General features: G+C 64.1%; 108 protein-coding genes and 2 tRNA genes (2 of these 110 cut by a window edge). 58 read left to right on the top strand and 52 right to left on the bottom strand.

The genetic code is table 11. From position 1 onward, the window contains the following. Positions 1–724, top strand: the 3' portion of a protein-coding gene (gene pnp, locus QUH67_RS00260) for a polyribonucleotide nucleotidyltransferase (RefSeq protein WP_300944666.1). The gene continues 1,430 nt to the left of window position 1, outside the view; the window shows 724 of its 2,154 coding nt (coding positions 1,431–2,154); its start codon lies off the left edge, out of view; it ends in the stop codon at positions 722–724. A gap of 218 nt (positions 725–942) precedes the next feature. Continuing rightward, positions 943–1,692, top strand: a complete 750-nt coding sequence (locus tag QUH67_RS00265) for a superoxide dismutase (protein WP_300944667.1) — start codon at positions 943–945, stop codon at positions 1,690–1,692. 82 nt (positions 1,693–1,774) lie between these two features. Here QUH67_RS00265 and katG read toward each other — a convergent pair whose 3' ends face one another. After that, entirely contained in the window at positions 1,775–3,925 is a 2,151-nt protein-coding gene (katG, locus tag QUH67_RS00270; protein WP_300944668.1) for a catalase/peroxidase HPI, read from the bottom strand. A gap of 102 nt (positions 3,926–4,027) precedes the next feature. Between katG and QUH67_RS00275 the strand changes: the two genes are divergently transcribed. The 4 genes from QUH67_RS00275 to QUH67_RS00290 all read left to right on the top strand — a co-directional run bounded on the left by QUH67_RS00275 (position 4,028) and on the right by QUH67_RS00290 (position 7,268). Then, on the top strand, positions 4,028–4,963 hold the full coding sequence (locus QUH67_RS00275; RefSeq protein WP_300944669.1) for a LysR substrate-binding domain-containing protein: 936 nt from the start codon (positions 4,028–4,030) through the stop codon (positions 4,961–4,963). Between the two features lie 78 nt (positions 4,964–5,041). Further along, entirely contained in the window at positions 5,042–5,881 is an 840-nt protein-coding gene (locus QUH67_RS00280; protein ID WP_300944670.1) for a hypothetical protein, read from the top strand. Position 5,882: 1 nt separating this feature from the next. Next, positions 5,883–6,350, top strand: coding sequence for a GNAT family N-acetyltransferase (locus tag QUH67_RS00285; RefSeq protein ID WP_300944671.1), 468 nt, complete (start codon positions 5,883–5,885; stop codon positions 6,348–6,350). A gap of 219 nt (positions 6,351–6,569) precedes the next feature. Next, the gene (locus tag QUH67_RS00290; RefSeq protein ID WP_300944672.1) at positions 6,570–7,268 is read left to right on the top strand and encodes a hypothetical protein; all 699 of its coding nucleotides are present in this window, start codon (positions 6,570–6,572) and stop codon (positions 7,266–7,268) included. Positions 7,269–7,434: 166 nt separating this feature from the next. Here QUH67_RS00290 and fabV read toward each other — a convergent pair whose 3' ends face one another. The 3 genes from fabV to fabA all read right to left on the bottom strand — a co-directional run bounded on the left by fabV (position 7,435) and on the right by fabA (position 10,496). After that, the gene (fabV, locus tag QUH67_RS00295) at positions 7,435–8,604 is read right to left on the bottom strand and encodes an enoyl-ACP reductase FabV (protein ID WP_300944673.1); all 1,170 of its coding nucleotides are present in this window, start codon (positions 8,602–8,604) and stop codon (positions 7,435–7,437) included. Positions 8,605–8,687: 83 nt separating this feature from the next. Continuing rightward, on the bottom strand, positions 8,688–9,911 hold the full coding sequence (gene fabB, locus QUH67_RS00300; RefSeq protein ID WP_300944674.1) for a beta-ketoacyl-ACP synthase I: 1,224 nt from the start codon (positions 9,909–9,911) through the stop codon (positions 8,688–8,690). 63 nt (positions 9,912–9,974) lie between these two features. Beyond that, positions 9,975–10,496 carry a 3-hydroxyacyl-[acyl-carrier-protein] dehydratase FabA gene (fabA, locus tag QUH67_RS00305; protein ID WP_300944675.1) on the bottom strand — a complete coding sequence of 174 codons (522 nt, stop codon included), beginning with the start codon at positions 10,494–10,496 and terminating at the stop codon, positions 9,975–9,977. Positions 10,497–10,827: 331 nt separating this feature from the next. Here fabA and irrA point away from each other — a divergent pair, with 331 nt between their 5' ends. Further along, complete coding sequence (gene irrA, locus QUH67_RS00310; protein ID WP_407080502.1) at positions 10,828–11,319, top strand: iron response transcriptional regulator IrrA; 492 nt, start codon at positions 10,828–10,830, stop codon at positions 11,317–11,319. A 124-nt stretch (positions 11,320–11,443) separates the two neighbouring features. Here the strand turns inward: irrA and QUH67_RS00315 are convergent, their stop codons facing one another. After that, positions 11,444–11,971, bottom strand: coding sequence for an SH3 domain-containing protein (locus QUH67_RS00315; RefSeq protein ID WP_300944676.1), 528 nt, complete (start codon positions 11,969–11,971; stop codon positions 11,444–11,446). Positions 11,972–12,317: 346 nt separating this feature from the next. On the opposite strand from QUH67_RS00315, the gene QUH67_RS00320 reads away from it, so the two are divergent. After that, complete coding sequence (locus QUH67_RS00320; protein WP_300944677.1) at positions 12,318–13,319, top strand: 2-hydroxyacid dehydrogenase; 1,002 nt, start codon at positions 12,318–12,320, stop codon at positions 13,317–13,319. Positions 13,320–13,517: 198 nt separating this feature from the next. Here the strand turns inward: QUH67_RS00320 and QUH67_RS00325 are convergent, their stop codons facing one another. Continuing rightward, positions 13,518–14,438 (bottom strand): LysR family transcriptional regulator, encoded by a 921-nt coding sequence (locus QUH67_RS00325; RefSeq protein ID WP_300944678.1) that lies wholly within the window; start codon positions 14,436–14,438, stop codon positions 13,518–13,520. A 120-nt stretch (positions 14,439–14,558) separates the two neighbouring features. On the opposite strand from QUH67_RS00325, the gene QUH67_RS00330 reads away from it, so the two are divergent. Continuing rightward, the gene (locus tag QUH67_RS00330; protein ID WP_300944679.1) at positions 14,559–15,560 is read left to right on the top strand and encodes an aldo/keto reductase; all 1,002 of its coding nucleotides are present in this window, start codon (positions 14,559–14,561) and stop codon (positions 15,558–15,560) included. A gap of 9 nt (positions 15,561–15,569) precedes the next feature. On the opposite strand, the gene QUH67_RS00335 is transcribed toward QUH67_RS00330, so the two are convergent. After that, positions 15,570–16,400 carry a HesA/MoeB/ThiF family protein gene (locus QUH67_RS00335; protein WP_300944680.1) on the bottom strand — a complete coding sequence of 277 codons (831 nt, stop codon included), beginning with the start codon at positions 16,398–16,400 and terminating at the stop codon, positions 15,570–15,572. 151 nt (positions 16,401–16,551) lie between these two features. Here QUH67_RS00335 and QUH67_RS00340 point away from each other — a divergent pair, with 151 nt between their 5' ends. The 3 genes from QUH67_RS00340 to QUH67_RS00350 all read left to right on the top strand — a co-directional run bounded on the left by QUH67_RS00340 (position 16,552) and on the right by QUH67_RS00350 (position 18,792). Next, a complete protein-coding gene (locus QUH67_RS00340) occupies positions 16,552–17,892 on the top strand; it encodes a serine protease (RefSeq protein ID WP_407080388.1) in 1,341 nt (446 codons plus the stop codon). A 146-nt stretch (positions 17,893–18,038) separates the two neighbouring features. Then, complete coding sequence (locus tag QUH67_RS00345; protein WP_300944681.1) at positions 18,039–18,536, top strand: hypothetical protein; 498 nt, start codon at positions 18,039–18,041, stop codon at positions 18,534–18,536. A 10-nt stretch (positions 18,537–18,546) separates the two neighbouring features. After that, positions 18,547–18,792, top strand: coding sequence for a hypothetical protein (locus QUH67_RS00350; RefSeq protein WP_300944682.1), 246 nt, complete (start codon positions 18,547–18,549; stop codon positions 18,790–18,792). Positions 18,793–18,802: 10 nt separating this feature from the next. Here the strand turns inward: QUH67_RS00350 and ggt are convergent, their stop codons facing one another. After that, positions 18,803–20,482 carry a gamma-glutamyltransferase gene (gene ggt, locus QUH67_RS00355; protein ID WP_300944683.1) on the bottom strand — a complete coding sequence of 560 codons (1,680 nt, stop codon included), beginning with the start codon at positions 20,480–20,482 and terminating at the stop codon, positions 18,803–18,805. Positions 20,483–20,736: 254 nt separating this feature from the next. Here ggt and QUH67_RS00360 point away from each other — a divergent pair, with 254 nt between their 5' ends. Then, the gene (locus tag QUH67_RS00360) at positions 20,737–21,510 is read left to right on the top strand and encodes a nucleotide-binding protein (protein WP_300944684.1); all 774 of its coding nucleotides are present in this window, start codon (positions 20,737–20,739) and stop codon (positions 21,508–21,510) included. 84 nt (positions 21,511–21,594) lie between these two features. On the opposite strand, the gene QUH67_RS00365 is transcribed toward QUH67_RS00360, so the two are convergent. Continuing rightward, complete coding sequence (locus tag QUH67_RS00365; protein WP_300944685.1) at positions 21,595–22,161, bottom strand: GNAT family N-acetyltransferase; 567 nt, start codon at positions 22,159–22,161, stop codon at positions 21,595–21,597. Further along, positions 22,149–23,030: a bifunctional DNA-formamidopyrimidine glycosylase/DNA-(apurinic or apyrimidinic site) lyase gene (gene mutM, locus QUH67_RS00370; RefSeq protein WP_300944686.1), complete on the bottom strand. Its 882-nt coding sequence runs from the start codon at positions 23,028–23,030 to the stop codon at positions 22,149–22,151. Before mutM ends, QUH67_RS00365 begins: the two co-directional genes overlap by 13 nt. Positions 23,031–23,110: 80 nt before the next feature. On the opposite strand from mutM, the gene ubiE reads away from it, so the two are divergent. From ubiE to trxA, 13 genes are all read left to right on the top strand, one after another. Continuing rightward, positions 23,111–23,872: a bifunctional demethylmenaquinone methyltransferase/2-methoxy-6-polyprenyl-1,4-benzoquinol methylase UbiE gene (gene ubiE / locus QUH67_RS00375; protein ID WP_300944687.1), complete on the top strand. Its 762-nt coding sequence runs from the start codon at positions 23,111–23,113 to the stop codon at positions 23,870–23,872. Then, positions 23,869–25,437, top strand: coding sequence for a 2-polyprenylphenol 6-hydroxylase (ubiB, locus tag QUH67_RS00380; RefSeq protein WP_300944688.1), 1,569 nt, complete (start codon positions 23,869–23,871; stop codon positions 25,435–25,437). The genes ubiE and ubiB overlap by 4 nt, the downstream gene beginning before the upstream one ends. A 304-nt stretch (positions 25,438–25,741) precedes the next feature. Beyond that, a complete protein-coding gene (locus tag QUH67_RS00385; protein WP_300944689.1) occupies positions 25,742–26,113 on the top strand; it encodes a type II toxin-antitoxin system RelE/ParE family toxin in 372 nt (123 codons plus the stop codon). Continuing rightward, positions 26,106–26,441: a helix-turn-helix domain-containing protein gene (locus QUH67_RS00390; RefSeq protein WP_300944690.1), complete on the top strand. Its 336-nt coding sequence runs from the start codon at positions 26,106–26,108 to the stop codon at positions 26,439–26,441. The genes QUH67_RS00385 and QUH67_RS00390 overlap by 8 nt, the downstream gene beginning before the upstream one ends. Before the next feature lie 224 nt (positions 26,442–26,665). Beyond that, on the top strand, positions 26,666–28,096 hold the full coding sequence (gene coaBC, locus QUH67_RS00395; RefSeq protein ID WP_300944691.1) for a bifunctional phosphopantothenoylcysteine decarboxylase/phosphopantothenate--cysteine ligase CoaBC: 1,431 nt from the start codon (positions 26,666–26,668) through the stop codon (positions 28,094–28,096). Then, a complete protein-coding gene (gene dut, locus QUH67_RS00400; protein ID WP_300944692.1) occupies positions 28,093–28,551 on the top strand; it encodes a dUTP diphosphatase in 459 nt (152 codons plus the stop codon). Before coaBC ends, dut begins: the two co-directional genes overlap by 4 nt. 278 nt (positions 28,552–28,829) lie before the next feature. Then, entirely contained in the window at positions 28,830–31,349 is a 2,520-nt protein-coding gene (locus tag QUH67_RS00405; protein ID WP_300944693.1) for a PAS domain-containing sensor histidine kinase, read from the top strand. After that, positions 31,346–32,866 carry a tRNA (adenosine(37)-N6)-threonylcarbamoyltransferase complex ATPase subunit type 1 TsaE gene (gene tsaE, locus QUH67_RS00410; RefSeq protein WP_300944694.1) on the top strand — a complete coding sequence of 507 codons (1,521 nt, stop codon included), beginning with the start codon at positions 31,346–31,348 and terminating at the stop codon, positions 32,864–32,866. Before QUH67_RS00405 ends, tsaE begins: the two co-directional genes overlap by 4 nt. Positions 32,867–32,955: 89 nt before the next feature. Then, entirely contained in the window at positions 32,956–33,279 is a 324-nt protein-coding gene (locus QUH67_RS00415; RefSeq protein ID WP_300944695.1) for a PilZ domain-containing protein, read from the top strand. Positions 33,280–33,394: 115 nt separating this feature from the next. Next, the gene (locus QUH67_RS00420; protein WP_300944696.1) at positions 33,395–34,117 is read left to right on the top strand and encodes a nucleotidyltransferase family protein; all 723 of its coding nucleotides are present in this window, start codon (positions 33,395–33,397) and stop codon (positions 34,115–34,117) included. A 271-nt stretch (positions 34,118–34,388) separates the two neighbouring features. Further along, a complete protein-coding gene (addB, locus tag QUH67_RS00425; RefSeq protein ID WP_300944697.1) occupies positions 34,389–37,535 on the top strand; it encodes a double-strand break repair protein AddB in 3,147 nt (1,048 codons plus the stop codon). After that, a complete protein-coding gene (gene addA, locus QUH67_RS00430; protein ID WP_300944698.1) occupies positions 37,529–41,026 on the top strand; it encodes a double-strand break repair helicase AddA in 3,498 nt (1,165 codons plus the stop codon). Before addB ends, addA begins: the two co-directional genes overlap by 7 nt. A gap of 106 nt (positions 41,027–41,132) precedes the next feature. Further along, entirely contained in the window at positions 41,133–41,453 is a 321-nt protein-coding gene (gene trxA, locus QUH67_RS00435; protein WP_016847387.1) for a thioredoxin, read from the top strand. 69 nt (positions 41,454–41,522) lie between these two features. On the opposite strand, the gene QUH67_RS00440 is transcribed toward trxA, so the two are convergent. The 11 genes from QUH67_RS00440 to cmk form a co-directional block, all read right to left on the bottom strand. Next, positions 41,523–42,263 (bottom strand): metallophosphoesterase family protein, encoded by a 741-nt coding sequence (locus QUH67_RS00440; protein WP_300944699.1) that lies wholly within the window; start codon positions 42,261–42,263, stop codon positions 41,523–41,525. Positions 42,264–42,512: 249 nt separating this feature from the next. Next, the gene (locus QUH67_RS00445; protein ID WP_300944700.1) at positions 42,513–43,853 is read right to left on the bottom strand and encodes a bifunctional folylpolyglutamate synthase/dihydrofolate synthase; all 1,341 of its coding nucleotides are present in this window, start codon (positions 43,851–43,853) and stop codon (positions 42,513–42,515) included. Further along, positions 43,850–44,791, bottom strand: a complete 942-nt coding sequence (accD, locus tag QUH67_RS00450) for an acetyl-CoA carboxylase, carboxyltransferase subunit beta (RefSeq protein WP_300944701.1) — start codon at positions 44,789–44,791, stop codon at positions 43,850–43,852. The genes QUH67_RS00445 and accD overlap by 4 nt, the downstream gene beginning before the upstream one ends. A 99-nt stretch (positions 44,792–44,890) precedes the next feature. Then, complete coding sequence (gene trpA / locus QUH67_RS00455; protein WP_300944702.1) at positions 44,891–45,727, bottom strand: tryptophan synthase subunit alpha; 837 nt, start codon at positions 45,725–45,727, stop codon at positions 44,891–44,893. Next, a complete protein-coding gene (gene trpB / locus QUH67_RS00460; RefSeq protein ID WP_300944703.1) occupies positions 45,724–46,941 on the bottom strand; it encodes a tryptophan synthase subunit beta in 1,218 nt (405 codons plus the stop codon). The genes trpA and trpB overlap by 4 nt, the downstream gene beginning before the upstream one ends. Continuing rightward, positions 46,938–47,597 carry a phosphoribosylanthranilate isomerase gene (locus QUH67_RS00465; protein ID WP_300944704.1) on the bottom strand — a complete coding sequence of 220 codons (660 nt, stop codon included), beginning with the start codon at positions 47,595–47,597 and terminating at the stop codon, positions 46,938–46,940. The genes trpB and QUH67_RS00465 overlap by 4 nt, the downstream gene beginning before the upstream one ends. 62 nt (positions 47,598–47,659) lie before the next feature. After that, on the bottom strand, positions 47,660–48,052 hold the full coding sequence (locus QUH67_RS00470) for a LapA family protein (RefSeq protein ID WP_300944705.1): 393 nt from the start codon (positions 48,050–48,052) through the stop codon (positions 47,660–47,662). A 78-nt stretch (positions 48,053–48,130) separates the two neighbouring features. Further along, on the bottom strand, positions 48,131–48,436 hold the full coding sequence (locus QUH67_RS00475; RefSeq protein WP_300944706.1) for an integration host factor subunit beta: 306 nt from the start codon (positions 48,434–48,436) through the stop codon (positions 48,131–48,133). A 170-nt stretch (positions 48,437–48,606) separates the two neighbouring features. Beyond that, positions 48,607–49,587 (bottom strand): signal peptide peptidase SppA, encoded by a 981-nt coding sequence (gene sppA, locus QUH67_RS00480; protein WP_300944707.1) that lies wholly within the window; start codon positions 49,585–49,587, stop codon positions 48,607–48,609. Between the two features lie 194 nt (positions 49,588–49,781). Beyond that, a complete protein-coding gene (rpsA, locus tag QUH67_RS00485) occupies positions 49,782–51,482 on the bottom strand; it encodes a 30S ribosomal protein S1 (RefSeq protein WP_212417156.1) in 1,701 nt (566 codons plus the stop codon). Positions 51,483–51,855: 373 nt separating this feature from the next. Next, positions 51,856–52,485, bottom strand: a complete 630-nt coding sequence (gene cmk / locus QUH67_RS00490; protein ID WP_300944708.1) for a (d)CMP kinase — start codon at positions 52,483–52,485, stop codon at positions 51,856–51,858. A 219-nt stretch (positions 52,486–52,704) separates the two neighbouring features. On the opposite strand from cmk, the gene QUH67_RS00495 reads away from it, so the two are divergent. Continuing rightward, a complete protein-coding gene (locus QUH67_RS00495; RefSeq protein ID WP_300944709.1) occupies positions 52,705–53,694 on the top strand; it encodes a Bug family tripartite tricarboxylate transporter substrate binding protein in 990 nt (329 codons plus the stop codon). 16 nt (positions 53,695–53,710) lie between these two features. Here QUH67_RS00495 and QUH67_RS00500 read toward each other — a convergent pair whose 3' ends face one another. The 3 genes from QUH67_RS00500 to aroA are packed head-to-tail and all read right to left on the bottom strand — an operon-like array spanning position 53,711 to position 56,049. Further along, positions 53,711–54,079 (bottom strand): hypothetical protein, encoded by a 369-nt coding sequence (locus QUH67_RS00500; RefSeq protein WP_300944710.1) that lies wholly within the window; start codon positions 54,077–54,079, stop codon positions 53,711–53,713. Between the two features lie 7 nt (positions 54,080–54,086). Next, on the bottom strand, positions 54,087–54,701 hold the full coding sequence (locus tag QUH67_RS00505; protein ID WP_300944711.1) for a hypothetical protein: 615 nt from the start codon (positions 54,699–54,701) through the stop codon (positions 54,087–54,089). Positions 54,702–54,711: 10 nt separating this feature from the next. Further along, the gene (gene aroA / locus QUH67_RS00510) at positions 54,712–56,049 is read right to left on the bottom strand and encodes a 3-phosphoshikimate 1-carboxyvinyltransferase (protein ID WP_300944712.1); all 1,338 of its coding nucleotides are present in this window, start codon (positions 56,047–56,049) and stop codon (positions 54,712–54,714) included. Positions 56,050–56,192: 143 nt separating this feature from the next. Here aroA and QUH67_RS00515 point away from each other — a divergent pair, with 143 nt between their 5' ends. From QUH67_RS00515 to QUH67_RS00525, 3 genes are all read left to right on the top strand, one after another. Then, complete coding sequence (locus QUH67_RS00515; protein ID WP_300944713.1) at positions 56,193–56,618, top strand: TIGR02300 family protein; 426 nt, start codon at positions 56,193–56,195, stop codon at positions 56,616–56,618. Between the two features lie 64 nt (positions 56,619–56,682). Beyond that, a tRNA-Ala gene (locus QUH67_RS00520) sits at positions 56,683–56,758 on the top strand. Positions 56,759–56,890: 132 nt separating this feature from the next. Then, complete coding sequence (locus QUH67_RS00525; protein WP_300944715.1) at positions 56,891–57,130, top strand: GIY-YIG nuclease family protein; 240 nt, start codon at positions 56,891–56,893, stop codon at positions 57,128–57,130. 6 nt (positions 57,131–57,136) lie between these two features. Here QUH67_RS00525 and QUH67_RS00530 read toward each other — a convergent pair whose 3' ends face one another. Further along, entirely contained in the window at positions 57,137–57,595 is a 459-nt protein-coding gene (locus tag QUH67_RS00530; RefSeq protein ID WP_300944716.1) for a MarR family winged helix-turn-helix transcriptional regulator, read from the bottom strand. A 167-nt stretch (positions 57,596–57,762) separates the two neighbouring features. On the opposite strand from QUH67_RS00530, the gene QUH67_RS00535 reads away from it, so the two are divergent. From QUH67_RS00535 to QUH67_RS00570, 8 genes are all read left to right on the top strand, one after another. Then, complete coding sequence (locus QUH67_RS00535; protein ID WP_300944717.1) at positions 57,763–58,188, top strand: organic hydroperoxide resistance protein; 426 nt, start codon at positions 57,763–57,765, stop codon at positions 58,186–58,188. Between the two features lie 210 nt (positions 58,189–58,398). Then, the gene (locus tag QUH67_RS00540) at positions 58,399–59,604 is read left to right on the top strand and encodes a CaiB/BaiF CoA transferase family protein (RefSeq protein WP_300944718.1); all 1,206 of its coding nucleotides are present in this window, start codon (positions 58,399–58,401) and stop codon (positions 59,602–59,604) included. A gap of 282 nt (positions 59,605–59,886) precedes the next feature. Further along, a complete protein-coding gene (ugpB, locus tag QUH67_RS00545) occupies positions 59,887–61,200 on the top strand; it encodes a sn-glycerol-3-phosphate ABC transporter substrate-binding protein UgpB (protein ID WP_300944719.1) in 1,314 nt (437 codons plus the stop codon). A gap of 78 nt (positions 61,201–61,278) precedes the next feature. Next, positions 61,279–62,160, top strand: coding sequence for a sn-glycerol-3-phosphate ABC transporter permease UgpA (ugpA, locus tag QUH67_RS00550; protein WP_300944720.1), 882 nt, complete (start codon positions 61,279–61,281; stop codon positions 62,158–62,160). Then, positions 62,160–63,008 (top strand): sn-glycerol-3-phosphate ABC transporter permease UgpE, encoded by an 849-nt coding sequence (gene ugpE, locus QUH67_RS00555; protein WP_300944721.1) that lies wholly within the window; start codon positions 62,160–62,162, stop codon positions 63,006–63,008. Before ugpA ends, ugpE begins: the two co-directional genes overlap by 1 nt. A 1-nt stretch (position 63,009) precedes the next feature. After that, positions 63,010–64,101, top strand: a complete 1,092-nt coding sequence (locus QUH67_RS00560) for a sn-glycerol-3-phosphate import ATP-binding protein UgpC (protein WP_300944722.1) — start codon at positions 63,010–63,012, stop codon at positions 64,099–64,101. Between the two features lie 175 nt (positions 64,102–64,276). Further along, a complete protein-coding gene (locus QUH67_RS00565) occupies positions 64,277–64,702 on the top strand; it encodes an Hsp20 family protein (protein WP_300948292.1) in 426 nt (141 codons plus the stop codon). Between the two features lie 49 nt (positions 64,703–64,751). Beyond that, positions 64,752–65,018 carry a BQ00720 family protein gene (locus QUH67_RS00570; protein WP_300944723.1) on the top strand — a complete coding sequence of 89 codons (267 nt, stop codon included), beginning with the start codon at positions 64,752–64,754 and terminating at the stop codon, positions 65,016–65,018. A gap of 128 nt (positions 65,019–65,146) precedes the next feature. Here the strand turns inward: QUH67_RS00570 and QUH67_RS00575 are convergent, their stop codons facing one another. The 8 genes from QUH67_RS00575 to QUH67_RS00610 form a co-directional block, all read right to left on the bottom strand. Further along, entirely contained in the window at positions 65,147–66,835 is a 1,689-nt protein-coding gene (locus QUH67_RS00575; protein WP_300944724.1) for a methyl-accepting chemotaxis protein, read from the bottom strand. 119 nt (positions 66,836–66,954) lie between these two features. Then, positions 66,955–67,416, bottom strand: a complete 462-nt coding sequence (gene ptsN / locus QUH67_RS00580) for a PTS IIA-like nitrogen regulatory protein PtsN (RefSeq protein ID WP_283031283.1) — start codon at positions 67,414–67,416, stop codon at positions 66,955–66,957. A 230-nt stretch (positions 67,417–67,646) separates the two neighbouring features. Then, complete coding sequence (hpf, locus tag QUH67_RS00585) at positions 67,647–68,234, bottom strand: ribosome hibernation-promoting factor, HPF/YfiA family (protein WP_300944725.1); 588 nt, start codon at positions 68,232–68,234, stop codon at positions 67,647–67,649. Positions 68,235–68,324: 90 nt separating this feature from the next. Continuing rightward, the gene (gene rpoN, locus QUH67_RS00590) at positions 68,325–69,971 is read right to left on the bottom strand and encodes an RNA polymerase factor sigma-54 (RefSeq protein WP_300944727.1); all 1,647 of its coding nucleotides are present in this window, start codon (positions 69,969–69,971) and stop codon (positions 68,325–68,327) included. Positions 69,972–70,180: 209 nt separating this feature from the next. Beyond that, the gene (gene lptB / locus QUH67_RS00595; RefSeq protein ID WP_300944728.1) at positions 70,181–71,179 is read right to left on the bottom strand and encodes an LPS export ABC transporter ATP-binding protein; all 999 of its coding nucleotides are present in this window, start codon (positions 71,177–71,179) and stop codon (positions 70,181–70,183) included. 195 nt (positions 71,180–71,374) lie between these two features. Continuing rightward, positions 71,375–72,058, bottom strand: coding sequence for an LptA/OstA family protein (locus QUH67_RS00600; protein ID WP_300944729.1), 684 nt, complete (start codon positions 72,056–72,058; stop codon positions 71,375–71,377). Between the two features lie 5 nt (positions 72,059–72,063). Further along, positions 72,064–72,792, bottom strand: a complete 729-nt coding sequence (gene lptC / locus QUH67_RS00605) for an LPS export ABC transporter periplasmic protein LptC (RefSeq protein ID WP_300944730.1) — start codon at positions 72,790–72,792, stop codon at positions 72,064–72,066. Positions 72,793–72,941: 149 nt separating this feature from the next. After that, positions 72,942–73,556 carry a ribonuclease D gene (locus QUH67_RS00610; protein WP_300944731.1) on the bottom strand — a complete coding sequence of 205 codons (615 nt, stop codon included), beginning with the start codon at positions 73,554–73,556 and terminating at the stop codon, positions 72,942–72,944. Positions 73,557–73,919: 363 nt separating this feature from the next. Here QUH67_RS00610 and QUH67_RS00615 point away from each other — a divergent pair, with 363 nt between their 5' ends. Then, entirely contained in the window at positions 73,920–74,759 is an 840-nt protein-coding gene (locus tag QUH67_RS00615) for a TetR/AcrR family transcriptional regulator (RefSeq protein ID WP_300944732.1), read from the top strand. 236 nt (positions 74,760–74,995) lie between these two features. Here the strand turns inward: QUH67_RS00615 and QUH67_RS00620 are convergent, their stop codons facing one another. From QUH67_RS00620 to QUH67_RS00630, 3 genes are all read right to left on the bottom strand, one after another. Further along, positions 74,996–75,304 (bottom strand): TonB-dependent receptor plug domain-containing protein, encoded by a 309-nt coding sequence (locus QUH67_RS00620; protein WP_300944733.1) that lies wholly within the window; start codon positions 75,302–75,304, stop codon positions 74,996–74,998. A gap of 135 nt (positions 75,305–75,439) precedes the next feature. Continuing rightward, positions 75,440–76,732 (bottom strand): PepSY-associated TM helix domain-containing protein, encoded by a 1,293-nt coding sequence (locus QUH67_RS00625; protein ID WP_300944734.1) that lies wholly within the window; start codon positions 76,730–76,732, stop codon positions 75,440–75,442. A gap of 82 nt (positions 76,733–76,814) precedes the next feature. After that, a tRNA-Leu gene (locus QUH67_RS00630) sits at positions 76,815–76,901 on the bottom strand. 148 nt (positions 76,902–77,049) lie between these two features. On the opposite strand from QUH67_RS00630, the gene QUH67_RS00635 reads away from it, so the two are divergent. Continuing rightward, on the top strand, positions 77,050–78,030 hold the full coding sequence (locus QUH67_RS00635; RefSeq protein ID WP_300944735.1) for a complex I NDUFA9 subunit family protein: 981 nt from the start codon (positions 77,050–77,052) through the stop codon (positions 78,028–78,030). Between the two features lie 84 nt (positions 78,031–78,114). On the opposite strand, the gene QUH67_RS00640 is transcribed toward QUH67_RS00635, so the two are convergent. Beyond that, complete coding sequence (locus QUH67_RS00640; protein ID WP_300944736.1) at positions 78,115–78,921, bottom strand: undecaprenyl-diphosphate phosphatase; 807 nt, start codon at positions 78,919–78,921, stop codon at positions 78,115–78,117. Positions 78,922–79,096: 175 nt separating this feature from the next. Here QUH67_RS00640 and QUH67_RS00645 point away from each other — a divergent pair, with 175 nt between their 5' ends. Genes QUH67_RS00645 through QUH67_RS00655 form a run of 3 tightly spaced genes read left to right on the top strand, consistent with a single transcriptional unit; the run spans position 79,097 to position 81,769 of the window. Continuing rightward, positions 79,097–79,789, top strand: coding sequence for a glutathione S-transferase family protein (locus tag QUH67_RS00645; RefSeq protein WP_300944737.1), 693 nt, complete (start codon positions 79,097–79,099; stop codon positions 79,787–79,789). Next, entirely contained in the window at positions 79,738–80,934 is a 1,197-nt protein-coding gene (gene queG, locus QUH67_RS00650) for a tRNA epoxyqueuosine(34) reductase QueG (protein WP_300944738.1), read from the top strand. Before QUH67_RS00645 ends, queG begins: the two co-directional genes overlap by 52 nt. 34 nt (positions 80,935–80,968) lie before the next feature. Further along, the gene (locus QUH67_RS00655) at positions 80,969–81,769 is read left to right on the top strand and encodes an acyl-CoA thioesterase domain-containing protein (protein WP_300944739.1); all 801 of its coding nucleotides are present in this window, start codon (positions 80,969–80,971) and stop codon (positions 81,767–81,769) included. Between the two features lie 153 nt (positions 81,770–81,922). Here QUH67_RS00655 and QUH67_RS00660 read toward each other — a convergent pair whose 3' ends face one another. Together QUH67_RS00660 and QUH67_RS00665 are read right to left on the bottom strand one after the other, a co-directional pair. Next, positions 81,923–82,390 carry a nuclear transport factor 2 family protein gene (locus QUH67_RS00660; RefSeq protein ID WP_300944740.1) on the bottom strand — a complete coding sequence of 156 codons (468 nt, stop codon included), beginning with the start codon at positions 82,388–82,390 and terminating at the stop codon, positions 81,923–81,925. A gap of 165 nt (positions 82,391–82,555) precedes the next feature. After that, positions 82,556–83,350 (bottom strand): alpha/beta hydrolase, encoded by a 795-nt coding sequence (locus QUH67_RS00665; RefSeq protein WP_300944741.1) that lies wholly within the window; start codon positions 83,348–83,350, stop codon positions 82,556–82,558. Positions 83,351–83,569: 219 nt separating this feature from the next. Between QUH67_RS00665 and infC the strand changes: the two genes are divergently transcribed. Further along, the gene (infC, locus tag QUH67_RS00670; protein WP_300948293.1) at positions 83,570–84,109 is read left to right on the top strand and encodes a translation initiation factor IF-3; all 540 of its coding nucleotides are present in this window, start codon (positions 83,570–83,572) and stop codon (positions 84,107–84,109) included. Between the two features lie 79 nt (positions 84,110–84,188). On the opposite strand, the gene QUH67_RS00675 is transcribed toward infC, so the two are convergent. Then, positions 84,189–84,614, bottom strand: a complete 426-nt coding sequence (locus QUH67_RS00675; RefSeq protein WP_300944742.1) for a hypothetical protein — start codon at positions 84,612–84,614, stop codon at positions 84,189–84,191. A gap of 264 nt (positions 84,615–84,878) precedes the next feature. Here QUH67_RS00675 and rpmI point away from each other — a divergent pair, with 264 nt between their 5' ends. The 5 genes from rpmI to QUH67_RS00700 all read left to right on the top strand — a co-directional run bounded on the left by rpmI (position 84,879) and on the right by QUH67_RS00700 (position 90,013). Next, positions 84,879–85,079 (top strand): 50S ribosomal protein L35, encoded by a 201-nt coding sequence (rpmI, locus tag QUH67_RS00680; RefSeq protein ID WP_008539890.1) that lies wholly within the window; start codon positions 84,879–84,881, stop codon positions 85,077–85,079. A 79-nt stretch (positions 85,080–85,158) separates the two neighbouring features. Beyond that, positions 85,159–85,518, top strand: coding sequence for a 50S ribosomal protein L20 (rplT, locus tag QUH67_RS00685; protein ID WP_300944743.1), 360 nt, complete (start codon positions 85,159–85,161; stop codon positions 85,516–85,518). Between the two features lie 166 nt (positions 85,519–85,684). Next, positions 85,685–86,767: a phenylalanine--tRNA ligase subunit alpha gene (gene pheS / locus QUH67_RS00690; protein WP_300944744.1), complete on the top strand. Its 1,083-nt coding sequence runs from the start codon at positions 85,685–85,687 to the stop codon at positions 86,765–86,767. A gap of 70 nt (positions 86,768–86,837) precedes the next feature. Beyond that, on the top strand, positions 86,838–89,246 hold the full coding sequence (pheT, locus tag QUH67_RS00695; RefSeq protein WP_300944745.1) for a phenylalanine--tRNA ligase subunit beta: 2,409 nt from the start codon (positions 86,838–86,840) through the stop codon (positions 89,244–89,246). Then, positions 89,243–90,013 carry a sulfite exporter TauE/SafE family protein gene (locus tag QUH67_RS00700; protein ID WP_300944746.1) on the top strand — a complete coding sequence of 257 codons (771 nt, stop codon included), beginning with the start codon at positions 89,243–89,245 and terminating at the stop codon, positions 90,011–90,013. Before pheT ends, QUH67_RS00700 begins: the two co-directional genes overlap by 4 nt. A 77-nt stretch (positions 90,014–90,090) precedes the next feature. On the opposite strand, the gene QUH67_RS00705 is transcribed toward QUH67_RS00700, so the two are convergent. After that, positions 90,091–91,491, bottom strand: a complete 1,401-nt coding sequence (locus QUH67_RS00705; RefSeq protein ID WP_300944747.1) for a flavin monoamine oxidase family protein — start codon at positions 91,489–91,491, stop codon at positions 90,091–90,093. 189 nt (positions 91,492–91,680) lie between these two features. On the opposite strand from QUH67_RS00705, the gene QUH67_RS00710 reads away from it, so the two are divergent. Next, complete coding sequence (locus QUH67_RS00710; protein WP_300944748.1) at positions 91,681–92,688, top strand: YiiX/YebB-like N1pC/P60 family cysteine hydrolase; 1,008 nt, start codon at positions 91,681–91,683, stop codon at positions 92,686–92,688. 4 nt (positions 92,689–92,692) lie between these two features. On the opposite strand, the gene QUH67_RS00715 is transcribed toward QUH67_RS00710, so the two are convergent. Next, on the bottom strand, positions 92,693–94,657 hold the full coding sequence (locus tag QUH67_RS00715; protein ID WP_407080389.1) for a TonB-dependent receptor: 1,965 nt from the start codon (positions 94,655–94,657) through the stop codon (positions 92,693–92,695). A 370-nt stretch (positions 94,658–95,027) separates the two neighbouring features. On the opposite strand from QUH67_RS00715, the gene nikR reads away from it, so the two are divergent. After that, positions 95,028–95,474: a nickel-responsive transcriptional regulator NikR gene (nikR, locus tag QUH67_RS00720; RefSeq protein ID WP_300944749.1), complete on the top strand. Its 447-nt coding sequence runs from the start codon at positions 95,028–95,030 to the stop codon at positions 95,472–95,474. Between the two features lie 8 nt (positions 95,475–95,482). Here the strand turns inward: nikR and QUH67_RS00725 are convergent, their stop codons facing one another. Further along, positions 95,483–95,758 (bottom strand): metal-sensitive transcriptional regulator, encoded by a 276-nt coding sequence (locus QUH67_RS00725; RefSeq protein ID WP_027540012.1) that lies wholly within the window; start codon positions 95,756–95,758, stop codon positions 95,483–95,485. A 49-nt stretch (positions 95,759–95,807) separates the two neighbouring features. Here QUH67_RS00725 and QUH67_RS00730 point away from each other — a divergent pair, with 49 nt between their 5' ends. Beyond that, on the top strand, positions 95,808–98,198 hold the full coding sequence (locus QUH67_RS00730; RefSeq protein WP_300944750.1) for a heavy metal translocating P-type ATPase: 2,391 nt from the start codon (positions 95,808–95,810) through the stop codon (positions 98,196–98,198). 86 nt (positions 98,199–98,284) lie between these two features. Beyond that, entirely contained in the window at positions 98,285–99,016 is a 732-nt protein-coding gene (locus QUH67_RS00735; RefSeq protein WP_300944751.1) for a Spy/CpxP family protein refolding chaperone, read from the top strand. A 28-nt stretch (positions 99,017–99,044) separates the two neighbouring features. Here the strand turns inward: QUH67_RS00735 and QUH67_RS00740 are convergent, their stop codons facing one another. Continuing rightward, positions 99,045–99,992 (bottom strand): beta/alpha barrel domain-containing protein, encoded by a 948-nt coding sequence (locus QUH67_RS00740; RefSeq protein WP_300944752.1) that lies wholly within the window; start codon positions 99,990–99,992, stop codon positions 99,045–99,047. 206 nt (positions 99,993–100,198) lie between these two features. Between QUH67_RS00740 and QUH67_RS00745 the strand changes: the two genes are divergently transcribed. After that, a complete protein-coding gene (locus QUH67_RS00745) occupies positions 100,199–100,951 on the top strand; it encodes a sulfate transporter family protein (RefSeq protein ID WP_300944753.1) in 753 nt (250 codons plus the stop codon). Between the two features lie 45 nt (positions 100,952–100,996). Here the strand turns inward: QUH67_RS00745 and nth are convergent, their stop codons facing one another. Next, positions 100,997–101,758, bottom strand: a complete 762-nt coding sequence (nth, locus tag QUH67_RS00750) for an endonuclease III (RefSeq protein WP_300944754.1) — start codon at positions 101,756–101,758, stop codon at positions 100,997–100,999. Positions 101,759–101,781: 23 nt separating this feature from the next. Here nth and QUH67_RS00755 point away from each other — a divergent pair, with 23 nt between their 5' ends. The 3 genes from QUH67_RS00755 to gpmI all read left to right on the top strand — a co-directional run bounded on the left by QUH67_RS00755 (position 101,782) and on the right by gpmI (position 104,943). After that, the gene (locus QUH67_RS00755; protein ID WP_300944755.1) at positions 101,782–102,303 is read left to right on the top strand and encodes a DUF2244 domain-containing protein; all 522 of its coding nucleotides are present in this window, start codon (positions 101,782–101,784) and stop codon (positions 102,301–102,303) included. Between the two features lie 54 nt (positions 102,304–102,357). Then, the gene (locus tag QUH67_RS00760; RefSeq protein ID WP_300944756.1) at positions 102,358–103,251 is read left to right on the top strand and encodes a bifunctional helix-turn-helix domain-containing protein/methylated-DNA--[protein]-cysteine S-methyltransferase; all 894 of its coding nucleotides are present in this window, start codon (positions 102,358–102,360) and stop codon (positions 103,249–103,251) included. Positions 103,252–103,416: 165 nt separating this feature from the next. After that, positions 103,417–104,943 carry a 2,3-bisphosphoglycerate-independent phosphoglycerate mutase gene (gpmI, locus tag QUH67_RS00765; RefSeq protein ID WP_300944757.1) on the top strand — a complete coding sequence of 509 codons (1,527 nt, stop codon included), beginning with the start codon at positions 103,417–103,419 and terminating at the stop codon, positions 104,941–104,943. A 7-nt stretch (positions 104,944–104,950) separates the two neighbouring features. On the opposite strand, the gene dapB is transcribed toward gpmI, so the two are convergent. The 7 genes from dapB to dnaK form a co-directional block, all read right to left on the bottom strand. Next, positions 104,951–105,766 carry a 4-hydroxy-tetrahydrodipicolinate reductase gene (gene dapB, locus QUH67_RS00770; RefSeq protein WP_300944758.1) on the bottom strand — a complete coding sequence of 272 codons (816 nt, stop codon included), beginning with the start codon at positions 105,764–105,766 and terminating at the stop codon, positions 104,951–104,953. A 98-nt stretch (positions 105,767–105,864) separates the two neighbouring features. Further along, positions 105,865–106,167 (bottom strand): DUF1330 domain-containing protein, encoded by a 303-nt coding sequence (locus QUH67_RS00775; RefSeq protein ID WP_300944759.1) that lies wholly within the window; start codon positions 106,165–106,167, stop codon positions 105,865–105,867. 28 nt (positions 106,168–106,195) lie between these two features. Next, positions 106,196–106,906, bottom strand: coding sequence for an orotidine-5'-phosphate decarboxylase (gene pyrF, locus QUH67_RS00780; RefSeq protein WP_300944760.1), 711 nt, complete (start codon positions 106,904–106,906; stop codon positions 106,196–106,198). A 6-nt stretch (positions 106,907–106,912) separates the two neighbouring features. After that, on the bottom strand, positions 106,913–107,491 hold the full coding sequence (locus QUH67_RS00785; RefSeq protein WP_300948295.1) for an NADPH-dependent FMN reductase: 579 nt from the start codon (positions 107,489–107,491) through the stop codon (positions 106,913–106,915). Between the two features lie 52 nt (positions 107,492–107,543). Continuing rightward, entirely contained in the window at positions 107,544–108,146 is a 603-nt protein-coding gene (locus QUH67_RS00790; protein WP_300944761.1) for a class I SAM-dependent methyltransferase, read from the bottom strand. 208 nt (positions 108,147–108,354) lie between these two features. Beyond that, positions 108,355–109,488, bottom strand: coding sequence for a molecular chaperone DnaJ (gene dnaJ / locus QUH67_RS00795; protein ID WP_300944762.1), 1,134 nt, complete (start codon positions 109,486–109,488; stop codon positions 108,355–108,357). A 155-nt stretch (positions 109,489–109,643) separates the two neighbouring features. After that, positions 109,644–111,545, bottom strand: coding sequence for a molecular chaperone DnaK (gene dnaK, locus QUH67_RS00800; RefSeq protein ID WP_300944763.1), 1,902 nt, complete (start codon positions 111,543–111,545; stop codon positions 109,644–109,646). A gap of 548 nt (positions 111,546–112,093) precedes the next feature. Here dnaK and QUH67_RS00805 point away from each other — a divergent pair. Continuing rightward, positions 112,094–112,385, top strand: the beginning of a protein-coding gene (locus tag QUH67_RS00805) for a hypothetical protein (RefSeq protein WP_300944764.1). Its footprint extends 659 nt past the window's final position; only the first 292 of its 951 coding nucleotides appear in the window; the start codon lies at positions 112,094–112,096; its stop codon lies off the right edge, out of view.

A 112,385-nucleotide genomic window follows, 5' to 3' on the forward strand; every position in this document is an offset into this window, starting at 1 on the left:
GGTGCTGTCCGACATTCTCGGCGACGAGGATCATCTCGGCGACATGGACTTCAAGGTGGCGGGCACCGAAGCCGGCATCACCTCGCTGCAGATGGACATCAAGATCGAGGGCATCACCGAGGAGATCATGAAGGTCGCCCTCGGCCAGGCCAAGGACGGGCGTATCCACATCCTCGGCGAAATGTCGAAGGCATTGACCAATGCCCGCGCCGAGCTCGGCGAATACGCGCCGCGCATCGAGACCTTCAAGATCGCCACCGACAAGATCCGTGAAGTGATCGGCACCGGCGGCAAGGTGATCCGCGAGATCGTCGAGAAGACCGGCGCCAAGGTCAACATCGAGGACGACGGCACCGTGAAGGTCGCCTCCAACGACGGCGAGGCCATGAAGGCCGCGATCAAGTGGATCAAGTCGATCGCCTCCGATCCGGAGATCGGCCAGATCTACGAGGGCACCGTGGTCAAGGTGATGGAGTTCGGCGCCTTCGTGAACTTCTTCGGCGCCAAGGATGGTCTCGTCCACATCAGCCAGCTCGCGTCGGCGCGCGTGCAGAAGACCTCCGACGTCGTCAAGGAAGGCGACAAGGTCAAGGTCAAGCTGCTCGGCTTCGATGACCGCGGCAAGACCCGGCTGTCGATGAAAGTGGTCGATCAGGAGACCGGCGAAGACCTCGAGGCCAAGCAGAAGGCGGAAGCGCCGCAGCGCGAAGCCGCCGGCGAGTAAGACATCGCAAAAATGTGAACGAAAGGGCGGCAGCGATGCCGCCCTTTTTTTGTTGGTTTGTGGCGATAGAATGCCGGAATGGCGGAGCCGTCTGCAATTCCGCCACAGCCCGCCATGAACCCGGATTGGCCCTCGTCCGTAGCTATTCGACCAGCGCACAGCGCGTCGACTGCGCGGGGACCCGTCAGATACGAACCACCCACAGGTAGGAGAAACCGATGTCCACCATGTCCAGGCGCCACTTGATGCTTGCCGCAACCGGTATCGCCGCGATTGCAGCGGCGCCCCGCACCGTCTTCGCCCAGGCGGCGGCCCCTGCCCCCGCAGCGGCGGCTCCGACCGGCCCCTTCACGCTGCCGCCGCTCACCTACCCGACCAATGCGCTCGAACCCCATATCGACGCCAAGACGATGGAAATCCATCACGACCGTCACCATCAGGCGTTCATCACCAACCTCAACAACCTTGCCAAGACCAACACCCAGCTAGGCACGGCGAAGATCGAGGACGTCCTCGGCAATCTGAACGCGCTGGATGACGGCATCAAATTCGCCGTCCGCAACAATCTCGGCGGCCACGCCAACCACACCATGTTCTGGGAAATCATGGGCCCCAATGGCGGCAAGCCGGAAGGCGACTTGCTCGCGGCGATCGACAAGGATCTCGGCGGCATGGAAAAATTCCAGACCGACTTCAACGCCGCCGGCGGCCGCCAGTTCGGCTCGGGCTGGGTGTTCGTCACCGTGGCCAAGGATGGCAAGCTCGCGATCGAGACGCGTCCGAACCAGGACAACCCGATGATGGACGGCAAGCGCGCCTTGATGGGCAACGACGTCTGGGAGCACGCCTATTACCTGAACTACCAGAACCGCCGCGCCGATTACCTGAAGGCATGGTGGAACACGGTGAACTGGGCCAAGGTCGGCGAACGCTATGCCGCGGCGAAGGCCGGCACGCTCGGCGTGTGAATGTGACCCACGTAAACGAAAGGGCGGCCGTGAGGCCGCCCTTTTTTACTTTCATCGCGATTGATGATCGCCCCTGCTGCGATCAAGCGATATCGAAGCGATCGAGGTTCATCACCTTGGTCCAAGCCGCGACGAAATCCCTGGCGAACTTCTCCTTCGAGTCCGCGCAGCCATAGACTTCCGCAAACGCACGCAGTTGCGAATGCGAGCCGAAGATCAGGTCGACGCGGGTGGCGGTCCACTTGACCGCATTCGTCTTGCGGTCGCGCCCCTCATACGTGCCGTCGGATCCGGCGGGTTGCCATTGCGTGCTCATGTCGAGCAGGTTGACGAAGAAGTCGTTCGTCAGCGTCTCGGGCCGCGTCGTCAATACGCCCTGCTTGAAGTTACCGGCATTGGCGCCGAGAACGCGCAGACCGCCGACCAGCACCGTCATCTCGGGCCCGGTCAACCGCAGCAATTGCGCCCGGTCCACCAACGCCTCCTCAGGCTTCATGAACTGGTGCTTCTTGCTGTTGATATAGTTGCGGAAGCCGTCGGCCCGTGGTTCGAGCGGGGCAAACGATTCGACATCGGTCTGATCCTGCGACGCGTCGCCGCGTCCCGGCGTGAAGGGCACCTTTACGTCAAGCCCGGCGTCCTTGGCGGCTTTCTCGACGGCCGCGCAGCCGCCAAGAACGATCAGGTCGGCCATCGAAACCTTCTTGCCGGACTCCTTCTGGATCGCTTCGAGCTTCTGCAGAACCGTCTTGAGCTCGGCGGGCTGGTTGACCTCCCAGTCCTTTTGCGGGCTAAGGCGAATACGCGCCCCATTTGCGCCGCCGCGCTTGTCGGAGCCGCGGAAGGTCGACGCCGACGCCCATGCCGCCGAGACGAGCTGGGACACCGACAGGCCTGAGGCGAGAATCTTCGCCTTCAGCGCTTCGATATCCTGTTCGCCGATCAGCTCATGATCCACTGCCGGGATCGGATCCTGCCAGATCAACGTTTCCTTCGGCACCAGCGGGCCGAGATAGCGTGCGACCGGGCCCATGTCGCGGTGCGTCAGCTTGAACCAGGCCCGCGCGAACGCGTCGGCGAACTGGTCCGGATTTTCGTAGAAGCGCCGCGAGATCTTTTCATAGGCGGGGTCGAAGCGCAGCGACAGGTCGGTGGTCAGCATGGTCGGCACATGCTTCTTCGATGTGTCGAACGCGTCCGGGATGGTGGCTTCCGCGCCCTTCGCCTGCCATTGCTTTGCGCCGGCCGGGCTCTTGGTCAGCTCCCATTCGTTCTCGAACAGGTTCTTGAAGAAGAAGTTGCTCCACTTCGTCGGCGTCTGGGTCCAGGTGACCTCCGGACCGCCCGTGATGGCGTGGGCGCCCATGCCGGTGCCGTGCTTGCTCTTCCAGCCGAGGCCCTGGTCCTCGATCGCGCCGCTTTCCGGGTCAGGTCCGACCAACGACGGATCGCCGGCGCCATGGGTCTTGCCGAAGGTGTGGCCGCCGGCGATCAGGGCCACGGTCTCTTCGTCGTTCATCGCCATGCGGAGGAAGGTCTCGCGGATGTCTTTCGCCGCCGCGAGCGGGTCCGGGTTGCCGTTCGGGCCTTCGGGGTTGACATAGATCAGGCCCATCTGCACCGCGCCGAGCGGCTCGGCCAGCTGGCGCTCGCCGCTGTAGCGCTCGTCGCCGAGCCAGGTGCCTTCGGGGCCCCAGAACAGCTCTTCCGGCTCCCAGACGTCGACGCGCCCGCCGGCGAAGCCAAACGTCTTGAAGTCCATCGATTCCAGCGCGACGTTGCCGGCGAGAATCATCAGGTCGGCCCACGAGATCTTGCGGCCATATTTCTGCTTGATCGGCCACAGCAGCCGGCGCGCCTTGTCGAGGTTGGCGTTGTCTGGCCAGCTGTTCAGCGGCGCAAAGCGCTGCTGGCCCGCCCCGGCACCGCCGCGGCCGTCGGTGATGCGGTACGTGCCCGCGCTGTGCCACGCCATGCGGACCATCAGGCCGCCATAGTGACCGAAATCGGCCGGCCACCATTCCTGCGATTCCGTCATCAGCGCCGTCAGGTCCTTGATCACGGCATTGAGATCGAGCGTCTTGAATTCCTTGGCGTAGTCGAACGCCCCGCCCATCGGATCGGACAAGGTCGAGTTGCGGTGGAGCACCGAGACATCCAGCGCGTCCGGCCACCAGTCGCGATTGCCGCGTCCGCGCGAGCCCGTGAACGGGCATTTTGCTTGGTCATCCATGGTCGTCTCCTGCAGGTCGCTATTGGAATTGGACGCAATCTAAAGCACCGCCGCTCGATCAGGTAAAGTTGATTTTCTTGATCGAACCGATAAGATCACCTGATGATCCAGATGACGCTCAGACAGCTCCGCTACTTCGATGCGCTGGCGCGTCACGGCCATTTCGGGCGCGCCGCGGAGTCGTGCTCGATCTCGCAGCCGGCGCTGTCGATGCAGATCAAGGAAATGGAGGAAGCGCTCGGCGGCGTGCTGCTGGAACGCAGCGCGCGGCAGGTTTCGCTGACGAAGTTCGGCGAAGAGATCGTGCAGCGCGTCCGCGAGATCCTGCGCTCGGTCGACGAACTCGGCGATTTCGCGCGCGCCTCGCGCGACCGGCTCGCCGGTCGCCTGCGCATCGGCATGATCCCGACCATCGCGCCCTATCTGTTGCCGAAGGTGATCGAAAATCTCGCGCGCATGCACCCCGAGCTCGACATCCACGTCCGCGAGACGCTGACGCCAAAACTGATCAAGGAAGTCGTAGAGGGGCGGCTCGACACCGCGATCGTGGCGCTGCCGGTTTCCGAACCTTCGCTGACCGAGGTCGTGTGTTTTTCGGAAAACTTCCTGCTGGTGCGGCCGGGAGAGGACGAAGGGACGCCGGTGCCGAGCCACGAGACGCTGCGCGAGATGCGGCTGCTGCTGCTCGAAGAGGGACATTGTTTCCGCGACCAGGCGCTGTCGTTCTGCAACATGCAGTCGCCGCCGCGGGAAGTACTGGACGCAAGCTCGCTGTCGACGCTGGTGCAAATGGTCGGCGCGGGCATCGGCGTCACGTTGATTCCGGAAATGGCGGTCGGGGTGGAAACGCGCTCGGCCACCGTCTCCGTCGCGCGCTTCAAGGATCCGCAGCCGTCGCGCACCATCGGCATGGTCTGGCGCAAGACCAGCCCGCTCGCCGGGCAGTTGCAGCAGATATCCGAGGTGGTATGCCTCGCCGCGGAGGCGTTGCGCGAACAACGCAAGGCGGGATCGTCAACACGCCGATCGCGGACCTAACGGAGCGAGCGCCTTGCGGGGACTGCCTGCATCCTCTAGTTTGCGAGCACATCGTCATCAACCGACCTTCCGCAGGCCATGTTCCGTAGCTTCGCTGCCGCCGCCATCCTCGTGTCATGTTTCACGGCAGCCGGATGGGCCCAAACTCCTTCGGCGACCGACGCGCCGGCGGCAACGCCGCCCGCCAAGCCCGTCGCGAAGAAGGCGACGCCGAAGGCCAAGGCTGCCGCCAAGCAGCCAGTTGTTGCGGAAACCGGTCCCTGCAGGCTCGGCGTGATCTCGGCGGTCGGTGATCGCTTCGCCGTGCAGAAGTTCGGCCTCACGGTTTTCGAGACCGAGGAGAGCGAGGCCACCGTCGATGGCTGGGGGCTCGACGATCTCGTCGTGGCCCGGGTCCGCGCGGCGACCAATAACGATCCGACGGTCAAGAGGATCGCGTTTCCGAAGGGCGCGTTTCAACCTTTCTACAATCCGAGCTCGCGCTTTCTGCCCGATCCGCGCGAAGGCCTTCCGGCGATCGTCCGAAACATTACGCCGGCGGCAAAATGCGACCGCTATCTCGTCGTGACCCGATCCAAGGGACAGGTGCCGGGCACCAATCTCATACTCGACGGCGTCGGCGCGTATAATCGCGGCATCGGATCGGTCCTGAGACACTCGCATTTGTTCGCCAATATCGCGCTGAGCATGCTGGACGGCATCACCTATGAGCGGGTCAATCGTCCGTTCGCCGGTGTCGGTGCGAGGCTGGCCGCAGGCTTGCGAATAACCGAAGATCCGCTGACAAAGCTGGACAATTCGCTGTTTCCGGAATCGACGGCGGCCGTGCCGGGCAGTACCGCGCTCCGCGAACGAACCCGGACGCTGATCGCCGCGAATCTCGACCAAGTGCTGCCGGACTATCTCAAGAACGACTAGCATGCCGCATCCCATCATTCGTCCCGCCCGACCAGAGGAATATGACGAGGTCGCCCGCGTTTGGATGAACAGCTGGGCATCGGTCGGGCTCGAAGAAGCCAGCGACTCGCTATTGGATAAACTGCGCGCGCGGGTGCCGATGGAGATCGAGAGGGGCTGGAGCCTTTACGTCGCCGCCGACGACGGCAAGCTGGCAGCGATGCTCGCGATGCATGTACCCGACTGCTATCTCGACCAACTCTTCGTAGCGCCGGAATACCAGGGCAACAGCCTTGGGCGAAGGCTGCTCGCCTTCACGAGGCTGCAATTGCCGGACGAAATCTGGCTGCGCTGCGTGCGCGAGAACGAGAAGGCCTGGCGCTGGTACGAGCGCGAAGGCTTCGTGTTCGAGAAAGAGCAGGTCGAGCCGATGATGGGTCGCGTGATGAAATATTATCGCTGGAAGAATTCGATAGCGGCCGCACAATGATAGACCCGATGCGGCCTTGCAGAGCAGAAGCACACCTTCTAGTTTAATTCTTCCGTAGTACCGTGCTTCTTGCTTGAATCTTTCATGCTTCGATCGCTCGCTGCCGTCATCGCTCTGTCGTGCTTTTCGGCATCCGCGGCACAGGCCCAGGCTGTGCCGCAAATCATTGCGACGCAACCCGCTACACCGAGCGTCATATCCATTGTTCGAAAACGAAGCGTGCCGGCAGGCAAGCAGGCTTCCGGCGTCAGCGGCTCGTGCGGGCTTGGCGTTATCGTCGTCGTTGGCGACGAGTTCATGGTGAAGAGGATCGGCGTTACCCAATTCCAGAGCAGCGAGACGAAAGTGCCGATCAATTGGGGCCTCGAAGATCTCATCTTCGCGCGGGTCCGTGCCGCCGCGCCGCGGGGGCTCTCGGTGCTGAGGATCCCGTTCGACAAATCAAAACTTCCGAAACGCGACGAGTCGAAGATGGGGTTGTTTCGCGACGAGAAGGCCGAATTGGCCGACTTCATGCGGAAGGCCACCGAAGGCACGAGCTGCCAGAGATACGTTTGGGTGGGCAATTCGATCAGCCAGTTCGGCAGTTCCGGCTATTCAGTCCGCGGCATCGGCATCGTGAACCATGATGTGCTGGTCGGACATCGAATCTATTTTTTCGCCCTCAGCTTCATCCGCATTTTTGACGGGCGCGATTTTTCCATCATCCGGCACGGCTCGGCGCTGACGCACATGGACCCGCTGCTGAAGCGGGTGCTGCTGGGCACGCTGATCCTGGGTCCCTACAGCGAGTTGGCCGAGGCATCATTTCCGGACAAACCGGAGGGCGTGGCCGGCAATCTCGCTTTTCGCGAATATGCGCGGGCCTTGCTGACGGCGAGCCTCGACAGGACACTTCCCATCATGCTTCGGCCTTGAGCTGTCCCGTCGGAATCCCGCGCCTTGCGGGGCTTAACCTTGGTGGGGCCGTTCAAACTGCCGCCGCGCCCGGCGCTCCAGCGGGCTGAAACGTTCGCGGCGGGGTGATGCAGACTCAAAATCTGCAAAACAACCCCATGCACAGTAGCGAAGCTCCTGGAATCGCTCAGGTAACGACGCGCGGATCGACATCCCCGGCGTAATCGACGCCATCGATGCCGAAGCCGAACAGGCGCAGGAACTGGCTCTTGTATTCCCCGAGGTCGGCCAGTTCGCCGAGCGTTTCGGTGGTGAGCAGCGGCCATCGCCGCATCACCTCGGTCTGAACTTTTGGCGACAGTTCCCAGTCGTCGACGCGAATGCGCTTGGCGTCGTCGAGCTCCACATCCTTGCCGAGGCGGGTGCGGAACAGGCGGTCGATCTGTTCGATGCAGCCTTCATGGAGCCCGAGCTGCTTCATCACCTTGAACAGCACCGTGCCGTAGAGCGGCACCACCGGGATCGCCGAGCTGGCCTGCGTGACCACGGCCTTCAGCGCCACCACGCGGGCGGCGTCTTCGCCGAGCCGGCCGCGGATCGCTTCCGCCTTGCGGTCGAGGTCGACCTTGGCGCGGCCGAGCGTGCCGTTCCAGTAGATCGGCCAGGTCAGTTCGCTGCCGATATAGGTGTAGTTGAGGGTCCGGAAGCCCGGCGCCAGCACGCCGGCGTCGGCGAGCTGGTCGATCCAGCGCTGCCAGTCTTCGCCGCCCATCACCGCCACCGTGGCGGCGGCTTCGTCCTCGCTCGCCGGCGCAATGGTGGTCTCGTAGACCTCGCCGGTCTCGGTGTTGAGGGTCTTGATCTCGACGGGCGCGCCGAGCGGCTTGATCGCCGAGCGCCAGGTTTTTCCGGTCACCGGATCGGTGCGGACCGGCGCGGCCATGCTGTAGACCAGCATGTCGAGCTGGCCGAACTTTTCGCGCACGCGCTCGATGAAGGTCTTCTTCAGCTCGTCGGAGAAACCATCGCCCTCCAGCGTGACGGGCGCGCGGCCGATCTTGCCGGCCTCGATTTCGAAGGCGCGGTTGTTGTACCAGCCGGCGCTGCCGCTCCTGGTCGCGGAAGGCTCGCGCTCCATCGATACGCCGATGGTGTCCGCCCCCCCCGCAAAGGTGGAGACGATGCGGCTGGCGAGGCCGTAGCCGGTCGAGCAGCCCACCACGGCGACGCGCTTGGGGCTTTCCGGAATGGCGCCCTTGCCGACAACATAGCCGATCTGCTCGCGCACATTCGCAGCACAGCCGGCAGGATGTGCGGTCGTGCAGATGAAGCCTCGCACGCGCGGTTCAATAATCATGCCCACCCCGTTCTGGATTGTTGCAAGGTCACCATCCGCCCGCCTGCCGATATCTCACCGCGGGCGGCCGTGGCGAAAACAAATCAGGCATCCATCCGCCTGAACACCAGCGTGGCGTTGGTGCCGCCGAAGCCGAACGAGTTCGACAGTACGGTCGTAAGCCTGGCGTTGTCGATGCGCTTGCGCACGATCGGCATGTCGGCGAACACCGGATCGAGCTCGGTGATATGCGCGCTCTCGCAGATGAAGCCGTTGTTCATCATCAGCAGCGAATAGATCGCTTCCTGCACGCCGGTGGCGCCGAGCGAGTGGCCGGTCAGCGCCTTTGTCGCCGAGATCGGCGGGCACTTTTCGCCGCTGCCGAACACCTTTCGGATCGCCTCGATTTCCGGCGGGTCGCCTGCCGGCGTCGAGGTCGCGTGCGGATTGATATAGTCGACCGGGGTGTTCACGGTCGACATCGCCATGCGCATGCAGCGCTCCGCGCCTTCGCCCGACGGTGCGACCATGTCGTAACCATCCGACGTCGCACCATAACCGACCACTTCGGCGTAGATGCGCGCGCCGCGCGCCTTGGCATGTTCGAGCTCTTCCAGCACCAGCACGCCGGCGCCGCCGGCGATGACGAAACCATCGCGGTTGAGGTCGTAGGGGCGCGAAGCGGTGGCGGGTGTTTCGTTGTATTTCGAGGACATCGCGCCCATGGCGTCGAACAGCACCGACAGCGACCAGTCGAGCTCCTCGCAACCGCCGGCGAAGATGACATCCTGCTTGCCGTACTGAATCGTCTCATAGGCATTGCCGATGCAATGGTTCGAGGTCGCGCAGGCCGACGAGATCGAATAGTTCACGCCCTTGATCTTGAACCAGGTCGCGAGCGTCGCCGAGGCGGTCGACGACATCGCCTTCGGCACCGCGAACGGACCGACGCGCTTGGGCCCCTTGCTGCGCGTGATGTCGGCCGCTTCCACGATCGTGCGCGCCGACGGCCCGCCCGATCCCATGATGATGCCGGTACGGACGTTGGAGACCTGTTCGGGCTCAAGCCCGGAGTCGCGGATCGCCTGCTCCATCGCGACGTGATTCCACGCCGCGCCTTCCGCCAGGAAACGCATGGCGCGACGATCGATCACTTCGGCCGGATTCAGCGTGGGCGCGCCCTGCACCTGCGAACGGAAGCCAAGCTCCGCATGCTTCTCCGCACGCGTGATGCCGGACTTCGCCTCGTAAAGGCTCGCAAGAACTTCCTGGGTGTTGTTTCCGATGGACGAGACAATCCCCATCCCCGTAATGACAACCCGCCTCATGATCGCCTCACCCTGCCGTTTCCGTTCGTCTGTGAAGATATATTGATGGCCTGATCGCGCCGCTCAGCCCGGCTCGACGCCTTGCTTGAACAGCCCGACCTTCAGGTCCTTGGCGCGATAGATAATCTCGCCATCCATGGAAAGCCAGCCGTCGCCCACGCCCAGCACGAGCTTAGAACGCATCACGCGTTTCATGTCGATGTTGTACACCACCTTGCGGGCGTTCGGCAGCACCTGGCCGGAGAACTTGAGTTCGCCCAGCCCCAGCGCCCGGCCGCGTCCCTCGCCACCGACCCATCCGAGGTAAAAGCCGACCATCTGCCACATCGCGTCGAGGCCGAGACAGCCCGGCATGACCGGGTCGTTCTTGAAATGGCAACCGAAAAACCACAGGTCCGGCTTCACATCGAGCTCGGCCCGAATCAGGCCCTTGCCGTACTCGCCGCCGGTTTCGCTGATTTCGGTAATGCGGTCGAACATCAGCATGGGCGGCAGCGGCAATTGTGCATTGCCCGGGCCGAACATCTCGCCGCGGCCGCAGGCGAGCAAGTCCTCGTATTCATAACCGCTGCGCCGATCCAGCATCGTTTTCCGCCTCTACCTTGGATGTCCCGATCGAGCGCTTTGAGCGAACCGGACCCGTTTCCCTACGGGAAGACTTGCCTCCCGCAATTTGGCGCTACTTAGGGTGCTATCGGCCCGAGTCCCTGCCGAAATCGCATATGTGGTCCGCGCGCTCTGTAACATAGGCGGATAGGCCCGGCAAAGCGCCGGAACGAGTGAAAACACCGCATTTACCAATCTAGTACCTTTCTAAACTGGGGCCAGTTCTAGTTGCGATAAACTTGCATCTACCTGATTTCCTTTTATATTGGGTAGGAATATTGCCCGAGTTAGCGTGGTGCCTGCCGTGGAAATCAACGACCAAGCTTCGCTTCAGACCGACGACGGTATCGATCCGGCTGCCCGGGCCGCCGGGCATCAGCCGGCGTTGACGGGCTGTCCCTGGCACGACGTCAATGAAATGCTGCAGGCCGCGGGTCTTCGGCCCACCCGTCAGCGCATGGCTTTGGGTTGGCTTCTGTTCGGCAAGGGCGCCCGCCATCTGACCGCGGAAATGCTTTACGAAGAAGCCACGCTGGCCAAGGTTCCGGTGTCGCTGGCGACCGTCTACAACACGCTGAACCAACTCACCGATGCCGGCCTGCTGCGCCAGGTGTCGGTCGACGGCACCAAGACCTATTTCGACACCAACGTCACCGCGCACCATCACTTCTATCTCGAGAACAACCACGAGCTGGTCGACATTCCCGATCCGCATCTGGTGCTGTCGAAGATGCCTGATGTGCCGGAAGGCTACGAAATCGCCCGCGTCGACATGGTCGTGCGGCTGCGCAAGAAGCGCTGAGCACAAGCAGATAGCTTGTCATACGCGGGCTTGACCCGCGTATCGATCGATCTTCATCAAATGCTTTTGCGAAGCGGATGGATTGCCGGGTCAAGCCCGGCAATGACGAATGGCGCGCTGCGCCTCACTCCACCTTCTCGTCCGCGTACACGCCCCACAGGCGCTGCTGCTCGATCCAGCCGTCAAAACCGTTGCCGATCACGCGGCACCAGCCGTTGGCGCATTTCTTGACCTGGGTCACGACGCCGGCCTGCAGGCGGGCGGCGATCGCGCTGGTGCGGTCGGGCCGGTCGTAGAGCGACGCCAGCTCGTCCTTGCTCTTCATGGTGACGACCGCAGTGCGGCGGCCGGAGAGCAGCGAATGATAGACCCAGCCTTCGGAACCCTCGGAATCGCGCACGCGGCGCCAGTTCTCGAACTCGGCGGTGATTTCGACCGGCAGGCCCGAGCGGGTATAGATCCAGGCAACGTCGTTGTCCTTGGTCGGACCGGCCCTGACGTTCACATGGTCTGATTTAAGGCTGACATACCGCGGCACCGGCAGGCCGCTCGTGGTGGAACCTGAATCCTTGGCCGAAAACCCCGTGCTGACCGATGTCAAAAGCCAGCACCCCGCCAGCAACGCCACCGAACAGAAACGCCCCAACGCCATTAACCCGTCTCCTGCCGAACCAGCCTCAACTCGAATTCTTCGCGTTGAAACCGCTCGCTAACGCCCGAAAACCCCAAACCCCTGTGCCGCGCTTTGCCCGCCCCGGATACTCGATCCCCCGAGGGGTTCTTGTCTTGGCCCGGCCTTCTGATAGAGAGGACGGCACGTTGAGAACAAGAACGCCCGAATTTTCCCCTGAAAATCCGTGGCAAGTATTTGGAAACCCAAGGACTTGCCCGACAACCAGCGGGACGTCGGGACGCGCAGCTTCCGCAGTGTCGAACAACCGGGTTAATGAGGTCTGAACGGCGAGCTCTGGCGACCCATTGCCTCATGAGAGCAGTACATGTCGGTTAAGAAAAAACCTCTCGTCGTCGTCACCCGCAAGCTGCCGGACTCGATCGAGACCCGGATGCGCGAGCTGTTCGACGCGCGGCTGAACCTCGACGACACACCGATGACGCCGGAACAGATTGCGGAAGCGGTGCGCACCGCCGACGTGCTGGTGCCGACCGTCACCGACATGATCACCGAGGAGATGCTGGGGCATCCCGACTGCAAGCTGCGCATGATCGCCAATTTCGGCAATGGCGTCGACAATATCGACGTGTCAGCGGCGCATGCCCGCGGCATCACGGTGACCAATACGCCGAAGGTGCTGACTGAAGACACCGCCGACATGACCATGGCGCTGATTCTCGCGGTGCCGCGCCGGCTGATCGAGGGCGCGGCAATCCTCACCGAGGGCAGGAACTGGCCCGGCTGGTCGCCGACCTGGATGCTGGGTCATCGCATCGGCGGCAAACGCCTCGGTATCATCGGCATGGGCCGCATCGGCCAGGCGGTCGCGCGCCGCGCCCGCGCCTTCGGCCTGCAGATCCACTATCACAACCGCCGTCCCGTGGCGCCCGTGATCGCCGATGAACTCGGCGCGACCTATTGGGAAAGCCTCGACCAGATGCTGGCGCGGATGGACATCATCTCGGTGAACTGTCCGCACACGCCGGCGACCTACCATCTGCTGTCGGCGCGGCGGCTGAAGTTGATGCGCAAGGACGCCTATATCGTCAACACCGCGCGCGGCGGCGTGATCGACGAGGACACGCTGATCAAGCTGATCGAAGCCGGCGACATCGGCGGCGCCGGCCTCGACGTCTACGAGCACGAACCTGCAGTCAATCCAAAGCTGGTGCGGCTGGCCAAGGCCGGCAAGGTGACGCTGCTGCCGCATATGGGCTCGGCCACCATCGAAGGCCGCGTCGAGATGGGCGAGAAGGTGATCATCAACATCAGAACCTTCCTCGACGCCCACAAGCCGCCGGACCGCGTGCTGCCCAGCATGCTGTAGAGGATGAGGCTCGGAAAACGTGGACCGGACGAGCGCGTCAAGGAGCGAAGCGCGCTGACTCTCTCCCCGTCATTCCGGGGCGTGCGGAGCACGAACCCGGAATCCAATGATCAACTTGCGCTGCGGCACGATGGATTCCGGGTTCGTGCTACGCGCGCCCCGGAATGACGACGGAGGACGCCGCGCGTCGCTGTCCAACTAAACCGTCTTGCCCTTCCGCCGTTCGCGCTTGCGCCATTCCGCGACGAAGGCCACGAACGCGGCGAGCGCCGGCGGCGGCTGGCGACGACTCGGATAATACAAAAACGGCCCCGGAAATGGCGGGCACCAATCGTCGAGTACGCTGACCAGCGCGCCTGATTTGATGCCGTAGCGAACATAGCCCTCGAAGGTGAGCCAGAAGCCGACGCCGTCATGCGCCGCGCGCAACGCGAGGCCGAGATGGGTCGCAATCAGTTTCGGTGGTGGCGAGACCTTTACGACACGGCCGGCCTTTTCGAACTCCCAGTCCAGCATCGCGCCGCTGCCGAAGCGGGTGCGGATGCTGGAATGTTCCAGCAAGTCTTTCGGATGCTTCGGCGTTCCATGCTGCGCGACATATTCCTTCGAGGCCACGACCGCGTAGCGCTGCGGGGCGCCGAGCGAGACTGCGATCATGTCCTGCGCCAGATGCTCGCCATAGCGCACGCCGGCATCGAAGCCGCCGGCCACGATGTCGACGAACGCGCTATCGCCCGTCATCTCCAGATCGATCCTGGGATGGGCTGCGAGAAACGGCGCGACCATCGGCGCCAGCACCAGATCGATCGCCGGCGGCGGCGCGTTGATGCGCAGGCGCCCCGACGGCACGGCGCGCAGGCCGCGCACCTGGTCGAGCGCCGCGCCGACATCCGTCATCGCCGGCCCGACCCGGGAGAGCAGCAATTCGCCGGCTTCGGTCAGGGCGACGCTGCGCGTGGTGCGGTTCATCAGGCGGACGCCGAGCCGCTCCTCCATGTCGCGCAGGCGCTGGCTGAGACTCGAGACGGAGACGCCCTGCTCGGTCGCGGCGCGGCGGAAGTTTTTGGTGCGCGCCACGGCGACGAAGGCATCGATATCGCGGAGGTCGAAGTTTTTCATTGTTCGTTATACTGAACAAGCTATTCCAGATTGTCCAGCTTATCGCGAAGCCGATGCCGGCGCATATCAGCCTTGTCATTGCGGCACGAATGTCCGTCGCCGAACACGAGGAGAATCATCATGCAACAGCGCAAACTCGGGTCCACAGGTCCATCCGTTTCGTCCATCGGGCTCGGCTGCATGGGCATGTCGGACTTCTACGGCCCCGCCGACCGCAGCGAGAGCATCGCCACCATCCACGCCGCGCTCGATGCCGGCATCACCCTGCTCGACACCGGCGATTTCTACGGCATGGGCCACAATGAAATGCTGATCCGCGAGGCGCTTGCCGGGCGCCATCGCGACAAGGTCAGGATCAGCGTCAAGTTCGGCGCGCTGCGCGATCCCAACAAGGGCTTTCTCGGCTACGACAGCCGACCGGCGGCGATCAGGAATTTCGTCGCCTATTCGCTGCAGCGGCTCGGCGTCGACACCATCGACGTCTATCGGCCGGCGCGGCTCGATCCCGACGTGCCGATCGAAGAGAGCGTCGGCGCGATGGCCGACATGATCAAGGCGGGCTGGATCAGGCATATCGGGCTTTCCGAAGTCGGCTCCGACACCCTTCGAAGGGCGCACGCGGTGCATCCGATCGTCGACCTGCAGATCGAATACTCGCTGCTTGCGCGCGGTATCGAGAGCGACATCTTGAAAACCTGCCGCGAGCTTGGGATCGGCATCACCGCCTACGGCGTATTGTCGCGCGGACTGATCAGCGGACACTGGTCGAAAGATCGTTCCGACGCGCAGGATTTCCGCCAGATGAGCCCACGCTTCCAGGGCGCCAACCTCGACGCCAACCTGGCGCTGGTGGACTCGCTGCGCGCCATTGCCGCCGAGGTCGGGGCATCGCCGGCCCAGGTCGCGATCGCGTGGGTCGCAGCCCAAGGCAATGACATCGTGCCGCTGGTCGGCGCCCGCCGGCGCGACCGGCTTTCGGAGGCGCTCGGCGCGCTCGATGTGACATTGACGGACGCGCATCTCGCCGCGCTCGGCAAGGCTTTTCCGCCCGGCGTCGCTGCAGGCGCGCGCTACCCCGAGGCGCAGCTGGCGCATATGGACAGCGAGAATCGCGCCGTGTGAGGCGTCGCTTCACCCGCCCCTTGAGGGGGCGGGTGAAGCAAGCGCGTGACCGCTGAGATCGGTGATGGTGGGCTTGTCGCCGTTGAGCGGATTTTGCGGATCGCGGGCGTAGCGCAGGGTTTCGAAGCGCATGGCACGGGCGTCCACCATCACCAGCCGTCCGATCAGGCTTTCGCCAAAGCCGACGATTTCGCGGATCGCCTCCAGCGCCATCATCGAGCCCATGATGCCGGCCAGCGCGCCCATCACGCCGGCTTCCGCACAGGCCGGCACGGTGCCGGGCGGCGGCGGTTCGGGAAACAGGCAGCGATAGGTCGGGTTGAACGCACCGTCCGCGCCGCGTTCATGCGCGCGGATCGTGGTCAGCGAGCCATCGAACTGGCCCAGCGCCGCGGTGATCAGCGGCTTGCCGGCCAAGAAACACGCGTCGGACACCAGATAGCGCGTTTCGAAATTGTCGGAGCCGTCGAGCACGAGATCGTAGCCGCCGATCAGCGACATGACGTTCCTGGCGTCGAGGCGCACCGCATGCGGCTCGAAATGAACGTGCGGATTGAGCGCGTCGATGACCTCCGCGGCGCTGTCGACCTTGCGCCGTCCGACATCGCGCGTGGTGTGGATGATCTGGCGCTGCAGGTTGGAGAGCGAGACGATATCGTCATCGACCACGCCCAGCGTGCCGACGCCGGCGGCGGCCAGATACATCAAAACCGGCGCGCCGAGACCGCCGGCGCCGATCACCAGCACGGACGCTTCCTTCAGCGCGGTCTGGCCGGGCCCCCCGACTTCCCGCAGCACGATGTGGCGGGCGTAGCGTTCGATTTCGTCGGCCGTCAGCATGGTCGCGTCAAATCCTTCCGCAGCGATTACGTCTCATAGTGAGGGGCGGCGCTGAACCGGCGGGCCGTTGGTGCCGACCAAGCAGATGTGCTTAGTTGACGGAACGTCAATGCGCACTTCCCGCTTCCACTCCATATCTTCTGGATTTGTCATGAGATCGGCGCTTTCGGCAACATTTGTCATCGTGGCCATGGGTCTGGCGACCGCCGCGCAGGCGCAGACGCCGCCCGCCGCGGCGAAACCGGCACGCCCCGCGCTTCAGAAACCGGAAGACACCGCGGGCGCCATGAGCCAGGCCGAGCGGCTGGCGCTGCAGTCGGACCTGGCCTGGGTCGGGCAATATAACGGCGCGATATCGGGCGACGTCAGCGAGCGCATGGTCAACGCCATCAAGGAATTCCAGAAAACGCGCGGCGGCAAGCCGACCGGCGTACTCAATCCGCAGGAACGCGGCATGCTGGCGGATACCGCACGGCGAAAACAGGAAAGCGTCGGCTGGAAGATCCAGACCGACCCCGGCACCGGCGTGCGGCTCGGCATCCCTACAAAACTGGTGCCGCAGCAGGCCAGCGACGCCAACGGCACCAAATGGACCTCGCCATCAGGTACGATCCAAATTCAGCTGGCGCGGCGCAGGGAAGCCGGCCCCACCACCGCAAAACTCGCCGAGCGCGAGAAGAAGGAGCCGGGGCGCGCGATCGACTACACCGTGGTGAAGCCGGACTTTTTCGTGCTGTCCGGCATGCAGGGCCTGAAGAAGTTTTACATGCGCGGTACCTTCAAGGGCGACGAGGTCCGCATCCTCACCATCCTCTACGATCAGGCGACGGAAAATACCGTGGAACCGGTCGTGATCGCGATGTCGAGCGCGTTCAATGCGTTTCCAGCGGTCGCGCAAATCGCCGGACCGCCGCCACGCAAAAGCGTCGAATACGGCACCGGCCTCGTCGTCAGCGACGACGGAGCCATCCTGACCGATCGCCAGATCACCGACGGCTGTCTCACGGTGGCGATTGCGGGACATGGCAATGCCGACCGCGTCGCCGAGGACAAGGCGCACGATCTCGCGCTGCTGCGCATCTATGGCGCGCGCGGGCTCAAGGCGCTCAATCTTGCCAACGTCGCGACGAAGACAGCGCTCGACCTCACCGGCATCGCCGATCCGCAGAGCCAGGGCGGCGGTTCGGCGGTGAGCGGCAGCAAGGCTGCGGTGGCGCAACTGGGTGGCGGCAGCGATGTGGCACTGACGCCGGCGCCGGCGGCCGGTTTTTCCGGCGCGCCCGCGCTCGATGGCGACGGCCGGTTTGCCGGCATCGCGCTGCTGAAGCCGGTTCTGGTCGCCGGTCCTACCAACGGCATTCCCTCGGCGCAGGCGGTGCTGGTGACGTCTGATACGGTGCGGGGTTTCCTGAAAGCCAATGGCATCCACGCGGCGGGCGGAGCGTTGGACGCGAGAGCGTCGGTGGTCCGCGTCATTTGCGTCAGGAAGTAGTTCGACCCGGACGCGATGCTGCGCCGCGTCCTAGGCGCAAACGGGTCAAGGCTCGAGCTTGGCGGCTTGACGCAGATCAACGATGGCTGGGGTGTTCGGCGGTCAACTCAAACCGAAATTCATCGGGTGCCGTCATGAATCGCACAATGACAGGGATCGTCGTTGCCGTAGGCGCGGCAATGGCTGCGGGCGCGGCAATGGCCCAATCGCAGCCTCTGCCAACGCCACTGGTCGAGGAAGTCATGGTCAAGACCACGCTCTTGACCCTCAATGACGCCAACCTCACCGGCAATTACGACGTGATGCACGCAAAGATGGCCAAGGCATTTCGGGAAAAATTCAGGTCCGATACGCTCGAACAGGCGTTCAGGACGTTCGCCGGCAAGCATATCGACATCATTGCGGCCACGCCGCTGGTCACGACCCATAAAGCCAGAATCGACCGCAACGGCGCCCTGATGCTGCGCGGCTATTTCGATACCACGCCATCGCGCCTCAATTACGCGCTCGATTACGAGATCTCGGAAGGCGAGTGGAAGTTGATCGCAATCGACGTCAAGGTGAAGGGGTCATCGACGAGCTACGCTGGCGCCGCCAATCTCCTTGCGCATGCGACGGCTGATGTTCCGCCGCCGCTGAAATAAGCTGGCGGCAATGGCGGAAACCAGCAAGCCGGTCGCGACATGGCGCAGGATTGCAGCCCCAATCCTTGATTTCATCACGGTGTTTTTCGGTGGCGGCTACGCGATCGGCGCGTTGACGGGCCGCCTGACTGCCGACGGCTTCAAGCTGGAAGGGATGCCCGCGCTCATTCTGCTCGCGCTGACCGTTGTCTACTTCGTGGCCGGCAACAAATATCTCGGCGGCACGATCTGGCAGCGCGTTCTTTACCCGCGCTGAAGGGCCATTATCACGCCAGCCCGAACCTCACCCCGGCGCGCGCGAGGCCGCCGGCGATGCCGATCGGGGTCCCGTCGGCGCGCCAGCATGCGGCGCCCGACAGCGTGCCGTCGTCGTGAAACTGGATGGCGTTCATGCCGCCGGCGACGGTGGGCGCTGCCTGTACCTTGTGCCCCATCGACATCAGTTCGGCGCGGGTTTCTTCCGGCACCGCCTGCTCGACCTCGAGCGCATTGCCCTCGGTCCACACCCGCGGCGCCTCGACCGCCTCCTGCAGGCTCATGCCGTGGTCGATCAGGTTGATCAGCGCCTGCATCGCGCTCGGAAAGATCTTCTTTCCGCCGGGCAGGCCGAGCGCATAGACCAGCTTGCCGTTGCGCAGCGCCATCATGGGCGACATCGAGGTGGTGACGCGCTTGCCCGGTGCCAGCGACAGCGCATGGCCCGGACGCGGGTCGTAGAGGTTCATGTAATTGTTCGGGATGGTGCCGAGGCCGGGAATCAGGATTTTGGCGCCGAACAGATTGTTGATGGTCTGCGTGGTCGCGACCACGTTGCCGACCGCATCCGCCGCCGTCATGTGCGTGGTGTGCGCGCTCTCGAGCTGCGCGATGCCGGCGCTCCAGGATTGCGCGCGGGCAGGATCGATGGCGCGGCGGCGTTCCTCGGCATAGGCCTTTGAGGTCAGCCGCTCGACCGGCACGTTGACGAAGTCAGGGTCGCCGCTGGCGGCGGCGCGATCGGCGAAGGCGATCTTGAGCACCTCGGCGAGGTAATGAATGCTGGCCGCGGAACCGAAGCCGAGTTTTGCGAGATCATAGCCTTCGAGAATGTTGAGCATCTGCGCGATGTGCACGCCGGAGGCCGCCGGCGGCGGCGGACCCAGAATTTCCCAGCCGCGATAATCGGCGCGGATCGGCTGCCGCTCGACGGTTTTGTAGTTCGTCAGATCCTCGCGGGCGATGAAGCCGCCCTTCTTCTTCATGTAGTCGACGAGGATATCGCCGAGCGGGCCATGATACAGCGCCGCCTCGCCCCGCTGCGAGATGTAGGTCAGGGTTTCCGCATATTCCGACTGCACCACGCGCTCGCCGACCTTCAGCGGCGTTCCGTTGGGCAGATAGATCGCCGAAATATCCTTGTCCTGCAACATCTCCCCGGCGCTGTCGACGATGCATTCGTGCAGATAGGGCGTCGCCGCATAGCCGCGCGCGGCGAATTTGATCGCGGGCTGCATCACGTCGGCGAGCGGCATGGTGCCGAACCGCTGCAGCGTCTCGCACCAGGCCTTCAGCGAGCCCGGCACGGCGACGGCTTTCGGGCCGGTGAGGTTTTCGTCGCCGACCGTATCGAACACGTCGTGCGCGGAACCCGGTTTCGAGGTGTAGGTGTCCGGCCGGACCGCCAGCGGCACCGTGCTCTGCCCGTCGATGAAGCGGTGACTGCCGTCGGCGAGCCGGATGTGGGCCATGCCGCCGCCGATGATGCCGACCATCATCGGCTCGACCACGGTCAGCGCAAATAATGTGGCGATCGCCGCGTCGACGGCGTTGCCGCCGGCCGCCAGCATTTCCGCACCCGCGCTCGACGCCAGCGGATGGTTGCTGACCACCATGCCGCGGCTGCCGGTCGCCGGCTGCTTGCGGCACTCAAAACCGGTAGTTGCACGGTCCCGCCAATTGCCCGTCATTTGCTGTTTTCCCGCCTTGCTGTTGTCGTTTTCAGGCATCAGCCGGCGAGATTCGTGCGTGGCCGTGTTCGCCCGGGATAGCCAGAATTCCACAATCCTGCATCATGGCAAAGTAGTGATTCGGGCGCCCGCGATCTCTCCTTTGGGTCGGGCTGGTGTGTCCTGGCGAGCAGAATGTTCGCGCCGCAGAATGCGGGCCTTGTTTTGTAAGGCGTACCCAAAACACCGCCCGTAAGCCCACCAGAGGACTAGAAATGCAGACGATCGTACTGACCACCCAGAAGGGCGGGTCTGGAAAAAGCACGCTTGCCATCAGCCTGACACTGGCCGCCATCCGGGCCGGTCACAATGTCCGTCTGATCGAGACCGACCCGCAGGGCACGGTTTCGAACTGGAAGCGCCGCCGTCCGTATGCCGCACCGATCGTCGAGCCGATCTACCACGCCCGCCAGCTGGAAGAGCGGCTGCGATTGTTGCCGCGCGACGGCGTCACCGTGACGATCGTCGATACCGCCGGCGGCGAAACCGCCGCAACCAATTCCGCCATCCGCTATGCCGACCTCTGCCTGATTCCGACGCGGCCGAGCATCGCCGACATCGAGGCGACCGCCGCGACGCTGCGCGTCATCCGGGCCTGGCACAAGCCGTTCGCCTATGTGCTGAATCAGACCCCGATCCGCGCTGCTGCGCGGCTTGCCGGCGCGGAAAACGCGCTCGGTGACGAAGCCGCGCTCGAAGCGGCCGACGTCGTCGCAAAGCCCTTCATCGTGATGCGCAACGATTACCAGGACGCGCTGAGCGCCGGCCTCGCCGTCTGCGAATACGCGCCGGACGGCAAGTCGGCGCAGGAAGTGCGCGCGCTCTGGCAGTGGGTGGAGCAGCGGCTGAGCGACATGGCCGCGCCGGTGGACGAACCGGCCGTCGAGGATTTCGTGGAGGTCCCTGCCATCATTCCGAAATGGGCCGCCGCGCGTCCGTCCTACGACACTGACGCTGCACGCTTCCTGCGCGCTCCCGCCCGTGTCTGATCTCTAGCTTCGCGCACGTGAAATGCGCGGGGCGAAAGCGGAGCAATCCGGCCGCCAGCCCCGCCGGATTGCCTCGCTTCAATTTCAGGGATTGCGCCGCAGCCAGTTTTCCCGCGTCATGCGCCATCTTTCCGCAAGCGTCTGGCCACTGTGATGAGCCAGTTCGATATACTCGACGAATTCGGCGCCGGTCTTCTGCTTGACCCGGCGCGAGGCCATGTTGGTGGCCGCGTTGCAGGCGTGAAAACGCTCGATGCCGAGCGTGCGGAAGGCAAAATCGTTCACCGCCGAGACGGCCTCGCTCATCAGGCCCTGATTCCAGAATCGCTCCGCCAGCCAGAAGCCGCGATTGCCCTTGGCGTCGTCAATCCTCGGGCGGAATCGGATGTTGCCAATCGCCTCGCCGTCGCCACGGCGCAGCACCAGCATCCAGTTATAGATCTCCTCACCCGCGGCGACTCTCTCCAGTTCGCGCTCGACAAACGTCACCGCGCCGTTTTCCGGATAGGGCCAGGGAACGACCTGCGCGAGATGCTGGATGATGTTCCAGTTGTTGAAATGGCGCTGGATCGCCGGCGCATCCGACATCGCGAGCGGCCGCAGGATCAGCCGCGCGGTCTGCAGGGTCGGCGTGATGGTTACTTCTGACATTTCGGACACCAGAAAGTCGAACGGCCGTTCTGCACAAACCGCCGCACGATACCGCTACACCCCCCAGTCTGGCATTTTTCGCCCTCGCGGTCATAGACTTGAAATGAGTGCTGGAAATAACCAAGTTCGCCCGACGTCAGGCGATGATCGCTGATCGAGGAGCCGCCGGCCTTGATCGCCTGGTTCAGCACCGAATGAATGGCAGTCACCAGCCGCCCGGCGTGATCGGTCGGCTCACCCTTCTTGGTCGAGAGTGTCGCCGCCAGGCGGCGCGGCGAGAGGTGCGAGCGGAACAGCGCCTCGCAAACATAGATATTGCCCAGCCCCGCGACCACGCGCTGATCTAGCAATGCGGCTTTCAGGCTGGTCTTCTTGTTGAAGCACGACCGCGCCAGCATCGCGGCGTCGAATTCGTTGCCGAGCGGTTCCGGCCCAAGACCCTTCAGCAGCGGTTCTTCCTCCAGCGCCTGGCGGGCGATGATCTTCATGTAACCGAAACGGCGCGGGTCGTTGAACACGATCGCGGCACCCGAGGACATGTGGAACACCACGTGATCGTGCGCGCGGTCCTCGCTGCGCGGATGGTGGAATTGGCCGGGCGTGCCGCTGCCGTGGTCATCCAGCACGCGGAACGAGCCGGACATGCCCAGATGCATCAGCAGCACGTCGCCGGAGCCGAGATCGGCCATCAGATATTTGGCGCGGCGGCCGAGACCGGTCACGGTCTGGCCCTCCAGCCGCGCCACAAAGTCCTTTTGGAAGGGAAACCGCAAATCCTTGCGCCGGGCTTCGGCTTTCAGGATTTTCGACCCCTCCATGGCGGGCTGCAGGCCGCGCCGGACGGTCTCAACTTCGGGCAATTCGGGCATGCAGGCATTCACCTTATGGAGGTGACGTGATAGCGCCATTGCGCCCGGGGCGCTATGGTCCGGGGGTGTGGAGTAAGCTTATGGATCGGCCGGACCAGACCACCCATTTCGGCTTCAGGGATGTGCCCCTGGGGGACAAACAGACGCTGGTAAACGACGTCTTTCACAGCGTGGCGTCCCGCTACGATTTGATGAACGATCTGATGTCGGGCGGCCTGCACCGGGTCTGGAAGAACATCATGATCACGGCGCTCGATCCTCCGAAAAGCGATGCGCCGTTCGCCCTGCTCGACGTCGCGGGCGGTACCGGCGACATCGCCTTCCGCGCCGCCGAAGCGGCAGGTGCGGGCTTCCGCGCCACCGTCTGCGATATCAACGCCGACATGCTCAACGTCGGCCGCAGCCGCGCCGTGGCGCGCCATCTCGATGAGCGGGTTTCGTTTGTCGAGGGCAATGCCGAGGCGCTGGCGTTCGGCGATCGCACCTTCGACGCCTACACCATCGCGTTCGGGATCCGGAACGTGCCGCGGATCGATGCCGCGCTGCGCGAGGCCTATCGCGTGCTGCGGCCGGGCAGCCGGTTTCTGTGTCTGGAATTCTCCACCGTCGACATGCCCGGGCTCGACGCGCTCTACGACTTCTTCTCGTTCAAGGTGATCCCGCCGCTCGGCCGCGCGGTGACGGGTGATGCTGAATCCTATCAGTACCTCGTCGAGTCGATTCGGAAATTTCCCCGGCCCAACGCGTTCGCCGAGATGATCCGCGCCGCCGGCTTTTCGCGGGTGAAGTGGGAGAGTCTCTCCGGCGGCATCGTGGCGCTGCATTCGGGCTGGCGTTTGTGATTTCTGCAGCAACCCACATCGCGCGGCTGGTCCGCGCCGCTTACGTGTTCGCGCGCGAGGGCGTGTTCGGCGTGGTCGACCCCAGTCTCGTGCCGCCGCCCGGGCAGATCGCGCTACGGCTGGCGCGGCTGATCGAACGGCCGGGCGCCAAATCCGGACCACGGCTGTCGCGCGCGCTGACGCGGCTCGGCCCGGCCTATCTCAAGCTCGGACAATTTCTGGCGACACGGCCCGACGTGGTCGGCGTCGCGATGGCGCGCGATCTTGAAGCCTTGCAGGATCGGCTGCCGCCGTTTTCGCTGACCGAAGCGGAAGCCGTGATCGCGACCTCGCTGGAACGCCCGCTGGCCAAGGCGTTTGCCAGCCTCGGTCCGCCGGTCGCCGCCGCCTCGATCGCGCAGGTGCATCGTGGCGAGGTCGAGCGCGACGGCGTGCGCCACGCGGTCGCCGTCAAAGTGCTGCGGCCCAATGTCGCCGCGCGCTTCCGCCGCGACCTCGGCGATTTCTTCTTCGTCGCCAACAATGCGGAAGCGCATTCCGCCGAAGCGCGGCGGCTGCGGCTGATCGAGGTCATCAACACGATGTCGCGCTCGGTCGCGATGGAAATGGATCTGCGGCTGGAAGCGGCCGCGATGTCGGAGATGGCGGAGAACACAAGGGACGATCCGGATTTCCGCGTACCGACGGTCGACTGGGACCGCACCACCCACAACGTGCTGACGATGGAGTGGATCGACGGCATCGCGCTCAATGATCATGCGCGGCTGGCCCAGTCGCAGGTCGACCTGCCCGATCTCGGGCGCAAGGTGATCCAGAGCTTTCTGCGCCACGCGCTGCGCGACGGTTTTTTCCATGCCGACATGCATCCCGGCAACCTCTTCCTCGACGATGCCGGCCGGCTGGTCGCGGTCGATTTCGGCATCATGGGCCGGCTCGGCCTGAAGGAGCGGCGCTTCCTCGCGGAAATTCTGCTGGGCTTCATCACCCGCGACTATCGCCGTGTCGCCGAGGTGCATTTCGAGGCCGGCTATGTGCCGGGCCATCACTCGGTGGAGAACTTCGCACAGGCCATCCGTGCCATCGGCGAGCCGATCCATAACCGCACCGCCGAAGAAATCTCGATGGCGAAGCTGCTGACGCTGCTGCTCGAAGTCACCGGGCTGTTCGACATGCAGACCCGGCCCGAACTGATCCTGCTGCAGAAGACCATGGTGGTGGTCGAAGGCGTCGCGCGCGGTTTCGACCCGAAGCTCGATATCTGGAAGGTCGCCGATCCCGTCGTGCGGGAATGGATCGAGCGCAATCTCGGCCCGCTCGGCCGAATCCAGGGCGCGATGTCCGGCGCGGGCGAACTCGGCCGCGTGATGGGCAGCCTGCCGGCCATCGCCGCCCGCGCCGTCGCGGTGCTCGAGAACATGGAAAAGATGACCCGGGAAGGCCTGACGCTGTCGCCGGAGACCATCGCAGCGATGGGCCGGGCCGAGGGCCGCAAGAACCGCTGGCGGACGGCGGCGCTCTGGGTCATCGCGGTGGCGTTTTTGGGAATATTGGTCGCGGTCTGGTAGACCCCCACGGGGACGAGAGGCTGCAAATAACCCCCGAGACACGAAGAGGACGCTATATGCGCGCCCTCCTGGTCTGCAATTCGCCCCTCAACAATCTCTGGTCCATCAACCTGGCCGTTCACGGTCATCCCGTTCGCGAAATCTCCACAAACACGGGCTCCCGGCAGGTCCGCCAAGTGCTGGATGACCTCATTCGCAAGTCAAACCGGCCTGTCGATATGTCTACAAAAACATACGAATCCCTGCGCGGTAGTCTCTTGCAGAATGGAACCCAGAACTATAGGTTATAGAACTAGGGCGCGACTTGAGAATATTCAAAACACGGGAGTTTGCGCGGCTGGTCCGCAAAACAGACATCGATGATCGGACGCTGAGAGAGGCCGTCGATCGCGCCGCGAAAGGCTTGATCGACGCTGAACTTGGTAGCGGCCTGATCAAGCAACGTGTCAACCGCAAAGGGCATGGAAAGTCGGGCGGCTATCGCACCATCATTGCGCTGCGAGCTGGAGACCGCGCTTTTTTCCTTTACTGCTTTGCCAAGAATGACCGGGGCAACATTGCTGACAATGAATTGCAGGCACTCCGCTCGCTCGCATCATCCTGGCTTCATGCGGGCGCTACACTGATCGAATCCGAATTGAAAGCTGGACGATTGATTGAGGTACACAATGGCTAAAGCAGCGAAAAAGCCTAGCCCGCTCGGCAAGAGCATCCTGCGAACCGCAAAAGACATGCTCGCGGGCGGCGTGATGGACAAGCGCGGCTTTGACCGGATCGCACAGGAACTCGGGGCCACGACGCTGCCGAACACGCAACCCATAACTGCCAAGGAAATCCGGGCGCTGCGCGAAAAAGCGGAAATCAGTCAGGCCGTCTTTGCCAAATGCCTCAACGTCACGCCCGATTATGTCTCCAAGCTCGAACGCGGCGCCAAGCGACCCACCGGCTCGACGCTGGTGTTGCTCAACGTCATCCAGCGCAACGGCATCGAATTGGTTCTCTAATCTGGACTCTTCCTCGCAAGACCTTTGGTTCGACGCGCCGGAGCCGTGGCGATTTCTCAGACGCCTTTCGCCCCGGCGCAAACCGAGCACCAATTGCTCTAGGCGCGGTCACCTGAAGGGGCCAGCGAAGCGCCGGACGCGAGTTTCCAGAGGCCCCCTAGACATGATTGCAATGACAGCATGATGTGCTAGCGTTGCTTGCAGATTTTGCTGGGAGGCCCGCCATGGCCAGCCTGACCATCCGAAAGCTCGACGAGGCTATCAAAACCTATCTTCGGCTGAGGTCGGCCAGAAACGGCCGTTCCGTCGAGGAGGAAGTCCGGGTCATCCTCGGGGAGCTAATCCAAGGACGTCCCTACGTTGCGGGTGAGCCATCCTCGTCGGAGGCCGCCGAGGCACCCACGCCGCGCCCGCAGCCCTACAGCGCCTCCGGCGCGCGAAGCGTCACCCTGATCATCGGCGGCGGGATCGCCGCCTTCAAGTCGCTGGAGCTGATCCGGCGACTGAAGGAACGGCACATCGACGTCCGCTGCGTGCTGACCAAGGCCGCGCAGCAATTCGTCACGCCGCTTTCCGCCAGCGCGCTGTCGCATGAGCGCGTCTATACCGATCTGTTCGACCCCGGCAGCGAATTCGACGCCGGTCACATCCGCCTTGCCCGCGAGTGCGATTTGATCGTGGTGGCGCCGGCGACCGCCGACCTGATGGCGAAGATGGCGAACGGCCACGCCGACGATCTCGCCAGCGCGATCTTGCTGGCGGCCGACCGCCCGATCCTGCTGGCGCCGGCGATGAATCCCTTGATGTGGAACAACGCCGCCACGCGGCGCAACGTGCTGCAGCTTCGCCGCGACGGGATCCATATGATCGGCCCCAACGCCGGCGAGATGGCCGAATCGGGCGAGGCCGGCGTCGGACGAATGTCGGAAGCGATCGAGATCGCCGCCGCTGCCATCGACATTCTCCGCCCGCCGCGACCACGGCCGCTCGCCGGCAAGCGCGTGCTGATCACCGCGGGACCGACGCATGAGGCCATCGACCCCGTGCGCTTTATCGCCAACCGTTCTTCCGGCAAGCAGGGTTTTGCCATCGCCATGGCGGCGCAGGCCGCGGGCGCGGAGGTTACGCTGGTCACCGGCCCCGTCGAGCTGCGCGATCCCGCAGGCGTCACAGTGATCCGCGTCGAGTCGGCGCGCGACATGCTGCACCGGGTGGAAGCCGCCCTGCCCGCCGATATCGCGATCTTCGCCGCTGCCGTCGCCGATTGGCGCGTCGCCAGTGAAGGCGAACAGAAGCTGAAAAAGACGTCAGCGGGCATGCCGCCGCTGCAGCTGGTCGAAAATCCCGACATTCTCGCCACGATCTCGAAACTCCGGGACAATCGCCCGCCGCTGGTGATCGGCTTTGCGGCCGAGACCGAACACCTGATCCACAACGCCAAAGCCAAGATCGCGCGCAAGGGCTGCGACTGGATCGTCGCCAACGACGTCTCGCCGGCCACCGGCGTGATGGGCGGCGACCGCAACACCGTTCATCTGCTGACGCGCGACGACGACAACGAGATCAGGGTCGATTCCTGGCCTGTGATGACCAAGGAACAGGTCGCGACCGAACTGGTGGCGAAGATCGCAAAGACCGTGGAGAAGCATTCGTGAACGCCGCAGTGAAAGTCGATATCCGCCAATTGCCGCACGCCGAAGGCCTCGCGCTGCCGGCCTACCAGAGCACGGACGCGGCCGGGCTCGATCTGCTCGCCGCCGTTGCCGCCGATACGCCGTTGATCCTGTCTCCGGGCAAATACGCGATGGTACCAACCGGTCTCACGATCGCGCTGCCCACGGGGTATGAGGCGCAGGTGCGGCCCCGCTCCGGGCTGGCCGCCAAGCATGGCGTGACCGTGCTGAATTCGCCGGGCACGGTGGATGCGGACTACCGCGGCGAGATCAATGTGCTGCTGATCAATCATGGCGATGCGCCGTTCCCGATCCGGCGCGGCGAGCGCATTGCGCAGATGGTGATCGCGCCGGTGGTGCAGGCGCAACTGGTTGCCGCGACACAGCTTTCGACGACCGACCGCGGCAGCGGCGGCTTCGGTTCGACCGGACGCTGAAGCGCGCATTAAAGACACTCCGGGCGCTAATAAGGCGAATTTTTCACAGCCTATTTTGCGTTCACGGTCTGGACTCTTACCGCCCGACTCCCGAAGCGGATAGTCTCGACCCGATTCGTGCGGAGCGCGATCAGCAAAAGTGGGGTCCGGTCTTTTGTCCGGGCGCGCTCATTCCTATTGTCGGCGCATGATTTCAGCGCCAAACCGCTCACACCTGGGCGGATCATGCGCTGGGTGGCGCGGGGTCTGCTGTCGTGCGTTTTTGGGGCAAATAAATAATGTCGGGCTCAGTCGCGGCGATGCGTCGAACCCTGCTGTCGTGCACATCGTTGGCACGCCGCGGCGCGATGACGCTTGCCGCCATTCTCTGCATGTCGCTCAAACCGGCATTTGCCGCCGAGATGAGCCTCACCGAGACGATTTCCGCCCTGCTCGACCTCAATCACCAGGAATTTGCGGCGCTGACGACATCGCTGTCGCTGCTCGTCTTCACCGTACTGGCAGCGGTCCTGCTGATGCGCACGCGTATTCAGGCTTCCAAGACGGAACTCGGCCTGCGCTCCGACATCGCCGATTTGCAGGTGCAGGCCGACCGGCTGCGGGCGCTGCTGTTCGCCGAGCCGCAGATCCTGATTGCCTGGGCCGCAGGCGACAACCGGCCCCAGATCAGCGGCGACACCTCGCTTCTGATCTCGCAGGACGCGATGTCGAATTCGCCGCAGCGCATCCTCGCCTTCGGCACCTGGCTGCCGCCGGAACCGGCGCTGCAGATGGACCATGCGGTCGACGCGCTGCGCGAGGCCGGCGAAGGTTTTCTGCTCAATCTCGCCACCTCGAACGGCCGCGCCATCGAGGCGATGGGCCGCGCGATCGGCGGGCAAGCCATCGTGCGGATTCGCGAACTCGGCGGATTGCGCCGCGACCTCGCCGAAGCCAACCTGCGCTACAGGACGCTCCTCGAAGAAACCGAGCTTTTGCGCGACTTCGCCGCCGCGGTGCCCTGGCCGATCTGGGCCAAGAGCGTCGAGGGCAATTTGCGTTACGCCAACACGGCCTATGTGCGAGCCACCGAAGGTGCCAACGTCGCCGACACGATCCACCGCGGCCTCGAACTCCTGGAGAACGACCAGCGCGCCGAGATGAACCGGGTGCTCAACGACGCCGCCAACTTCAGCGCGCGGCTGCCGATCGTGGTCGGTGGCGAGCGGCGCATCTACGACGTGCAGGCGATCAGGCTCGGCGGCGGCAGCGCCGGCATCGCCATCGACGCCAGCGAGGCCGCGCAGTTGCGCGATGCCATGGAGCGGATGGCGGAAGCCCACCGCCGCACCCTCGACCAGTTGTCGTCCGGTGTCGCCGTGTTCGACGGCCAGCGGCGGCTTGCCTTCTACAATGAATCCTACCGGCGTCTGTGGGGCCTCGATCAGGCCTTCCTCGATTCCAACCCCGACGATTCCAGCGTGCTCGACCGGCTGCGCGCGGCCCGCAAATTGCCCGAACAGCCCGACTTCCGGGCCTGGAAGGCCAAGCTGCACGAAGCCTATCGCGCCGTGGACTCCGAGAGCTACTCCTGGTTCCTGCCCGACGGTCGCGCCTTGAGCGTCGTCACCACCCCGAACCTCGAAGGCGGCGTTACCTATTTGTTCGACAACGTTACCGAAAGCCTCGATCTCGCGCGCCGCTTCGACCGCCTGACGCGGGTCCAGCACGAGACGCTCGACAATCTCGGCGAAGCGGTCGCGGTGTTCGGCAGCAACGGCCGGGTGGAACTGTTCAACCCGGCTTTCGCAAAAATGTGGAAGCTGCCGGCGGAAGCGCTGAAGGAGCAGCCGCACATCGAAACGGTGGAAGCCTGGTGCCTGCCGCTGTTCGACGACGCCATGACCTGGCGGGCGCTGCGCGAGGCGATCACCGCGATCGACAACCGCACGCAGGTGGCGCTGAAACTCGAGCGCAAGGACGGCAGCGTGCTGGATTGCATGACCATGCCGCTGCCCGACGGTGCGACGCTGTTGACCTTCCAGGACATCACCGACACCGAAAATGTCGAGCGCGCGCTGCGCGAGCGCAACGAAGCGCTCGAGGCCGCCGACCAGATGAAGGTGGATTTCGTCCACCACGTGTCCTACGAATTGCGCGCGCCGCTGACCACCATCATCGGTTTCGCGCATTTCCTCAGCGATCCCTCGACCGGACCGCTGACGCCGAAGCAGGCCGAGTATCTCGACTACGTCACGAAATCGACCAATGCCCTGCTCGCGCTGACCAACAACATCCTCGACCTCGCCACCATCGACGCCGGCGCCATGAAGCTCGAACTCGGCCCGGTCAATATCGAAAAGGCGATCCAGGCCGCCGCCGAAGGCATTCAGGACCGGCTGGCGACCGACCGCATCGAACTGAAGGTCGATATCGATTCCAACATCGGCAACTTCACCGGCGACGAGCGGCGCGTGGTGCAGGTGCTCTATAACCTGCTCGCCAATGCCGTCGGATTCTCGCCGCACGACGCCGCGGTGACCATCAGCGCGCAGCGCACCGAGCATCGCGTGATCTTCACCGTCAGCGATTGCGGTCCCGGAATTCCGGCCGACGTAAAGGACAAGGTGTTCGACTGGTTCGAGAGTCACTCGCACGGCTCGCGGCATCGCGGCGCCGGCCTCGGCCTGTCGCTGGTCCGTTCCTTCGTCGAACTGCACGGCGGCAAGGTGCGCGTCGACTCGGTGGTCGGCAAGGGCACGACGGTCAGCTGCGACTTTCCGGTCGACCAGAACGCGCACCGCAACGCCGCCGAATGACCGAACCGGCAAAATTCACCATCGCGCTGGTAAACGAGACCGCCACCGCGAATCTGATGGCCGATCTCGCGCTGCTGGTCGGCCCGGGTGACGTCATCACGCTGACCGGCGATCTCGGCGCGGGCAAGACCGCGGCCGCCCGCGCCATGATCCGCTACCTCGCCGGCGATCCCGAACTCGAGGTGCCGAGCCCGACCTTCACGCTGGCGCAGAGCTATGACGTGCCGTTTCCGCTTCTCCACGCCGACCTCTACCGCATCAGCGATTCGAGCGAGTTGGAGGAAATCGGATTGTCGCCGCTGCCGGAGGGCACGCTGGCGCTGATCGAATGGCCGGAACGCGCCGGCGATATGCTGCCCGAAGACCGCATCGACATCGCCTTCAGCCATCGCCCGGCGCTCGGGTCCAACGCGCGCGCCGCCGAAATCACCGGCTATGGCAAGGCGGCGGCGCAGGTGACGCGGCTCGAGACGCTGCGGGACTTTCTGACCGATGCCGGGATGCTGGATAGCGTACGGGCGCGCATGCCCGGCGACGCCTCGACGCGTTCCTATGCGCGGCTGATCCGCGACGACGGGACATCGATCCTGATGAATTCGCCGCGCCGTCCCGATGGCCCGGCGATCTACGACGGAAAATCCTACAGCGCGGCGGTGCATCTGGCCGAGGACGTCAAGCCGTTCGTCGCCATCGACAACGGCCTGCGCGCGCACGGCTTTTCGGCCCCCGTCATTCGTCACGCCGACCTGAATTCCGGTTTCCTGATCACCGAGGATTTCGGCAGCGGCAGCGTCGTCGAAGGCGATCCGCCGCAGCCGATCGTCGAGCGCTATGAGGCGGCGACCGACATGCTGGCGGCACTGCATGGCAAGACCCTGCCGGAAACCGCGCCGGTGGCGCCGAAGTGCTCCTACCAGATTCCGGTCTACGACATCGACGCATGGCTGGTGGAAATCGGCCTGATGCTGGAATGGTACCTGCCGGATCGCGGCGCCGAGGTCAGCCCGCAACAGCGCGACGAATTCACCGCGATGTGGCGAAAGCTGCTGGAGAAGCCGGCGGCCGCGCCGCGAACCTGGGTGATGCGGGATTTTCATTCGCCCAACATCATCTGGCTCGGCGACCGCGAGGGAATCCTGCGCGTCGGCATCATCGACTTCCAGGACGCCGTGCTCGGCCCGGCCGCCTACGATCTGGTGTCGCTGCTGCAGGACGCCCGGATCGATGTCGCCGAACAGCTCGAACTGGCGCTCTTGACCCGTTACATCAAGGCGCGGCGGGGGGCCGATCCCGAGTTCAACCCGGCGGGCTTTGCCGAGCTCTACGCCATCATGTCGGCGCAGCGGAATACCCGCCTGCTCGGCACCTTCGCCCGGCTCAACCGGCGCGACGGCAAGCCGCAATATCTCCGCCACCAGCCCCGGATCTGGACCTATCTGAGCCGCTCGCTGGCGCACCCGGCGCTGGCGGAATTTCGCGGCTGGTATGCCGCCAATGTGCCAGCCCCCCTGTCCTGATTTACCTCCTGTTAGTCGGCGCCCTCTTACTCTGGAACCCGCCATGCCGAGCCGGCGGGCGCAGCCAGATTTGAGATGGAAAAACAGCCATGGCGGGGGCGGAACGGCGCCGCGGAGACCGAATCGTGTTCGAGCGCGGCTTTGCCGCGCACATGATGGGAATCGACGGCACCTGGCGGCGCGACTGCGTCATGGAAGACGTCTCCGAAACCGGCGCCAAATTGACGGTCGAAGGCTCGGTCGAGGGCCTGCACCTGAAGGAATTCTTCCTGCTGCTGTCGTCCACCGGGCTGGCCTACCGGCGCTGCGAACTGGCCTGGGTCAATGGCGACCAGATCGGCGTCAACTTCCTCAAGCAGGGCGACAAGAAGAAGAAGGCGGCCAAGCGCGGGGTCGAGGGCGCCGACGCCTGATTCGACCCGTCGTATGGCCGTCACATCCGGCCACTAGGCCTCGGGGATCGCTGCACATGGCGACTCGCCGTGATATGATCGCGGCGCGATTTGGATGGTTCGAGAAATTCCAAAGATGTCCGTAACTCCCAGCAAAGCCATGGTTCTTGCCGCCGGCCTCGGCTTGCGCATGCGCCCATTGACCGACCACATGCCAAAGCCGCTGGTCCGCGTGGCCGGACAGCCCCTGCTCGATCACGTGCTGGACAAGCTCGCCGGCGCCGGCGTCAGCGAGGCCGTGGTCAACGTGCACTATCTGCCCGACCAGATCATCCGGCATACCGCCGGCCGCACCCGCCCCCGTATCATCATTTCCGACGAACGCGACCAGGTGCTCGGCACCGGCGGCGCCGTCGTGAAAGCGCTGCCGCTGCTGGGCAAGGAGCCGTTCTTCCATCTCAACGCCGACACGATGTGGATCGACGGCGTGCGGCCCAACCTGACGCGGCTGGCCGAAACCTTCGATCCCGCGCGGATGGACATCCTGCTGTTGATGGCGCCGACCACCAGCAGCATCGGCTACACCGGCCGCGGCGACTACACGATGCTGCCCGACGGCGCGCTGCGCAAACGAAAAGAGCATCAGGTGGTGCCGTTCGTCTATGCGGGCGCGGCGATCATGTCGCCCGCGCTGTTTGCTGACGCGCCCGCCGGCGAGTTCTCGCTGACGAAAATGTTCGACCGCGCCAACGAGCAGGAACGGCTGTTCGGGCTGCGGCTCGACGGCGTCTGGATGCATGTCGGCACGCCGGACGCGGTGCAGGCCGCGGACGAGGCGTTTCTGGAAAGCGTGGCGTAGCTGCACGCCGTAGCCCGGCCGGGTCCCATGGTCACCGAGGTCGATCGTGGCAAATAGACGGAGCGACGACCCTCCGTCGTCATTCCGGGGCGCGCGGAAGCGCGAACCCGGAATCCATCGTGCCGCAGCGCAAGTCGATCGTTGGATTCCGCGTTCGTGCTGCGCACGCCCGAGAATGACGGGGAGAGAGAGCGGTGGGCATCCCCGCCGCCACCCCTGACCTTCCCTGATTACCGCCCTATATTGCGCCTGATCTCGAATCAGGGCCCCCATGCGCGTCTTCAGCGTTCCCGTCTCCGTGCCGCTCCTGCGCACCGTCATCGCGGCGCTGGTCGACGGCCGGCTGGTCGAGGGATTCGAGGCGCGCAACAATCCGCTCAACCTCGCGACCGCGACGCTCTATCTGCCGACCCGCCGCGCGGGACGGCTGGCGCGTGAAATCTTTCTCGATGAGCTCAAGACGGATGCCGCCATCCTGCCGCGCATCGTGGCGCTCGGCGACATCGACGAGGACGAGCTGGCGTTTGCGGAAGGAACCGAACAGTTCAGCGGCGTGGCGCCGCTCGACGTTCCGCCGCGGCTCGGCGAACTCGAGCGCCGCCTGACGCTGGCGCATCTGGTTGCGGCATGGGCGAAGAGTCCGGTGTCGGCGCCGCTGGTGGTCGGCGGCCCGGCTTCGACGCTGGCGCTGGCCGGCGATCTGGCACGGCTGATGGACGACATGGTGACGCGCGGAGTCGCCTGGGAAGCGCTCGACCGGCTGGTGCCCGACCAGTTCGACAAATACTGGCAGCACTCGTTGGAATTCCTGCGCATCGCGCGCAAGGCGTGGCCGGAGCATTTGAAAGAGATCGGCCGGATCGAGCCCGCCGAGCGGCGCGACCGCCTGATCGAGGCGGAGGCCGCACGTCTGACCGCGCATCATGCGGGACCGGTCGTTGCAGCCGGATCGACCGGTTCGATGCCGGCGACCGCGAAATTCCTCGCTGCCGTCGCCGGCCTCAAGCTCGGCGCCGTGGTGCTGCCGGGGCTCGATATCGATCTCGACGAGGACGCCTGGCAGATCATCGGCGGCGTCAGGGACGCGCAGGGCAAGTTCACCACGCAGCCTTCTTCCAACCACCCGCAATACGCGATGCATGGTCTGTTGGATCGGTTCGGCATCGAGCGCAGCGATGTCGAAATCCTCGCCGCGCCAAAGCCGCATGGACGCGAGGTGCTGGTGTCCGAGACGATGCGGCCGTCGAGCGCGACCGAGCAATGGCACGACCGTCTGGCCCAGCCGGATGTGTCGCAGAGGATCGCGAACGGCATGGCAAAACTTGCCGTCGTCGAGGCGCCGAATTCCGAGATGGAGGCGCTGGCGATTGCGGTGGCGATGCGGGAGGCGCGGCACCTGGACAAATCGGCGGCGCTGGTGACGCCGGATCGCGCGCTGGCGCGGCGGGTGATGGCGGCGTTGCGGCGCTGGAATCTCGACTTCAACGATTCCGGCGGCGACGCGCTGATGGACACGCCCGCCGGCATCTTTGCGCGCCTGGCCGCGGAAGCCGCTGGCAGGGGGCTGGAGCCGCCGACGCTGCTCGCGCTGCTGAAGCATCCGCTGTTTCGCCTCGGCGGTGCTGCCGGCGCGCACAAGCACGCCATCCAGACCCTTGAACTGGCGCTGCTGCGCGGCACCCGGCCGCAGCCGGGCACGGCCGGCCTCGTGCGCGACTTCGATCGATTCCGGACTGAGCTGAAAAAGCTCCGCAGCCATGAGACGTCCTCGCTGCACGCTTCCGAGCCGCGCGCGAAACTGCGGGATGACGAACTCGACGCGGCGCAGGGGCTGATCGCAGCGCTGCTGAAGGCAATGTCGCCGCTGGAAGTGATGGGCGCGTCAAAGCCCTATGACTTTGCCGAGCTGGCGTTGCGCCACCGCGAAGTGCTGATCGCGTTGTCGTCCGACCAGAACGGCATTGCCGTCGCCTTCGAGGAAACGCAGGGCGCGGCGTTATCTGCCGCGTTCGACGATCTGCTGGCCGAGCAGAAGCCGAGCGGACTGATGGTACAACTCGGCGACTACCCCGAACTGTTCCAGACCGCCTATGCCGACCGGATGGCGCGGCGACCGGAATCGGCGACCGCGCAGTTGCACATCTACGGCCAGCTCGAAGCGCGGTTGACCGAATCCGACCGCGTCATCCTCGGCGGACTGGTCGAGGGCGTCTGGCCGCCGGCGCCGCGGGTCGACCCCTGGCTGAGCCGGCCGATGCGCCATGAACTCGGCCTCGACCTGCCGGAGCGGCGCATCGGTCTCTCCGCGCACGATTTTGCGCAACTCCTGGGAACGGAAGATGTGATCCTGACCCATGCGGCCAAGGTCGGCGGCGCGCCCGCCGTCGCCTCGCGCTTTCTGCACCGGCTGGAAGCCGTCGCCGGCGAGGAACGCTGGGACGCGGCCAAGCGTGCCGGTGAGAATTACGTCCGCTACGCCGCCGAACTCGACCAACCCGATAAAGTCGAGCCGATCGAACAGCCCGCGCCAAAACCGCCGGTCGCGACGCGGCCGACAAAATTGTCGGTGACGGCGATCGAGGACTGGTTGCGCGATCCCTATACGATCTACGCAAGATATATTCTGCGGCTCGATCCGCTCGATCCCGTCGACATGCCGCTGTCCGCAGCCGACCGTGGTTCGGCGATCCATGGCGCGCTCGGCGAGTTCACGCAACAATTCGCCGACGCGCTGCCGCCGCAGCCTGCATTGGTGCTGCGCAGCATCGGCGAAAAATTCTTCGCGCCGCTGATGGAGCGTCCCGAGGCGCGGGCGCTGTGGTGGCCGCGCTTCCGGCGCATCGCCGACTGGTTTGCCGATTGGGAAACGGCGCGGCGCGACTCCATCGAAAAAATTGACGCCGAGATCCGCGGCGAGATCAAGATCCCGCTCGACAACGATCGCATCTTCACGCTGTCGGCGCGCGCCGACCGCATCGAGCAGCGCCATGACGGCAGCTTTGCGATCCTCGACTACAAGACCGGCCAGCCGCCGACGGGCAAGCAAGTGCGCATGGGCCTGTCGCCGCAACTGACGCTGGAGGCCGCGATCCTGCGCGAAGGCGGATTCGAAAACATCCACGCCGGCTCGTCCGTCGGACAGCTCGTCTATGTCAGGCTCAGCGGCAACAATCCGCCCGGCGAGCAGCGCACACTGGAGCTCAAGATCCGGAGCAATGACACGCCGCAGCGGCCCGACGAAGCGGCCGACTATGCGCTTGAACAGCTCGAGGCGCTGATCCGAAAGTTCGAGAACGAGGAGACAGCCTACACGTCGCTGAACCTGTCAATGTGGTCGAACCGCTACGGCGCCTATGACGATCTCGCGCGCATCAAGGAATGGTCGGCGGCCGGCGGACTGGGGATCGAGGAATGGTGAAGGCCGCCCGCATCATCCCGCCCAATGTGCGCGACACGCAGGCGCGCGCGTCCGATCCCGCGGCGTCCTCGTTCGTGTCGGCGAACGCCGGCTCGGGCAAGACGCATGTTCTTGTGCAGCGGGTGATCCGGCTGCTGCTGTCAGGCGTGCCGCCGGAAAAAATCCTCTGCATCACCTTCACCAAAGCTGCCGCCGCCAACATGGCGGAACGGGTGTTCACCACGCTGGGCCACTGGGTGACGCTCGACGACGACGCGCTGGACGCAGCCATCGAGGATGCCGGCATTGCGAATCCCTCCGCAAAGCTGCGCAAGGCGGCGCGAAAACTGTTCGCCTGCGCGCTGGAGACGCCGGGCGGGCTGAAGGTGCAGACCATCCACGCGCTGTGCACCCGGCTGCTGCAGCAGTTCCCGTTCGAGGCCAACGTGCCGGCGCGGTTTGCCGTGCTCGACGACCGCGACCAGAACGAGATGATGGAGCGCGCCAATCTCGGCGTCTTCCTCGAGGCCTCGCGCAACCCTGAAAGCGCCACCGGCCGCGCGCTGATGACGGCGATGGCGAGCGCGGCCGATGTGACCTTCAAGGACGTGGTGCGCGAAGCCTGCCTCAGCCGCGATCATTTCATGGCGTGGACGGATGCCGCCGGCAGCGCGCAAGTCGCGGCAGCCCAGATTTCGGCGGCGCTCGGCGTCGATCCCAACGATCGCATCGAGGCCGTCGAGCGCGACATCCTCGACGGTCCCCACCTGCCGCGCGCCGAATGGGAGGCGATCGCCCAGGTTCTGCAGACCGGCAGCAAGACCGATCAGGACCAGGCGGCACGGCTGCGCGGCGCGCTAATATTTTCAGGCGCGGCGCAGGTTGACGAATATCTCAGCGTATTCCTGACGGAAGCCGACCGCACGCCGCGCAAAACGGTGCTGACGAAGAAATTCTGCGACAACAATCCGGCCGTCGGCCGCCTGATCGAAGCGGAAGCCCGGCGTATCCTCCCCCTGATCGCGCGCCGCCGCGCTTTGGTCGCGCGCGACCGCACCGAGGCGCTGCTTTATATCGCGACGGCGGCGGCGGCGAACTATCGCCGCGAAAAGCAGGAGCGCGGGCTGCTCGACTATGACGACCTGATCGACAAGACGCTGGCCATGCTCGACCGCGTCTCCTCGGGCTGGGTACATTACAAGCTCGACCGCGGCGTCGACCACGTGCTGATCGACGAGGCGCAGGATACCAGCCCGCGGCAATGGGACATCGTTGCGCACATCATCTCCGAATTCACGACCGGCGCGGGCGCGCGCGACGGCGTGGTGCGAACGGTATTCGCGGTCGGCGACGAGAAGCAGTCGATCTTTTCGTTCCAGGGCGCAGCTCCCCGCGAGTTCGACCTGCGCCGGCGCGAATTGCAGCGCAAGTTCGAGGGCGCGGGGCTGAAGTTCGATCCGGTGTCGTTCACCTATTCGTTCCGCTCGGGACCGGCGATCCTGCATGCGGTCGACCAGGTGTTTCGCGAGCAGGATATTTTTCGCAGCATTCATGCGGTCGACATCGGCAATCCGATCCATCACGCACTGGCCGACGCCGGGCCGAGCCAGATCGATCTATGGGAACTGGCCGAGACCGATGACCGGCAGGACATCGAAGGCTGGCGCGCGCCGTTCGACGGCGTCGCCGCGACCAGCCCGGAAGTGAAGCTTGCCCGGCGCATCCAGGGCGAGATCAAGACGCTGGTCGGCAGCGGCGCGATGACCGGGAGCGCGAACAGCCGCCGGCCGCTGCGCTATGGCGACATGCTGGTGCTGGTGCGGCGGCGCGGCAACGCGTTCGACGCCGTGATCCAGGCGCTGAAGCATGCCGGCATTCCGGTGGCCGGCGCCGATCGCCTCAAGCTGACCGAGCATATCGCCATCATCGACCTGATGAACCTCGCCGACGCGCTGCTGCTGCCGCAGGACGACCTCGCGCTGGCGACGGCGCTGAAGAGCCCGCTGTTCGGCCTCAGCGACGACGACCTGTTCAAGATCGCCTGGCAGCGCAAGGGATCGCTGCGGACGGCGTTGTCCGAGCGCGCCGCGATCGACGGCCGGCTGCGCGATGCACTGTGGCGGCTCGAACAATGCGAGCGGCGCTTTGCGCACGAGACGCCGTTCGCGTTCTATGCCTGGCTGCTCGGCGGCAACGGTGGCCGCGCGCGCATCCTGCACCGGCTCGGTCACGAGGCTAACGACGCGCTGGATGAGTTTTTGGAGCTGGCGCTGAACTACGAACGCAAGGCGCCGGCCTCATTGCAAGGGTTCATGGCATGGCTGCGTACCGCCGACCTCGAAGTGAAGCGCGACATGGAAATCACGCGCGACGAGGTTCGCGTCATGACGGTGCATGGGGCCAAGGGGCTGGAGGCGTCCGTCGTGTTTCTGGTGGACACCACCACCTCGCCGTCGGACACGCAGCGGCTCAAGCTGATCAACCTGTCGCAGGGCAATGCCGATCCGCATGCGCCCGGCGTGGTGGTATGGGCCGGCCGCAAGGCCGAGGATCCGCCGGCCGTCGTCGCGGCGCGCGCGGCGATGATCGGCGATACCGAGGATGAATACCGCCGCCTGCTCTATGTCGCGATGACGCGCGCCGCCGACCGGCTGATCGTCGGCGGCTGCCTGCCCGGCAACATGCGAAGCGTCCGGCCGCTGTCCTGGTACGATCTGATCACCAGGGGACTCGAGGGTTCCACCCTGCAGCTTCAGGAGATCGAGACCGCCAGCGGACCGGTGAAGCGCTACACGCGCCCCGAGGAAAGCGCGCCGCCGGCCGCGCCCGCGGCAGCACCGACCCCGCCGGCCCCGCTGGTGCTGCCCAACTGGCTGCTGACCCCCGCGCAGCCGGAAATCTCCGCGGAAAGTTTTGTACGGCCATCCGATCCGGCGGAGGACGACAGCCGCAAGGTGCGCGCCGCCGAATCACTCGAACAGCGCGCCCGCGCGCTGCAGCACGGCACGCTGGTGCACCGGCTGCTGCAGTCGCTGCCGGATATGGCCGTGGAGCGCCGCCGCGAGGCCGCGCGGGCCTATCTGGCCCGCAATGCCGATGGCTGGAGCGAAGTAGAACGGCAGGCGCTCGCCGAGAGCACGCTGGCCCTGATCGCCGATTCGCGTTTCGCGGCGGTATTCGCTACCGGCAGCCGGGCCGAGGTCCCGATCGTCGGCCGGCTGGAGCGGCGGAGCGGCCGCCCTGCGCTGGTATCCGGGCAGATCGACCGCCTCGCGGTCACGGAAAGCGAGGTCCTGATCGTCGATTTCAAGACCAACCATGCCCCACCGAGTGACACCGCCGAGGCGCCCAAGGGCTATGTCCGCCAGCTTGCGCTGTACCGGGCGGTGCTGGGCGGGCTTTATCCCCAGCTCCCGGTCCGCGCCGCGCTGCTTTGGACAGAAACCGCTGAATTAATGGAGATTTCGGCCCCCGCGCTGGAGGCCGAACTGGCATCCATCATCTCGGCGTGAGCCGCGCTTGACCGGGCAGGATCGCGTTCATAGGTTTGCCCCTATCATCCCGAGGGCGCGATTCTCATCCGCGCCCTTTTATTCCTAACCGAACGAGGTATTTCCCATGGCCGTTGGCAAGGTTTCTGACGCCGATTTCGAAGCCGAAGTGCTCAAGGCAACCGGGCCGGTGGTCGTCGATTTCTGGGCCGAATGGTGCGGCCCCTGCCGCATGATCGCCCCTGCCCTCGACGAGATTTCCGGCGCGATGGGCGACAAGGTCAAGATCGTGAAGCTGAACGTCGACGAGAGCCCGAAGACGGCCTCGAAATACGGCGTGATGTCGATCCCGACGTTGATGATCTTCAAGGGCGGCGAGATGGCCTCCCGCCAGGTCGGCGCCGCGCCGAAGGCGAAGCTGCAGCAGTGGATCACCGCTGCGGTGTAATCGGGTTTCGATATGCTGATTCTGAAACGGCCGGTGAACAACCGGCCGTTTGTTTTTTGCGGCAGCCGTTCACCCGATCCACCCCGTCGCCAGCGCATGCGCCAGTTCGGGCTGGCGATTCTTTCGCGCCAGTGCGGCCATCGCGTCGTGGTCGTACGGCACATGGCGGAAGGTGACGCCCCAGCCACCAACGGCCGGTTCTAGAATTGCGTAGCGCGCATCGGGCGTGCCGGCCTCGACCGCATGCGGAAACGGATGGACATCGCGAAAGCCGGGCGAACCGACGCTGCCGGGATTGACGATCAACCGCCCGTCGCGAAGCCGCACGGCACGCGCGATGTGCGTGTGTGCGCAGAGGATCAGCGGTTGCGTGATACCGTGGGCATATTTTTCGATCGTCTCAAGAGATGAGATTCGCACGGCGCCGTCGGGCAGCACCGTCTCCAGCCAATAGATCTCATCATTGTCAGGCGTAGCGTGACAAAGAAAAACCTGGCCGCGAAACACGGCCGTTCTTGGTACGGCGCGCAGCCAGTCGAGATGACGGGCTTCGAGCTGCGCATGGGCCGGCCGGTCCCACGAGCCCATCTTCTCCGGGGGACGGTCGATCAGATAGCGATCATGATTGCCGAGCACGTGAACGGCATCGAGCGCCATCAGCGTATCCATGGTCCGCCGCGCGTCGAGCGGGCCGCTCGCCATGTCGCCGAGATGGACGATATCGCTGATGCCCTGCGCGCGGATGTCGGCCAGCACGGCGTCGAGTGCGAGATAGTTTCCGTGCACATCGGCGATCGCGGCAAAACGCATGTGAACTTTCCTGCTTCCGGTTGCATGACCGTGCAAAAACCATGTCACGTCATTTAACTCATTTGGGTGACACCGCCCGGCAACATACTCCTTTGGTTCTATATATGAATCCGTGTTCCGACTGGCCGTCCGTACAATCCTGAGTTAGTATTTTACAACCACCGGGGCTGGCTAGTTCTTAAGCAATCGATATTTCTTCCCGGGTCGCCGCTGGAAGCGATTCCAGCGGCATTTCCGTTCGGGCAGTGCCTATCCCGGCGGCGTGCCGTTGATCGCAAGTACATGGCCGGCGAGATAGAGCGATCCCGTGATCAGGATGCGCGGCGGCACTTCATAGACCAGCCGCGACAGCGCGTGCAGCGCCGCTTCGACACCAGCCGCATTTTCCACGCGCATGCCCAGCGCGCGCCCCGCATCCGCCAGCCGATCCGGCGGCATCGCACTATCGCGATCAGGGATCGGCACGGCAATGATGTGCCGCGTCAGGCCGGCGAAATTGGCGAGAAACGCACCGGCATCCTTGTTCGCCATCATGCCGGCGATCACCACCAGCGGGCGCGAGACCCGTTCTTCGAGATCGCCCAATGCTGCCGCCGCGACGCGGCCGCCTTCGGCATTGTGCCCGCCATCGAGCCAGATCTCGCAGCCCTTCGGTCCGTGATCGACGAGCGTGCCCGTGACCAGCCGCTGCATCCGCGCCGGCCATTCGGCATTGACGATGCCCGCTTCGAACGCCGGCATGCCGATTTTGAACGCCTCGATCGCGCGCAGCGTTGCGATGGCAAGACCGGCATTGTCGAACTGATGCCGGCCGAACAGTTTCGGCGCCGCCAGATCCATCAGGCCCCGCTCGTCCTGATAGACCAGCCGCCCGCGCTCGACACCGACATGCCATTGCTGTCCCGCCGCATGCAGCGGCGCGCGCATGCGCTTGGCCTGCGTCTCGATCACCGTCATCGCCTCGCCCGCCTGCTCGGCGCAGATCACCGGCACACCGCGCTTGATGATGGCGGCCTTCTCGCCGGCGATGGATGCCAGCGTGTCGCCGAGGAACTCCATATGATCCATGCTGATGGGCGCGATCACCGTTGCGATCGGCTGCTCGACGACGTTGGTGGCGTCGAGCCGCCCGCCGAGACCGGTTTCCAGCAGCACGACATCGGCGTCGTGTTCGGCGAACAGGCAAAACGCCGCCGCGGTCTGCATCTCGAAGATCGTGATCGGCTCACCCGCGTTGACCTGTTCGCAATGCTCCAGCACCCGCCGCAACCCGGCATCATCCGCCAGCCGGCCACCGCCGGTCTCGCCGATACGAAAACATTCGTTGATCCTGACCAGATAGGGAGAGGTGTAGACGTGCACGCGCAGGCCTGCCGCTTCGAGCGTCGCTCGCAGATAGGCGATCGTTGAGCCCTTGCCGTTGGTTCCCGCGACATGGATCACCGGTGGCGAGAGGCGCTCCGGATGATCGAGTCGCGCCAGCAGACGGTGCATGCGATCAAGACCTAGATCGATCTGCTTCGGATGCAACGCGGACAGCCGCGCGATCAATCCATCGAGCGGCCGGGAATTGGCGGCGGGCAGGTTCACGCGTGGGGCGCAGCCGGCGCGGCTTCCGGCACAGCGACGATTTGCGCCGGGTCGGTGACCTCAGGCGCCGGCTTCGACGCGGACTCGAGCGCCGGTGATTTGGTCAGGATCCGGCACAGCCGCGCCAGCGTCGGGCGCATCTCGTGGCGATGCACGACCATGTCGATCATGCCGTGATCGAGCAGATACTCGGCGCGCTGAAAACCTTCCGGCAGCTTTTCGCGGATCGTCTGTTCGATGACGCGCGCGCCGGCAAAGCCGATCAGCGCGCCGGGCTCGGCGATCTGCACGTCGCCCAGCATGGCGTAGGACGCGGTGACGCCGCCGGTGGTCGGATTGGTCAGCACCACGATGTAGGGCAGTTTGGCCTCGCGCAGCATCTGCACGCCGACGGTGGTGCGCGGCATCTGCATCAGCGACAAGATGCCTTCCTGCATCCGCGCACCGCCAGAGGCCGCGAACATGATGAACGGCGACTTCTTCTCGACCGCCAGTTCGAGCCCGCGCACGATCGCCTCGCCCGCGGCCATGCCGAGCGAACCGCCCATGAAGTCGAAATCCTGCACCGCGACGACGACACCGGCGCCTTCCAGCTTGCCGTAACCGACCTTGATGGCATCGTTCAGCCCGGTCTTGGCGCGTGCGTCCTTGATACGGTCGACGTATTTGCGCTCGTCGCGAAACTTGAGCGGATCGGCCATCACTTCCGGCAGCGCGATGTCGTACCAGGTCTCGTTGTCGAAAATTGATTTCAGCCGCGCCACCGCGCCCATGCGCATGTGGTAGTTCGAGCCGGGGATGACGAACTGATTGGCCTCGACGTCCTTGTAGAACACGAGTTGCCCGGAATCCGGACACTTGATCCACAGATTCTCCGGCGTCTCGCGGCGCAGGATGTTGCGGATTTTCGGCCGGACGACGTTGGTGAGCCAATTCATGGTTCGCTCCGAAATGCGGTTAGGCGCATTGACTGGGATATGGCGACCGGGACCTAGCCCAACAAGCCGCGACTCAGCCCTATTCCACCCAATTATGGCTTATTCTGCGGCCTGTTTCGCGCCCTTTACGCCTTGCGCCAGGGCCGATGCCAGATCGGCCACGGCACCGACCGTCTTCGGGGTCGCGCGGCCCTCGCCATCGAGGCTGGCGTGGAGCGCATCGACCAGCGCGGTGCCGACCACGGCGCCGTTGGCCTTCTGCGCGATGGCCCGCGCGGCGTCCGGCGTGCGGATACCGAAGCCGACGCAAACCGGCAGTTTGGTGTGGCGCTTGATGCGGGCGACGGCCTCGCCGACGACATTGGAGTCGGCGGCCGCGCCCCCGGTGATCCCGGCGATGGAGACGTAGTAGACGAAGCCGGAGGTATTCGCGAGCACCGCGGGCAGACGCTTGTCGTCGGTGGTCGGCGTCGCCAGGCGGATGAAATTGAGTCCCGCCTTCATCGCGGGAATGCAGAGTTCGGTATCTTCCTCGGGCGGCAGGTCGACGATGATCAGGCCGTCGACGCCGGCGGCTTTGGCATCGGCGAGGAACTTGTCGACGCCGTAGATGTAGATCGGATTGTAGTAGCCCATCAGTACCAGCGGCGTGGCGTTGTCGTCCTTGCGGAAGCCGCGGACCATCTCCAGCGTCTTCTTCAAGGTCATGCCGGCCTTCAGCGCGCGCAGGCCCGCCGCCTGGATCGAGGGCCCGTCCGCCATCGGATCGGTAAAGGGCATGCCGATCTCGATGATGTCGGCGCCGGCCTTCGGCAGCGCCTTGATGATGCTGAGCGACGTCGCGGGGTCCGGATCGCCGGCCATCAGGAAGGTGACGAACGCCGAGCGGCCCTGCTTGGCGAGTTCGGCAAAACAAGCGTCGATGCGAGTGGTCACTTCTTCCTGCCCTTCAAGATGTCGCCGACCTGCGGCACGTCCTTGTCGCCGCGCCCGGACAGGTTGACCACCATCAAATGATCTTTCGGCCGCTTCGGGGCGAGCTCCAACACCTTTGCGATGGCGTGCGCCGGTTCGAGCGCGGGAATGATGCCTTCCAGCCGGGACAGCAGCTGGAACGCCTCCAGCGCCTCTTCATCGGTCGCCGACAGATAGGTGACGCGACCGGTCTCGTGCAGCCACGAGTGTTCCGGGCCGATGCCGGGATAATCCAGCCCCGCCGAGATCGAATGCGCGTCCTGGATCTGGCCGTCCTCGTCCATCAGCAAATAGGTGCGGTTGCCATGCAGCACGCCGGGCCGGCCGCCGGCGATCGAAGCGGCATGAAGCTGCGTCAGGCCATGCCCCGCGGCCTCCACGCCAAAGATTTCGATGGAGGGATCGTCCAGGAAGGGATGAAACAGCCCCATCGCGTTGGAGCCGCCGCCGATGCAGGCGATCAGCGAATCCGGCAGGCGGCCCTCGATCTCCTGCATCTGGGTACGCGTCTCGTCGCCGATCACGGACTGGAAATCGCGAACCATCATCGGGTAGGGATGCGGGCCCGCGACCGTGCCGATGCAGTAGAATGTGTCGTGCACGTTGGTGACCCAGTCGCGCAGCGCATCGTTCATCGCGTCCTTCAGCGTCCGCGAACCCGACTGTACCGGGACCACCCTGGCGCCCAGCATCTCCATGCGGATCACGTTGGGCTGCTGCCGCTCGACGTCGACCGCGCCCATATAGACCACGCAGTCGAGCCCGAACCGCGCGCACAGCGTCGCGGTGGCGACGCCGTGCTGGCCGGCGCCGGTCTCGGCGATGATGCGCTTCTTGCCCATCCGGCGCGCCACCATGATCTGGCCGAGCACGTTATTGACCTTGTGCGAGCCGGTGTGATTCAGCTCCTCGCGCTTGAAATAGATCTTCGCGCCGCCGAGATGCTCGGTCAGCCGTTCGGCGAAATACAGTGGCGACGGCCGGCCGACATAGTTCTTGAGATAGCCGTTCATCTCGGCCTGGAACGCCGGATCGGCCTTGGCGTCGGCATAGGCCTTTTCCAGGTCAAGGATCAGCGGCATCAGCGTCTCGGCGACGAAGCGTCCGCCGAAAATGCCGAAATGCCCCCGCTCGTCGGGGCCGGTACGGAAGGAATTGGGCAGATTTGGATTCATCGGACCATCAGTTCTTCGGTGGCGCGGGCGGCGCGAATGAAATGGCGGATCATCTCGGGATCCTTGACGCCGGGCGCGCTTTCAACGCCCGAAGACACATCGACGCCGCCGGCGCGGGTGACGCGGACCGCTTCCGCCAGGTTATCGGCGGTGAGCCCGCCTGAAACCAGATACGGCAAATCAAGCTCGAGTTTCGCCAGCACGTGCCAGTCGAACACGGCCCCCAGCCCGCCGGGGCGGGTGGCGCCCTTGGGCGCGCGGGCGTCGAACAGGATGCGGTCGGAGACGCTGGCATAGCCCGGCAGCCCGGCAAGATCGGCGGAGGTTTCGACCGCGATCACCTTCATGACCGGAAGCGCGAATTTGGCCTTGATGTCGCGAACGCGCGCGGTTGTTTCCTTGCCGTGCAATTGCAGCAGGTCCGGCTTGAGCGTCTCGACGATGTTTTCCAGCATGGCATCGTCGGCATCGACGGTCAGCGCCACCTTGGCGGCGCGGCCCTTGGCTTGCCGGCCGAGATCGCGCGCGACCTCCAGGCTGACATGGCGCGGCGACGGCGGAAAGAACACAAAACCCACCATGTCGGCGCCCGACTCGAGCGCTACGTCGAGCGTCTCGCGCGTGGACAGGCCGCAGATTTTGACGAGCAGGGGCATGGTCTCTCGGGAACGGGTTTCGCGCCCCGGGACCTTGTGGAACAGGGCTGACGGGGCGGGTTCTACAACGTCGCGCCCTGCTTGTCTCGCCCTGCGGCCCCATAGAATCCGTAACCGGACGGTGCCGGAAGCCGCTGCTGGTCGGCCCGGGAAACCGCTGCCGCGGCCCTCAAAGCGTCCGTTTCCGCCCTGGCCCGGCGGGCGTCCGCCTCATGCTGGCGCGCCGCGCGGCGCCAGTGGCGCTGGCGGAACCAGGTCGCCATGCCGCCAGCCACCACCCCCACCATGGCCACCGCGATGATTATGACGAACAGCGGCATCGACACCGCGATCGCCGGATCAGTCGAGTTAAAGGGATCGAACGAGACCGTCACGAAATGACGGTTGGCGACCGCAAAGACAATGAAGATGAGCCCTAGGGGAATGACGACCAGAGCCGTGAAGAACTTTCGCATGACCATCGCTCGTAGTGATCGAGGAAGGCGGGCAACGGGCCCGCAACACGGCTACAAATAGTCAAATCGAAAAAGCGCCTACGCGCCAGCCTCGGGCGCGCCGTTTTCGCGGTTCAGCCGCTCGCGCATTTCCTTGCCGGTCTTAAAGAACGGCACGCTTTTCTGATCGACCGGTACGTGGGCGCCGGTACGCGGATTGCGTCCCGCGCGGGCGGGGCGATGCTTGACCGAAAAAGCGCCGAAACCGCGCAGCTCGACACGGTCGCCGCGCGCCAGTGCAGCCACGATCTCGTCGAGGATCGCGTTCACAATGTTCTCCACATCCCGCTGATAGAGGTGCGGGTTGTGCTCGGCGATGCGCTGAACAAGTTCGGATTTGATCATCGAAGTTGGGATCCGGGATCGTGCGGATATCCATTTCCGTGAAAATACCTTGCACTGTCAAGACGCTAAATCACTTTTGGGCAGCGCGGACCACGCCGCGAAGGGCCCAAAGAGGCTATGCGGCAACACCCGCAGTGCGGGAGAAAGTAACCGAAGGCAGCCGGCAAGGCTCAGTTCGGCGCCGCCGGGCGCCACAAGGCGAGCATGCCGTCGAGCGAGAGCTGATCGACCGCCTGGGCGACGCCGCCCTGCTCGATCTGGCGCGCAATCGAACTCAAACCGAGCGCATCGAACGTGATCGAGGCCGCGGTGCGCAGGAACGTCAGGTCGCCGAAACGCGGCGTGAGCTTGTAGTCGCGCACCGGCAGATCGCTTTTGACCTTCTTTTCGGACACCAGCCACGCCACGGCGGTTTTTTCGTCGCCGAGCTGATCGACCAGCTTCAGTTCGACCGCCTGGCGGCCGGTGAAAACCCGCCCGTCCGCGACCTTCTCCAGCAGCGCGTCATCCATGCCGCGCCGTTCCTTCACCAGGCCGCGGAACCAGGCGTAGGAATCCTTTACCAGCGCATCGAGGGCGGCGCGCGCCTCCGGGCTGGTCGGCTCAAACCCGTTCGGCGCGGCCTTCAGCGGCGAGGATTTCACCTCCTCGACCTTGACGCCCACCGTCTTCAACAGCTCGGTAAAATTCGGGAACTGGAACAGCACGCCGATCGAACCGACCAGTGAGCTCTGCCGCGCGACGATCTGATCAGCGGCGAGCGCCGCGATATAGCCACCCGAGGCGGCCAGCCCCTCCACGACCACCACGACCGGCTTCTTGGCCTTCAAACGCACCAGCGAATCATACAGCTGCTCGGAGCCGGCTGTGGTGCCGCCGGGCGAGTTGATATGGATGATGACGGCGGCGTGATTCGACTTCTCCAGCCGCTCCAGCGCCTCGACGCGCTGCTGGTCGCTGCGGATCAACCCCTCGATGTTGACCCGCGCGATCGAGCTCGTCGCCGACAGCGCCGCCGGTCCGCTCGTCGTCGCGACCGCGCCGACGCCTATGATCGCCGCGATGGCGATCACCCCGGCGGCGACCCGCCAGAAGGTCAGCTTGCGGCGGATCCTGCGGCGATCGACGATCACGTCCGAATCGAGCGACATCAAAATTCTCCTGGAAGCAGTCCGCGCGTTTTTGCATTCGCAGCGTGAGCGAAGCGTTATCTGATTACATCAATTGCGACGTAATTTGAAGAAAACAAGGCCCGGTTTCCTTCTCCTCTTGTGGGAGAAGGAAGGCACAGAAAAGGCCCCGGTCGAAACCGGGGCCTGATGTCGCAGACAAATCGCGCGAATGCTTACTTGTCGCGGTTCTTGAGCGCGGTGCCGAGAATGTCGCCCAGCGTCGCTCCCGAATCGGAGGAGCCGTATTGCGCGATGGCTTCCTTCTCTTCGGCAACTTCCAGCGCCTTGATCGAGACCTGCACCTTGCGGGCCTTCTTGTCGAACTGGATCACGCGGGCATCGACCTTTTCGCCGACGGCGAAGCGCTCGGCGCGCTGGTCGTTGCGGTCACGGGCGAGTTCGGAGCGCTTGATGAAGGTGGTGAAGTCGGTGCCCGAGATCTTCACCTCGATGCCGGCTTCCTTCACTTCGAGCACTTCGCAGGTCACGACCGCGCCCTTCTTGACGTCGCCCGGCTCGGCGAAGGGGTCGCCTTCGAGCTGCTTGACGCCGAGCGAGATGCGCTCCTTCTCGACATCGACGTCGAGCACCACGGCCTTGACCATGTCGCCCTTCTTGAAGTTGTCGATGACCTGCTCGCCTGGAAGCTTCCAGTCGAGGTCGGACAGATGGACCATGCCGTCGACGTCGCCGTCGAGACCCAGGAACAGACCGAACTCGGTCTTGTTCTTGACCTCGCCTTCGACCGTCGAACCGACCGGGAACTTCTCGACGAAGACTTCCCAGGGATTGCGCATGGTCTGCTTGAGGCCGAGCGAGATGCGGCGCTTGACCGAATCGACTTCCAGAACCTGCACTTCGACTTCCTGCGAGGTCGAAACGATCTTGCCGGGGTGCATGTTCTTCTTGGTCCACGACATTTCCGAGACGTGGATCAGGCCTTCGATGCCCGGCTCCAGTTCGACGAACGCGCCGTAGTCGGTGATGTTGGTGACGCGGCCGGTGAAGCGCGCGTTCAGCGGGTATTTGGCCTCGATGCCCTGCCACGGATCGTCCAGCAACTGTTTCATGCCGAGCGAAATGCGGTGGGTTTCGTGGTTGATCTTGATGATCTTGACCTTGACGGTCTGGCCGATGGTGAGCACCTCGGTCGGGTGATTGACCCGGCGCCAGGCGATATCGGTGACGTGAAGCAGGCCGTCGATGCCGCCGAGATCAACGAACGCACCGTAATCGGTGATGTTCTTGACCACGCCGTCGATCACCTGACCCTCTTCGAGGTTCTGCACCAGCTCCTGGCGCTGCTCGGCGCGGGTCTCTTCGAGAACCGTGCGGCGCGACACCACGATGTTGCCGCGGCGGCGATCCATCTTGAGAATCTGGAACGGCTGCGAGTTGTTCATCAGCGGCGCGACGTCGCGGATCGGGCGGATATCGACTTGGCTGCGCGGCAGGAAGGCGACCGCGCCGTCGAGGTCGACGGTGAAGCCGCCCTTGACCTGGTTGAAGATGACGCCGTGAACCTTCTCGTTGTTGTTGAAGGCCTTCTCGAGCTTGCCCCAGCTTTCCTCGCGGCGCGCCTTGTCGCGCGACAGCACGGCTTCGCCGAGCGCATTTTCGATCCTGTCGAGGAACACCTCGACCTCGTCGCCAACCTTGAGATCGCTTTCGCGGCCGGGGCCGGCGAATTCGCGCAGCGCGACGCGGCCCTCGGTCTTCAGGCCGACGTCGATGACGGCCATGTCCTTTTCAATTGCAACTACCTTGCCCTTGATGACGGAGCTTTCCTGCAGATTGCCGCCGGCGAAGGACTCGTCCAGCATTGCAGCGAAATCGTCACGGGTAGGATTATAAGAAGCAGCAGTCGAAGCCATTTGTTCTCCAGATGCGGGTATTGCCGGCAGTTCGGGTGAATGGGCGCATCGCGCGTGAGGTGTCAGGGTCCGCAAATCCCAACGACCGCGTTTGCGGGAGTGCGCAAAAGCGGGCCGGCAGCATGCCTGCACGTCCGATACGTTTGATTTATCCGGAGCCTGAAACGAGCGTATCGACTTCAGGAGCCTGGAGCGGACTTTCCTCCAATGACGGCGGGGGTTCAAACCTCCCGCCGGCCCGCTCGGACAGCCCTGATCTCATCGATGGTGGCCCGGATGGCGGTGGATATAGCCCCGAAGGCCATTTTCGGCAAGCTGGAAATGCCCGATTCGGGGCTGAAGCGGGCCCGCGCCATGCCCGGAAACCGGCCCTTCAGCGGCCGGCGCGGACCGCCTCGACGATGGCGATGGCGGCGCGGACGCCGCCCTCGATGTCGAGATTGGAATTATCCAGGATATGAGCGTCGGCGGCGGCCTTGAGCGGCGCGGCGGCGCGGTTCCTGTCCCGTTCGTCACGCTTGAGGATATCGGCCAGTACCATCGCCTCGTCAGCAGCCTCGCCCCGCGACAGCGCTTCCAGCGTCCGGCGATGGGCCCGCACCTGCGGGTCGGCGACGACGAAGATTTTGACGTCGGCATCCGGGCAGATCACGGTTCCGATGTCGCGGCCGTCGAGCACGGCGCCGGGCGGATCGGCCGCGAACTGGCGCTGAAAATGGACCAGCGCCTCGCGCACGCTCGCAATCACCGAGACGACGGAAGCGGCTTCGCCGATGCGGTGCGACTTCAACTCGGGATCGCCGAACGTCTGGGGATCGAGCTCCATCGCCACCTTCACCGCCCGCGCCTCATCGGTGAGATCGTGGCCGGCATCGAGCAGCGCCTTCGCCACGGCGCGGTAGATCACCCCGGTGTCGAGGTGACGATAGCCGTAGTGCTGCGCGAGCCGCTTGCCGAGCGTGCCCTTGCCGGATGCCGCCGGCCCGTCAATGGCGATGATCATGGAACGCCATGTGCGACAGCGCCGCACGCGGGTCAAGAGCCGCCACCCGGGGGACGGATGGCACCGTTACGAGAAATGTGAATTCCGCAGGGCGAACTGACCCGCGCCCGGATGCGTCCAAATGTTCCTCGCCCAAACCACTAGCTGCTTCTATTCTGCGAGTGCCCGGGAGTCCCGTTCAGAGGATCTGCTTAAAAAAGCACGGGCTGGAGGGATCACATGAGCACGATTTCACGACGTCATTTCATTGGTACCGCCGCGGCCGCATCGGCGATCCCGCTGATCGGATCCTCGGCCCATGCGCAGGCCGACTGGCCCACCAAGCCGATCAAAATCATCGCCGGCTATCCGGCCGGCGGTCAGACCGATTTGTATGCGCGCACCTACGGCGAATACATCCGCTCCGAGACCGGCCAGAACGTGACGGTGGAAAACAAGGCCGGCGCCTCCGGCTCGGTCGCAGCCATCGAAGCCAAGCGCGCCGCGCCCGACGGCTACACGCTGATGTTCACGATCTCGACGACGATGATCATGAACCGCGTCCTGATCAAGGATATCGGCTACGACGCCGACAAGGATTTTACGCTGGTCTCGATCATGCCGGCGGGCAGCCTGCCGTTCGTGGCCGCCGAGAAGACCGGCGCGAAGACGCTCGAGGAATTCGTCGCCTATGCGAAGAAGGCCGAGAAGGTCAACATCGGCACCTACGGCGCGGGCTCCTACGCGCACATGGCGGTCGCCGAAATGAACAAGCAGTACGGCCTCAAGATGGAAGCGGTGCATTATCGCGGCGAGGCGCCGATGTGGACCGACCTTGCAGGCGGATTCATCGACGGCGCCCACGGCAGCTATTCCGCCGCACTGTCCGTGCTGCAGAGCGGCCGCGGCCGTGCGGTCGCCGTCTCGCGCAAGCGCATGTCGACATTGCCGGACGTGCCCTCCTTCGCCGAACAAGGCACGACATCGCCGATCTTCAAGCTGACCGGCTTCCAGTGTTGCGCGGTACCCGCGGGGACGCCGGAAGCGGTCGTTCAGAAACTGTCGAAGCTGCTCGTCGACGGCGGCAAGACTGAAAAGCTGCGACAATTGATGAAATCGTTCGGCGTCGACGACACCGCGATGACGTTCGAGGAGACGCAGAAACTCTATAAAGAAGAATCGCCGATCTGGCTCGAGGCGGTGACGAGCCTCGGACTCGCGCCGTCCTGAACCGCGCGAGCGGGCGCTATTGCCCCGACGGATGCGGGCCGCGCGCCCGCCGCAACGGCCGCTCTTCGGTAAAGATGTTGCGCGACGCGAACTCGGCGGGACTGCTGAAGGTCAGGTATTCGCGCGCACCATCGTCAGCAAATGGAGACGCATGCCACGCATGTTCGAGATATCTCTTCGGCGAGAAGGCCCACCCAGGGACGTCAGGTAGTTCGTGCTGATGAGCGAGATATTCTGCTACCGCCCCAAGCAATCCTTCGAGCCGGGCGTCGCCCGTCGGAGCGGGTTCGTCGCGGAGCATGGCAGCTTTCTGCTCGGGCGTCACGGCAAGGTAGAATTGATCGAGGAATTCCGACAAGGCCTTGTCGCGCGCCTCACCTTCCATCATTCGATCAGCGGTCTGTGCGAGGGTATTGGGGCGCATCGGTCAGAACATCTCCGGCCAGCAGGCGTCTTAGCACGAAACGCTGCTTGTCTGCATCTGCCGCGCTCTTTGGAAAAAACTCGGCCAATACCTCGATCGCCTGCTCGACCTCCGTCAAGCCGAGAACCTTCAACAAATTCGCGGTGTCCGACATGTCTTGCGCGCCCTTGTCGAAGTCCGAAATGCGAAGGGATTTCAGCTTCAAGGCCAGCATGTAGCGTGCAGTAGGAATGAACACCGACAGCCCCACCGGCTCGTTCCGCCTCGGAAACGTACCAAAGGCAACATGGTCGCGATCACTTGCCAGAGGACTCAAATGAAAAGTAACCGCATCATTGAACCACGTCGCAGACCAGTCGTTCTCCGCTGCGATGGCTGACACGGCCTGGGACAGCCAGTCGGGCCAATCGATTCCAATCTCGCGAATATCGACATCTTCCGTCGCAAACCGAAAATTGCTCGCCAGCATCAGCGCGGAGCCGCCATACACGGCGATTTGCAGCTTCGTTCCCGCGTCGACCGCCGCGCGTCCAATCCTGTCAAAGGCGGCGAGGAGCGCGGCGCGGTCGAAGGCTGCACTCATCCCGTCGGCCTCATGAAAACTCAGCGCCCAGCGCACGCATCATCGGGATGAAGTCCGGAAAGCTGGTGGCGATGAAGGCGGTGTCGTCGACCTTGACCGGCTTGTCGGCGGCGAGGCCCATCACCAGCGCAGACATCGCGATGCGGTGATCCATGTGGGTGGCGACGAGGCCGCCGCCGGGCACATGGCCGCGGCCCTCGACGACCAGGTCGTCGCCGGCGATCTCGACCTTGACGCCGTTGACGCGCAGCATAGCGGCGGTCGCCTCGAGGCGATCGGATTCCTTGACCCGCAATTCCTGCAGGCCGCGCATGATGGTGGTGCCTTCGGCAAAGGATGCTGCTACCGCCAGTACCAGATATTCGTCGATCATCGAGGGCGCGCGCTCCGGCGGCACCTCGACGCCGCGCAGTTTTGACGCGCGCACGCGCAAGCGGGCCATCGGCTCGCCGGCATCGCCGCGGACCTCGCTTTCCTCGATCGATGCGCCCATCTCGCGCAGCGTCGTGAACAGGCCGGTGCGCAGCGGATTGGTCATGACGTCGGAAAAGGTCACATCCGAGCCCTCGACGACCAGCGCCGCCACGATCGGGAACGCCGCTGAGGACGGATCGGCGGGCACGATCACCTCCGCGCCGTGCAGTTCGGGCTGGCCGGTCAGCGCGATCTTCCGGCCATGGCTGCCTTCGTTGACCGAGACGATCTCGGCGCCGAAATGTTTCAGCATCAGTTCGGTGTGGTCGCGGCTGGCTTCCTGCTCGATGACGGTGGTGACGCCGGGCGCGGCGAGCCCGGCCAGCAGCACCGCCGACTTGATTTGGGCCGAAGCCACCGGGGTCCGGTACAGAATCGGCACGGGATCGCGGGCGCCATGCAGCGTCAGCGGCAGGCGGCCGCCTTCCTTCGCCTCGCCGGCCTTGGCTCCCACCAATTCCAGCGGATCGAGAATCCGGCGCATCGGGCGGGACCTCAGCGAGGCGTCGCCATCGAACACCGCCGATATCGGGCACCCCGCGACCGCCCCCATCACGAGGCGACAGCCGGTGCCGGAATTGCCGAAATCGAGCGGGGCGGCCGGCTGGGCAAAGCCCGCGACGCCGACACCCCTGACCTGCCAGACAAATGGCCCGGTCCGCTCGACCTGAGCCCCCAGCGCCTGCATCGATTTGGCGGTATTGAGGACGTCTTCGCCCTCCAGCAGGCCGGAAATCGTGGTTTTGCCGACCGAAAGCGCCCCCAGGATAAGGGCCCGGTGCGAAATCGACTTATCCCCCGGCACGCGGACTTTACCGCTCAGGGGGCCGCTTGCGCGGGATTCCAGCGGGGTTTGGGCGGTTTGATGGGTCAAGATCGTGATCCTTTGCGCGGGTCGCAGTACCACACGGGCCACACCGCGTCACGGGGCCGGCAAATGCGACAAACCGCTATTGACACCCGCCGCTTAACTAGCCAAGTGAAGCACCGTTTTTCAGAATTTCCCAGGATCCCCACGTGGCCAAATCCGATCTCGGAACCAAACGCATTTGCCCGACGACGGGTAAGAAATTCTACGACCTGAACAAGAACCCGGTGATTTCGCCCTACACCGGCGAGGTTGTGCCGATCGCGCCGATTGCGCCGCCGCGGGCCGCCCGTGGCGATGCCGCACGCGCCGCGGCTGCCGCTTCGGCCACCGCCGCTGCCGATCTGCCGGAAGCCGCCGAGGCCGAAGAGTTGGTCTCGCTCGAGGAGGCCGACGCCGAGGAGAACACCGGCAAGGTCAAGGCCGTGGTTCCCGAATCGGAAGACGACATCGAGGTCGACGAGACCATCGAAGGCGATGACGACGACGATTCCACCTTCATTCCCGACGAAGAAGATGGCGATGAAGACGTCACCGACATCATCGGCGACGTCGGAGGCGACGAAGAGACTTGAGATCGTCCCTGAACTGTGGTTCAGGGACGTGCCCGCACGCTGATTTGAGGCGATGCGATTCTACGGGGCCATAGCTCAGCTGGGAGAGCGCTTGCATGGCATGCAAGAGGTCGGCGGTTCGATCCCGCCTGGCTCCACCACGCTTCGCCCTTCGGGCTACGCGTGGCGCAGCCGCGCACAGCCCGAAGAGCGAAGCGTGCCCGGCGTAGCCCAAAGGGCGAAGACGGGCTGGCGCGGCCCGAGCCTTTCCTACACAATGGGCTGACAGCGCGATGTGGTACGTCTACATCATCCGCAGCGTTGAATTTCCCGATCAGGAATACACGGGTGCGACCGAAGACTTGAAGCGCAGGCTCACAGACCACAACACCGGCAAATCCGCGCACACCGCAAAATTCAAACCTTGGAAGCTGATCTGGTACTGCGCCTTTCCTGACAAGTACAAAGCGCTGGCCTTCGAGAAGTATCTAAAATCCCACTCCGGCCGCGCCTTCGCCAAGAAGCGCCTATAGCCTCCCCTACTCCTCCAACACCTTATTCAACCGGTCCCGCAACGCGACGATCTCGTTCTTCATCCCGACAAGCTCGCCGACCGAGCAGTCCGACGCCGCGAGAATCGATTGCGGCACCGCCCGCGCTTTCTCCTTGAGCGCCTCACCCTTCAGCGTCAGCGCGACCAGCACCTGACGCTCGTCTTCCGTACTGCGGGTGCGCTTGATGAGTTCGGCGGCTTCCATCCGCTTCAGCAGCGGCGTCAGCGTTCCGGAATCCAGGAACAGCCGCTCGCCGATGTCTTTTACCGGGACGCCATCGCGCTCCCACAGCACCAGCATGACCAGGTATTGCGGATAGGTCAGGCCGAGCCTGTCGAGCAGCGGCTTATAGACGCGGTTGAAGGCGTGCCCGGCGGAGTACACCGCGAAGCAGATCTGATTGTCGAGCCGCAGCGGAAAGTCCGCCGAAGATTTCCTGGCCATCACGTCCTCGTTAACGGGTGGGCGCGCAGGCGCCGATTCGCCAGCCTAACCGCTTGATTTCAATTGCATACAATTGAATTGTGCCAGTTGCAACAAACTAGATTGTGCACAATCAAATTGTATGCCATATGAATCGTGTTGCAACGGCAAACCCAGGAGAGACCGACATGCCCGTGAACGTGCTTTACAAGACCAGCGCCAAGGCCACCGGCGGCCGTGACGGCACCGCTGCCACCCTCGATGGCGCGCTCGACGTCAAACTTGCGACCCCTAAAGAGCTCGGCGGCGGCGGCGGCGCCGGCAACAATCCCGAGCAGCTGTTCGCCGCCGGCTATGCGGCCTGTTTCATCGGCGCGATGAAATTCGTGGCCTCGCAGGGTGGTCCGAAAGTGCCGGCTGACGCCACCGTGACCTCGACCGTCGGCATTGGTCCGCGTTCGGAGGGCGGTTTTGGCCTCGACATCGACCTCGCCGTCTCGCTGCCCGGCCTTGCCAAGGCGGACGCGGAAGCTCTCGTCGCCAAGGCGCACCAGGTGTGCCCCTATTCCAACGCCACCCGCGGCAATGTGGATGTGCGGCTGACGGTCGTGTAACGACCGGCGGTCGTGTAACGACCGGCGGTTGCATAAGACGACGTTCGACTGGCCCGCCGGCGATACCGGCGGGCCATCGCGCCTCACGGAATTTTCGTGGCCCCGCTACGGCGGCGGCGTCATGCGCCGTTGCGCAGGACACCATTGCCGCCGCGCCGGAAGACCGCTAGCTCAGGAACTCGATTCCATCTTGAGCGAAGGTTCTTGTCCATGAGTTCTGCAGCCGCTCCCGGCGCAATGACCGGCCTGCGCGTGATCGATCTCACGCGCGTGCTCGGCGGCCCCTATTGCACGCAAATCCTCGCCGACCACGGTGCCGACGTCATCAAGGTCGAGCCGCCGGCCGGCGACGAGGTGCGCGACTGGGGCCCTCCGTTCCACGACGAGGACGCGGCCTATTTCGTCGGCATCAACCGCAACAAGCGCGCGATCGCGCTCGACCTCACCTCCGAGGGCGGACGAGGCGTGCTCCTGAAAATGCTGGAGACCGCCGACGTCCTGATCGAGAACTTCAAGCCGGGCACGCTCGACAAATGGGGCATCGGCAACGAGATGCTGCGCGCGAAATTCCCGCGCCTGGTGCATTGCCGGATTTCCGGCTTCGGCGCCGACGGCCCGCGCGGCGGCAACCCCGGCTATGACGCCATCATCCAGGCCATGACCGGCATGATCGCGGCCACGGGCTCGCCCGAAAGCGGCCCGATGCGGATCGGCGTTCCGCTGGTGGACATCACCACCGGGCTCTACGCAGCGATCGGTATCCTGATGGCGCTGTCGGAGCGGCAACGCTCCGGGCTCGGCCAGTTTCTGGAAACCACGCTGTACGAAACCGGCCTTGCCATCATGCATCCGCACGCCGCCAATTATTTCATGCACGGCAAGCCGCCGGGCCTGACCGGCAACGAGCATCCCAATCTGGTGCCTTACGCGATCTTTTCGACCAAGACCGACAACATCTTCATCGGCGTCGGCAATGACGGCACCTTCCGCAAGCTCGCCAGGGAAATCGGCAAGCCCGAGCTCGGCACCGATCCGCGCTTTGCCCGCAACAAGGACCGCATCGCCAACCGCGACGCGCTGCGCGCCGAACTCGCCGCCGTGTTCAGCCAGCACGAGGCCGAGCCGCTCTGTAATCGTCTCCTGGCGGCCGGACTGCCCGCCGGCCCGGTGCAGAAGATCGACCAGGCACTGACAAATCCGCATACGCTGCATCGCGGCGATATCCTCGAGAAGGATTGGTACAAGGGTGTCGCCTCGCCGATCCGGCTGGAACGGACCAAACCGAGCCTGCGCCGGACCCCGCCGAAATTTTCGCAGCACACCGCGGAAGTGCTGGGCGAGTTCGGCTACTCAAAGGGCGATATCGAGGAATTGGTCGCCAAGGGCGCGGTCTGCGGGTCCGAGCGCAAGCGGTAACCGCTGTCGTCCCTGCGAACGCAGGCACCCATAGCCACCGGCCTTAGTCGATTGAGAAAGTGTTCCGGCCAAGTGCCAAACGAGAAGCCGCGGCGTATGGGTGCCGGCGCGCGTTTCGCTTGGCCGGGACGACGAGCTGCTTGGCCAACCTTCGCCTATTTTCCGGCTTCCCTCCGGGCCCGCTTCCCCACTACCATCCTTTCGCTTATACGGTCATTTGCACGTCATCCGTCGCTGCTATCGCGCGAAACGAAGGTGACGATCCCAACCCGGAGGAATTCCATGGCATTTCGACAATTCGGCGCAGCGGCGGCAGTGACGGTTGCGCTGGCCCTCGCCACGCCCGCTTATGCGGTGACCGAGATCCAGTGGTGGCACGCCATGACCGGCGCCAACAATGACGTCGTCAACAGGCTCGCCGAGGAATTCAATGCCAGCCAGTCCGACTACAAGGTCGTGCCGTCCTACAAGGGCGCCTATCCCGACACCATGAACGCCGGCATCGCGGCCTTCCGTGCCGGCAACGCACCGCACATCATGCAGGTGTTCGAGGTCGGCACCGCGACCATGATGGGCGCCACCGGCGCGATCAAGCCGGTCCACCAGTTGATGAAGGACGCCGGCGAACCGTTCGATCCCAAGGCGTATCTTCCGACCATCACCGGCTACTACTCGACCTCGAAGGGCGAGATGCTGTCCTTCCCGTTCAACTCGTCCTCGATGGTGATGTGGATCAACAAGGATGAATTGAAGAAGGCCGGCGTCAACGACATCCCGAAGACCTGGCCCGAAGTGTTCGACGCGGCCAAGAAGCTGAAAGCGGCCGGCCACGACACCTGCGGCTTCTCCAACGCCTGGGCGAGCTGGGCGCATATCGAGCAGTTCTCGGCCTGGCACAATGTGCCGATCGGCACCAAGGCCAACGGCCTCGACGGCTTCGACACCGAGCTGAAGTTCAACTCGCCGCTGCACGTCAAGCACCTGCAGAACCTCGTCGACCTGCAGAAGGACAAGACCTACAGCTATGGCGGGCGCGGCAGCGCCAACGAAGCGCGCTTCTCTTCCGGCGAATGCGCGATATTCCTGACCTCCTCGGGCTATTACGGCACTGCGAAGGCCACCGCCAAGTTCGACTTCACCTCGGCGCCGATGCCCTATTACCCGGATGTCCAGGGCGCACCGCAGAACTCGATCATCGGCGGCGCTTCGCTGTGGGTGATGGGCGGCAAGAAGCCTGAAGAGTACAAGGGCGTTGCCAAATTCTTCACCTTCCTGTCCGACACCAACCGCCAGGCCGACCTGCACCAGAAGTCCGGCTACCTGCCGATCACCAAGGCGGCCTATGAAAAGTCGATCAAGGATGGCTTCTACGAGAAGAACCCGGTCCTGCAGACGCCGCTGAAGGAGCTCACCAACAAGGAGCCGACCGAGAATTCGCGCGGCCTGCGCTTCGGCAACATGGTGCAGATGCGCGATCTCTGGGCGGAAGAAATCGAAGCCGCGCTGGACGGCAAGAAGACGCCGAAGGAAGCCCTCGATTCCGCCGTGGCGCGCGGCAATGCGATGTTGCGCACCTTCGAGAAGACGGCCAAATAGGCTGAGCTAGCTGCTAGCGGCGCTCCCTCTCCGATGGAGAGGGAGCGCTTGCATCACCGGTGAGACCGCGGCGCCTGAATGGAAAAGACAACCGTCTTCAATAGCCGTCTGCTGCCGTACCTGTTGCTCCTGCCGCAGCTCGTCGTCACCGTCGTTTTCTTTTATTGGCCGGCCAGCCAGGCTGTCTGGCAATCCTTTCTGCGCGAGGATGCGTTCGGACTGGTTTCCGAATTCGTCGGTTTCGAAAACTACCAGACGCTGTTCGCCCAGCCTGAATATTACAAGTCGATGCTGACGACCGTGATCTTCTCCTCGCTGGTCGCGGCGCTGTCGCTATCCATCGCGCTGTTGTTCGCCACGCAAGCCGACAAGAATTTGAAGGCCGCCGGCGGCTACAAGACGTTGATGATCTGGCCCTATGCGGTGGCGCCTGCGGTTGCCGGCGTACTCTGGTTCTTCATGTTTCAGCCCTCGCTCGGAATGCTCTCCCGGCCGCTGCGCGGCCTGGGCATCGACTGGAATCCCCTGCTGAACGGCAACCACGCCCTGATCCTGGTGGTGATGGCCTCGGTCTGGAAGCAGATCTCCTACAATTTCCTGTTCTTCCTGGCCGGCCTGCAATCGATCCCGAGAAGCGTGATCGAAGCCAGCGCCATCGACGGCGCGGGGCCGATGCGGCGCTTCTGGACCATCGTCTTTCCGCTGCTGTCGCCGACGACGTTTTTCCTGCTGGTGGTCAATGTCGTCTACGTCTTCTTCGACACGTTCGGCATCATCGATGCCGTCACCGGCGGAGGGCCTGCCGGCGCCACCACCACGATGGTCTACAAGGTCTATGCCGACGGGCGTCTCGGCGGCGACCTCGGCGGCTCGGCCGCGCAGTCGGTGATTCTGATGGTGATCGTGATCGCGCTGACCGCAATCCAGTTCCGCTATGTCGAACGCAAGGTGCAGTACTGATGGTCGAGCACCGCCCGCTCAGCGACTTCATCGCCTACGCCATCCTGACCCTCGGCGTTTTCATCGTGGCATTCCCGGTCTATCTCGCGCTGGTCGCCTCGACCCATGACGCCGCCACCGTGGTCGGCGGCAACATGCCGGCGACCCCCGGCAGCCATGCGGTGGAGAACTATTACCGCGCCGTCTTCGTCGGCGGCTCGCGCACCAGCCGTGAGCCCGTCGCCAACATGCTGATCAACTCCTTCGTGTCGGCGATCGGTATTGCCGTGGGCAAGATTTTCATCTCGATCCTTTCCGCCTACGCCGTGGTCTATTTCCGCTTTCCGTTCCGCAAGACCGCGTTCTGGATCATCTTCATCACGCTGATGCTGCCGGTCGAGGTGCGCATCTATCCGACCTACAAGGTGGTCGCCGACCTGCGTATGCTCGACACTTATGCCGGCCTGATCCTGCCGCTGATCGCATCCGCCACCGGAACGCTGCTGTTCCGCCAGTTCTTCATGACGGTGCCGGATGAGCTGCTGGAAGCCTCGCGCATCGACGGCGCCGGTCCCTTCCGCTTCTTCTGGGACACGCTGCTGCCGCTGTCGGTCACGACAATCGCCGCCCTGTTCGTGATCCAGTTCATCTACGGCTGGAATCAGTATCTGTGGCCGCTTCTGATCACCACGAAGGATTCGATGCAGACCATCGTGATCGGCATCAAGAAGATGCTGGTGACGCAGGACGAACTCGCCGAGTGGCAGCTTGCGATGGCCACCGCGGTGCTCGCCATGCTGCCGCCGGTCGCGGTCGTCATCTTCATGCAGCGGCTGTTCGTGCGCGGCCTGGTCCAGACGGAAAAGTAAAATGGCCAACGTCACCCTGCGTAACGTCCGCAAGACCTATCCCGGCGGTTTTGAAGCCATCAAGGGCATCGATTTCGAGGTCGGCGACGGCGCATTCTGCGTGCTGGTCGGTCCTTCCGGCTGCGGCAAGTCCACGCTGTTGCGCATGGTGGCAGGGCTCGAGACCATCACCGGCGGCGAGATCGATATCGGCGGGCGCGTCGTCAACCAGATCGAACCGGCCGACCGCGACATCGCGATGGTGTTCCAGAACTACGCGCTCTATCCGCACATGACCGTCTACAACAACATGGCTTACGGCCTGCGCAACCGCGGCATGGCGGAGGGCGAGATCAAGACCCGTGTCGGGGAAGCCGCACGCATCCTCGAACTCGGCGCGATGCTCGACCGCAAGCCGAGGCAATTGTCCGGCGGCCAGCGCCAGCGCGTGGCGATGGGCCGCGCAATCGTGCGGCAGCCAAAAGTGTTTCTGTTCGACGAACCGCTGTCCAATCTCGACGCGAAATTGCGCATCGCGATGCGGGTTGAAATCCGCAAACTGCAGCGCAGGCTCGCCACGACCTCGATCTACGTCACCCACGACCAGCTCGAGGCGATGACGCTGGCCGATATCCTGGTGGTCATGAACGGCGGCCAGGTCGAGCAGATCGGCAATCCACTCGACATCTACCAGAAGCCCGCAACCACCTTCGTCGCCTCCTTCATCGGCGCGCCGCCGATGAACCTGATGCCACTGCGCTCGGATGAATTGAAGTCGCAACTGGCTGGCGATAGCAGGCTCGGCGAGGCCGGCATTCTGGGAATCCGGCCCGAGGATTTCGTCATCACCAACGAAACGGTTTCCGGCGGCGTGGCGCTCGGCCTCACCGTGGAGGCGACCGAGCACGTCGGCGCCGAAACCTTCGTTTACGGCTCCCGGCAGCAGGAGGCGCAGGGCGTCGCTGCCACCCCCGGCGAACTGCCGCCGGGCGAAGTGATCGTGCGGATTCCGGGTGCCGTCGGTCCCGCCATCGGCGAACGAATCAGGGCGGCTGCTTCTCCCGACAAGCTGCATCTGTTTACCGCCGATGGGCGGAAGCGGGTGGGCCGCTAAACCCCACCAAATGACGGTTTGGTAACCATCCGCGGCCGATTTACGCAGCTTTCAGAGGTGCTTGAACCCTCCTTAAATCACCCCCATATTCCCTCGTGACCGGACGGCAAGTCGGCCGGCCGGTTGAATGGGGCGCCGCAAGGGCCCCTCAAAGTCGCTTCGAGAGGACTTTGTAATGTCTCGTGTTCCTTCGTTGTCCAGTCCGTTCCTGCTTGGGTTCGACGAAATCGAGCGTGCGCTCGATCGCGTTGTCAAAGGCGCCGACGGTTATCCTCCCTACAACATCGAGCGGTGCGACCGCGCCAACGGCCAGCCCGAAAAGCTGCGGATCACGCTCGCGGTGGCGGGTTTTACCCGCGACCAACTCGATGTGACCATTGAGGAAAACCAGCTCGTGATCCGGGGCCGCCAGCAGGACGACAAGGCCCGGCAATACATCCATCGCGGCATTGCCGCGCGCCACTTCCAGCGCACCTTCGTGCTGGCGGAGGGGATGCAGGTGCTGGGCGCGGATCTGAAGAACGGGCTGTTGTCGATCGACCTCGCCAGGCCGGAGCCTGAAAGGGTCGTTAAGACAATAGCGATCAATGAGCACGAATAATGGAACAAGTAGCGGACTCGACCGCTTAGACCCAGAAGGAGTCGAGACCATGAGTGACGTGAGTGTTACGTTCGAACCTGAACAGGTTTCCGTCGAGGCGCTGGCCCATCTTGGCGAGGGTCATATCGCCTACGTGAAGCAAGTCCGTTCCGAAGACGTGCCGGGACTGTTTCCGCAGGCGCCGAAAATCGCGCCAGGGCTGAAACTGTTCGCGCTGCATGCCGCCGACGGCACCCCGATCATGCTGACTGACAGCCGCGAAGCCGCGATCGCCAACGCATGGAGCAACGAGCTCCAGGCCGTGAGCGTGCACTGAGACGGCGTGGCGGGCGCAGAGCCTGCCGAAGTTGATCTGACGGCCGATTGAAGCCGCGACGTGAGTTCGAATACGCGGGCCTATTCCGGACTGGATTTGGCCCGCGTATTTTTTTGTTCATTGCCCGTTTACGCCGCGCGAACGGTGGCAAGGAATTTCTCCACCTCGCCCTTGAGGTGATTGCTTTGTCCCAGCAGCGACTGGGCCAGCCCGTGCACTTGTGTCGATGCCGCGCCGGTATCAGTCGCGCCGCGGTTGACGTCGGAGATGCTGCCCGCGACCTGGGAGGCGCCCCGCGCCGCTTGCTGCACATTGCGGGAAATTTCCTGCGTCGCAGCGCCCTGCTCTTCCACGGCGGCCGCGATCGCCTGCGAGATTTCCGCGATGCGACCGATCGTGCCGCCGATTTCCTGGATCGCCGATACCGATTGGTGGGTTGCCGACTGCATCTGGCCGATCTGCTCGGAGATTTCCTCGGTCGCCTTCGCCGTCTGCGCGGCCAGCGCCTTGACCTCGGATGCGACGACGGCAAAGCCGCGCCCCGCCTCGCCGGCGCGCGCCGCCTCGATGGTGGCGTTGAGTGCCAACAGGTTGGTCTGCTCGGCGACCGCGCTGATCATCCTGACCACTTCGCCGATCCGGCCGGCGGACTGGGCGAGATCGGCGATCCGCGCGTTGGTCTGCTCGACCTGGCTGACCGCGTCGCGCGAGATCTTGTGCGAATCCTGCACCTGGCGGCTGATCTCCGACACCGAGGACGCCATCTCTTCGGCGGCCGCCGCAGCGGACTGCGCGTTGGCGGAAGATTGCTCCGACGCGGTGGCGACCGTGGCCGACAGCATCTGCGTGACTTCGGCGGTCTTGGTCAGCTGTCCAGCCGACGCTTCGAGTTCGGAGGAGGCGGCCGACACCGTATGAATGATTTTTCCGATCGCCGAATCGAAGCCGTCGGCCATCTGCAGCATCGCGGCCTTGCGGTCGCCATCTGCCTTCAGCTTCAGACCGGCCTGTTCCTGCTCCATCGATTGAACGCGCAGCGCGTTCTCCTTGAAGACCTGAACCGCGCGCGCCATGGCGCCCACCTCATCGCCGCGGCTGAGCGCCGGCACCGAGACTTTGAGGTCGCCGCCGGCTAGGCCCTTCATCACGGAAGTCATTTCCGCGATCGGGCGAATCACGCCAAAGGCCACCCCGAAAATGCCGGCGCCGATGATGAGGAAGACGACGGCCGAGACGCCCCACAGCAGCAGCGTAAATGTGCTGACGCGTTCCGTCGCAGCGACTTCCGTCGCCGCGTTCTGGTCGTTGGCCTGCTTGACGATGTCGTCGACGATGGCGCGGTGCGCCGCATAGCGCGCAGTGATCTCGGCGTAGGATTTCGCAGCCGCGGCGCTGTCGGCCCTGGCAAGCGCGGGCAACAGCCCGTCCTGTATCGCGGTCCAGAAGCGGCGCACCTCGCCGTCGGATTTCTCCACCAGCTTGGTCTTGAGAGCCGCGTCGAGATCGGATTTGACCCAGAAATCGCGCCGCTCGTCATATTCCTTCTTGAGCTGAACGATCCTGTCGCGATGCGCCGCAAGTTTTGCAGGGTCGTGCAGCACCAGCGTTGCCTCAAGATAGGCCTCGATCACGTACTCCGGCGGCGGCAGGATGTCGGCAATGAGGTCATTGCCGAGCTTGATCCGGTCGTAGAGCGGACCGCCGACCTTGAGCTGTGACAGCCCATAGGCGCTGGTGGCGATGACGGCACCGAGACCCAATGCGGTGACCAGTCCGAAAATAAATATCGCGCGCGAAATCGTGAGCCGCAGCGTCATGGCAATGCTCTCCGCGCCGGGGAAAAAAATCCCGGCGAACGAAATAGCTACGATTTAGTTTAAAATTGCGTTTATCCGGTATGCCACGGAGACAAGATAATCGCCGTTCCCGGAAAGACCTACGCCGCGCTCGCCGGCGGCAGCGCCAGTACGGAATAGATCGCCTGGGCGTCGCGCGAGGCGCGCAGCTTCTTGGCGACGTCCACGTCGCGCAACAACCGCGCGATTCGCGCCAGCGCCTTCAGGTGATCGGCGCCGGCGCCTTCCGGGGCCAGCAGCAGGAAAATCAGGTCGACCGGCTGGCCGTCCATTGCCTCGAAATCGATCGGGCGCTCCAGGCGTGCAAACAGCCCGAACAGCTTTTCCAGCTTCGGCAGCTTGCCGTGCGGGATGGCGACGCCATAGCCGACGGCGGTCGTGCCGAGCTTTTCGCGCTGCAACAACACCTCGAACACTGCGCGTTCGTTCTGGCCGGTCAGGACCGACGCACGCGCCGCCAGTTCCTGCAATGCCTGCTTCTTGCTGATGACCTTCAAAGCCGGGAGAATCGCCTCGGGTGCGACCAGATCGGTAATCGTCATGGGGCGTTCCGAGGTGAATTGCGAGATAAATTGCGAGATAGGTTCTGAAGCCGGGGCGTCAAGAAGGTGAGACGGGAGGCGGGCTTGGACCCGGGTCCCGGTGTGGGCGCTTCTACTCCAACCCATGCGCGGTGCCAACTCCCGAAGGACCAGTTCCGGCGTCCTAGGCTTAAGGGCCGCGGACCATAGGGAGGGAGGCTGGGGGCGTCAATGCCGTCCGACATGGAAACTCAGGGGGTAACCGTGGGAGGATCGACCCAGCCGACATTGCCGTCCGGCCGGCGGTAAATAATGTTCACCCGACCGCTGGAGCCGTGCTGGAACACGAGGCAGGCGGCGCCGGTGAGATCCAGCTCCATCACCGCCTCGCTGACCGAAAGCCGCTTCAACGACGTGGTGGCCTCGGCGATGATGACGGGGCTGTAGGCGGTGACCTCCTCGTCGCTTTCCGCCGGCGCCTCGATCACATAGCTCGGCGCATCGATGTCGGCCAGCGCCGCGTTGGCGGCGTAGGTCTTGCGGGCCGAACGATCCTTCAACCGGCTCTTGTAGCGGCGTAACCGCTTCTCGATCATCACCAGCGCCTGGTCGGCGCTGGCATAGGCATCGGTGGCGTTGGAATCCGCCTCGAGCGTGATTCCGGAATCGAGATGTAGCGAGCAGTCGGTGCGGAAACCAAAGCCATCTTTGCTCAGGGTGATATGGCCGGAGTAGTTGCCGTCGAAATACTTTCTTAAGACTTCGTCGGTGCGCTCGCTGACGCGCGAGCGAAGCGCTTCACCGACGCTGATGCTTTTGCCGGAGACTCGAAGGGTCATTTGATGCCTCGCTTGATGCCTCGACTGCTCTGGATTTCCCGGATCGGCGCTTCCGGTATCTGAGACTATCGCGATTTGACGCCAACGCAATCAGGCCGGAGCCGTATCGCGGGACCGGTCGGAGGAGGTGGCGGGAGCGGAAAGTGCGTTACCGAGCATGCTCTGTTTGTCGCGGCGTCGTTGCACCGAGGACGGAATGCGCATCGCTTCGCGGTATTTCGCGACCGTGCGGCGGGCAATGTCAATGCCCGTTGCGCGCAATCGTTCCACGATAGTGTCGTCGGAAAGAATCGCGTTCGGGGCTTCCGCATCGATCAACTGCTTGATGTGATGCCGCACCGCCTCCGCCGAATGCGCCTCGCCCCCGTCGGCCGACGCGATCGAGGCGGTGAAGAAATATTTCAGCTCAAAACTGCCGCGGTTGGTCGCCATATATTTGTTGGCGGTGACCCGCGACACCGTCGATTCGTGCATCTGGATCGCGTCCGCCACCGCCTTCAGATTCAGCGGTCGCAGATGCGCGACGCCATGGGTGAAGAAACCGTCCTGCTGCCGCACGATTTCGGTGGCGACCTTCAGGATGGTGCGGGCGCGCTGATCCAGCGCGCGCACCAGCCAGGTCGCGTTCTGCAGGCATTCGGTGAAATAGGATTTGTCGCCGTCCTTGCGGATCGTCTTCGACAGCTCGGTGTAGTAGACCTGATTGACCAGCACGCGCGGCAACGTGTCGCTGTTCAGCTCGACATGCCAGCCGCCGTCAGGACCTGGTCGCACATAGACGTCAGGCACCATGGTCTGCGTGCGCGCCGAACCGAATTTCAGGCCGGGCTTGGGATCGAGCCGGCGGATTTCGCCGATCATGTCGGTGATGTCCTCGTCATCGACGCCGCACAATTTGCGCAGTGACGCGATGTCGCGCTTCGCCAGCAGGTCGAGATGCTCCACCAGCGCCTGCATGGCAGGATCGTAGCGGTTCAGTTCGCGAAGCTGGATCGCGAGGCACTCGCTCAAGTTCCGCGCACAGACGCCGGGCGGATCGAATTTTTGCAACACGGCCAGAACCGCATCAACATCGCCCTGCGGGGCGCCCAGCCGCTCGGCGGCCTGTCCCAGATCCGGCGGCAGATAGCCGGCATCGTCGACGAGGTCGATCAGATACTGTCCGATCATGCGCTGCGACGGCCCGCTGAAAGCGACCGCAAGCTGTTCGGCGAGGTGGCTGCCCAGCGTCACCTCGGCGGCGACGAAGGCTTCCAGATTGTAGTCGTCGTCGTTGGAGGCGCCGCCGCCCCATTCGGTGTAGGCGGTCGGCGCCGCATCCTGCGCTACGCGGGCGGCAGCTTCGGCCGGTTCCTCGGAAAAGACGTTGTCGAGCGGGGTGTCCAGCGTCTGCTCGATCTCGGTGCGGCTGCCGAGGTCGCGATTCAACCATTCTTCCTGGCCGGGCTCGAAGGCGTCGCCGGAGCCAGAGGCCATATCGGAGGGTTCGCCGCCGCCGTCCTCACCAAAGTTCCCGGAATCGGCATATTCAGGGCGTTCGGCAGCCGGCTCGCCTGCTACGGGGATTTCGGGGCCATCGCTCGCGCGATCCAGCAGCGGATTGCGCTCAAGCTCTTCCTCGACAAACGCCGACAGGTCGAGATTCGACAATTGCAGCAGCTTGATCGCCTGCATCAGCTGGGGCGTCATCACCAGCGACTGCGACTGACGGAACTCTAATCTCTGCGTTAGCGCCATGAGGCCAAGAACCGATACACATGAAAGTTGGTCCGATTCTTGCTTATATTAGTCTGAAGCCCTTGTACACGTCTTGACGAATGCAAAATTTGGGCTATAGCGCCCACCGCACAAAACAGGCTCCGGCTTTCGCACCCCGCGAACAGCAGATTGCCAAATTAACGCAATAGCTTATCGCCCGATCGTCAAATCCTTGGAACTTTGTAGGATTACAGCCGAAACTCTTCGCCAAGGTAAAGGCGGCGTACATCGGGGTCATTAACGATCTCTTCCGGACTGCCTTCGGTCAGGATCTGCCCGGCATAGACGATATAGGCGCGGTCCGTCAGTCCCAGGGTCTCCCGCACGTTGTGGTCGGTGATGAGGACGCCGATGCCACGGTTGGTGAGGTGGCGGACCAGGTCCTGGATGTCGCCGACCGCGATCGGGTCGATGCCGGCAAAGGGTTCGTCGAGCAGCATGTAGTTCGGGCGCGTCGCCAGCGCGCGCGCGATCTCGACGCGACGGCGCTCGCCGCCGGACAGTGCGATCGAGGGCGATTTGCGCAAGCGCGTGATGTTGAATTCATCGAGCAGCGAATTGAGTTCCGCCTCGCGCTTTTTGCGGTTGGGCTCGACCACCTCCAGCACGGCGCGGATGTTCTGCTCCACCGTCAGGCCGCGAAAGATCGAGGCCTCCTGCGGCAGATAGCCGATGCCGAGCCGCGCGCGCTGATACATCGGCAGCCGGGTCACGTCATGGCCGTCGAGTTCGATGGCCCCGCGATCCGCCTTGATGAGACCGGTGATCATGTAGAACACCGTGGTCTTGCCGGCGCCGTTCGGGCCCAGCAGGCCGACGGCCTCGCCGCGGCGCACATAGATGCTGACGCCGCGCACCACCTGCCGTGTGCCGAAACTTTTTTCCACGCTGTGGACGGCGAGAAGACCGGGCCGCTTGGTCAGACGCGAGGCTTCGTTGCCACTGGACCTGGGACGCGGCCCCTGCGCGCGGGGACGTGGCTCACGGGCCGGCTCGACGTCGGCCTGCGCCAATTCCAGCCCAGGCAGCGCGGCCGTACGCGCTTTCGGCGGCGTATCGCGCACCGGGGTCGCCAGCATGTCGCCAAAGGAGTCGCCGAGCGCGGTGATGTCGTCGCGCGACCGCGCAAAGGCGGGTCCACCGCGCTTTGCCGGGCGCCGACGAAACATGCCGAATAAATCCACCATCCCGCTTCGCTTACGCCTTTCACGGTGATTCCGCGACGCGCCCGCCGGCGAATCGCCTCGCTAGCGAACCATGAATGAATGGATGTGCCCTGCCCAGCGAAACACCCTGCCGTGCACCCTGCCCCGTAGATACAGGCTCGCGCCACCGGCTTCAACTGCAGGCGCTTCAATTAATCTTTAAGGCGCTGATATGTCTTATTTTTTGCCGGGGATCAGCGACGGGATGGCAACCGGCGCGGGCTTCGCGCCGCCCGAGCCGGAGCCGCAATTCTCGCCCTGGATGAACATGCCCTGCACCTTGTTGGTGTCGGATTCGACGCGCGACACCCCGGTCGTCATGTCGACCTTGAGGCGGTCGCCCTTGAGCACGTTCTTGCACTGGGTCAGCACCACCCCACCCGCCATGGTGATCAGATTAGCGCGCGGATCGAAGATCGCGGTCTCGCCGGTCACGACCTGGTCCTTCTGCGTGACCACGACGGAGCCCCTCGCTTCCAGCCGGCGGATCGACGAACTGCCCCCGGGGCCAGGGGTCGCCGACTGCATCGTGCCGGATTTTGCACCCTTCGGGGCAGCGGGCGCCGGTGCAGACGCTGCCGGCGTCGGACCGGAATCGTAAAACACCACGAGCGATTTCGAGGTCATGGTGGTGTCGCCCTGCACGACCTTCACGTTGCCGGAGAAGGTCGCCTCCTTTTTCTTGTCGCGCATTTCCAGCGAGGCCGCCTCGATCTGAATCGGCTGGTCGCGGTTCTGCGTGAACCCCTGCATCGCATTCGGCACGCCCGACATGGCGCCCTGCGCGCTGACTGCGCCGGGGGCGATCGATGCGAGCGCGAACGCTGCGGCCGCAAAACTGCGCGAGAAGAACTGCATCATTGAGATCACTTCGTGCTCGATGACTTGCCGGCGCCGGACCGCGCCTTCTGTGGCGCCGGTTCAGGCTCGGGCTCCGGTGCCGTGGGGCTTTCCATGATCAGGTTCATCACGACATTGCCTTCGAAGCGAACGACCTCGCCGCTGTTGAGAATTTTGAGCCGGTCGGCCGTTAGCGTCCCGTTCAGCAATTTGACATCGACGTGTTCGTCCGACGTCACCGTTCCCTTGTTGATATCGATATAGGCTTGCGAAAGTCTGGCCTCGTATCCGGTGGAGGATTGCAGGAAGATATCCTTGCGCAGGTCCAGCATCTGCTGCTTGCTATCGAAAAATCCCGTGCGCGCATCCATCGTCACCGTGCTCTTGTCCTCCATCATGACTTTTGCGCGCAACGTCTGCAGCTCAACGCTGTCCGGCTTGGTCAAATCCTGGATCGCGGCCTTGGCCCACACTTCGTAGGGACGCTGGTCCGTTGAGAAACCTGCAAGGTGCGGCGTTTCCATGGTGATCTTGGTGCCCGACACCACAAGATTGCTGATGTCGACAGGCAGCTTTGCGAGCGCCGTCTGGAACGGGTTCACGAAGACCTGGATCAGGACGATGCTGGCCAAGGCCAGCACCACGGCTGCCGGGACCGCCACCCGCAGCACCCGCACCATACGGCTGTGACGGGCGGCCGCTCTAAAGCGGATTTCCAGTCCCCGGTCGTAGGCTGGGCTCTGTATCGAGTTCACCGCGGCTCCAAGGGGCGCCATGGGGCGCCGTGACACCATGAAAGCGTCATCCTACCCGCAATCGCGGGATTATGCAGCCCGAGAGAGGAGCCCGGAGTGTGACCGAAACGGGGCAGAAGCGCCTGACGGGCCGCTTCACATAGCCTCGCTCACGAATGCGCGAAGATGTCCTCGGCCTCCCAGCCGCCGAGGTCAAGTTTGACCCGCGTCGGCAGGAAGTCAAAACAGGCCTGAGCCAACTCCTTGCGGCCCTCGCGCGCCAGCATGGCATCGAGCCGCTCGCGCAGACCATGCAGATGCAGCACGTCGGACGCGGCATAGGCGAGCTGCGCCTCGCTGAGGCTGGCCGCGCCCCAGTCGCTCGACTGTTGCTGCTTCGACAGGTCGACGTTGAGCACCTCGCGGACGAGGTCCTTCAGGCCGTGGCGATCAGTGTAAGTGCGCGTCAGCCGCGAGGCGATCTTGGTGCAATAGACCGGCTGCGGCATCACGCCAAAGGCGTTGTAGAGCGCGGTGAGATCGAAACGCGCGAAATGAAAGATCTTCGTGACGGCGGGATTGGCCAGCAGCGCTTTCAGGTTCGGCGCGTCGGTATGCCCCTTCGGGATCTGGATGACATCGGCGCTGCCGTCGCCATTCGACATCTGCACCACGCAGAGCCGGTCGCGATGCGGATTGAGGCCCATGGTCTCGGTATCGATCGCCACCGAATCCGTGTAGCGGGACAGATCAGGCAGATCGCCGCGATGCAGGCGGATGGTCATGGAGGAAAGCCTCGTGTCTCAGGTCGATTCGACGGAACACTAGCGCCCAAAACCGCGCGAGGCGAGCGGCTGGCTGCCACCTGGACCGCGAAGAGCGGCTTTTCGCAGTGGTTTTTGGCTTCAGGCGGATGTCTGTTTTGCGGGAACCGCCCTTCGAGCGCGCGTACGCCAGAGCGGGATGGGTTGGGGTCGGATCGAGCATCCGTTGGCGCGAAGTGTTAACGATTTCGCGTCCCGGACGCACTGAAGATACTCTTCGGCGGTTCACCGCAGGTGTCCAGACACAAAAAATGCGAAAACAACCCCATGCAAAGTAGAATGGGGCCCGGCTCGCACTCGCGCCATTTGCGTCCGGGGCACGAGATGGTCCGTCCTCACGGCCAACCTGATCTCATCTCGCTTCAGCCCTTGCCGGCGACCACCCGTCGCCACGCCAGCAGTCTGCGGCGCGATCAAACGGTTGCCGACATCCCCCAGCCACCTCTTAGTCGCGCCCCTCCTATCCCGCATTCAGAAAATGATCGAAGTCACGGGCCGATCCTCCTTTTTCGGAATATATATGTTAGTATACATATTATGAAGGTCGACATACTTATTTGTAATTGGTATTCCCCGCCCATGGCGAAAGCTGATGATTCCAAAGGGAAAACACTGACCGCCGCGGTCAAGCTGTTTCGCCAGCAGGGCTATCACGGCACCGCGCTGCACGACATCCTGAAGGCCGGAGGTGCACCGCGCGGGTCGCTGTATTTTCATTTCCCAAAGGGCAAGGAGGAGATCGGCGCAGGCGCATTGTCGCTTGCCGGCGAAGCCGTGCGCCAAGCCATCGTGCAGGCCGCCGAAAAATCCGACAGCGCCGAGAGCTTTCTGGTCCGCATCGTCCGCGCCATGGCGGCGGATCTTGAACGCTCCGGTTACAGGGAAGGCTGCCCGATCGCGACTACGGCCCTTGAAACCGCCGCGCAATCCGAGGTGCTCGGCGCGGCGACCCGAACCGCATTTCAGAAATGGGAACTGGAGATCAAACGCGGACTGTTCCGCTTCGGCCTGACGTCGGGCGACGCGGATCTGGTCGCCACGATGGTCCTCAGCCAGATCGAAGGCGCGCTGCTGCTCGCGCGAACCTATCGTAGCCTCGCGCCGATCCAGCGCACTGAGGAAGCGGTGCGGCTGCTGGCGTACGCCGCAAAGAGCGCGAATTGAATCCCGGGACTGTTTTGCATCGAACCGACTTCAATGAGCCGTGAAGGCGATGGCCGCCTCATTCGCGGCAAGCCGCACGCAAAGTGATTCTGCAACCATCCCCTTAGGTTGAGTTCCAAACAACGCGCGCTAAAGTCCAACGGCGGGGCGCCCGGACCGGCTAGGTTCGGTCAAAGGAAATTCGGAAGGCCGAGCTCACGCAATGACGGGGCGGATTTTCGCGCCACGCGTTGAAGTTATTGCGGTTGTTGACCCCCGTTGAGATAGACGTTCGGGTCCTGGCCGCGGACCTTGAAATAGTCGTTGCGTGAATCGCCGCCGCCCGGCTCGGCAAAGACGCCGGGTACATAGCACAGGGTCTCCCGCACGCGGCTGACACCTTGATCCCGGACGCGCTCGGCGCTGACGACGGAAATCGACTGCGCCGTCTGGTTCAGCGGCGTACCGGTCTTGGTTCCGGTGCAGAAACATCGAACGCCAACGTCGCAACCGCGATGGTCGAAGCCCCAAAGAGATATCCCGCATAGTTCATCATCGCCCCACATTCCAACCGGTACTGCCGGGCAGCGGTAACGATCGTGATAATACGCCGAAAGTGGATTTGTTCTTTATGCGAGCATATCGACGTAGAGCTGCCCTAGATGATGCGCTGTCTATCTGGGACTATAACGGCTCCAAATTCATTCCGCCGCAGCCAGTGTCTGCACGGTGGAACGGCTCGCACTCCTCGCTTGTGCTGTCAGCCGCGCACGGCGCTTGCGATACCAGATGAAAACTCCGGTCACCGATAGCGCCGCCACGACGATGCCCATCGCCGAGATGAGGATTCGTCCGGGCAGACCGAGAATGCGGCCCGAGTGCATTGGAAACTGTGCTTGAACGAAAACATCCGCCGCCGTTCCCTGCCACGGCACCCGCGCGCCGAGCGGCCGACCGTCCTGTCCGTCATAGTAAAGCTGCGCCGGTCCGACGCCGCCGGCGCCGTGATCGTCGCCCGGCCGGAAGAAGCTGGCGCTGTAGATATCGTAGAGCTGCGCGTAATAGACGGCCCCCACGGGCTCGGACCAGCCGCGGCTGCGTCCGTCCGCCTCTCCCTTCGCGATGATGTCGGCGAACGACAGCTTGGGCGTGGCCGGCTGGTCGACCGGCGCGGGCGTGCGCAATTCATAAGGGGTCGGCGTATAGCTCGATACCGTCTTCATCAGCGGCGAGAACACCTCGAAATACAGGTTGAGCGAAAAGGCCGTGAAGGCGATGACGAACAGCAGCAGCCACGTCCAGAGGCCGAAGGCGCGGTGAATGTCGAAATTGATCCGGTAGGCGCTGCCCGACGTCTTGATGGCCCAGGCCGGTTTCCATCTGGCCCAGAAGCCCCGATCGAGTTGACGGGTCACGCTCGCCGCACGCGCGGCATTCGACCTTCGCCGAGCCGGCAGCGTCAGATAAAAACCGACAAAGCAGTCGAGCGTCCAGACGATGGCAATGACGCCGAGCAGACGCATGCCCCAGCGATCGCTGCCCCAGAACTCGGGGATGTGAAGCGTGTAGTGCAGCTTGTAGAGAAACGAGACGAAATTCTCCCGCGTCACCGGCCAGACCGCGCCCCAATGGCGGCGGCCCAGTTCCTCACCGGTGGCGGGGTCCAGGAACACCTGGTTGTACTCGAGCTGAAAACGTTTTCCGGTCGCCGGATCAAACCTGGGTTCGACAAAGAACGCAAGCGATGCGCCGGATTCGGGCGTGGTCGAAAGATAGTTGACCCTGGCCCGCGGATCGCGGGCCTCGATCAGCTTCGCAAGCTCGGTAGACGGCTTGGAAGGCCCCTTCGTCTTCGCCTCGGTAAGATGGCTGTTGAGCCATTCGTCGAGAGCGTGATCCCAGGAAATCACGGCACCTGTCACACCGGACAGGAACAGGAACGCGGCTGTAATCAAACCTGCCCAGCGGTGGGCTATTCCAAATGCGACTCGCATCCCGCTGAATTGTTACAGAGTCGGGTGCGACGCAACACTCTGATTGGGTTGAGTGTCTGGAATTGCTCTATCCAGAAATCTGTGGTGCCCAGGAAAGGACTCGAACCTTCACGGCCGTTAAGCCACTGGCACCTGAAGCCAGCGCGTCTACCAATTCCACCACCTGGGCCCGGGCGGGTTAGTAAGGAACGGTCACGCGCTTGTCAAATCGCTTCAATGCGGTCCAAATACGCTGTACAGCGGGCCCACGTTGGCGTATCGCGAATCCGCTAAATCCAACCGATATCGCTCGAATTCGACCCGCAGGAATTGGCCCCATGACATCGTACCCGGCATCCAACCAGGAAACGCTCGTCACGGTTTTCGGCGGATCGGGGTTTCTGGGGCGCAACGTCGTCCGGGCGCTGGCCAAGCGCGATTACCGGATCAGGGTGGCGGTGCGGCGGCCGGAACTGGCCGGACACCTGCAGCCGCTCGGCCGGGTCGGCCAGATCCACGCCGTGCAGGCCAACCTGCGCTATCCAGCTTCCGTCGAGGCGGCGATGCGCGATTCGCAGGTTGCGATCAACCTGGTCGGCATCCTGACCGAGGGCGGCGCGCAGACGTTCGACGCGGTGCAGGCCAAAGGGGCCGAGGCCATCGCCAAAACCGCCGCCGCCGCGGGCGCGCGGATGGTGCATGTGTCTGCGATCGGGGCCGACGAAAACTCGCCCTCGGCCTACGCCCGTGCCAAGGCGGCAGGCGAGAAGGCCGTGCTGGCCGCGGTGCCCTCAGCAACGATCCTGCGGCCGTCGGTGGTGTTCGGCCCCGAGGATCAATTCACCAACCGGTTTGCGGCGCTGGCCCGGATCTCGCCGTTCCTGCCGCTGGTCGGCGGCGGGGTCACGCGGATGCAGCCGGCCTATGTCGGCGACGTCGCCACCGCGGTGGCGGATGCCGTCGACGGCAAGACCAAGCCCGGCGCGACCTACGAGCTCGGCGGTCCGGAAGTGCTGACCATGCGCGAGATCATGGAAATCATCCTGGAGATCACCGACCGCAAGCGGGCGCTGATTTCGCTGCCGTTCGGGCTGGCGCGGCTGCAGGCGATGTTCCTGCAATTTGCGCCGGGGCCGCTGAAGCTGACGCCCGATCAGGTGGCGCTGCTGCAGTCGGACAATGTGGTTTCGGATGCGGCCAAGGCCGCAGGCCTGACGTTCGAAGGGCTCGCCATCACGCCGGATTCGCTGGAGGCGGTCGCCCCGCAATATCTCTGGCGCTTCCGCGCCGCCGGGCAATTTCAGCGCAAGAACGCGTAGTTCTTTTAGGGCGGGCTGAGCGAAGCGAGCGGTCAGGAGATTGGTGGGCACGCTTGGCTTTGCCCGTGCTGCGGATTCTCGAAACTACCTTCCCAGCGCCAGCGCGACCAGGCCGACCGCGCCAAGGATGATGCGCCACCACGCAAAGAACGTGAACCCGTGGCGCGTGACGTAGTTCAGGAACGTCTTGACCACGACCATCGCCGTGATGAACGACACCACGAAACCGATCGCGAGGATGCCGACATGGTCGGCCGACATCTCGGCGCGGTTCTTGTAGAAATCATAGGCGAATGCGCCGATCATGGTCGGGATCGCCAGGAAGAACGAGAACTCCGCGGCCGAGCGCTTGTCGCCGCCGAGCAGCATCGCCGCTACAATGCTGGCGCCGGAGCGCGACACGCCGGGGATCATCGCCACGCATTGCGCGACGCCGATCCACAGATACATCATGAGCGGATAGCGCGTGGCGTCGTCATGATGCGGCTCGAGATCGAGCTGATCGACCCATATCAGGATCGCACCGCCGACGATCAGCGTGAAACACACCACCCACGGATTGAACAGCAATTCCTTGATGTATTTGCCGGCGGCGAGGCCGACGACCACCGCCGGCAGGAACGCCACCAGCACGCCGATGACGAAGCGCCGGTCGTCCGGATTGCTGAACATGCCGAGCGCCACGCGCCACAGCTTGAAGAAATACAACATCACGATCGCAAGGATTGCGCCGAGCTGGATCAGGATCACGAAACTCTGCCAGAAGGCGCCCTCGCCAAGGCCGAAGAAGCGTTGCGCCAGCAACATGTGACCGGTAGACGAAACCGGCAGGAATTCCGTGATACCCTCGATGATGCCGAGAATCACCGCTTTCACTGCATCAGACATCATTCTGGGGTCCATTTTCACTGCAAAAAGGCGCGCTCTTCTCGCCTATTCGCCTCGCTGTCGCAATCGCAAAAAAACGCCAAACATTGGTTGCCTGATGCGCCTGCTTGGCTAGTGTCCCGATTCGCATGGCGAGGGCTGAGGGTTCCTCACGCCGCGGTTTCGATTTAAGGATTTCATGTACACGCTCTATCACCATCCGTTCTGTCCGCATTCGCGCTTCATTCGCCTGGTGCTGGGCGAACACGGCCTCGATGTGCGCCTGACGGAAGAACGCGCCTGGGAACGCCGCGAGGCGTTTTTGCTGCTCAATCCCGCGGGCACCACGCCGGTGTTGATGGCGGACGGCTTTCCGCCGATTCCAGGCGCCGGCATCATCGCCGAATATCTCGACGAGACCCACGGCCTGGAGGCCGGCGAGCGGCGGCTGCTGCCGGCCTCGATGGCCGAGCGCGTCGAGGTACGCCGGCTGATGGCGTGGTTCAACGACAAGTTCTTCGAGGAAGTGTCGAATCCGCTGGTAACCGAGCGCATCTACAAGCGTTTCATGGGCGAGGAGAACGGCGGCGGCTCGCCCTCGACCGACGTGATCCGCGCCGCCAAGGTCAATGTGCGCTATCATCTGGCGTATATCGGCTGGCTGTCGCAGACTCGGAATTTCCTCGCCGGCGACCGGCTGACCTACGCCGACCTCGCCGCCGCGGCGCATCTTTCGGCGATCGATTATCTGGGCGACGTGCCATGGTACGAGGACGAGGCGGCAAAGGCGTGGTACGCGCGGGTGAAATCCCGCCCGTCGTTCCGCCCGCTGCTGAGCGAATGGCTGGCGGGGGTGCCGGCGTCGCGGACCTACGTGGACCTCGACTTCTGAACGAGGCCGTCAAGCTCTCGGCTGCCGACCTGAAGACCGCGCTCGCTCACGAAGCGCGGAAGCTGGGTTTCGACTGCATCGGCGTCACCGGCCCCGACGCGATCACCCAGGCCGGCGAATATTTTCGCGCATTTCTCGACGCGGGCGGACACGGCGACATGGATTGGCTCGCCGCCAATCCGGAGCGGCGCATGGATCCGCGCCTGCTGTGGCCCGGTGTACGCTCGATCATCATGCTCGGTGTCAATTACGGCCCCGATGAAAATCCGCTCGATATTCTCGAGGCGCGCGCGCGCGGCGCCATTTCGGTTTACGCCAAGGGCGATGATTATCACGACGTCATCAAGAAGCGGCTGAAGACGCTGGCGCGTTGGCTGGCGGCGACGTCAGGCGAAGACGTGAAAGTATTCATCGACACCGCCGCCGTGATGGAGAAGCCGCTGGCGCAGGCCGCAGGCCTCGGCTGGCAGGGCAAGCATACCAATCTCGTTTCGCGCGAACTCGGCTCCTGGCTGTTTCTCGGGGCGATCTACTCGGCCGCCGACCTGCCGCGCGACGAGCCCGACCGCGATCACTGCGGCTCCTGCAATGCCTGCCAGGAGATCTGCCCGACCGCGGCGTTCCCCGCGCCCTACCAGCTCGATGCGCGGCGCTGCATCTCCTATCTCACCATCGAGAACAAGGGACCGATCCCGCACGAATTTCGCAAGGCCATCGGCAACCGCATCTATGGCTGCGACGATTGCCTCGCCGTGTGCCCGTGGAACAAGTTTGCGCAGGAAGGCCGCGAAGCGAAGCTTTCCGCGCGCGACGAACTGCGCGCGCCGCGGCTGGCGGATCTCGCGCGACTCGACGATGCCGCGTTTCGCACGCTGTTCACCAAGTCGCCGGTCAAGCGCATCGGGCGCGACCGCTTTGTCCGCAACGTACTGATCGCGATCGGTAATGCCGACGATCCATCGCTGGTGGTGGAGGCCAAGCGATTGCTCGACGATGCAAGCCCGCTGGTGCGGGGGGCTGCGGTGTGGGCGCTGGCGCAGCTGATGACACCTGATTCCTTTGACGCATTGTCGATGCAAATCGCAGCCCGCGAGACCGACGCCACTGTCCGGGCGGAATGGACGGATTGCGCCGCACACCCTTGATTTCGCCTCGCGGTTTCCGTCATGTTCTGCGGGCATGACAGAAAGCCAGCCCTTCTTCGCCCAACGCGGCGACGCCTTCATCCCCAATCCAGTTTCCAACGGCCCGTGGGACCCGAACTCGATGCATGGTCGCGTCGTGATCGGTCTGCTGGCCCATGTGATCGAGGCGCGTCACGGCTCCGATGACTTCGTGCCGGCCAGGCTGACGGTCGATATGTTCCGGCTGCCGAACATTTTGACACCCGTGGAAGTCACCACGAACCTCATCCGCGACGGCAAGCGCATCAAGGTGGTGGAAGCCGCATTCGTTTCCGGCGGCACCAGCATGGCGCGCGCCTCCTGCCAGTTATTGCGCAAGACGGAGAACGCGCCCGGCAACGTCTGGTCGCCCGCGAACTGGGATGCGCCGCTGCCCGACGCGATTCCGGCGCCGACCGATCCAAAGCTCGGCATGAACGGCAAGTGGACGACGCGGCCGATCGTGGGCCGCATGGGCTCATTGGGGCCACGGCGGCTGTGGATGAGCGAAGTGCGCGAGCTGGTCGAGGGCACGCCGATGTCGCCCTTTGTCCATGTCGCCACCGGCGCCGACTTCGCCAGCCCGTTCGCCAATGCCGGCGACCAGGGGCTCGGCTACATCAACAGCGACGTCACGCTGTACTTGCACCGCATGCCGGTAACGCGGTGGATCGGTTTCGATGTGGTGAACCATCACGCGTCGGACGGCATCGCGATCGGCGAGTGCTGGCTGTATGACGAGAAGGGCCCGATCGGGACCTCGACGGTAGCCGCGCTGGCGCAACGCAAGCCGATGACGAACGTGCCGCCGCCGTGAGGTGAGGCGCGCGACAAAGTCTCATCCCGTCATTCCGGGGCATCGCGCAGCGATGAACCCGGAATCCAACGGGCCGCATCATCGGGGAGAGTTGGATTCCGGGTTCGTGCTGCGCACGCCCCGGAATGACGGAGAAGAGGAAGTGTGATAACTCTACACCAGGTGCCGCTTCATCTCCGGCCGCGCCTTCAGCGCCGCGCCCTGTTTCGCGACGATCTTCGCGATCCGCTCCGGCGCGAACTTGATATCAACGAACGCCGGCGCGGTGTTGGCGACCTCGTGGTATTCCGCGATCTGGCCGTCGCGCAGCCGCATGATCGCGACGCCCTCGAACATGGCGCGCGCCCCCTCAGCCTCCGGCAGCGTCGAGCGGTAGCTGAACGTGTAGCGCGCATATAACGTCTTTCCGTCGCTGACGGGGTCGTGCATGTCCCAGCGAAAATCGGTCGCCGTGCGGTAGAACCAGTCGTCGATCAGGTCGGCGATTTTCGCCCGACCTTCGAACGCGCCGTAGAACACGTCGTGATATACGCCGTCCTCGGTGAACAGTTCCGAGAATGCCTTGCCATTGCGCTGCTCGACGGCGTCGCAGAAGGCGCGGAGCATGGTGGATGGGTTCATGGACGTTACCTCCCCGGCTCGCAGCCGCCATTCCCCGCCTTGTGCGCAATCGCGCACCGGGGCGGAGAATCAAGTATTCCAGAGACGGCCCCGTTAATCGATAGGCCGCGGCGTACTGGATCGTCCGGTCAAGCCGGACGATGACACCGCAGCCGTGGGAGGAATTCATCCCATCTCCGCCACCGCCGCGATGATCCGCGCGATATCCTGCGGGCGGGACAGGCGATGGTCGCCGTCCTGGATCATGGTCAGCACGACGTCCTCGGCGGGCAGCCGGTGTGCCAGCGCAAACGCATGTTGCCAGGGCACGTCGGGATCCTGCGCGCCCTGGAGGATGCGGACCGGGCAGCCGACCTCGATGGCGCTGCCGAGCAGCAGGTGATTGCGCCCCTCCTCGATCAGCGCGCGGGTGATCGGATAGGGCGTGCCGTCGCCATACTCCGACGGCCGCATCCAGACGCCCTTGGTCCTGATCTCCTCGCGAATCTCGTCGGAAAAACTGTTCCACATCAGTTGCTCGGTGAAGTCAGGCGCAGGTGCGATCAATACCAGCCCGGCGAGGTCAGCCGCTTTCGCACCCCGCTCGGCGAGGGCGCGCGCCAGCAAGAGCGCCATCCAGCCGCCCATCGACGAACCGATCACGACCTGGGGGCCATGGGCGAACTGTCCGAACACGGCGACAGCCTCTTCCAGCCAGCGCCCGATGGTGCCGTCGATGAAAGCCCCGCCCGATTCGCCGTGGCCGGAATAATCGAACCTGATACAGGCGCGGCCATGCTCCGCGGCCCAGGCGTCCAGCGCCAGGGCCTTGGTACCCCGCATGTCGGAGTTGAAGCCGCCCAGCCAGAACAGCCCCGGCGCACTGCCGAGGCGAACCCGGACCGCGATCCGGCGGCGGCCATCGCCCTCGCCCACCTCGATAAACGCCGGTTCCTGGTCGATTGTCGCTGGATTGGTCATGGGATTGCCCTCGCCGGCCGCTTTGTCTGCCGTCGCGCTGAATCGGTCAAGGCGCCCGGTCCCTTGCTTGCGCATCCGCCCGGGCGGCTATATTTGCGTGACGTGACCGAAATGCCTCGCATTTGACGGTTTTCGGGCGCAGAACATGAGTTCGCTTGCTGTTATCAGCGTATTGCTTCAAACTGCGGCCCTTCCTTTCACAACTTTGGAGAACTACCCATTCGCCGTCCCAACAGAGCCCCGCCCGCTGCAACCAAAGACGGGCCGCGCACCAATGACGATATCCGGAATGCGCAGATCCAGCTGATCGATCAGACCGGCCTCAACCACGGCACCGTCGAGACCGTGGTCGCCATCAAGATGGCCATCGAAGCCGGCATGGATCTCGTCGAGATTTCGCCGAACAACAATCCTCCCGTTTGCAAGATCATGGACTACGGGAAGTTCAAGTATTCGGCTCAGAAGAAAGCGGCGGAAGCCCGCAAGAAACAGAAGATCGTCGAGATCAAGGAGATCAAGCTGCGGCCGATGATCGACGATCACGACTACGACGTGAAGATGCGTGCGATGCAGCGGTTCTTCGAGGAAGGCGACAAGGTCAAGATCACCCTGCGCTACCGTGGCCGCGAAATGGCGCATCAGGAGATCGGAACCAAGCTGCTCGACAAGGTGAAGGCGGATGTCGCCGAGTTCGCCAAGGTCGAGCAGGACGCGCGTTTCGAAGGCCGCCAGGTCGTGATGGTGCTGGCGCCGCGCTGACGAGGATACCGAATTTTGTCTGATGCGAAGCGGCCCGTCGGATGATCCGGCGGGCCGTTTTATTTTCCCGAAGCCGCGGTCAACTCCGCGAAGCCTGCCAGGTCCCGCTGCAGCGGTCGCCGGTGATGATGCCGCGCCACGAACCTGCGCCAATGGCCCCGGCGAGTCGGCCGCCGCCACTTGCGGTCGATGCGCCGACCGAAACATTGACCGCCACCACGCCGGCACGATTGACCGTCCCCGACACCTGGCCGGCACCCGCCGAAGAGACGCGGCTGCCCATGACCAGGAAGGGCACGCTGTAGGCGGAACTGCAATTGCCTCGCGTGGTGGCAAAGACCACATTCCAGGTGCCGTCATAGGCGCCGCCGGCCCTCCTGGCCGCGGCATCGGCCCCGCCGGGCGCGGCCGCCACGGCCAGTGCCGCAAACACGGGGAGCCAGCGCAACGGGCGCCGGCCGGGGAAATCGTTAAAACAGGTCATCAATCGCTGGAAACAGGTCATTTCTTTCTGCTCCGTACCGAAGAGTAGACGTCATCACCGTTTAGGTAGCGACCCGGCATTCCCCGGTTCATCATTGCCAATTGGCCCGTGCTCTGCCATAAGCCCGACCTTCATCGCCCGGCTGATCAAGGGCTGCCGTGTCGATGTCCGTGCGGGTTATCTCGGTTTTGAGAAAAACCTGTGCACTTTCAACGCTCTAACGAGCATTTCAGGCCGCAAAAGCGCCCCTCGGGCGCGTTTTTCCGTGGCCCATAGGAGAGCCAAATGCCCAAGCTGAAGACCAAGTCGGGCGCTAAAAAGCGCTTCAAAGTGACTGCCACCGGTAAAGTGATGCACGCCCAGCGCGGCAAGCGCCACGGCATGATCAAGCGGACCAAGAAGCAGATTCGTCAGCTCCGCGGCACCCGCGTGCTGTTCAAGACCGACGGCGACAACGTCAAGAAGTACTTCTTGCCGAACGCCTGATCGCGCGCGCAATCACGCTTTAGCCGGCCGCGCCCTGCGCGGCGATCCATCACCGATTTGAAATTCAAGGATAGCAGTCATGTCTCGCGTCAAACGCGGTGTGACCTCTCACGCCAAGCACAAGAAAGTCTACAAGGCCGCCAAGGGTTTCCGCGGCCGCCGCAAGAACACCATCCGCGCCGCCAAGGCTGCGGTCGAGAAGGCCGGGCAATATGCCTTCCGCGACCGCAAGCGCAAGAAGCGCACCTTCCGCGCGCTCTGGATCCAGCGCATCAATGCCGCGGTGCGTCCGTTCGGCATGACCTATAGCGTCTTCATCAACGGCCTGTCGAAGTCGGGCATCACGGTGGACCGCAAGGTGCTGTCGGATCTCGCCATCACCGAGCCGGTGGCGTTCCAGGCGATCGCCGAGAAGGCCAAGGCCGCGCTCGCGGCGTAAGCCATCGGCACTACTCGTCCGCCTATTGAGGTCGTCATGGCCGGGCTCGTCCCGGCCATCCACGGCTTCCCTCTCGCAAATGCTGAAGACGTGGATGCCCGGAACAAGTCCGGGCTGACGGGGCTAGGAGCACTGGCGCTGAGCATCCTAGTCAAAAGGGATTGCCATGACCGACCTCGCCACACTTGAATCCGACATCCTCAGCCAGATCGCAGCCGCCGGCGACGAAGCCGCACTCGAAAGCGTGCGCGTCGCCGCGCTTGGCAAGAAAGGCTCGATCTCCGCACTGCTCTCCACGCTCGGCAAGATGTCGCCCGACGAACGGAAGACCGAAGGCGCGAAGATCAATCTCGCCAAGGACACGGTCACGCAGGCGCTCGCCGCGCGCCGCGACATCCTGAAGTCGGCGGCGCTCGACGCCCGGCTTGCTTCCGAGACCATCGACGTCACGCTGCCGCTGCGCGAAGCGCCGGCAGAAACCGGCCGCATCCATCCGCTGAGCCAGGTGTTCGAAGAGGTCAGCACGATCTTCGCCGACATGGGATTTGCGATCGCCGAAGGTCCGGATATCGAGACCGACGACTACAACTTCACCAAGCTGAATTTCCCCGAAGGCCACCCGGCCCGCGAGATGCACGACACGTTCTTTTTCAACCCGAAGCAGGACGGTTCGCGCATGCTGCTGCGCACGCATACGTCGCCGGTGCAGGTGCGCACGATGCTGTCGCAAAAACCGCCGATCCGCGTGATCTGCCCGGGCCGCACCTATCGCATCGATTCCGACGCGACGCATACGCCGCAATTCCACCAGGTCGAGGGCCTCGTCATCGACAAGGGCTCGCATCTCGGCCACCTGAAATGGATTTTGCACGAGTTCTGCAAGGCGTTCTTCGAGGTCGACCACATCAACATGCGGTTCCGGCCATCGTTCTTCCCGTTCACCGAGCCTTCGCTCGAAGTCGACATCCAGTGCCGGCGCGACAAGGGCGAGATCCGCTTCGGCGAAGGCGAGGACTGGCTGGAGATTCTCGGCTGCGGCATGGTGCATCCAAACGTGCTGCGCGCCTGCGGCATCGATCCCGACGTTTACCAGGGTTTTGCCTGGGGCATGGGCCTCGACCGCATCGCGATGCTGAAATACGGCATCGCCGATCTCCGGCAATTGTTCGACAGCGACGTGCGCTGGCTTTCGCATTACGGCTTCAAGCCGCTCGATGTCCCGACACTCGCGGGCGGATTGAGCACGTGAGTGCGGTCCCCGAGAAATATCAGGGCCTGCGCCGGCTGGTTGAAGTTTTCGCCGATCAAAGAGTAGCCCCATGAAATTCACGCTCTCCTGGCTGAAGGAACATCTCGACACCGACGAGCCGCTGGAAAAGCTTGCCGACAAGCTCACCATGATCGGGCTCGAGGTCGAGAACATCGAGGACAAGGCGAAGGCGCTTTCGCCGTTCTCGATCGCGCGGGTGATTTCCGCCGAACAGCATCCGAATGCGGATCGCCTGCGGGTATGCATGGTCGATACCGGCGACGGCGGCGCGCCGGTGCAGGTGGTGTGCGGGGCGCCGAATGCGCGCGCGGGGCTCGTCAGCGTGTTCTCGCCGCCCGGCACCTTCATTCCGGGAAAGAACATCACGCTCGGCGTCGGCACCATCCGCGGCGTCGAGAGCCGCGGCATGCTGTGCTCGGCGGCCGAGCTGCAGATTTCCGAGGACCATGACGGCATCATGGAGCTGCCGGCCGATGCGCCCATCGGCAAGGGCTATGCCGAATGGGCCGGGCTCGGCGATCCCGTGCTCGAAATCAACCTGACGCCGAACCGCCAGGACTGTACCGGCGTGCACGGCATCGCCCGCGATCTGTCCGCCGCCGACATGGGCAAGTTCAAAGACCCCGCCATCAAGCCGATCAAGGGTGAATTCCCCTGCCCGGTGAAGGTGACGGTGGAAGACGCGACGCTGTGTCCGGGCTTTGCGCTGCGGCTGGTGCGCGGCGTCAAGAACGGGCCCTCTCCCGAGTGGCTGCAGAAGCGGCTGACCTCGATCGGGCTGCGGCCGATCAATGCGCTGGTCGACATCACCAACTTCATGACCTACGACCGCGCCCGGCCGCTGCACGTGTTCGACGCCAGGAAGGTGAAGGGAGACCTCACCGTGCGCCGCGCCAAAGACGGCGAGACCCTGCTGGCGCTCGATGGCCGCACCTACACGCTGGACAGCAATATCTGCGTGATCGCCGATGACCACGGCGTCGAATCGCTGGCCGGCATCATGGGCGGCGAGACGTCCGGCTGCGACGAGAACACCACGGACGTGCTGATCGAATCGGCGCTGTGGAACGAGATCAATATCGCGCAGACCGGCCGCAAGCTCGGCATCAATTCAGACGCACGCTATCGCTTCGAACGCGGCGTTGATCCCGCCTTCATGGTGCCGGGACTCGAAATGGCGACCAGGCTCGTCATGGAACTCTGCGGCGGCACGGCGTCCGAGAACGTCGTCGTCGGCAACGCCTTTGGCGAGGACCGCATCATCGATTTCCCGCTGGCCGAGGTCAAAAGGTTGGCGGGCATCGACGTGCCGCTGCCGGAGATGCGGCGCATCCTCGGCCATCTCGGCTTCATGGTCGCCGGCAGCGGGCTCGTGGTGAAGGTTGCGGTGCCCTCGTGGCGCTCCGACGTGGACGGCAAGGCCGACATCGTCGAGGAAGTCGTGCGCATCGTCGGGGTCGACAAGGTGCCGATGACGCCGTTCGAGCGCGGCGACGACGCCCGCAAGCCTGTCCTGACCGCGATGCAGAACCGCACCCGCCGCGCCAAGCGCGCGCTGGCGGCGCGCGGCATGGTGGAGGCCGTGACATGGTCGTTCATTTCCAAGCCGCATGCCGAGTTGTTCGGCGGCGGCCAGGCCGAACTGGTGCTCGCCAATCCGATCGCTTCCGACCTCTCCGACATGCGGCCGAGCCTGTTGCCCGGCCTCGTCGCGGCGGCGCAGGCCAACGCCAACCGCGGCACTTCCGACGTGGCGCTGTTCGAGGTCGGCCAGATCTTCAGGGGCGACAAGCCCGAGAGCCAGTTCGTTGCCGCCGCCGGCGTGCGGCGCGGCTTTGCCTCCTCCAAAGGCATGGGCCGGCACTGGTCTGGTTCCGCCACCACGGATGCGCTCGACGCCAAAGCCGATGCGTTTGCCGTGCTCGCGGCATCCGGCGCGCCGATGCAGGCGCTGCAGATTGTGCCAGGCGGCGCCGGCTGGCTGCATCCGGGGCGCTCGGGCAAGATCCAGATCGGCCCGCAGAACGTGCTCGGCTATTTCGGCGAATTGCATCCGCGCACGCTGGAAGCGCTCGGTGCCGACGGCCCGCTGATCGCGTTCGAGGTCATCCTCGATCGCATTCCCGAAGCAAAGAAGAAGCCGACCCGCGCCAAACCGCTGCTCGACCTTTCCGCGTTCCAGCCGGTGTCACGCGATTTCGCCTTCACCGTCGACCGCGGCGTCAAGGCCGGCGATATCGTGCGAGCCGCGCAGGGCGTCGACAAGAAGCTGATCACTGACGTGACCGTGTTCGACGTCTACGAAGGCAAGGGCATCGATCCCGACAAGAAGTCGGTCGCGATTGCCGTGACGATCCAGCCCCGTGAAAAGACGCTGACGGACCAGGAGATCGACGCGGTGGCGGCAAAAATCGTGGCCGAGGTGACGAAGAAGACTGGCGGCATTCTGCGGGGATGAGCCTGCTCGGTCTCATCCCCTCACAAGTCAGCCTCAATGCGGCGATCGCGATCTGCGCGGTCGCCTTCATCTCCGGAACCGCCCGGGGATTTTCCGGGTTCGGGTCGGCTCTCATCTTCATGCCGCTCGCCAGTTCGATCGCTGATCCGAGGCTGGTCGCCGCGTTGCTGCTCATCATCGATTTCATTGCCGCCGCGCCGCTGCTGCCGGGCGCCTGGCAAAAGGCCGACCGCAAGGCGACCTCGATCATGGTGGCAGGCGCGTTGATCGGCGTGCCCATCGGCACCTATTTGCTCAGCCGCCTCGAACCGGTGACGACGCGCTGGATCATTTCCGGCTTCGTGTTTACGCTGTTACTGCTGCTGCTGTCGGGCTGGCGTTACCGCGGCAAGGATTACGCGGCGGTCTCGATCGGCATCGGCGGGTTGGCCGGGTTTTGCAGCGGGCTCGCCCAGACCGGTGGACCGCCGATCGTCGCTTACTGGCTCGGTCGTCCGCTGCCGTCCGTGATCGCCCGCGCCAACATCGTGCTGTTCTTCGGCGCGTCGGATTTCTTTTCCGGCGTGAGCTATGCAGCGGCCGGACTGATCACGATGGACGCGATCACGTTCGCCGTGGTAGTGGGCCCCGTCTACGGCATGGGCGTCTGGTTCGGCGCGTCGCTGTTCGGCAAAGCCAGCGAAGCTGTGTTCCGTGCGATTTGTTACGCGCTGATCGCGGCCGCCGTCATTTTCGGCCTCCCGGCGCTGGATAGCGTGCTGCGCTAGCGGGCGATACGTAAGATGAGTGGAGCGAAGCGAAACCCATCACGCCGCCGCGAGGGATCAGCCTTTCGGGCGTGCCATCAGTTGGTCTGAGATCCCGATCCACGCCGCCGCGCTTTTGCCGGCCGCGCCTCCGGCTCCGGATCCTTCAGCGCGCCGATCCGCCGCAGCGCCGCTTCGGCCGCGCGCTCGCCGCTATCCCACGCGCCGTCGATCGTTCCCCACAGTGTTTCGTGGGTGGCCTCGCCGGCGAGATAGATGCAGCCGAACGGCTCGGTCAGAACCTTTCGCTGGGATTGTCCACCGGGGCCTGCCGCAGACATCGCGCCGAGGGCGAACGGCGCCGCGTTCCAGCGCGTCGCGCTCGATTTCTTCACGGCAGAACCTGCCTCGCTGCCGTATAGTTTCGTCAGCCATTCCAAAGCGAACGCCACCATGGCCTTCTCGCCCTGCGCGGAAAGCTCGCGGCCGAACGCCCCCCCGACATCGAGCGTGCACAGCGTGGAGCCGCCGATATTGGCTGACATCAGCGCGGTCTTCGTCGAATTGCTCTGCTCAATGACGACGTCGTCGCGGGCAAGGCCCAATGGATTCCCCGCGATCTGCAGGGCGATCCGGTCGTAGCTGCCCAGACTCAGTTTTGCGGCCGCATCGAGCAAGCGCTTCGGAATGTCAGGCGCAAACTTGATATTGCCTGATGTCAGCACATTGCTCGACACGGTGACCACGGCGGCCCGCGCGGAGATTCTTCCGGCCGGCGTTTCCACACTGACGTCGCGGTTGCTCCAGATGATGCGGTTGGCCGGTGTCGACAGCGACAGCGGGACCTGCTCGCCTAGCTTTGCGATCAGCGTGCCCAGCCCCTGACGGCAGCCGATCGCGGTATTGCGGTCCTGCGCGCGCGACTTGTCGCCGACCGAGACGTCTTTCAGATCCTTGCCGGAAAAACTCGCACCGAGCACGAACTCCGCGGTATCCGCCCACACGCCGAGGTCCTTCGGCAGCACCGACGCGCAGGAGACGTCGAAACGGCGCGCGGCGTCGTCGATAGCGCGGTTGGCGCGCACCAGCGCGGCGAGAAATTCCTCGGTCTCGCCGGCGCGGGCGTTGCGACGACCAATGCGGATTTTCTGGCCCGAGGGCGCGGTGGTGATTTCGAGGCCGGCGGCGCGCGCCAACTTGATCATCGGGTTTGTTTCGGGATTGTGCATCCAGCGCGCGCCGCGATCGAACGGCACGTCGAAGGTCGAAACATCAGTCTGGCAGCGACCGCCGATCTGGTTCGCCGCCTCGACCACGATCACCTTGCGGTTCGCCGCCATGATGCGCCGCGCCGCAGCAATGCCCGCCGCACCGGCGCCAATCACAACAATGTCGGCTTCGCGCGGTAAGGGTGCGGCGCCGGCGCGCATTCCGCAGAATACCGGAGTAGCCGCCAGGCCTGCGGACGCCGACAGAAAAGTGCGGCGAGTCATTGTCATGTCATGGTTTCCGAGGCCTGAAAGAACCGAGAACAGCCAGCGAACTGTGCCGCATCTCACGGGACGCAGCAACACTCATGGTAAATCAATCATGATTGATCCGCAGCTTGCATGAACTAAATTGAAACGGCTTGCGACCATGATATGGAAACAAAAAAAGCGGAAGAAAAGCCGCTCTTGGGGATTTGCATGGGCGTAATGCTCGACACCATCGGCCAGCTGATCGCGGGATATCTCCAGAAGGAAGTCCCCGGCTACGAGCCGTTCACGCCCAGCGATCCCGAGCATCTGCGCGGCGTCATCGAGCCGGGCGACGTGCTGCTGGTCGAAGGCAACAACCGCATCTCCGGCATCATCAAGTACCTGACGCAATCCACCTGGTCGCATGGCGCGCTTTACGTCGGCCCGGTCGACGGTGCCTGCGAACCCGACGGCGAGCCGCACGTCCTGATCGAGGCCAATATCGGCGAAGGCGTCACCTCGGCGCCGCTGTCGAAATATTTTCCCTATCACACCCGCATCTGCCGCCCGATCGGCCTGTCTTACGAGGACCGCACCACGGTGTGCCGCTACGCCATCAACCGGATCGGCTTCGGCTACGACACCAAGAACATCGTCGACCTGATGCGCTATTTGATCCCGCTGCCGGTGCCGCAGCGCTGGCGGCGGCGCATGATCGCGTTCGGCTCCGGCGATCCGACAAAAATCATCTGTTCGGCGCTGATCGCGCAGGCGTTCGACGCGGTGCGCTATCCGATCCTGCCAAAAATCACCAGAGCGGCCACGCGAAAAGCCCGGCGCGAAATCCTGCACATCCGCGATTCCTCGCTCTACATGCCGCGCGATTTCGACATCTCGCCCTATTTCGAAATCGTCAAGCCGACTATCGTGAACGGTTTCGACTACACCGCGCTGCACTGGGCCGACAAGCAGAAGCCGCTCCGGGAGGTAGCGGGCGAGCTCGCCATGTTTCCCGAACTCAACTCGCCGCCGCTTGTTCCTGAAGAGATTGACGAGGAAGCGGCGCTTCCTGAGGAAGTCATGATCGAAGAAATGGCAATTGAAGAAGTGACCTGCGCAACAACGATGGTCGAACGCGTCACCGTGTCGGAGCACTATCTCGCCGTCGAATACGTCCCGGTCCGCCCGCCGGAGCGCCGCATGAAGCCGCGCGACAAGGCGACCGAGGCGGCGTAAGCGCCTAGAACCTTCCCGCCAGCGTCAACCGCACCGCCAACGGCTCCGCCGGATGGACGTGCCGGTCCGCCACCCCGCCGATCGGCTCGCCCGGCAGCCGAGAGAGATAGTAATATTCGATCTGGTTGGCTTTCGCGTTGAACAGATTGAGCACGTCGAGCTGCAGCCGCAAGCCATTGTCGAACTTGTAGCCCGCGCGTGCATTGAAGATCAGCGACGGTTGCGAGCGGACGCTGTCATCCTCGACCAGCGGACGCGGCCCGAAATAACGCCCGCGCAACGCGCCGAACCAGCCGCTGTCACCGCCGAACGTCACGCCACCGGCCGCCACCCACGCCGGCGCACCTGGAATGAACTGGCCGGCGGCATCGACATCGGTGAAGCGCGCACGGGTATAGGCGACATCGAGATCGAGCCGCATCCACGGCAGCATCTGGTATTGATTGGTCCATTCGACGCCGACGCGCCGGCTCGGGCGGCTCGGCTCCGTCGTGCCGGCATCGCCGACGAACAGCAGCTCCGAGTCGAAATCCAGCACGAATACCGCGAGCGAACTGGTGAGACCTTCGAACGCCTTGGTGCGGACGCCGATTTCCGCGCCCTTCGAGCGAACCAGCAGCGGCACACGTTCCTGCGGCGTCACCTTGTCGACGGGATCGACCGTAATCGTCGCGCCTCTGATATCGTTGGAGTGCAGGCCATAGCCGGCGTTGCCGTAGAACTCGGTCTTGTACCACGGTCCCAGCACGATGCCGGCCTTCGGGCTCGTCATCGATGCCTGGGCGTTGCCGGAGTTCTGCGGCGTATCGCTCAGCACCCTCCCCGCAAAGTAATCCTCGCGGATGCCGACCGTGGTGCGCAGCCAATCGGTCCAGCGTGCCGTCGTATCGGCCCACAGGCCGACATTGCCTTCTCTTACGCTGTCTTCGCGAACGGTCGAGAGTGCGTCGCGCTGGAACGTCTTGAACAGTCCGACACGAATGTCGTCGCCGCGCGTCTCCAATCCGACGCGAGTCTGCGTCTCGATGCCGGCCACACGCACGTCGAAAGCGTGGCTGGCATTGAGACCATAGACCGTACGCTTGTCGAGCTGGCTGAACTGATCGCCGTTGACGGGATCGTCGAGGAAGTAGGTGAAATTGTTGTAGAGGTTCATCGACGAGCGGATCACATAGGCGTTCGCCTTGGTCTGCCCGTATTCGCTTGAATGCGCGAAGTTTCCTGACAACGAGAACCGGCTGGCGATGCCGCCATCGGTCGGATCGAGCGAGCCGAAGCGGCCGATGATGCTCTGATCAATCGACCGTTGTGCCACCTGATCGGTCGAATTCCAGCCGTTGGAATAGGCCATCGCCGACAGCGTGAAGCCGTCGGTCGCGGTGCCCTGGCTGTAGCGCAGGACACCGTTGATCTTGCGTATGTTGTCGGGCACGTCCCACGGGCCGTTGTATTTGACGCCTTCGACAGCCGCGAGCAGCGTGCCCGCACCGATGGCCGTCGACCCCGCCGCCAACCCGCGATGATAGCCAAAGGTACCGTTGGTCGTCTCCAGAATGTTCCCGGGCAGCCGATTGATGTAGTCGATCGTGAGTGAGCCTGCAGAGCCGAAGTCACCGACATCGGCGAAGTACGGACCCTTGCGTACATTCACCGACTGGATCAGCTCGGGAATCATGAAATTGATATCGGCATAGCCCTGCCCGTGGCCATGGGTCGGCATGTTGACGGGCATGCCGTCGATCTTGATGGCGAGATCGGTGCCGTGGTCGAGATTGAAGCCGCGCAGAAAATACTGGTTCGCTTTGCCTTCGCCGGAATGCTGGGTCACGATCAATCCAGGCACCACCTCCAGCGCCTCGCCGGGGCGGGAGAAGGGCTGCGCGTTCACCTCCGCACCGCTGATGGTGGTGGCGCTGGCGGCGGTGGGCTGCAGATAAGCCGGCCCTGCGGCCGCGGATCCCGACGTCACGCCGCGGCTCACCTGCGGTGCGACGGGCACGCTTGATTGAACCGAGGCCGGATTTCGCGTAGTTCTCTCGCGGCGGGCCGGCTTGCGGCGGTTGCGCGGACTCGCTTCGGGCGGATTCACCGTCACCGCGGGAAGCCGATCGGACGAAGGCGACGCGGCGGTTTGGGCGTCTGCCGGAGACACCGTGGCAAACAGATATGCAGCGGCGGAAAATGCCCCCCAAGCAGCCCTACGCAACGCTCATGCCCCCGCATGATAACTGCTACACTCGACGCGCGACGTATCAGTTCGATTTAACCCGGCGGCAAGCTAGCAAGCGCGGTATGACGATACAAGAGAAATGTCATACTACGTCAGGACGGAATTTTCCATGCAACGGATCACCATCACGATCGAAGACGATCTGCTCGCCGAGATCGATGCGGCGGCAGAAGCCCGCGGCTACCAGAACCGCTCCGAAATCATCCGCGACCTCGCCCGCGCCGGGCTGCAGCAGGGCGCCGAAGATGCGACGCCCTCGGGCCAATGCGTCGCCGCACTGGTGTACGTCTATGATCACGCCGCGCGGGACCTGTCGAAACGGCTGGTCCAGAGTTTCCACGGCCACCACGACCTGTCGCTGGCGACGCTCCACGTTCATCTCGACGATGATTCCTGCATGGAGGTGACCGCGCTGAAGGGGGCGAGCAGCGACGTCCGCCATCTCGCCGATCACGTCATCGCCGAGCGCGGCGTACGTTACGGCCGCGTGGTGATGATCCCGACCGCCTCCGGCAGGAAACCGAAGGCGCGCAAGCCCGGCCATCACCACGACTGACCGGGGCATCATCTATCGGAGCGGCCGATCACGGCCATCAGCTCCGCAATCTTTTCGCGCTGATCGGCCTTGTTGCCGCTGGTGATCGCGTGCTCGACGCAATGCGACACGTGATCCCGCAGCACCTCTTCCTCGACCCGCCGCAGCGCGGCCCGCACCGCCGATATCTGCGTAACGATGTCGATGCAGTAGCGGTCCTCATCGACCATCTTTGACAGGCCACGGACCTGGCCCTCGATCCGGCTGAGGCGTTTTTGACAGGATGCCTTGATGTCTTTTCGCATGCAGCCTATATACCCCCACAGGGTATACGTTTCAAGGCCGGAGCGACCGATGACGGGGAACGAGAACGGCAGCGGCATGACGAAGGGCGCCTGTTGCGGGGGCCATGGCGGTCACGGCCACGACCACCACGATCACCCGGCGCACGGCGCTGCGACGGTGCGCGATCCCGTCTGCGGCATGACGGTGAATCCGGCGATCAGCAAGCACCGCTTCGACTACAAGGGCACCACCTTTCATTTCTGTTCAGCTGGGTGCCGCACCAAATTCGCCGCCGATCCTCTCGCCTATCTGGAAAAGGACAAGCGGCCGAAAGCGGCGGTGCCGGAAGGCACGATCTATACCTGCCCGATGCATCCCGAGATCCGCCAGGTCGGCCCCGGCAGCTGCCCGATCTGCGGCATGGCGCTGGAGCCCGACGTCGTCAGCCTCGACGCGCCGCCCAATCCTGAACTCGCCGACATGACGCGCCGTTTCTGGATCGGCCTTGCGCTGGCGCTGCCGGCGATCATCCTCGAAATGGGCGGCCATCTCATCGGCGGCCACGGGCTGATCGATCCAACCCTGTCGAACTGGATCCAGTTCGCCTTCGCCACGCCCGTCGTGCTGTGGGCCGGCTGGCCGTTCTTCGTGCGCGGCTGGCAGTCGCTCGTCACGCGCAATCTCAACATGTTCACGCTGATCGCCATCGGCACCGGTGTGGCCTACCTCTACAGCGTCGTCGGCACCATCGCGCCGGGCATCTTTCCGTCGACCTTCCGCGGCCATGGTGGCGCGGTGGCGGTCTATTTCGAATCGGCCGCCGTCATCACCGTGCTGGTGCTGCTCGGCCAGGTGCTTGAGCTGCGCGCTCGCGAAGCGACATCAGGCGCGATCAAGGCCCTGCTGCAGCTCGCGCCGAAAACCGCGCGCCGGATCGATCGCGACGGCGCGGACCAGGAAATCGAAATCGATAGGCTCGTCGTCGGCGATCATTTGCGCGTACGGCCGGGCGAAAAAGTGCCGGTGGACGGCGTCATCCTCGAAGGCCGTTCCTCGCTCGATGAATCGCTGGTGACGGGTGAATCCATGCCGGTCACCAAGGAGGCCGGCAGCAAGGTCATTGCCGGCACGCTGAACCAGTCCGGCGGCTTCGTGATGCGGGCCGACAAGGTCGGCCGCGACACACTGCTTTCGCAGATCGTGCAGATGGTGGCAGACGCGCAGCGTTCGCGCGCGCCGATCCAGCGGCTCGCCGATCAGGTGGCCGGCTGGTTCGTGCCGACAGTGATAGCGGTGGCGCTGCTTGCCTTCGGCGCCTGGGCGTTGTTCGGGCCGGAGCCGCGGATGGCGTTCGGGCTCGTCGCCGCCGTCAGCGTGCTCATCATCGCCTGCCCTTGCGCGCTCGGCCTCGCCACGCCGATGTCAATCATGGTCGGCGTCGGGCGCGGCGCGCAGGCCGGCGTGCTGATCAAGAACGCCGAAGCGCTGGAGCGGATGGAGAAGGTCGACACGCTGGTGGTCGACAAGACCGGAACGCTGACCGAGGGCAAACCGAAAGTCATCGCGATCGTGCCGGCGGAGGGATTTGCCGAGACCGATATTCTGCGGCTGGCCGCAACCGTCGAGCGGGCGAGCGAGCACCCGCTGGCCGACGCCATCGTGCGGGCGGCCGGGGAACGCCATCTCGATCTCGGCAAAGTCGAAGCGTTCGATTCCCCGACCGGCAAGGGCGTTACCGGCAAGGTCGACGGCAAGAGCATCGTGCTCGGCAATGCGAACTTCCTGCAGACGCTCGGCATCGACGCGCAGGCGCTGAACGATCAGGGCGAACGTCTGCGCGCCGACGGCGCCACCGTGATCAACATTGCCATCGACGGCAAGCTCGCGGGCCTGTTCGCCATCGCCGACCCCGTCAAGGAATCGACGCCGGATGCGCTGAAGGCGCTGGCGGCAGAGGGCATCAAGGTCATCATGCTGACGGGCGACAACAAGACCACGGCGAACGCCGTCGCGCGCAGCCTGGGAATTGCTGATGTCGAGGCCGAAGTGCTGCCCGATCAGAAGAGCGCGGTCGTCGCAAAACTGCAGAAGGCCGGAAAGATCGTCGCGATGGCCGGCGACGGCGTCAACGACGCGCCCGCGCTCGCCGCCGCCGAAGTCGGTATCGCCATGGGAACCGGCACCGACGTCGCGATGGAAAGCGCAGGGGTCACGCTGCTGAAAGGCGACCTCGGCGGCATCGTCCGTGCCCGCCGCCTCTCGCAGGCGACCATGAACAATATCCGCCAGAACCTGTTCTTTGCCTTCATCTACAATGCGGCCGGCATCCCGATCGCCGCCGGAATTCTCTACCCCACGTTTGGCTTGCTGCTGTCGCCGATCATCGCCGCGGCTGCCATGGCGTTGTCATCGGTGAGCGTCGTCGGCAACGCGCTGCGGCTGCGGGTGACACGGCTGTAACAACTTGACGTGCGTCAAAGGCCGCGGCCTGAGGCAGGTCCATGGTGGTTTCCGGATGCTGCGCCTTAGCAACGGGAGATTTGGCCATGACCCGCCTGACCATGACGACGGCTCTCACGCTCGCGGCACTTGCGGCTCCGGCGTGGGCGCAGGCCCCGACCGGACACGATCATTCCCATTCCAGCGACACCGCAAAATCGGCCCCGGCCGACCCGGCACCGGGTTCGTCGCCCACCGCCGCGCCGCAAGGCGGCATGGGCCACATGGGCATGATGAGCGATATGAAGAACATGATGGGCCGCATGTCCGCGATGCACGACATGGGGATGATGCACATGATGGGCATGATGGGCCGCGGCAGCGGCGGGATGGCGACCATCGATCGCATCGAGGGTCGCATCGCCTTTCTGCGTGCCGAACTCAAGATCACCGACGCACAGGCCGATAGCTGGAACGGCTTTGCCGATGCGTTGCGTGCGAATGCCAGGAAGCTTGCGGAAATTCGCGCATCGATGATGCCAAAGCCCGGCGACGCACCACCGGCTCCCACCCTTGCCGCCCGGCTGGAACAGCAAGAGCAGTGGCTGGCCGCGCGGCTCGACGGCACCAGGGCCATGAAATCCGCCTACATCAAACTCAACGAACTGCTGTCGGACGATCAAAAGAAGACCGCCAATGAGCTGCTCGCCCCGCATCTGGGAATCGGGGCCATGGCCATGATGACGACGGCGGCGCCCCTTGAGCAGAAGGAGCAGGGTCGCATGCCCGGCATGGGTGGCATGGGCATGGGTATGGGTATGGGCATGGGCAAGAAATAGCGCTGACAATTCCGGTCAGCCGTCGGGATCAGCCAACCCGGGCAGCCGTGCCGCGAGGTAGCCCGGCCCGCGCCATTCCGCCGTATAGCGCCTCGCCGGGCATTTCCGATTTCAGGATTTCGCGCACCGCCAGCAGCTTCTCGATATCGATGCCGGTCGTGAAACCCTTGCTCTCGCACAGGAACGCCAGATCCTCGATCACCACGTTGCCGGTGGCGCCCGGCGCGAACGGGCAGCCGCCGAGGCCTCCGAGCGATCCGTCGAGCACGCGCGCGCCGGCATCAAGCGCGGCGGAGGCATTGGCAATGCCCATGCCGCGCGTGTCGTGCAGATGAATACAGATCGGTTTTGAGCCGGCGATCTTCACCGCGCCCGCCGTCAGTTCGCCGACCTGCTTCGGTCCGGCATAGCCGACCGTGTCGGCGATCGCGACCATGTCGACGCCGGCCTCGAACAGCTTTTCGGTCAGCCGCAGTACTTCCTTCGGATCGACCGCGCCGACGATCGAGCAGCCCAGCGCCATCGAAATCGCCGAATTCACCACCGGCTTGTGCGCGCTCACATTGCGCAGATCGCACAGCCGCTTGACGTTGGCGATCGCAGATTCGCGCGAGCGGTTGGCGTTGGCCTGGCTGTGCTCTTCGGTCGCCGAGACCACTGTCGCCACCTCGGCGACGCCGGATGCCAGGGCCTCGTTGACGCCGCGCTCGTTCAGCGTCAGCGCGATGCCGTAAGCGCCGGGCAGTGAGGCCACCGTGGCGATCATGTCCCGCACGTCGGCGAATTGCGGGAAGGTCTTTGCCGGCAGGAACGATCCGGTCTCGAAATGGCGTACGCCCGCGGCATATTCGTCGCGCATCCAGCGCTGCTTGGCTTCCGTGGACGGGAACGTCTTCACGAGCTGCAGGCCGTCGCGCAGGCCGACCTCGCGCAGCACGATCTTGTTGTCGGGATAGAGTTCCTGGACGCGGGTCATGGCAGCCTCATTCAGCTTTATTCCTGGAGCACCAGGTTCTTGGTACCACCCACAAATACTGCATTCGCCGTTCTGGAACGCAAGCGTGATGGGCGTGTGGCAGTAATGCGGCCGCCACAAGCGCACCGGCGGCCTTTTCCCACCTCTTGCCGAAGCCCCCGCTTGTATCTAACTCTCGCAAGGGTTTCACGGGAGATTGAACCGCCATGCTTGACGCCGCCGTCAAGGCGCTTTCGCAGATGCTAGCGCCGCCGATGCGTTCCATCCTGTGGCGCTCGATCGGATTAGCACTGGTGGTGATCACCGTGCTGGCAATCGGGCTGCAACGGCTGCTGAGCTGGTTTGCCGAGTCCGGCGAAGCCTGGGCCGAGGCGATGCTGGGGCCGGGCTTTCATACCACGCTCAACGTGCTGTCCTGGATCATCTCGATCGCGGCCGGGCTCGGCGTCGTGCTCGGCGGCATCTTCCTGATGCCGGCAGTCACCTCGCTGATCGCCAGCGTGTTCGTCGATGACGTCGCCGAGCATGTCGAGCGCGAACATTATCCTGCGGAGCGCCCCGGCAGCGCGCTGCCGCTCGGCGTCGCGATTCCGGAGGGCATCAAGACGGCGCTGCTGACCATCCTGGTCTACCTGGTCGCACTGCCCTTCGTGCTGTTCGCCGGCGCCGGCTTCCTGATCTTCTTCTTCGCCACCGCCTGGCTGTTGGGGCGCGAATATTTCGAGCTTGCGGCGATGCGCTTCCGCTCGCCGGCGGAGGCCAAGGCGATGCGGAAGGACAATGCGGCGACGGTGTTCACTGCCGGGCTGTTCATTGCGGCGTTCGTGTCGATCCCCGTCGTCAACCTCGCGACGCCCGTGTTCGCCATGGCGTTCATGGTGCACATGCACAAGCGGCTGTCGGGCCCGCGGCCGGAGCTGATCGAGCCAGCGAGGAAGGCAGGAATGCCGGTGACTTGACGTTCTTCTGCCTCTCCCCGTTCTTCACGGCGAGAGGTTAGACCCTCACACCGTCTTTTCCGGCCAGCGGCATAGGTCATTGATCAAGCACACCTCGCAGCGCGGCTTGCGGGCCAGACACGTGTAGCGCCCGTGCAGGATCAGCCAGTGATGGGCATGCAGCATGAACTCCGACGGGATCACTTTCTCCAGCCCCAGTTCGACCTCAAGCGGCGTATTGCCGGGCGCCAGCCCCGTTCGGTTACCGACCCGGAACACATGGGTGTCCACCGCCATGGTGTGCTCGCCATAGGCCATGTTGAGCACCACATTGGCGGTCTTGCGCCCGGCGCCCGGCAGCGTCTCGATCTCCGCGCGGGTGCGCGGCACCTCGCCGCCGAATTCGGCGATCAGCTTCTCTGAAAGCGCGATGACGTTCTTGGCCTTGTTGCGATAGAGCCCGATGGTCTTGATGTACTCGCGCACATTCTCTTCGCCGAGTTCGAGCATTTTCGCCGGCGTATCTGCAACCGCAAATAGCGCGCGCGTCGCCTTGTTGACGCCGGCGTCGGTCGCCTGCGCCGACAGCACCACGGCGACCAGCAGCGTGTAGGGGTTGAGATGCTCGAGCTCGCCCTTCGGCTCCGGATTGGCCTTGCGAAACCGGCTGAACGCCTCGTGGACCTCGGCCGGCGTCCAGGATTTTAGCTTCGCTGACTTCTTTGCGGCCGGCTTGGGCGCGGCCTTGACGGCCTTCTTTGCCGACTTTTTCGGCACCGGTGAAACGCTGGGTTTTTTCGCGCTTTTTGAGCGGATGATTTTGGCCATGATCGGGGGTATACTGATACGCGATGACTGCAGGCAACGACTTTGATCCGCCGCTCGACCCGCCGACGCTGTTTTCGGCGCGGGTGACGCCGCATCGCTCGCTCAACCGCACCGGCTTTACGGTGCTGATGGCGTTCATCGGCGCGGTGAGCTTCGTCGCCGGCATCGCGTTCTGGCTAATGGGCGCCTGGCCGGTGCTCGGCTTCTTCGGGCTCGACGTGCTGGTGATCTACTGGGCTTTTCGCGTCAATTTCCGTAGCGCCTCGGCCACCGAGGATATCATGATGACGCCGTCGGAATTGCGCGTGCGCCGGGTCAGCCATCGCGGCGACGTCATGGAATGGACGCTCAACCCGCTCTGGGTGCAGCTCGAAAAGACCGGTGACCCCGAATTCGGGATCGAGCGGCTCTATCTGGTCTCCCGCGGCCGCCGCCTCTCCATCGGACATTTTCTGGGACCCGAGGAAAAAGAAAGCTTTTCCAGAGCCTTACTGGCAGCGTTACAGACCGCCAAGCGCGGTATCACCTATAATCCCGTCGCGTGATGGGTGTCAGAAATCGGGTGGTTTGAACCGCGCATGCGCCCTACATCAGACCCCATGATGATATCAGCCATTCAGGACCACCGCCTGGCTAAACCGGGCCATACCGCCGCGCTGCGCGACTACGATTCCGTTCGCCGCGCCATCGCCTTCATCTCCGAGCACTGGCGCGCGCAGCCGACCATCGAAGCGATGGCGGAGGCCGCCGCCGTGACGCCGGACGAACTGCACCATCTGTTCCGCCGCTGGGCCGGGCTGACGCCGAAGGCTTTCATGCAGGCGCTCACGCTCGACCACGCCAAGGGCCTACTGCGCGATTCCGCCAGCGTGCTCGACGCCGCCCTCGACTCCGGACTTTCAGGGCCGGGCCGGCTGCATGATCTGTTCGTCACCCATGAGGCGATGTCGCCCGGCGAATGGAAGAACGGCGGTGCCGGCATGACGCTGCGCTACGGCTTCCATCCCTGCCCGTTCGGCACCGCGATCGTGATCGCGAGCGAGCGCGGGCTGGCGGGACTGGCCTTCGCCGATGCCGGCGAGGAGCCGGCCGCGTTTGCCGATATGAAACGGCGCTGGCCGAACGCGACCTATGTCGAGGACCATGACGGCACCACCGGCCTCGCGCAGCGCATCTTCGACACAAAACTGTGGCGGCCGGACCAGCCGCTGCGCGTGATCCTGATCGGCACCGATTTCGAGGTGCGGGTGTGGGAGACGCTGTTGAAAATTCCGATGGGCCGCGCGGTCTGCTATTCCGACATCGCCACCAAGATCAGCAAGCCAAAGGCTTCGCGGGCCGTCGGCGCAGCCGTCGGCCGCAACCCGGTGTCGTTCGTGGTGCCGTGCCACCGCGCGCTGGGCAAGGGCGGCACGCTGACCGGCTATCACTGGGGCATTACGCGCAAACAGGCGATGCTCGGCTGGGAAGCGGGGCAATTGGGGCTGCATTGACGCGTCCGCCGCGCCGGCTTGGAAGGGAGGCCGGCAAGCAACTTAACTCGTTGCCTTTGCATGGAAATTTTCAACAGGCCGCCAGCGCTGCCCCCTACCGGCAAAGATTGACGATCCTTAAATGATCGCTCACAACCACCCGTCTCAACAGGGGAAGGTGAGCCCATGCAAGAACGTCGTCCGGTGATGCTGGCCATTTTGGATGGTTGGGGCTGGCGCGAAGATCCGGCCGACAATGCGGTCCGGCAGGCGCGCACACCGAATTTCGATCGGCTCTGGGCCGCAAGCCCGCACGCCCTCCTGAGGACGTCGGGACGCGATGTCGGCCTGCCGGATGGCCAGATGGGCAATTCCGAGGTCGGGCATTTCAACATCGGCGCGGGCCGCGTCGTGATGCAGGACCTGCCGCGCATCAACGATGCGATTGCGTCCGGAAGCATCAAATCCACCGAAGCGCTTCGTTCGCTGATCCAGGCACTGAAACAGAGCGGCGGCACTTGTCATCTCGTCGGCCTGGTTTCCCCGGGCGGGGTGCATTCGCATGAAGACCACGCCGCGGCGCTGGCCATCATCCTCGCCGACCATGGCGTGCCGGCGGTCGTGCACGTCCTTACAGATGGCCGCGATACGCCACCGAAATCCGCGCTCGATAGTTTGACCCGGCTGGAGGCCGCGCTTCCGTCGTCGGTGCCGATCGCCACCGTGATCGGCCGATATTACGCGATGGACCGCGATAAGCGCTGGGATCGCGTTGCCAGAGCTTATAACGCCATCGTCGAAGCCGACGCCCCGCGATTTCCCGACGCGCGATCGGCGATATCGGAGGCGTATGCACACGATCTCACCGATGAGTTCGTCGAGCCGTCGGTGATCGGCAGTTACGCCGGTGCCAAGGACGGCGACGGCGTGTTGTGCTTCAACTTTCGCGCCGATCGCGTCCGCGAGATTCTCGGCGCGATGCTCGATCCGTCGTTTGCTGCTTTCCCGCGCAAGCGCAACGTCCGTTTCGCCGCCGCGGTCGGAATGACGCAATACAGCGACGATCTGGACAAATTGATGCAGACGATATTCCCGGCGGAGACGTTTCCCAGCATCCTGGGCGAAGTCACTTCTGCCGCGAACCGCACTCAGTTGCGCATGGCCGAAACGGAGAAATATCCCCACGTCACCTATTTTCTCAACGGCGGACGGGAGGAACCTTTTCCCGGCGAAGACCGCATCATGGTGCCCTCGCCCAAGGTCGCGACCTACGACCTGCAACCGGAAATGTCGGCACCTGAGCTGACGGCGAAAGCCGTGGCGGCAATCGACTCCGGCAAGTACGACCTGATCGTCCTGAACTATGCCAATCCAGACATGGTCGGCCACACGGGAAGCCTGCCGGCCGCGATCAAAGCGGTCGAAACCGTCGATACCGGGCTCGGGAGAATCGCGGATGCGATCCAAAAAGCTGGCGGCGCGCTGCTGGTCACGGCCGACCACGGCAACTGCGAGATGATGCGCGACCCCACCACCGGCGGGCCGCATACCTCACATACAACAGGGCCGGTGCCGCTGTTGCTCCAGGGCGGCGGCGACGTATCGTTGGCGGACGGCCGACTGGCGGATCTTGCCCCGACCTTGCTCGACTTGATGCAATTGCCGAAGCCCGCAGACATGACCGGAGCGTCATTGCTGCGCCCGCACAAATGAAACCGGTCTAGAAATCAGCGAGCCCCAGCACGTCGGCCATCGTGTAGAAGCCGGGCTTCTGACCATGCGCCCAGAGCGCAGCCTTGACCGCACCCTGCGCGAACATGGTGCGGTCCTCGGCGCGGTGGGTGAATTCGATGCGCTCCATCGGGCCGGCGAAGATCACGCTGTGGTCGCCCGTGACAGTGCCGCCGCGCAACGCGGCAAAACCGATATCGCCGGGCCGGCGGGCGCCGGTTTGCCCGTCACGGCCGCGGGCCGAGCGGGCGTGCAGGTCGATGCCGCGGCCGGCAGCGGCGGCTTCGCCGAGCAGCAACGCCGTGCCCGACGGCGCATCGATCTTGGCCTTGTGATGCATCTCGACGATTTCGATGTCGAAACTTTCGTCCAGCGACTTCGCCACGCGCTTGACCACCGCTGCCAGCAGGTTGACGCCGAGGCTCATATTGCCCGACTGAACCACCACCGCGCGCGAGGTGACGCTCTTGATCACCGCCATGTCGGACATCGAAAGACCGGTGGTTCCGATGATATGCGCGATGCCGCGCTGCGCGGCGAGCGCGACATTGGCGATGGTCGCGGCGGGGACGGTGAAATCCACGATGCCATCGGCATTGGCCGACAGCGTCCACAGGTCGGCGGAAAGCTTGACGCCGTTTTCCGGCAGGCCGGCGAGCACGCCGGCATCCTTGCCCAGCAGCTCCGAGCCCGGCGCTTCCAGCGCGCCCGCCAAAACCGCCCCCGGCGTCTCCGAGATGACGCGCACCAGCGCGCGGCCCATTCGGCCGCCGGCTCCCGCTACGATCAATCGCATGTCGGCCATGGCTTTTCCTCTCACCGCCCTATAGCGGGAGCGGGCCGTTCCGGCAACCAATTGGGCTCACTACCCGTCATGCCCGGGCATGACGGAGAGACTTATGCTTACGGCTGGGGGCCGTCAAAGCCTTCGACGATGATGAGGTCGGCAACCGAATGCGGCAGCCGGCGCTTGATGTTCTCCTGGTATTCCGGGGAGTGGTAGCAGGCCAGCGCCGTTTCATAATCGGGGAATTCGATTACTACGTTGCGCGCGCGGCTCTGGCCCTCGATGCCCTCGAACTTGCCGCCGCGCACAATGAACCGCCCGCCGAATTTATTGAAGATCGCCGGATTGGCTACCGTATAGGGCTTGTAGCCTTCCTCATTGTGAACGTCGACGCGCGCGATCCAGTATCCCTTGGCCATACTCACTCTCCGTTTTTACTTCACCAGTCTATGCCAACGCCTGTTTGATTTCCGCTTGAATGTTATCGGCCGCCGCCCGGGGATCGGCAGCTTCGGTGATCGGCCGGCCGACCACCAGATAATCGGCGCCGGCGGCGATCGCGCGCGCCGGCGTCATGATGCGCTTCTGGTCGCCGGTCGCCGCTCCCGCGGGCCGGATTCCCGGCGTCACCAGGTTCATCTGGTGGCCGACGATCCGGCGCAGGCTGGCCGCCTCTTCCGGCGAGGAGACCAGGCCGTCGATGCCGAGCACCTGCGCCTGCTGCGCGCGTGCCTCCACCAGATCGGAAACGTTAAGACGATAGCCCGCGGCGTGCAGGTCGCCGTCGTCATAGGAGGTCAGCACAGTGACCGCGAGGATCTTCAAACCCGATCCGGCGCGCGCCTCGACCGCGGCCTTCATGGTCTGCGGATAGGCGTGCACGGTGAGAAAGGTCGCGCCGAGTTTAGCCACGCTCTCGACGCCGCGCGCGACCGTGTTGCCGATATCGTGCAGCTTCAGATCGATGAAAACCTTCTTGCCGGATTTCGCCAATTGCTGCGCCAGCGGCAACCCGCCGGCATAGCCGAGCTGATAGCCGATCTTGTAGAAGCTCACGCTGTCACCGAGCCGGGCAATCAGCGCTTCCGCCTCGACGACGGAAGGCAGATCGAGCGCGACGATCAGACGGTCCTTCGCTGCAACATCGGCTGGCTGCATGTCACCTCACATCATGCGTTGGGAAACGTCGATCAACTGCCGCGCCAGCGCTTTCAGCGCGTCGGCGTCGGCGGCATTCTTCAGGCGGTCCATCTCGTCATAGGCGTCCTCGGCGAACGGCAGCGCGAGCTGGTTCGGTATCACGGTCGCATGACAAGCCGACAAGATCAGCCGCAGCGCGGCCAGCGCGCGCGAACCACCGAGCCGGCCGCCGGAGGCGGAAGCTATCGCAAACACCCGGTCGCGAAACACCTGGCCGCGGGCTTCGTGCACGTCCTGCACCCGGCTCACCCAGTCGATGGCGTTCTTGAGCAGCGCCGGCACTGAGGAATTGTATTCCGGTGTCACGATCAGCACGCCATGGTGTGCGGCCATCATGCGCTTCAGATTGACCGCGTGCTTCGGTACGCCCGACTTCGCCTGCAGATCACCGTCGTAGATCGGCAGTGGAAAATCCGACAGCGAGATCCGGGTGATCTCGGCACCTTGCTGCGCCAGCGCGTGCGCGGCCACCGCCGCCAGCTTCGCGTTGAGCGAGCCTGTGCGCAGCGATCCCGGGATCACGAGGATTTTCAATGCGGACATCATTTGGAAATCGCGTTCAGGGCGAACCCCGAGCGACCGCGCAGGGGGCATTTCAGCCCTTGCGATACACCCAGACACGCGCCGGCGGAAGGTTCATCCAGATCCGCTCGGAGGCTTCCGTGGACACGCCCGGCAGCGATTTCGGGATCGGCGGCGCCACCGAATAGGTGAACTGCACAAAGGGCGCGCCCGGCGCGAGCGCCAGGAAGGCGTCGCGGATCAGCTTCAGGCGCGTCAGCATCGGTTTGGTCACGAGCGGCAGGCCGGAAATCACGGCCGAGGCCGGCGCATCCAGCACCTTGTCCAGCGAGGCACGCAGCGCATAGGCGTCGCCCTGCACCACCTTGGCTTGCGGATAGCGGTCGCGCAGCAGCGCGCAGAAGCCGGGATTGTACTCCACCAGCACCAGCCGCTTCTGGTCGACACCATGTTCGATCAGCGCATTGGTGATCGCACCCGTACCGGGGCCGAGTTCGATCACCGGCCCTTTGGAATCGACATCGACATATTGCGCCATGGTCCGTGCGAGCAGCTTGCTCGACGGCATCACCGCGCCCATGTGCAGCGGCTTTTCGATCCATGAACGGAGGAAGCGAACCTCATCGTCGAGACGGAGAGGCTTCTTCAACGCACGCACGGACGATTGCAAAGGCATGTCGCTACCAGGCGGGACCCGCTAACAAGCGGGTTGTCAGAAAACGGTCATAAACACGTATAGGGCGACAGCGACGTGGTCAAGCCAAACGGTAACGACGCAGTCGCGCCAAAGTGTTGGCGATGCGGCCATAACACCTTATGCCAGCTGAATGAATGATGACTGCCGGGCGACGGCCGCGCCAACGCGCACCGCGCGCGGGGCAAGATCAGGAGCCCGCGCGCGTACCGAAGAAGTCTTTGACCTTGGTGAAGAAGCCTGCCGCTTCCGGCTGGGTGGCGCCGGAGGATAGTTTTTCGAACTCAGAGAGCAATTCCTGCTGCTTCTTGGTCAGATTCTGCGGCGTTTCCACCATGACCTGGACGTACATGTCGCCGGTCTGGCGCGAGCGAAGCACCGGCATGCCTTTTGATGCAATGCGGAACCGACGGCCCGACTGCGTCCCTGCCGGCACTTTGACCTTGGTCTTGCCCTTGTCGATGGTCGGCACCTCGAACTCGCCGCCGAGCGCCGCCGCCACCATCGAGATAGGAACCCGGCAGTGCAGATCGGCGCCGTCGCGCTGGAAGAACTCGTGGGTCGAAAGCGACAGGAAAATGTAGAGGTCGCCGGGCGGTCCGCCGCGGACGCCGGCCTCGCCTTCGCCGGCCAGCCGAATGCGGGTGCCGTCCTCGACGCCCTGCGGGATGTTCACAGACAAGGTCCGGTCGCGCGTCACGCGCCCCGAGCCTGCGCAGTTCGGGCAGGCGTCCTCGATCATCTGGCCGCGGCCCTGACAGCTGGGGCAGGTCCGCTCCAGCGTGAAGAAGCCCTGGGCCTGCCGCACGCGGCCGGCGCCGCCGCAGGTCGAGCAGGTCTTCGGCTTGGTGCCGGCCTTGGCGCCGGTGCCCGAGCAGGGTTCGCAGGTGACCGAGACCGGAATCTCGATCTGCGCGGTCTTGCCCTGAAAGGCCTCTTCCAGCGTGATTTCCATATTGTAGCGCAGATCGGCGCCGCGCTCGCGCCCACCGCCGCGGCTGCGCTGCCCGGCCATGCCGAACAGGTCCTCGAAAATATCGGAAAATGACGAGGCGAAGCCGGCGCCGAAACCAGGACCGCCGCCGCCCATGCCCTGCTCGAACGCGGCATGGCCGTAGCGGTCATAGGCGGCGCGCTTCTCGCCGTCTTTCAGGACCTCATAGGCCTCGTTGATTTCCTTGAACTTCACTTCGCTGGCGGCGTCGCCCGGATTCTTGTCCGGGTGCCACTTCATCGCCAGTTTGCGAAACGCCGACTTGAGCTTGGACTCGTCCGCGTTCCGTTCGACTTCCAGGGTCTCGTAGTAGCAGCGCTTGGTGGACATCCGTCAAACCCGCCAGAAATACGCCTTCATGCCGCAGGCACGCTTCAGTGAAAAGATGCAGCCTTGGGCTTAAAGAAACCTTGGGCTTATGACCCCCACCCCTCGAGACGCTGCGCCTGCGCTCTTGGCGTGGGAGTCATGATCGAAAGCCCGACTTAAGCCGACTTTTTGTTGTTCTTGTCGTCGTCGACCTCGGTGAACTCCGCGTCGACCACGTCATCCTGGGCGGCATCACGCTTGGCGTCCGCCTCGGCCTGCTGCTTGTACATGGCCTCGCCGAGCTTCATCGAAGCCTGCGCCACGGTGTTGGTCTTGGCCTTGATGGCCTCGGCATCGTCGCCCTTCAGCGCTTCCTTGAGATCGCTGACGGCGTCCTCGATGGCGCGACGCTCGGACTCTTCGACCTTCGAACCGTGTTCGGCCAGCGCCTTCTCGGTGGAGTGCACCAGCGCGTCGGCATGGTTCTTGGCATCGACCGCCTCGCGGCGCTTCTTGTCCTCGGCCGCATTGGCTTCGGCGTCCTTGACCATCTTCTGGATGTCGGCTTCCGACAGGCCGCCGGAGGCCTGGATGCGGATCTGCTGCTCCTTGCCGGTCGCCTTGTCCTTGGCGGACACGTTGACGATGCCGTTGGCGTCGATGTCGAAGGTGACTTCGATCTGCGGCATGCCGCGCGGCGACGGCGGAATCCCCATCAGGTCGAACTGGCCCAGCACCTTGTTGTCGGCCGCCATCTCGCGCTCGCCCTGGAAGACGCGGATGGTGACCGCGTTCTGGTTGTCTTCGGCGGTCGAGAACACCTGGCTCTTCTTGGTCGGGATCGTGGTGTTGCGGTCGATGATGCGGGTGAACACGCCGCCCAGCGTCTCGATGCCCAGCGACAGCGGGGTGACGTCGAGCAGCAGCACGTCCTTGACGTCGCCCTGCAGCACGCCGGCCTGAATGGCCGCACCGATGGCGACGACTTCATCCGGGTTGACGCCCTTGTGCGGCTCCTTGCCGAACAGCTGCTTGACGATTTCCTGGACCTTCGGCATGCGCGACATGCCGCCGACCAGCACCACTTCGCCGATTTCGGCGGCGGTGAGGCCAGCATCCTTCAGCGCCTTGCGGCACGGCTCGACGGTCTTCTGCACGAGGTCGTCGACCAGCGCTTCGAACTTGGCGCGGGTCAGCTTCATCGTCAGATGCTTCGGACCGGTCTGGTCCGCCGTGATGAAGGGCAGGTTGATTTCGGTCTGCGTCGTCGAGGACAGCTCGATCTTGGCCTTTTCGGCGGCTTCCTTCAGGCGCTGCAAGGCAAGCTTGTCGTTGCGCAGGTTGATGCCCTGCTCCTTCTGGAACTCGTCGGCCAGATAGCTGACGAGGCGCATGTCGAAGTCTTCACCGCCCAAAAACGTGTCGCCGTTGGTGGACTTCACCTCGAACACGCCGTCGCCGATTTCGAGAATCGAAACGTCGAAGGTGCCGCCGCCGAGGTCGTAGACCGCGATGGTGCCGGCTTTGGATTTGTCGAGACCGTAAGCGAGCGCAGCGGCCGTCGGCTCGTTGATGATGCGCAGCACTTCGAGGCCGGCGATCTTACCGGCGTCCTTGGTGGCCTGGCGCTGGGCGTCGTTGAAGTAGGCCGGAACCGTGATGACAGCCTGATCGACCTTCTGGCCGAGATGGGCTTCCGCGGTCTCCTTCATCTTCTGCAGGATGAAGGCCGAGACCTGCGAGGGCGAATAGGTCTTGCCATCGGCTCCGACCCAGGCGTCGCCGTTCGATGCCTTTTCGATCTTGTAGGGGACGAGCTTCTTGTCCTTCTCGACCATCGGGTCGTCGTAGCGGCGGCCGATCAGGCGCTTCACTGCGAAGAACGTGCGCTCGGGATTGGTCACCGCCTGGCGCTTGGCGGGCTGGCCTACGAGGCGCTCGCCGTCATCGGTGACGGCAACGATCGAAGGCGTGGTGCGCATGCCTTCCGCGTTCTCGATGACTTTGGCAGTCTTGCCATCCATTACGGCGACGCACGAATTCGTGGTGCCGAGATCGATCCCAATGACCTTTCCCATGGTCCTCATATCCTTCTTGTTGCGGCAGGTTGGCTGGGCCCTGAACGGCGCACCTAACCGAACCCCCAACGATCAATTACTCGCGATATTGCGACGGTGAGCCTCATATAGGAGGGGGGGTCCGCCCTGCAAGGACCGAACGCAAGCTTAGGGCCTGAAAAGGCTGACGTTTGAAAGATTGTGTCAGCCCTGCAGGGGGCGAGCCGGCGGCAGGCCGCGTTAACAAATCGGCAAGGCCCTCGACACAGGCCGCTCGTCGTACCGTGAAGGGCTGGCGGTCCGGGACGGGCACGCGGTATTTGGCCGCTGCACACGCCTCAAAAAGCGCCCGGATCGCAGGCAGAATCCCGCGAAATGGCCGACTTATCGAAACGTGATGGTGGAACGGACGCTTGTGCTGCCCTGTTGCAGGGACACCAAAACCGTTAAAAGCGGGCCGACCGGGACGACCCATGTCGGTCCGAACGCTGCAAGAGTAGAACCTGAGATTCGCAAGCTGCATCGCAGGCCCCGTCGAATGGCCCTGATGCGAACCCGGTAGATCCTTCATGACGCTTACCCGATACTCCGCCGCCGTTGCCCTGATCGTTGCCCTCACTTCCAGCGCCTTCTCATCCGCGTTCGCCGCCGATCCGGTCTTTCCGCCGGGCGCCAGGGTGGGCATGACGCCCCTGGTCGGCCTCAACAAGGCGCGAGGCTTCATCGGCTTCGAGACGGAGGATCAGGGGGTCAAGGTCCTGATCGCCGACCTGCCGGCGGAAGCCTATGGCGAGGTCGCCAATGCGTTCAAGACTGTCCCCGGCGGCGTCGGCGGCATCAAGCCTGAAAGCATCGAGACCG

The organism is Bradyrhizobium roseum (assembly GCF_030413175.1).
Taxonomy (GTDB): domain Bacteria; phylum Pseudomonadota; class Alphaproteobacteria; order Rhizobiales; family Xanthobacteraceae; genus Bradyrhizobium; species Bradyrhizobium roseum.

Bases quoted from the DNA above. Each gene is read 5' to 3' on its own strand.
- QUH67_RS00265 (WP_300944667.1), top strand. From the start codon at position 943: ATGTCCACCATGTCCAGGCGCCACTTGATGCTTGCCGCAACCGGTATC.
- katG (WP_300944668.1), bottom strand. From the start codon at position 3,925: ATGGATGACCAAGCAAAATGCCCGTTCACGGGCTCGCGCGGACGCGGC.
- QUH67_RS00275 (WP_300944669.1), top strand. From the start codon at position 4,028: ATGATCCAGATGACGCTCAGACAGCTCCGCTACTTCGATGCGCTGGCG.
- QUH67_RS00280 (WP_300944670.1), top strand. From the start codon at position 5,042: ATGTTCCGTAGCTTCGCTGCCGCCGCCATCCTCGTGTCATGTTTCACG.
- QUH67_RS00285 (WP_300944671.1), top strand. From the start codon at position 5,883: ATGCCGCATCCCATCATTCGTCCCGCCCGACCAGAGGAATATGACGAG.
- fabV (WP_300944673.1), bottom strand. From the start codon at position 8,604: ATGATTATTGAACCGCGCGTGCGAGGCTTCATCTGCACGACCGCACAT.
- fabB (WP_300944674.1), bottom strand. From the start codon at position 9,911: ATGAGGCGGGTTGTCATTACGGGGATGGGGATTGTCTCGTCCATCGGA.
- fabA (WP_300944675.1), bottom strand. From the start codon at position 10,496: ATGCTGGATCGGCGCAGCGGTTATGAATACGAGGACTTGCTCGCCTGC.
- QUH67_RS00315 (WP_300944676.1), bottom strand. From the start codon at position 11,971: ATGGCGTTGGGGCGTTTCTGTTCGGTGGCGTTGCTGGCGGGGTGCTGG.
- QUH67_RS00320 (WP_300944677.1), top strand. From the start codon at position 12,318: ATGTCGGTTAAGAAAAAACCTCTCGTCGTCGTCACCCGCAAGCTGCCG.
- QUH67_RS00325 (WP_300944678.1), bottom strand. From the start codon at position 14,438: ATGAAAAACTTCGACCTCCGCGATATCGATGCCTTCGTCGCCGTGGCG.
- QUH67_RS00330 (WP_300944679.1), top strand. From the start codon at position 14,559: ATGCAACAGCGCAAACTCGGGTCCACAGGTCCATCCGTTTCGTCCATC.
- QUH67_RS00335 (WP_300944680.1), bottom strand. From the start codon at position 16,400: ATGCTGACGGCCGACGAAATCGAACGCTACGCCCGCCACATCGTGCTG.
- QUH67_RS00340 (WP_407080388.1), top strand. From the start codon at position 16,552: ATGAGATCGGCGCTTTCGGCAACATTTGTCATCGTGGCCATGGGTCTG.
- QUH67_RS00345 (WP_300944681.1), top strand. From the start codon at position 18,039: ATGACAGGGATCGTCGTTGCCGTAGGCGCGGCAATGGCTGCGGGCGCG.
- QUH67_RS00350 (WP_300944682.1), top strand. From the start codon at position 18,547: ATGGCGGAAACCAGCAAGCCGGTCGCGACATGGCGCAGGATTGCAGCC.
- ggt (WP_300944683.1), bottom strand. From the start codon at position 20,482: ATGACGGGCAATTGGCGGGACCGTGCAACTACCGGTTTTGAGTGCCGC.
- QUH67_RS00360 (WP_300944684.1), top strand. From the start codon at position 20,737: ATGCAGACGATCGTACTGACCACCCAGAAGGGCGGGTCTGGAAAAAGC.
- QUH67_RS00365 (WP_300944685.1), bottom strand. From the start codon at position 22,161: ATGTCAGAAGTAACCATCACGCCGACCCTGCAGACCGCGCGGCTGATC.
- mutM (WP_300944686.1), bottom strand. From the start codon at position 23,030: ATGCCCGAATTGCCCGAAGTTGAGACCGTCCGGCGCGGCCTGCAGCCC.
- ubiE (WP_300944687.1), top strand. From the start codon at position 23,111: ATGGATCGGCCGGACCAGACCACCCATTTCGGCTTCAGGGATGTGCCC.
- QUH67_RS00390 (WP_300944690.1), top strand. From the start codon at position 26,106: ATGGCTAAAGCAGCGAAAAAGCCTAGCCCGCTCGGCAAGAGCATCCTG.
- coaBC (WP_300944691.1), top strand. From the start codon at position 26,666: ATGGCCAGCCTGACCATCCGAAAGCTCGACGAGGCTATCAAAACCTAT.
- QUH67_RS00405 (WP_300944693.1), top strand. From the start codon at position 28,830: ATGTCGGGCTCAGTCGCGGCGATGCGTCGAACCCTGCTGTCGTGCACA.
- tsaE (WP_300944694.1), top strand. From the start codon at position 31,346: ATGACCGAACCGGCAAAATTCACCATCGCGCTGGTAAACGAGACCGCC.
- QUH67_RS00415 (WP_300944695.1), top strand. From the start codon at position 32,956: ATGGCGGGGGCGGAACGGCGCCGCGGAGACCGAATCGTGTTCGAGCGC.
- QUH67_RS00420 (WP_300944696.1), top strand. From the start codon at position 33,395: ATGTCCGTAACTCCCAGCAAAGCCATGGTTCTTGCCGCCGGCCTCGGC.
- addB (WP_300944697.1), top strand. From the start codon at position 34,389: ATGCGCGTCTTCAGCGTTCCCGTCTCCGTGCCGCTCCTGCGCACCGTC.
- addA (WP_300944698.1), top strand. From the start codon at position 37,529: ATGGTGAAGGCCGCCCGCATCATCCCGCCCAATGTGCGCGACACGCAG.
- trxA (WP_016847387.1), top strand. From the start codon at position 41,133: ATGGCCGTTGGCAAGGTTTCTGACGCCGATTTCGAAGCCGAAGTGCTC.
- QUH67_RS00440 (WP_300944699.1), bottom strand. From the start codon at position 42,263: ATGCGTTTTGCCGCGATCGCCGATGTGCACGGAAACTATCTCGCACTC.
- accD (WP_300944701.1), bottom strand. From the start codon at position 44,791: ATGAATTGGCTCACCAACGTCGTCCGGCCGAAAATCCGCAACATCCTG.
- trpB (WP_300944703.1), bottom strand. From the start codon at position 46,941: ATGAATCCAAATCTGCCCAATTCCTTCCGTACCGGCCCCGACGAGCGG.
- QUH67_RS00465 (WP_300944704.1), bottom strand. From the start codon at position 47,597: ATGCCCCTGCTCGTCAAAATCTGCGGCCTGTCCACGCGCGAGACGCTC.
- QUH67_RS00470 (WP_300944705.1), bottom strand. From the start codon at position 48,052: ATGCGAAAGTTCTTCACGGCTCTGGTCGTCATTCCCCTAGGGCTCATC.
- QUH67_RS00475 (WP_300944706.1), bottom strand. From the start codon at position 48,436: ATGATCAAATCCGAACTTGTTCAGCGCATCGCCGAGCACAACCCGCAC.
- sppA (WP_300944707.1), bottom strand. From the start codon at position 49,587: ATGTCGCTCGATTCGGACGTGATCGTCGATCGCCGCAGGATCCGCCGC.
- rpsA (WP_212417156.1), bottom strand. From the start codon at position 51,482: ATGGCTTCGACTGCTGCTTCTTATAATCCTACCCGTGACGATTTCGCT.
- cmk (WP_300944708.1), bottom strand. From the start codon at position 52,485: ATGATCATCGCCATTGACGGGCCGGCGGCATCCGGCAAGGGCACGCTC.
- QUH67_RS00495 (WP_300944709.1), top strand. From the start codon at position 52,705: ATGAGCACGATTTCACGACGTCATTTCATTGGTACCGCCGCGGCCGCA.
- QUH67_RS00500 (WP_300944710.1), bottom strand. From the start codon at position 54,079: ATGGAAGGTGAGGCGCGCGACAAGGCCTTGTCGGAATTCCTCGATCAA.
- QUH67_RS00505 (WP_300944711.1), bottom strand. From the start codon at position 54,701: ATGAGTGCAGCCTTCGACCGCGCCGCGCTCCTCGCCGCCTTTGACAGG.
- QUH67_RS00525 (WP_300944715.1), top strand. From the start codon at position 56,891: ATGTGGTACGTCTACATCATCCGCAGCGTTGAATTTCCCGATCAGGAA.
- QUH67_RS00530 (WP_300944716.1), bottom strand. From the start codon at position 57,595: ATGGCCAGGAAATCTTCGGCGGACTTTCCGCTGCGGCTCGACAATCAG.
- QUH67_RS00535 (WP_300944717.1), top strand. From the start codon at position 57,763: ATGCCCGTGAACGTGCTTTACAAGACCAGCGCCAAGGCCACCGGCGGC.
- QUH67_RS00540 (WP_300944718.1), top strand. From the start codon at position 58,399: ATGAGTTCTGCAGCCGCTCCCGGCGCAATGACCGGCCTGCGCGTGATC.
- ugpB (WP_300944719.1), top strand. From the start codon at position 59,887: ATGGCATTTCGACAATTCGGCGCAGCGGCGGCAGTGACGGTTGCGCTG.
- ugpA (WP_300944720.1), top strand. From the start codon at position 61,279: ATGGAAAAGACAACCGTCTTCAATAGCCGTCTGCTGCCGTACCTGTTG.
- ugpE (WP_300944721.1), top strand. From the start codon at position 62,160: ATGGTCGAGCACCGCCCGCTCAGCGACTTCATCGCCTACGCCATCCTG.
- QUH67_RS00560 (WP_300944722.1), top strand. From the start codon at position 63,010: ATGGCCAACGTCACCCTGCGTAACGTCCGCAAGACCTATCCCGGCGGT.
- QUH67_RS00565 (WP_300948292.1), top strand. From the start codon at position 64,277: ATGTCTCGTGTTCCTTCGTTGTCCAGTCCGTTCCTGCTTGGGTTCGAC.
- QUH67_RS00570 (WP_300944723.1), top strand. From the start codon at position 64,752: ATGAGTGACGTGAGTGTTACGTTCGAACCTGAACAGGTTTCCGTCGAG.
- QUH67_RS00575 (WP_300944724.1), bottom strand. From the start codon at position 66,835: ATGACGCTGCGGCTCACGATTTCGCGCGCGATATTTATTTTCGGACTG.
- ptsN (WP_283031283.1), bottom strand. From the start codon at position 67,416: ATGACGATTACCGATCTGGTCGCACCCGAGGCGATTCTCCCGGCTTTG.
- hpf (WP_300944725.1), bottom strand. From the start codon at position 68,234: ATGACCCTTCGAGTCTCCGGCAAAAGCATCAGCGTCGGTGAAGCGCTT.
- rpoN (WP_300944727.1), bottom strand. From the start codon at position 69,971: ATGGCGCTAACGCAGAGATTAGAGTTCCGTCAGTCGCAGTCGCTGGTG.
- lptB (WP_300944728.1), bottom strand. From the start codon at position 71,179: ATGGTGGATTTATTCGGCATGTTTCGTCGGCGCCCGGCAAAGCGCGGT.
- QUH67_RS00600 (WP_300944729.1), bottom strand. From the start codon at position 72,058: ATGATGCAGTTCTTCTCGCGCAGTTTTGCGGCCGCAGCGTTCGCGCTC.
- QUH67_RS00610 (WP_300944731.1), bottom strand. From the start codon at position 73,556: ATGACCATCCGCCTGCATCGCGGCGATCTGCCTGATCTGTCCCGCTAC.
- QUH67_RS00615 (WP_300944732.1), top strand. From the start codon at position 73,920: ATGGTCCGTCCTCACGGCCAACCTGATCTCATCTCGCTTCAGCCCTTG.
- QUH67_RS00620 (WP_300944733.1), bottom strand. From the start codon at position 75,304: ATGTGGGGCGATGATGAACTATGCGGGATATCTCTTTGGGGCTTCGAC.
- QUH67_RS00625 (WP_300944734.1), bottom strand. From the start codon at position 76,732: ATGCGAGTCGCATTTGGAATAGCCCACCGCTGGGCAGGTTTGATTACA.
- QUH67_RS00635 (WP_300944735.1), top strand. From the start codon at position 77,050: ATGACATCGTACCCGGCATCCAACCAGGAAACGCTCGTCACGGTTTTC.
- QUH67_RS00640 (WP_300944736.1), bottom strand. From the start codon at position 78,921: ATGATGTCTGATGCAGTGAAAGCGGTGATTCTCGGCATCATCGAGGGT.
- QUH67_RS00645 (WP_300944737.1), top strand. From the start codon at position 79,097: ATGTACACGCTCTATCACCATCCGTTCTGTCCGCATTCGCGCTTCATT.
- queG (WP_300944738.1), top strand. From the start codon at position 79,738: ATGGCTGGCGGGGGTGCCGGCGTCGCGGACCTACGTGGACCTCGACTT.
- QUH67_RS00655 (WP_300944739.1), top strand. From the start codon at position 80,969: ATGACAGAAAGCCAGCCCTTCTTCGCCCAACGCGGCGACGCCTTCATC.
- QUH67_RS00660 (WP_300944740.1), bottom strand. From the start codon at position 82,390: ATGAACCCATCCACCATGCTCCGCGCCTTCTGCGACGCCGTCGAGCAG.
- QUH67_RS00665 (WP_300944741.1), bottom strand. From the start codon at position 83,350: ATGACCAATCCAGCGACAATCGACCAGGAACCGGCGTTTATCGAGGTG.
- QUH67_RS00675 (WP_300944742.1), bottom strand. From the start codon at position 84,614: ATGACCTGTTTCCAGCGATTGATGACCTGTTTTAACGATTTCCCCGGC.
- rpmI (WP_008539890.1), top strand. From the start codon at position 84,879: ATGCCCAAGCTGAAGACCAAGTCGGGCGCTAAAAAGCGCTTCAAAGTG.
- rplT (WP_300944743.1), top strand. From the start codon at position 85,159: ATGTCTCGCGTCAAACGCGGTGTGACCTCTCACGCCAAGCACAAGAAA.
- pheS (WP_300944744.1), top strand. From the start codon at position 85,685: ATGACCGACCTCGCCACACTTGAATCCGACATCCTCAGCCAGATCGCA.
- pheT (WP_300944745.1), top strand. From the start codon at position 86,838: ATGAAATTCACGCTCTCCTGGCTGAAGGAACATCTCGACACCGACGAG.
- QUH67_RS00700 (WP_300944746.1), top strand. From the start codon at position 89,243: ATGAGCCTGCTCGGTCTCATCCCCTCACAAGTCAGCCTCAATGCGGCG.
- QUH67_RS00705 (WP_300944747.1), bottom strand. From the start codon at position 91,491: ATGACAATGACTCGCCGCACTTTTCTGTCGGCGTCCGCAGGCCTGGCG.
- QUH67_RS00710 (WP_300944748.1), top strand. From the start codon at position 91,681: ATGGGCGTAATGCTCGACACCATCGGCCAGCTGATCGCGGGATATCTC.
- nikR (WP_300944749.1), top strand. From the start codon at position 95,028: ATGCAACGGATCACCATCACGATCGAAGACGATCTGCTCGCCGAGATC.
- QUH67_RS00725 (WP_027540012.1), bottom strand. From the start codon at position 95,758: ATGCGAAAAGACATCAAGGCATCCTGTCAAAAACGCCTCAGCCGGATC.
- QUH67_RS00730 (WP_300944750.1), top strand. From the start codon at position 95,808: ATGACGGGGAACGAGAACGGCAGCGGCATGACGAAGGGCGCCTGTTGC.
- QUH67_RS00735 (WP_300944751.1), top strand. From the start codon at position 98,285: ATGACCCGCCTGACCATGACGACGGCTCTCACGCTCGCGGCACTTGCG.
- QUH67_RS00740 (WP_300944752.1), bottom strand. From the start codon at position 99,992: ATGACCCGCGTCCAGGAACTCTATCCCGACAACAAGATCGTGCTGCGC.
- QUH67_RS00745 (WP_300944753.1), top strand. From the start codon at position 100,199: ATGCTTGACGCCGCCGTCAAGGCGCTTTCGCAGATGCTAGCGCCGCCG.
- nth (WP_300944754.1), bottom strand. From the start codon at position 101,758: ATGGCCAAAATCATCCGCTCAAAAAGCGCGAAAAAACCCAGCGTTTCA.
- QUH67_RS00755 (WP_300944755.1), top strand. From the start codon at position 101,782: ATGACTGCAGGCAACGACTTTGATCCGCCGCTCGACCCGCCGACGCTG.
- QUH67_RS00760 (WP_300944756.1), top strand. From the start codon at position 102,358: ATGATGATATCAGCCATTCAGGACCACCGCCTGGCTAAACCGGGCCAT.
- gpmI (WP_300944757.1), top strand. From the start codon at position 103,417: ATGCAAGAACGTCGTCCGGTGATGCTGGCCATTTTGGATGGTTGGGGC.
- dapB (WP_300944758.1), bottom strand. From the start codon at position 105,766: ATGGCCGACATGCGATTGATCGTAGCGGGAGCCGGCGGCCGAATGGGC.
- QUH67_RS00775 (WP_300944759.1), bottom strand. From the start codon at position 106,167: ATGGCCAAGGGATACTGGATCGCGCGCGTCGACGTTCACAATGAGGAA.
- pyrF (WP_300944760.1), bottom strand. From the start codon at position 106,906: ATGCAGCCAGCCGATGTTGCAGCGAAGGACCGTCTGATCGTCGCGCTC.
- QUH67_RS00785 (WP_300948295.1), bottom strand. From the start codon at position 107,491: ATGTCCGCATTGAAAATCCTCGTGATCCCGGGATCGCTGCGCACAGGC.
- QUH67_RS00790 (WP_300944761.1), bottom strand. From the start codon at position 108,146: ATGCCTTTGCAATCGTCCGTGCGTGCGTTGAAGAAGCCTCTCCGTCTC.
- dnaJ (WP_300944762.1), bottom strand. From the start codon at position 109,488: ATGTCCACCAAGCGCTGCTACTACGAGACCCTGGAAGTCGAACGGAAC.
- dnaK (WP_300944763.1), bottom strand. From the start codon at position 111,545: ATGGGAAAGGTCATTGGGATCGATCTCGGCACCACGAATTCGTGCGTC.